General features: G+C 70.2%; 115 protein-coding genes, 4 tRNA genes and 2 pseudogenes (1 of these 121 cut by a window edge). 36 read left to right on the forward strand and 85 right to left on the reverse strand.

The window, feature by feature from the left end; translation table 11 throughout:
• Positions 1-84, reverse strand: the 5' end (the start) of a protein-coding gene (gene tsaB, locus ACIPPS_RS05025; RefSeq protein WP_401426929.1) for a tRNA (adenosine(37)-N6)-threonylcarbamoyltransferase complex dimerization subunit type 1 TsaB. It extends 588 nt beyond the left edge of the window; the window shows 84 of its 672 coding nt (coding positions 1-84); the start codon lies at positions 82-84; its stop codon lies beyond the left edge, outside the window.
• Positions 85-218: 134 nt separating this feature from the next.
• Between tsaB and ACIPPS_RS05030 the strand changes: the two genes are divergently transcribed.
• Positions 219-782, forward strand: coding sequence for a hypothetical protein (locus ACIPPS_RS05030; RefSeq protein ID WP_401426932.1), 564 nt, complete (start codon positions 219-221; stop codon positions 780-782).
• Between the two features lie 174 nt (positions 783-956).
• Here ACIPPS_RS05030 and ACIPPS_RS05035 read toward each other — a convergent pair whose 3' ends face one another.
• The 8 genes from ACIPPS_RS05035 to glmS all read right to left on the reverse strand — a co-directional run bounded on the left by ACIPPS_RS05035 (position 957) and on the right by glmS (position 9272).
• Positions 957-1124: a hypothetical protein gene (locus tag ACIPPS_RS05035; protein WP_401426934.1), complete on the reverse strand. Its 168-nt coding sequence runs from the start codon at positions 1122-1124 to the stop codon at positions 957-959.
• Between the two features lie 110 nt (positions 1125-1234).
• Complete coding sequence (gene tsaE / locus ACIPPS_RS05040; protein ID WP_401426937.1) at positions 1235-1726, reverse strand: tRNA (adenosine(37)-N6)-threonylcarbamoyltransferase complex ATPase subunit type 1 TsaE; 492 nt, start codon at positions 1724-1726, stop codon at positions 1235-1237.
• A gap of 9 nt (positions 1727-1735) precedes the next feature.
• Positions 1736-2917 carry an alpha/beta fold hydrolase gene (locus tag ACIPPS_RS05045; protein WP_401426939.1) on the reverse strand — a complete coding sequence of 394 codons (1182 nt, stop codon included), beginning with the start codon at positions 2915-2917 and terminating at the stop codon, positions 1736-1738.
• 125 nt (positions 2918-3042) lie between these two features.
• A complete protein-coding gene (gene alr / locus ACIPPS_RS05050) occupies positions 3043-4191 on the reverse strand; it encodes an alanine racemase (RefSeq protein WP_401426941.1) in 1149 nt (382 codons plus the stop codon).
• 41 nt (positions 4192-4232) lie between these two features.
• Positions 4233-5219, reverse strand: coding sequence for a L,D-transpeptidase family protein (locus tag ACIPPS_RS05055; RefSeq protein WP_401426943.1), 987 nt, complete (start codon positions 5217-5219; stop codon positions 4233-4235).
• A gap of 267 nt (positions 5220-5486) precedes the next feature.
• On the reverse strand, positions 5487-6920 hold the full coding sequence (locus tag ACIPPS_RS05060) for an NAD(P)H-hydrate dehydratase (protein ID WP_401426946.1): 1434 nt from the start codon (positions 6918-6920) through the stop codon (positions 5487-5489).
• 131 nt (positions 6921-7051) lie between these two features.
• Positions 7052-7420, reverse strand: coding sequence for a holo-ACP synthase (locus tag ACIPPS_RS05065; RefSeq protein ID WP_401426949.1), 369 nt, complete (start codon positions 7418-7420; stop codon positions 7052-7054).
• A gap of 4 nt (positions 7421-7424) precedes the next feature.
• The gene (glmS, locus tag ACIPPS_RS05070; RefSeq protein WP_401426951.1) at positions 7425-9272 is read right to left on the reverse strand and encodes a glutamine--fructose-6-phosphate transaminase (isomerizing); all 1848 of its coding nucleotides are present in this window, start codon (positions 9270-9272) and stop codon (positions 7425-7427) included.
• Positions 9273-9432: 160 nt separating this feature from the next.
• Here glmS and coaA point away from each other — a divergent pair, with 160 nt between their 5' ends.
• Both coaA and ACIPPS_RS05080 read left to right on the forward strand, forming a co-directional pair.
• A complete protein-coding gene (gene coaA, locus ACIPPS_RS05075) occupies positions 9433-10410 on the forward strand; it encodes a type I pantothenate kinase (RefSeq protein ID WP_401426953.1) in 978 nt (325 codons plus the stop codon).
• A 21-nt stretch (positions 10411-10431) separates the two neighbouring features.
• On the forward strand, positions 10432-11394 hold the full coding sequence (locus ACIPPS_RS05080; RefSeq protein ID WP_401426955.1) for a DUF389 domain-containing protein: 963 nt from the start codon (positions 10432-10434) through the stop codon (positions 11392-11394).
• 220 nt (positions 11395-11614) lie between these two features.
• Here the strand turns inward: ACIPPS_RS05080 and glmM are convergent, their stop codons facing one another.
• The 4 genes from glmM to ACIPPS_RS05100 all read right to left on the reverse strand — a co-directional run bounded on the left by glmM (position 11615) and on the right by ACIPPS_RS05100 (position 16055).
• Entirely contained in the window at positions 11615-12973 is a 1359-nt protein-coding gene (gene glmM / locus ACIPPS_RS05085) for a phosphoglucosamine mutase (protein WP_401426957.1), read from the reverse strand.
• 164 nt (positions 12974-13137) lie between these two features.
• Positions 13138-13656: a 30S ribosomal protein S9 gene (rpsI, locus tag ACIPPS_RS05090; protein WP_401426959.1), complete on the reverse strand. Its 519-nt coding sequence runs from the start codon at positions 13654-13656 to the stop codon at positions 13138-13140.
• 44 nt (positions 13657-13700) lie between these two features.
• A complete protein-coding gene (rplM, locus tag ACIPPS_RS05095) occupies positions 13701-14144 on the reverse strand; it encodes a 50S ribosomal protein L13 (protein ID WP_148005774.1) in 444 nt (147 codons plus the stop codon).
• Between the two features lie 288 nt (positions 14145-14432).
• Positions 14433-16055 carry an ABC-F family ATP-binding cassette domain-containing protein gene (locus ACIPPS_RS05100; protein ID WP_401426961.1) on the reverse strand — a complete coding sequence of 541 codons (1623 nt, stop codon included), beginning with the start codon at positions 16053-16055 and terminating at the stop codon, positions 14433-14435.
• 56 nt (positions 16056-16111) lie between these two features.
• On the opposite strand from ACIPPS_RS05100, the gene ACIPPS_RS05105 reads away from it, so the two are divergent.
• Positions 16112-17113: a hypothetical protein gene (locus tag ACIPPS_RS05105; protein ID WP_401426963.1), complete on the forward strand. Its 1002-nt coding sequence runs from the start codon at positions 16112-16114 to the stop codon at positions 17111-17113.
• A gap of 25 nt (positions 17114-17138) precedes the next feature.
• On the opposite strand, the gene truA is transcribed toward ACIPPS_RS05105, so the two are convergent.
• The 31 genes from truA to rpsJ form a co-directional block, all read right to left on the reverse strand.
• Entirely contained in the window at positions 17139-17993 is an 855-nt protein-coding gene (gene truA / locus ACIPPS_RS05110; protein ID WP_401426965.1) for a tRNA pseudouridine(38-40) synthase TruA, read from the reverse strand.
• A 96-nt stretch (positions 17994-18089) separates the two neighbouring features.
• The gene (rplQ, locus tag ACIPPS_RS05115; RefSeq protein ID WP_401426967.1) at positions 18090-18584 is read right to left on the reverse strand and encodes a 50S ribosomal protein L17; all 495 of its coding nucleotides are present in this window, start codon (positions 18582-18584) and stop codon (positions 18090-18092) included.
• Positions 18585-18748: 164 nt separating this feature from the next.
• On the reverse strand, positions 18749-19771 hold the full coding sequence (locus ACIPPS_RS05120; RefSeq protein WP_003966937.1) for a DNA-directed RNA polymerase subunit alpha: 1023 nt from the start codon (positions 19769-19771) through the stop codon (positions 18749-18751).
• A 128-nt stretch (positions 19772-19899) separates the two neighbouring features.
• Positions 19900-20304, reverse strand: a complete 405-nt coding sequence (gene rpsK, locus ACIPPS_RS05125) for a 30S ribosomal protein S11 (RefSeq protein ID WP_006376016.1) — start codon at positions 20302-20304, stop codon at positions 19900-19902.
• A gap of 66 nt (positions 20305-20370) precedes the next feature.
• The gene (rpsM, locus tag ACIPPS_RS05130) at positions 20371-20751 is read right to left on the reverse strand and encodes a 30S ribosomal protein S13 (RefSeq protein WP_005313488.1); all 381 of its coding nucleotides are present in this window, start codon (positions 20749-20751) and stop codon (positions 20371-20373) included.
• A 183-nt stretch (positions 20752-20934) separates the two neighbouring features.
• A complete protein-coding gene (gene rpmJ, locus ACIPPS_RS05135) occupies positions 20935-21048 on the reverse strand; it encodes a 50S ribosomal protein L36 (protein WP_003956441.1) in 114 nt (37 codons plus the stop codon).
• Positions 21049-21110: 62 nt separating this feature from the next.
• A complete protein-coding gene (gene infA, locus ACIPPS_RS05140) occupies positions 21111-21332 on the reverse strand; it encodes a translation initiation factor IF-1 (RefSeq protein ID WP_003956442.1) in 222 nt (73 codons plus the stop codon).
• Between the two features lie 172 nt (positions 21333-21504).
• A complete protein-coding gene (gene map, locus ACIPPS_RS05145) occupies positions 21505-22341 on the reverse strand; it encodes a type I methionyl aminopeptidase (RefSeq protein ID WP_401426970.1) in 837 nt (278 codons plus the stop codon).
• A 97-nt stretch (positions 22342-22438) separates the two neighbouring features.
• Complete coding sequence (locus ACIPPS_RS05150; protein ID WP_401426972.1) at positions 22439-23086, reverse strand: adenylate kinase; 648 nt, start codon at positions 23084-23086, stop codon at positions 22439-22441.
• Positions 23086-24405 carry a preprotein translocase subunit SecY gene (secY, locus tag ACIPPS_RS05155; protein WP_401426974.1) on the reverse strand — a complete coding sequence of 440 codons (1320 nt, stop codon included), beginning with the start codon at positions 24403-24405 and terminating at the stop codon, positions 23086-23088. Before secY ends, ACIPPS_RS05150 begins: the two co-directional genes overlap by 1 nt.
• A gap of 212 nt (positions 24406-24617) precedes the next feature.
• Positions 24618-25073 (reverse strand): 50S ribosomal protein L15, encoded by a 456-nt coding sequence (gene rplO / locus ACIPPS_RS05160; RefSeq protein WP_361445400.1) that lies wholly within the window; start codon positions 25071-25073, stop codon positions 24618-24620.
• 1 nt (position 25074) lies between these two features.
• Positions 25075-25257: a 50S ribosomal protein L30 gene (gene rpmD, locus ACIPPS_RS05165; RefSeq protein WP_005313525.1), complete on the reverse strand. Its 183-nt coding sequence runs from the start codon at positions 25255-25257 to the stop codon at positions 25075-25077.
• Positions 25257-25859 (reverse strand): 30S ribosomal protein S5, encoded by a 603-nt coding sequence (gene rpsE, locus ACIPPS_RS05170; RefSeq protein ID WP_017239585.1) that lies wholly within the window; start codon positions 25857-25859, stop codon positions 25257-25259. The genes rpmD and rpsE overlap by 1 nt, the downstream gene beginning before the upstream one ends.
• Positions 25860-25905: 46 nt before the next feature.
• Entirely contained in the window at positions 25906-26289 is a 384-nt protein-coding gene (gene rplR, locus ACIPPS_RS05175) for a 50S ribosomal protein L18 (protein WP_401426977.1), read from the reverse strand.
• 3 nt (positions 26290-26292) lie between these two features.
• Positions 26293-26832, reverse strand: a complete 540-nt coding sequence (gene rplF / locus ACIPPS_RS05180) for a 50S ribosomal protein L6 (RefSeq protein ID WP_362013648.1) — start codon at positions 26830-26832, stop codon at positions 26293-26295.
• A gap of 20 nt (positions 26833-26852) precedes the next feature.
• Entirely contained in the window at positions 26853-27251 is a 399-nt protein-coding gene (gene rpsH, locus ACIPPS_RS05185) for a 30S ribosomal protein S8 (protein WP_015035585.1), read from the reverse strand.
• A 211-nt stretch (positions 27252-27462) separates the two neighbouring features.
• Complete coding sequence (locus ACIPPS_RS05190) at positions 27463-27648, reverse strand: type Z 30S ribosomal protein S14 (protein ID WP_003948630.1); 186 nt, start codon at positions 27646-27648, stop codon at positions 27463-27465.
• A gap of 5 nt (positions 27649-27653) precedes the next feature.
• A complete protein-coding gene (gene rplE / locus ACIPPS_RS05195; RefSeq protein ID WP_260229393.1) occupies positions 27654-28211 on the reverse strand; it encodes a 50S ribosomal protein L5 in 558 nt (185 codons plus the stop codon).
• The gene (rplX, locus tag ACIPPS_RS05200; protein WP_015035583.1) at positions 28211-28522 is read right to left on the reverse strand and encodes a 50S ribosomal protein L24; all 312 of its coding nucleotides are present in this window, start codon (positions 28520-28522) and stop codon (positions 28211-28213) included. Before rplX ends, rplE begins: the two co-directional genes overlap by 1 nt.
• A gap of 2 nt (positions 28523-28524) precedes the next feature.
• On the reverse strand, positions 28525-28893 hold the full coding sequence (gene rplN, locus ACIPPS_RS05205; protein WP_003956455.1) for a 50S ribosomal protein L14: 369 nt from the start codon (positions 28891-28893) through the stop codon (positions 28525-28527).
• Positions 28894-28990: 97 nt separating this feature from the next.
• Positions 28991-29272 carry a 30S ribosomal protein S17 gene (gene rpsQ / locus ACIPPS_RS05210; RefSeq protein ID WP_260229394.1) on the reverse strand — a complete coding sequence of 94 codons (282 nt, stop codon included), beginning with the start codon at positions 29270-29272 and terminating at the stop codon, positions 28991-28993.
• Entirely contained in the window at positions 29272-29496 is a 225-nt protein-coding gene (gene rpmC, locus ACIPPS_RS05215) for a 50S ribosomal protein L29 (RefSeq protein ID WP_028797851.1), read from the reverse strand. The genes rpsQ and rpmC overlap by 1 nt, the downstream gene beginning before the upstream one ends.
• Complete coding sequence (gene rplP, locus ACIPPS_RS05220; RefSeq protein ID WP_015035580.1) at positions 29496-29915, reverse strand: 50S ribosomal protein L16; 420 nt, start codon at positions 29913-29915, stop codon at positions 29496-29498. The genes rpmC and rplP overlap by 1 nt, the downstream gene beginning before the upstream one ends.
• Before the next feature lie 5 nt (positions 29916-29920).
• Positions 29921-30757, reverse strand: coding sequence for a 30S ribosomal protein S3 (gene rpsC, locus ACIPPS_RS05225; protein ID WP_260229395.1), 837 nt, complete (start codon positions 30755-30757; stop codon positions 29921-29923).
• Entirely contained in the window at positions 30757-31104 is a 348-nt protein-coding gene (gene rplV, locus ACIPPS_RS05230; protein ID WP_135332555.1) for a 50S ribosomal protein L22, read from the reverse strand. Before rplV ends, rpsC begins: the two co-directional genes overlap by 1 nt.
• 42 nt (positions 31105-31146) lie before the next feature.
• Positions 31147-31428 (reverse strand): 30S ribosomal protein S19, encoded by a 282-nt coding sequence (rpsS, locus tag ACIPPS_RS05235; protein ID WP_215069815.1) that lies wholly within the window; start codon positions 31426-31428, stop codon positions 31147-31149.
• A 12-nt stretch (positions 31429-31440) separates the two neighbouring features.
• The gene (rplB, locus tag ACIPPS_RS05240; protein ID WP_401426981.1) at positions 31441-32277 is read right to left on the reverse strand and encodes a 50S ribosomal protein L2; all 837 of its coding nucleotides are present in this window, start codon (positions 32275-32277) and stop codon (positions 31441-31443) included.
• A 39-nt stretch (positions 32278-32316) separates the two neighbouring features.
• Positions 32317-32640: a 50S ribosomal protein L23 gene (gene rplW / locus ACIPPS_RS05245; RefSeq protein WP_158989420.1), complete on the reverse strand. Its 324-nt coding sequence runs from the start codon at positions 32638-32640 to the stop codon at positions 32317-32319.
• Positions 32640-33290, reverse strand: a complete 651-nt coding sequence (rplD, locus tag ACIPPS_RS05250; RefSeq protein WP_401426983.1) for a 50S ribosomal protein L4 — start codon at positions 33288-33290, stop codon at positions 32640-32642. The genes rplW and rplD overlap by 1 nt, the downstream gene beginning before the upstream one ends.
• A 4-nt stretch (positions 33291-33294) precedes the next feature.
• The gene (gene rplC / locus ACIPPS_RS05255; protein WP_260229398.1) at positions 33295-33939 is read right to left on the reverse strand and encodes a 50S ribosomal protein L3; all 645 of its coding nucleotides are present in this window, start codon (positions 33937-33939) and stop codon (positions 33295-33297) included.
• 13 nt (positions 33940-33952) lie between these two features.
• Positions 33953-34261, reverse strand: coding sequence for a 30S ribosomal protein S10 (rpsJ, locus tag ACIPPS_RS05260; protein WP_003948644.1), 309 nt, complete (start codon positions 34259-34261; stop codon positions 33953-33955).
• A 662-nt stretch (positions 34262-34923) separates the two neighbouring features.
• On the opposite strand from rpsJ, the gene ACIPPS_RS05265 reads away from it, so the two are divergent.
• On the forward strand, positions 34924-36972 hold the full coding sequence (locus ACIPPS_RS05265; protein ID WP_401426987.1) for a PIG-L family deacetylase: 2049 nt from the start codon (positions 34924-34926) through the stop codon (positions 36970-36972).
• A gap of 119 nt (positions 36973-37091) precedes the next feature.
• On the opposite strand, the gene tuf is transcribed toward ACIPPS_RS05265, so the two are convergent.
• The 6 genes from tuf to ACIPPS_RS05295 all read right to left on the reverse strand — a co-directional run bounded on the left by tuf (position 37092) and on the right by ACIPPS_RS05295 (position 43755).
• On the reverse strand, positions 37092-38285 hold the full coding sequence (gene tuf / locus ACIPPS_RS05270; protein ID WP_147980746.1) for an elongation factor Tu: 1194 nt from the start codon (positions 38283-38285) through the stop codon (positions 37092-37094).
• A gap of 150 nt (positions 38286-38435) precedes the next feature.
• A complete protein-coding gene (gene fusA / locus ACIPPS_RS05275; RefSeq protein WP_329117174.1) occupies positions 38436-40565 on the reverse strand; it encodes an elongation factor G in 2130 nt (709 codons plus the stop codon).
• A gap of 39 nt (positions 40566-40604) precedes the next feature.
• Positions 40605-41075: a 30S ribosomal protein S7 gene (gene rpsG, locus ACIPPS_RS05280; RefSeq protein WP_003966970.1), complete on the reverse strand. Its 471-nt coding sequence runs from the start codon at positions 41073-41075 to the stop codon at positions 40605-40607.
• Between the two features lie 2 nt (positions 41076-41077).
• Positions 41078-41449, reverse strand: coding sequence for a 30S ribosomal protein S12 (gene rpsL / locus ACIPPS_RS05285; protein ID WP_003948652.1), 372 nt, complete (start codon positions 41447-41449; stop codon positions 41078-41080).
• 315 nt (positions 41450-41764) lie between these two features.
• Positions 41765-42826 (reverse strand): hypothetical protein, encoded by a 1062-nt coding sequence (locus ACIPPS_RS05290; RefSeq protein WP_401426990.1) that lies wholly within the window; start codon positions 42824-42826, stop codon positions 41765-41767.
• A 491-nt stretch (positions 42827-43317) separates the two neighbouring features.
• Positions 43318-43755, reverse strand: coding sequence for a helix-turn-helix domain-containing protein (locus tag ACIPPS_RS05295; protein ID WP_401426992.1), 438 nt, complete (start codon positions 43753-43755; stop codon positions 43318-43320).
• A gap of 183 nt (positions 43756-43938) precedes the next feature.
• Between ACIPPS_RS05295 and ACIPPS_RS05300 the strand changes: the two genes are divergently transcribed.
• The 3 genes from ACIPPS_RS05300 (at position 43939) to ACIPPS_RS05310 (ending at position 45538) form a co-directional block, all read left to right on the forward strand.
• Complete coding sequence (locus ACIPPS_RS05300) at positions 43939-44271, forward strand: WhiB family transcriptional regulator (RefSeq protein WP_401426995.1); 333 nt, start codon at positions 43939-43941, stop codon at positions 44269-44271.
• Positions 44272-44432: 161 nt separating this feature from the next.
• The gene (locus ACIPPS_RS05305; protein WP_401426997.1) at positions 44433-45335 is read left to right on the forward strand and encodes a hypothetical protein; all 903 of its coding nucleotides are present in this window, start codon (positions 44433-44435) and stop codon (positions 45333-45335) included.
• The gene (locus tag ACIPPS_RS05310; RefSeq protein WP_401427000.1) at positions 45332-45538 is read left to right on the forward strand and encodes a hypothetical protein; all 207 of its coding nucleotides are present in this window, start codon (positions 45332-45334) and stop codon (positions 45536-45538) included. The genes ACIPPS_RS05305 and ACIPPS_RS05310 overlap by 4 nt, the downstream gene beginning before the upstream one ends.
• 103 nt (positions 45539-45641) lie before the next feature.
• Here the strand turns inward: ACIPPS_RS05310 and ACIPPS_RS05315 are convergent, their stop codons facing one another.
• Entirely contained in the window at positions 45642-45929 is a 288-nt protein-coding gene (locus ACIPPS_RS05315; protein ID WP_401427003.1) for a hypothetical protein, read from the reverse strand.
• A 253-nt stretch (positions 45930-46182) separates the two neighbouring features.
• Here ACIPPS_RS05315 and ACIPPS_RS05320 point away from each other — a divergent pair, with 253 nt between their 5' ends.
• The 4 genes from ACIPPS_RS05320 to ACIPPS_RS05335 all read left to right on the forward strand — a co-directional run bounded on the left by ACIPPS_RS05320 (position 46183) and on the right by ACIPPS_RS05335 (position 48142).
• Positions 46183-46590, forward strand: a complete 408-nt coding sequence (locus tag ACIPPS_RS05320; protein ID WP_401427006.1) for a hypothetical protein — start codon at positions 46183-46185, stop codon at positions 46588-46590.
• A 139-nt stretch (positions 46591-46729) separates the two neighbouring features.
• The gene (locus ACIPPS_RS05325) at positions 46730-47329 is read left to right on the forward strand and encodes a phage tail protein (RefSeq protein WP_401427008.1); all 600 of its coding nucleotides are present in this window, start codon (positions 46730-46732) and stop codon (positions 47327-47329) included.
• 94 nt (positions 47330-47423) lie between these two features.
• Positions 47424-47714 (forward strand): hypothetical protein, encoded by a 291-nt coding sequence (locus tag ACIPPS_RS05330; protein WP_260229420.1) that lies wholly within the window; start codon positions 47424-47426, stop codon positions 47712-47714.
• 65 nt (positions 47715-47779) lie between these two features.
• Entirely contained in the window at positions 47780-48142 is a 363-nt protein-coding gene (locus tag ACIPPS_RS05335; protein WP_401427011.1) for a hypothetical protein, read from the forward strand.
• A gap of 21 nt (positions 48143-48163) precedes the next feature.
• On the opposite strand, the gene ACIPPS_RS05340 is transcribed toward ACIPPS_RS05335, so the two are convergent.
• Positions 48164-48586: a hypothetical protein gene (locus tag ACIPPS_RS05340; protein WP_401427014.1), complete on the reverse strand. Its 423-nt coding sequence runs from the start codon at positions 48584-48586 to the stop codon at positions 48164-48166.
• 77 nt (positions 48587-48663) lie between these two features.
• On the opposite strand from ACIPPS_RS05340, the gene ACIPPS_RS05345 reads away from it, so the two are divergent.
• The 11 genes and pseudogenes from ACIPPS_RS05345 to ACIPPS_RS05395 all read left to right on the forward strand — a co-directional run bounded on the left by ACIPPS_RS05345 (position 48664) and on the right by ACIPPS_RS05395 (position 59261).
• Complete coding sequence (locus ACIPPS_RS05345) at positions 48664-49434, forward strand: hypothetical protein (protein ID WP_401427016.1); 771 nt, start codon at positions 48664-48666, stop codon at positions 49432-49434.
• A 21-nt stretch (positions 49435-49455) separates the two neighbouring features.
• Positions 49456-50655: a phage tail protein gene (locus ACIPPS_RS05350; protein WP_401427018.1), complete on the forward strand. Its 1200-nt coding sequence runs from the start codon at positions 49456-49458 to the stop codon at positions 50653-50655.
• Entirely contained in the window at positions 50652-51941 is a 1290-nt protein-coding gene (locus ACIPPS_RS05355; RefSeq protein WP_401427020.1) for a tape-measure protein, read from the forward strand. The genes ACIPPS_RS05350 and ACIPPS_RS05355 overlap by 4 nt, the downstream gene beginning before the upstream one ends.
• 23 nt (positions 51942-51964) lie before the next feature.
• Complete coding sequence (locus ACIPPS_RS05360; RefSeq protein ID WP_401427022.1) at positions 51965-52900, forward strand: phage distal tail protein; 936 nt, start codon at positions 51965-51967, stop codon at positions 52898-52900.
• Positions 52901-52949: 49 nt separating this feature from the next.
• Positions 52950-54152 (forward strand): hypothetical protein, encoded by a 1203-nt coding sequence (locus ACIPPS_RS05365; RefSeq protein ID WP_401427024.1) that lies wholly within the window; start codon positions 52950-52952, stop codon positions 54150-54152.
• Positions 54153-55006: 854 nt separating this feature from the next.
• Positions 55007-55210, forward strand: a pseudogene (locus ACIPPS_RS05370) (hypothetical protein); the annotation flags it as partial.
• Positions 55211-55271: 61 nt separating this feature from the next.
• A complete protein-coding gene (locus ACIPPS_RS05375; RefSeq protein ID WP_401427026.1) occupies positions 55272-55988 on the forward strand; it encodes a hypothetical protein in 717 nt (238 codons plus the stop codon).
• A 311-nt stretch (positions 55989-56299) separates the two neighbouring features.
• On the forward strand, positions 56300-57745 hold the full coding sequence (locus tag ACIPPS_RS05380; protein WP_401427028.1) for a phage tail protein: 1446 nt from the start codon (positions 56300-56302) through the stop codon (positions 57743-57745).
• A gap of 43 nt (positions 57746-57788) precedes the next feature.
• Positions 57789-58742 carry a peptidoglycan-binding protein gene (locus ACIPPS_RS05385; RefSeq protein WP_401427030.1) on the forward strand — a complete coding sequence of 318 codons (954 nt, stop codon included), beginning with the start codon at positions 57789-57791 and terminating at the stop codon, positions 58740-58742.
• 35 nt (positions 58743-58777) lie between these two features.
• Positions 58778-59011, forward strand: coding sequence for a hypothetical protein (locus ACIPPS_RS05390; protein ID WP_401427032.1), 234 nt, complete (start codon positions 58778-58780; stop codon positions 59009-59011).
• Positions 58998-59261 carry a hypothetical protein gene (locus tag ACIPPS_RS05395; RefSeq protein ID WP_401427034.1) on the forward strand — a complete coding sequence of 88 codons (264 nt, stop codon included), beginning with the start codon at positions 58998-59000 and terminating at the stop codon, positions 59259-59261. Before ACIPPS_RS05390 ends, ACIPPS_RS05395 begins: the two co-directional genes overlap by 14 nt.
• Before the next feature lie 196 nt (positions 59262-59457).
• On the opposite strand, the gene ACIPPS_RS05400 is transcribed toward ACIPPS_RS05395, so the two are convergent.
• The 10 genes from ACIPPS_RS05400 to ACIPPS_RS05445 all read right to left on the reverse strand — a co-directional run bounded on the left by ACIPPS_RS05400 (position 59458) and on the right by ACIPPS_RS05445 (position 72710).
• Entirely contained in the window at positions 59458-63357 is a 3900-nt protein-coding gene (locus ACIPPS_RS05400) for a DNA-directed RNA polymerase subunit beta' (protein ID WP_361967813.1), read from the reverse strand.
• A 107-nt stretch (positions 63358-63464) separates the two neighbouring features.
• Positions 63465-66947: a DNA-directed RNA polymerase subunit beta gene (gene rpoB / locus ACIPPS_RS05405; RefSeq protein WP_401427036.1), complete on the reverse strand. Its 3483-nt coding sequence runs from the start codon at positions 66945-66947 to the stop codon at positions 63465-63467.
• A 533-nt stretch (positions 66948-67480) separates the two neighbouring features.
• On the reverse strand, positions 67481-67864 hold the full coding sequence (rplL, locus tag ACIPPS_RS05410; protein ID WP_329117219.1) for a 50S ribosomal protein L7/L12: 384 nt from the start codon (positions 67862-67864) through the stop codon (positions 67481-67483).
• Between the two features lie 111 nt (positions 67865-67975).
• Positions 67976-68506, reverse strand: coding sequence for a 50S ribosomal protein L10 (gene rplJ, locus ACIPPS_RS05415; protein ID WP_401427038.1), 531 nt, complete (start codon positions 68504-68506; stop codon positions 67976-67978).
• Between the two features lie 274 nt (positions 68507-68780).
• Positions 68781-69707 carry a hypothetical protein gene (locus ACIPPS_RS05420; RefSeq protein WP_401427040.1) on the reverse strand — a complete coding sequence of 309 codons (927 nt, stop codon included), beginning with the start codon at positions 69705-69707 and terminating at the stop codon, positions 68781-68783.
• A 143-nt stretch (positions 69708-69850) separates the two neighbouring features.
• On the reverse strand, positions 69851-70579 hold the full coding sequence (rplA, locus tag ACIPPS_RS05425) for a 50S ribosomal protein L1 (protein ID WP_401427042.1): 729 nt from the start codon (positions 70577-70579) through the stop codon (positions 69851-69853).
• 79 nt (positions 70580-70658) lie between these two features.
• Positions 70659-71093 (reverse strand): 50S ribosomal protein L11, encoded by a 435-nt coding sequence (rplK, locus tag ACIPPS_RS05430; RefSeq protein ID WP_030318720.1) that lies wholly within the window; start codon positions 71091-71093, stop codon positions 70659-70661.
• Between the two features lie 177 nt (positions 71094-71270).
• Positions 71271-72203, reverse strand: a complete 933-nt coding sequence (gene nusG, locus ACIPPS_RS05435) for a transcription termination/antitermination protein NusG (protein WP_401427044.1) — start codon at positions 72201-72203, stop codon at positions 71271-71273.
• 43 nt (positions 72204-72246) lie between these two features.
• On the reverse strand, positions 72247-72534 hold the full coding sequence (gene secE / locus ACIPPS_RS05440) for a preprotein translocase subunit SecE (RefSeq protein ID WP_137993978.1): 288 nt from the start codon (positions 72532-72534) through the stop codon (positions 72247-72249).
• A 103-nt stretch (positions 72535-72637) separates the two neighbouring features.
• Positions 72638-72710: transfer RNA gene (locus tag ACIPPS_RS05445), tRNA-Trp, on the reverse strand.
• Between the two features lie 203 nt (positions 72711-72913).
• Here ACIPPS_RS05445 and ACIPPS_RS05450 point away from each other — a divergent pair.
• Both ACIPPS_RS05450 and ACIPPS_RS05455 read left to right on the forward strand, forming a co-directional pair.
• Positions 72914-74137, forward strand: coding sequence for a pyridoxal phosphate-dependent aminotransferase (locus tag ACIPPS_RS05450; RefSeq protein WP_401427047.1), 1224 nt, complete (start codon positions 72914-72916; stop codon positions 74135-74137).
• 140 nt (positions 74138-74277) lie between these two features.
• Positions 74278-75321 carry an adenosine deaminase gene (locus tag ACIPPS_RS05455; RefSeq protein ID WP_401427050.1) on the forward strand — a complete coding sequence of 348 codons (1044 nt, stop codon included), beginning with the start codon at positions 74278-74280 and terminating at the stop codon, positions 75319-75321.
• On the opposite strand, the gene ACIPPS_RS05460 is transcribed toward ACIPPS_RS05455, so the two are convergent.
• The gene (locus tag ACIPPS_RS05460) at positions 75266-75985 is read right to left on the reverse strand and encodes a hypothetical protein (RefSeq protein WP_401427052.1); all 720 of its coding nucleotides are present in this window, start codon (positions 75983-75985) and stop codon (positions 75266-75268) included. The genes ACIPPS_RS05455 and ACIPPS_RS05460 overlap by 56 nt on opposite strands.
• Positions 75986-76024: 39 nt before the next feature.
• The gene (locus tag ACIPPS_RS05465) at positions 76025-76630 is read right to left on the reverse strand and encodes a TetR/AcrR family transcriptional regulator (protein WP_401427055.1); all 606 of its coding nucleotides are present in this window, start codon (positions 76628-76630) and stop codon (positions 76025-76027) included.
• A 101-nt stretch (positions 76631-76731) separates the two neighbouring features.
• Between ACIPPS_RS05465 and ACIPPS_RS05470 the strand changes: the two genes are divergently transcribed.
• Complete coding sequence (locus ACIPPS_RS05470) at positions 76732-77364, forward strand: NAD(P)-dependent oxidoreductase (RefSeq protein ID WP_401427057.1); 633 nt, start codon at positions 76732-76734, stop codon at positions 77362-77364.
• Between the two features lie 110 nt (positions 77365-77474).
• Here ACIPPS_RS05470 and ACIPPS_RS05475 read toward each other — a convergent pair whose 3' ends face one another.
• The 6 genes from ACIPPS_RS05475 to ACIPPS_RS05500 all read right to left on the reverse strand — a co-directional run bounded on the left by ACIPPS_RS05475 (position 77475) and on the right by ACIPPS_RS05500 (position 80104).
• On the reverse strand, positions 77475-78533 hold the full coding sequence (locus tag ACIPPS_RS05475; RefSeq protein ID WP_401427059.1) for a UDP-N-acetylmuramate dehydrogenase: 1059 nt from the start codon (positions 78531-78533) through the stop codon (positions 77475-77477).
• Positions 78534-78694: 161 nt separating this feature from the next.
• A complete protein-coding gene (locus ACIPPS_RS05480) occupies positions 78695-79123 on the reverse strand; it encodes a MaoC family dehydratase (protein WP_401427061.1) in 429 nt (142 codons plus the stop codon).
• A 3-nt stretch (positions 79124-79126) separates the two neighbouring features.
• Entirely contained in the window at positions 79127-79579 is a 453-nt protein-coding gene (locus tag ACIPPS_RS05485; RefSeq protein WP_401427063.1) for a MaoC family dehydratase N-terminal domain-containing protein, read from the reverse strand.
• An 82-nt stretch (positions 79580-79661) separates the two neighbouring features.
• Positions 79662-79826 (reverse strand): 50S ribosomal protein L33, encoded by a 165-nt coding sequence (gene rpmG, locus ACIPPS_RS05490; protein WP_003956487.1) that lies wholly within the window; start codon positions 79824-79826, stop codon positions 79662-79664.
• Between the two features lie 89 nt (positions 79827-79915).
• Positions 79916-79988, reverse strand: a tRNA-Met gene (locus ACIPPS_RS05495).
• Positions 79989-80031: 43 nt separating this feature from the next.
• Positions 80032-80104, reverse strand: a tRNA-Thr gene (locus ACIPPS_RS05500).
• A gap of 298 nt (positions 80105-80402) precedes the next feature.
• Between ACIPPS_RS05500 and ACIPPS_RS05505 the strand changes: the two genes are divergently transcribed.
• Together ACIPPS_RS05505 and ACIPPS_RS05510 are read left to right on the forward strand one after the other, a co-directional pair.
• Positions 80403-81680 (forward strand): amidohydrolase family protein, encoded by a 1278-nt coding sequence (locus tag ACIPPS_RS05505; RefSeq protein ID WP_401427066.1) that lies wholly within the window; start codon positions 80403-80405, stop codon positions 81678-81680.
• A gap of 2 nt (positions 81681-81682) precedes the next feature.
• Positions 81683-82339, forward strand: a complete 657-nt coding sequence (locus ACIPPS_RS05510) for an SDR family oxidoreductase (protein ID WP_401427068.1) — start codon at positions 81683-81685, stop codon at positions 82337-82339.
• 92 nt (positions 82340-82431) lie between these two features.
• On the opposite strand, the gene ACIPPS_RS05515 is transcribed toward ACIPPS_RS05510, so the two are convergent.
• A tRNA-Tyr gene (locus ACIPPS_RS05515) sits at positions 82432-82513 on the reverse strand.
• A 182-nt stretch (positions 82514-82695) separates the two neighbouring features.
• Between ACIPPS_RS05515 and ACIPPS_RS05520 the strand changes: the two genes are divergently transcribed.
• The 3 genes from ACIPPS_RS05520 (at position 82696) to ACIPPS_RS05530 (ending at position 84465) form a co-directional block, all read left to right on the forward strand.
• Entirely contained in the window at positions 82696-83187 is a 492-nt protein-coding gene (locus ACIPPS_RS05520) for a YajQ family cyclic di-GMP-binding protein (RefSeq protein WP_401427070.1), read from the forward strand.
• Positions 83188-83290: 103 nt separating this feature from the next.
• Positions 83291-83785 (forward strand): methylated-DNA--[protein]-cysteine S-methyltransferase, encoded by a 495-nt coding sequence (locus ACIPPS_RS05525; RefSeq protein WP_401427072.1) that lies wholly within the window; start codon positions 83291-83293, stop codon positions 83783-83785.
• Positions 83785-84465, forward strand: coding sequence for an alpha-ketoglutarate-dependent dioxygenase AlkB family protein (locus ACIPPS_RS05530; RefSeq protein ID WP_401427074.1), 681 nt, complete (start codon positions 83785-83787; stop codon positions 84463-84465). Before ACIPPS_RS05525 ends, ACIPPS_RS05530 begins: the two co-directional genes overlap by 1 nt.
• On the opposite strand, the gene ACIPPS_RS05535 is transcribed toward ACIPPS_RS05530, so the two are convergent.
• On the reverse strand, positions 84462-84731 hold the full coding sequence (locus tag ACIPPS_RS05535) for a GlsB/YeaQ/YmgE family stress response membrane protein (RefSeq protein WP_401427077.1): 270 nt from the start codon (positions 84729-84731) through the stop codon (positions 84462-84464). The genes ACIPPS_RS05530 and ACIPPS_RS05535 overlap by 4 nt on opposite strands.
• Before the next feature lie 81 nt (positions 84732-84812).
• On the opposite strand from ACIPPS_RS05535, the pseudogene ACIPPS_RS05540 reads away from it, so the two are divergent.
• Positions 84813-85328 (forward strand): annotated as a pseudogene (locus tag ACIPPS_RS05540) (amino acid permease); the annotation flags it as partial.
• A gap of 142 nt (positions 85329-85470) precedes the next feature.
• On the opposite strand, the gene ACIPPS_RS05545 reads toward ACIPPS_RS05540, so the two are convergent.
• The 13 genes from ACIPPS_RS05545 to ACIPPS_RS05605 all read right to left on the reverse strand — a co-directional run bounded on the left by ACIPPS_RS05545 (position 85471) and on the right by ACIPPS_RS05605 (position 97573).
• On the reverse strand, positions 85471-85869 hold the full coding sequence (locus tag ACIPPS_RS05545; RefSeq protein ID WP_401427080.1) for a YccF domain-containing protein: 399 nt from the start codon (positions 85867-85869) through the stop codon (positions 85471-85473).
• Positions 85866-86729 (reverse strand): zinc metalloprotease HtpX, encoded by an 864-nt coding sequence (gene htpX, locus ACIPPS_RS05550; protein WP_401427082.1) that lies wholly within the window; start codon positions 86727-86729, stop codon positions 85866-85868. Before htpX ends, ACIPPS_RS05545 begins: the two co-directional genes overlap by 4 nt.
• Before the next feature lie 186 nt (positions 86730-86915).
• A complete protein-coding gene (locus tag ACIPPS_RS05555; RefSeq protein ID WP_401427084.1) occupies positions 86916-87371 on the reverse strand; it encodes an MscL family protein in 456 nt (151 codons plus the stop codon).
• A gap of 43 nt (positions 87372-87414) precedes the next feature.
• Positions 87415-88914 carry an NADH-quinone oxidoreductase subunit N gene (locus ACIPPS_RS05560; RefSeq protein ID WP_401427087.1) on the reverse strand — a complete coding sequence of 500 codons (1500 nt, stop codon included), beginning with the start codon at positions 88912-88914 and terminating at the stop codon, positions 87415-87417.
• Positions 88911-90464 (reverse strand): NuoM family protein, encoded by a 1554-nt coding sequence (locus ACIPPS_RS05565; protein ID WP_401427228.1) that lies wholly within the window; start codon positions 90462-90464, stop codon positions 88911-88913. Before ACIPPS_RS05565 ends, ACIPPS_RS05560 begins: the two co-directional genes overlap by 4 nt.
• Before the next feature lie 27 nt (positions 90465-90491).
• Positions 90492-92480: an NADH-quinone oxidoreductase subunit L gene (locus ACIPPS_RS05570; RefSeq protein ID WP_401427089.1), complete on the reverse strand. Its 1989-nt coding sequence runs from the start codon at positions 92478-92480 to the stop codon at positions 90492-90494.
• Positions 92477-92848: an NADH-quinone oxidoreductase subunit NuoK gene (gene nuoK, locus ACIPPS_RS05575; RefSeq protein WP_401427091.1), complete on the reverse strand. Its 372-nt coding sequence runs from the start codon at positions 92846-92848 to the stop codon at positions 92477-92479. Before nuoK ends, ACIPPS_RS05570 begins: the two co-directional genes overlap by 4 nt.
• Positions 92848-93348 (reverse strand): NADH-quinone oxidoreductase subunit J, encoded by a 501-nt coding sequence (locus ACIPPS_RS05580; RefSeq protein WP_401427230.1) that lies wholly within the window; start codon positions 93346-93348, stop codon positions 92848-92850. The genes nuoK and ACIPPS_RS05580 overlap by 1 nt, the downstream gene beginning before the upstream one ends.
• Before the next feature lie 131 nt (positions 93349-93479).
• Positions 93480-94097, reverse strand: coding sequence for a NuoI/complex I 23 kDa subunit family protein (locus ACIPPS_RS05585; RefSeq protein ID WP_401427093.1), 618 nt, complete (start codon positions 94095-94097; stop codon positions 93480-93482).
• The gene (locus ACIPPS_RS05590; RefSeq protein ID WP_401427095.1) at positions 94097-95065 is read right to left on the reverse strand and encodes an NADH-quinone oxidoreductase subunit H; all 969 of its coding nucleotides are present in this window, start codon (positions 95063-95065) and stop codon (positions 94097-94099) included. Before ACIPPS_RS05590 ends, ACIPPS_RS05585 begins: the two co-directional genes overlap by 1 nt.
• Positions 95062-96495, reverse strand: a complete 1434-nt coding sequence (locus ACIPPS_RS05595; RefSeq protein ID WP_401427097.1) for an NADH-quinone oxidoreductase subunit C — start codon at positions 96493-96495, stop codon at positions 95062-95064. Before ACIPPS_RS05595 ends, ACIPPS_RS05590 begins: the two co-directional genes overlap by 4 nt.
• Positions 96492-97175 carry an NADH-quinone oxidoreductase subunit B gene (locus ACIPPS_RS05600; protein ID WP_401427099.1) on the reverse strand — a complete coding sequence of 228 codons (684 nt, stop codon included), beginning with the start codon at positions 97173-97175 and terminating at the stop codon, positions 96492-96494. The genes ACIPPS_RS05595 and ACIPPS_RS05600 overlap by 4 nt, the downstream gene beginning before the upstream one ends.
• On the reverse strand, positions 97166-97573 hold the full coding sequence (locus tag ACIPPS_RS05605) for an NADH-quinone oxidoreductase subunit A (RefSeq protein WP_361967877.1): 408 nt from the start codon (positions 97571-97573) through the stop codon (positions 97166-97168). Before ACIPPS_RS05605 ends, ACIPPS_RS05600 begins: the two co-directional genes overlap by 10 nt.
• A 170-nt stretch (positions 97574-97743) precedes the next feature.
• On the opposite strand from ACIPPS_RS05605, the gene ACIPPS_RS05610 reads away from it, so the two are divergent.
• The 4 genes from ACIPPS_RS05610 to ACIPPS_RS05625 all read left to right on the forward strand — a co-directional run.
• A complete protein-coding gene (locus tag ACIPPS_RS05610) occupies positions 97744-98892 on the forward strand; it encodes a sensor histidine kinase (RefSeq protein WP_401427101.1) in 1149 nt (382 codons plus the stop codon).
• A gap of 109 nt (positions 98893-99001) precedes the next feature.
• Complete coding sequence (locus ACIPPS_RS05615) at positions 99002-100291, forward strand: sensor histidine kinase (RefSeq protein WP_401427103.1); 1290 nt, start codon at positions 99002-99004, stop codon at positions 100289-100291.
• Positions 100292-100547: 256 nt separating this feature from the next.
• Entirely contained in the window at positions 100548-101207 is a 660-nt protein-coding gene (locus tag ACIPPS_RS05620; RefSeq protein WP_401427232.1) for a response regulator, read from the forward strand.
• 278 nt (positions 101208-101485) lie between these two features.
• Positions 101486-102344: 2-oxoacid:acceptor oxidoreductase family protein (locus tag ACIPPS_RS05625; RefSeq protein ID WP_401427106.1), on the forward strand; the 859-nt coding region annotated here is incomplete at its 3' end.

Raw genomic sequence — 102344 nt, forward strand, 5'->3', positions numbered from 1 at the left:
CCGCGACTCGGCGACGACGGAGTCGCCGTCGTGGAGGGCGACGGTGACGGCGGGTGTGGCGGTATCCATGGCGAGCAAGAGCACGCAAACAGCCTACGGCTCCCGGCCGGTCCGCACGGCGCCCCGTCCCGGTCGCCGGCGACTGCTACCGTCACGTCGAACAGGTATGGGGGTACTTCCCGGGCCGAGGGCTCCGGGGGCGAGAGGTGGGCAGCAGGGTGGCACGGAGCAGCTCGGGATTCGTGGCCGGGCTCACGGCGGCGGCGATCGCCGCGGTCGCCTTCCTCGCCTACCAGGCGTCGGCGAACGCTCCGGCGGACGTGTCGGCCAAGCCGAAGGCCCCGACCACGGCGCCGTCGGCGGCCGCGACCGGCGGCCCCAAGAAGCCCGTCAAGGACCCGCTCGCGGTGCCGGCGGACTCGGGCACCGGGGCGCGCGTCGTGTACGCGCTCGGCGAGCGCCGGGTGTGGCTGGTGGACACGAAGGGCCAGGCCACGCACACCTTCTCGGTCGTGCCGAGCACGGTCCATCCGGCCCCGGGGGCGTACAAGGTGACGTCCCGCTCGGGCACGGTCACCGGCTCGGACGGCGTGCGGATCGAGCACGTGGTGCGGTTCACGACCGAGCAGGACGTCTCGATCGGCTTCAGCGCGGCGGTCGACGGCACGCTGCCGACGCCGGACCCGGAGCGGAAGACGGGCGGCATCCGGATGAAGCGCGCCGACGGCAACGCGATGTGGACCTTCGCGTCGATCGGCGCGAAGGTCGTCGTCGTCGCGTAGGCCGTCGGGGCGCGCGGAGGTCGTCGACGCGTGGGCCCGCCGTCGCGTAGGCCGTCGGGGCGCGCGGAGGTCGTCGACGCGTGGGCCCGCCGTCGCGTAGGCCGTCGGGGCGCGCGGAGGTCGTCGACGCGTAGCGCTCAAGCCCCGCGCGCGCTCCGGCATGACCCGTACGGGTTACGCCGCCTCGCGCCCGATCTCCGGCCCGTCCCCGGTCTCGTCCGCTTCCGGGGTGGGCTCGGGCGTGCGCGGGGGTCTCGACACCGCCTCGGCCGCGGCGCAGGACGCCAGCAGCTCGCTCATCGACATCCGCGCTTCCGCGTGCTCACGCTCCGGCGTCGCCATGCATGCCTCCCGTAGGTTAGGTACACCTAACCAGCTCGTGCATCCATGTCACCACGGCACGTACGACCGACGCAACATCTTCCCGACACCTTGTCGGAACCTACGTACGTTCAGCTCAGCGCGAGGTTCTCGGTGGCCCACCGCGCGCCGATCCCGCGCAGCACGACCGTGCGCCGGTCGTCGTCCGTGTCGCCGACGACCCGGTGGATCAGGACGTGCAACCGGTCGTCCGTGAGGTCCTCGACCTTGCCGTCGCCCCACTCCACGACCACCACCGACTCGGGCAGCGAGACGTCCAGGTCGAGGTCCTCCATCTCGTCGAGGCCGCCGCCCAGGCGGTACGCGTCGACGTGGACCAGGGCGGGACCGCCGACCAGGGACGGGTGGACGCGGGCGATCACGAAGGTCGGGGAGGTGACGGCACCGCGCACCCCGAGGCCCTCGCCGAGGCCCCGGGTGAGCGTCGTCTTCCCGGCGCCGAGCTCGCCGGTGAGCATGACGAGGTCGCCGGGGCGGAGCATGGTGGCCAGCCGGCGCCCGATCTCCCGCATCTCCTCGGGGGAGTCGACGTCAAGGGTGGCAGTGGAGTGCGCTTCTTCCATACGGCCAACCTAACTGCTGCCGGCCCCCGCCTTGGCCGCCTCCGTCGCGGGCACCGCGCCGACCTTCACGAGCAGGTCGGCGAGCCGGTCCGTCACGGCTTCGGGGTGCTCCAGCATCACCAGGTGCCCGGCGTCGGGCACGATGACCAGCTCCGCGTCCGGCAGCAGGTCGGCGATGGCCTCGGTGTGGGAGCTGGGGGTGACCAGGTCGCGGTCGCCGGCGAGGGCGAGCACCGGGACCTCGCGGAAGACCTCCAGCGCGGCCGCCTTGTCGTGCTCGGCGAAGGCCGGGTAGAACTCCGCCACCACGTCGATCGGGGTGGCCTCGATCATCCGCTCCGCGAACCGGGCGACGGCCGGATCCACGTCCCGCGACGAGAACGAGTACTTCTTGATCAGCCCGGCGAACAGGTCGGCCGTGGCCCTGCGGCCCCGCTCGACGAGCTCCGCCTGCGCGCCGAGCGCCTTGAGGACCCCCGGCAGGACCCGCCGCACCACGTTGACCCCGGCGGTGGGCAGCCCGTAGTTGACCTCGCCCAGCTTCCCCGCCGACGTACCGACGAAGGCGACGCCGACGACCCGTTCGCGGATCAGCTCCGGGTAGCGGTCGGCGAGGGCCATGATCGTCATGCCGCCCATCGAGTGCCCCACCAGGACCAGCGGCCCGTCGGGCGCGGCCGCGTCGATGACGGCCTTCAGATCGCGGCCCAGCTGGTCGATGGCCACGGGAACGCCGTCCGGACCGGACTGGGCGAGGCCCCGCTCGGAGCGTCCGTGGCTGCGCTGGTCCCAGTAGACGGTACGGATCAGGCCGCGCAGCGCCGCCCGCTGGAAGTGCCAGGAGTCCTGGCCCAGGCAGTAGCCGTGGCTGAAGACGACGGTGACGGGCGCGGGCGCCTTGCGGCCGAAGAGCCTGCGACGGCGGGGCGCCGGGGCGTCCGACTCGACCTCGTCGACCTCGTAGTACAGCGCCGTGCCGTCGTCGGCGGGCGCCTTCCCGGGCGCGCCGCGCAGGGAGCCGTAGGGCGCGGAGGCGTCGAGGGCGAGCCGCGCCTTCTGCCGCATGCCGCGCCCGACGGTCAGCCGCTCGACGGCCATGCCCGCCGCCGCGCCGGCGGCCAGGACGCCTATCGCGGCACCGGCGAGCCCGGCACGCCGCCAGTTGTCGGTGCTGGCCTCGCTCACTGCCACTCCCCTGCCCTGCCCCGCCGGATCGTGTCGTCCGGTCGGTCGCCTTGTCCGGTCGGTCGGTCGCCTTGTCCGGTCGGTCGGTCGCCTTGCCGGTCGTCGGTCGCCTTCTTCGGTCCGTTCAGGTGCTACCCGTCCACATAGACGCGCGGAACGCGCGCGCCGATGCGGGTGACGATCTCGTACGCGATGGTGTCGGCGGCGTCGGCCCAGTCCTGGGCGGTCGGCTCGCCCCGGTCGCCGGGCCCGAAGAGCAGCGCCTCGGCGCCGGGCTCGACGGCGTCGGTGCCGAGGTCGACGACGAACTGGTCCATGGCGACCCGCCCGGCCACCCGCCGGATCCGGTCGCCGACCAGGACCGGTCCGCGGCCGGAGGCGTGGCGCGGGATGCCGTCGGCGTACCCGAGCGGGACGAGCCCGAGGTGGGTCTCGCCCTCGGTGATGTAGTGGTGGCCGTAACTGACCCCGTGGCCGCCCGGCACCTGCTTGACCAGCGCGACGCTGCCGAGCAGGGACATCACGGGACGCAGCCCGAAGTCGGCGGGGGTGCCGATCTCGGGACTGGGCGACACGCCGTACATCGCGATGCCGGGCCGGACCAGGTCGAAGTGGGTCTCGGGAAGGGTGAGCGTGGCCGGGGAGTTGGCGATGTGCCGGACCTCGGGCTCGACGCCGGCCTTCTCGGCGTAGGCGAGCATCGTGCGGAACACGTCGAGCTGGGAGGCGATGGAGGGGTGCCCGGGCTCGTCGGCGCAGGCGAAGTGCGACCAGAGTCCGGTGACGGTGAGGAGCCCGTCCTTCTGGGCCCTGAGGGCCTCGCCGACGAGTTCGGGCCAGTCGGCGGGCTGGCAGCCGTTGCGCCCGAGCCCGGTGTCGGCCTTGAGCTGGACACGCGCGGCCCGCCCGGTGCTCCGGGCGGCGGCGACGACCTCTTCGAGCGCCCACATCCCGCTCACGGTCATGTCGAGCCCGGCCTCGATGCCCTCGGCCCAGGGGTCGCCCGGGGTCCAGAGCCAGCACAGGATCCGCGCGTCCGTGATCCCGGCGGCGCGCAGCGCGAGCGCCTCGTGGGGCGTGGCGGTGCCGAGCCAGTCGGCGCCCGCGTCGAGCGCGGCCCGGGCACAGCGGACGGCGCCGTGGCCGTACGCGTCGGCCTTGACCACGGCCATCAGCTGGACGTGGGGCGCGACGCGGGCACGCAGCGTGCGGACGTTCGCACGCAGCGCACCGAGGTCGATCTCGGCGCGGGCTCTGCGGGGCGGCGGTGTCTCAGTCATCGCGCCCAGTCTCTCAGGTGTCAGCGTTCGGGCCGCTTACCTCAGATGTAGACCCGGTCACCCTTGCGCAACACGCCCCAGAGCCTCTTGGCGTCGGCGTGGCTCAGATTGACGCAACCACGGCTGCCGGTGGGCGTGGCGAGCTGACCGTAGACGGCGTGGAAGGCCTGTCCGCCGTCGAAGAACTGGGAGTAGGGCATGGGGGTGTTGTAGAGGGTGGACCAGTGGTCCTTGTTGCGCAGGTAGACCTTCTTCCAGCCGGTACGGGTGCGATATCCGGGCCGCCCGCTGCGGATGTTGACCACCGCGAAGGTGACCTTCTTCCCCTTCTGCACCCACATGAGCTCGCGGTCGAGGTCGACACAGGCGACCGTGGAGGACGTGACCGGGCACTTCCCGGCGGCGTTGGGGTTCTTGCGGGCGGCGAGCAGCTCGGCGCGGGCCCAGGTGACGGGACCGGCGTAGCCCTTGGCGGGCTTGATCTTCTCCTTGACCTGGAAGGCGCGGATGGCCTTGCAGTCGGCGGTGGACTGCCTGCCGTCGACCTTGAGCTTCAGCAGCCGCTCGACGCGGCGCTGGTGGGGCCCGGCCTGCGCGGTGCAGGCGGCGGCGAGCGCGCTGCGGGGCAGGTACTCGACCAGTTCGTCGACCTCCCCCTCGGGCTCGGGTACGGGCACGACGCCGCCGCTGCCGTCCTGCGGTACGGGCGGCAGCACCTGGTCGGGGGTGTCCATCGGATACTCCGGCACCCTCGCCCCTTCGACCCCGGGGACGAGGGGCTCACCGGGCGCGGCGCCGGGCTCGGCGGGATCGCCGGGGGCGGCGGGGTCACCGGGATCGCCGGGCTCGGCGGGGGCGTCCGACTCGGCGGGGGCGCCCGGCTCGCCCGGGGCGGGTGGCGCGGGGTCGGCGGGAGCGGGGGCGGCGGCCGGGTGGGCGGAGGCCGAGTAGGCGGGGGCCGGCGCGAGGGCGGTCGCGGCGACGAGCAGCAGGGTCACGGCACGGGAGGGCGCGTTCCATCTGGTCACCCCTTCAGCCAACCCGCCCCCACCGCACCCCGCCCGCCCAACCCCACGCCTGGTCCAACGGGTTCGCCCGACCGGGGGCCGACGTGGGGAGGGCCAGGCACGAAGCCGCCGCACCCGAGTTCGCCCGACCGGGGGTCGACGTCGGGAGGGCCAGGCACGAAGCCGCCGCACCCGAGTTCGCCCGGCCGGGGGGCGACGTGGGGAGGGGCAGGCGCGAAGCCGCCGCGCCGCCGCGCCGTGTGGCGGGGTCACCCACGCCGGGCGGAGCTAGCCCGACGTGACGTCCCGCCAGGCCGCCGGGAGGGCGTCCGCCACGTCGCCCGCCGTGATCGGGGCGCCGCCCGACGCGCGGCGGGCGGCCAGGCCGTGGAGGTAGGCGGCGGCCGAGGCCCCGTCCGACGCCCGCAGGCCCGTCGCCAGCAGCGAGCCCGCGAGACCGGAGAGCACGTCCCCGCTGCCCGCCGTCGCCAGCCACGACGTGCCCGTCGGGTTCACCCGTACCGGGCCCGAGGCCTCCGCCACCAGCGTCGTCGAACCCTTGAGCAGGACCGTCGCCCCGAAGCGCCCCGCCAACTCCCGTACCGCCGCGAGCCGCTCCGCCTCCACCGACTCGCGCGAGACGCCCAGCAGCGCCGCCGCCTCACCCGCGTGCGGGGTCAGCAGGGTCGGTGCCCGGCGCTCCCGTACCAGCGCCGCGTCCAGCTCGCGCAGCCCGTCCGCGTCCACCAGGACCGGTACGTCCGAGGCGAGGACCTCCGCGACCGCCGAGCGCTCGTCGCCGAGGCCCGGACCGACCACCCACGCCTGCACCCGCCCCGCCTTCGCGGGCGGACCCGCGTGCACCAGCGTCTCCGGGTGCCGCGCGATCACCGCGTCCCCGGCCGGCCCCACGTACCGCACCGCGCCCGCCCCGCCCCACAGCGCGCCCGTCACCGCGAGCACCGCCGCGCCCGGGTAGCGCGCGGAACCGGCGACCACCCCGACGACACCCCGCCGGTACTTGTCGCTCTCCGCGCCCGGCACCGGCAACATCCGCGCGACGTCCTCGTGTTGCAGCGCCTCGATGTCCGGCACCGACGGCAGGACCTCGCCGAGGCCGATGTCCACGAGCCGCAGCGCCCCCGCGTACTCGCGCGCCGGGTCGATCAGCAGCCCCGGCTTGTACGTCCCGAAGGTCACCGTCGCGTCCGCCCGCAGCGCCTCCCCCGCGACCTGCCCGGTGTCCGCGTCCACGCCGCTCGGCAGGTCGACGGCGACCACGACCGCGTCCGAACCGCGCGCCGCCCGCGCGACCGGGACCGCGTCCGGCCGCAGTCCGCCCTGACCGCCGATGCCGGTGATCCCGTCGAGGACGAGATCGGCCGCCGCGAGTACGTCGAAGGGGTCCTCCACCACCCGCCCGCCGGCGGCGAGCAGCGCGGCCAGCCCGCCCTCGTGGGCCTTCTCGCCGAGGAGCACGGCGCTCACGCCCACCCCGCGCCGCGCGAGCCGCACCCCCGCGTAGAGGGCGTCGCCCCCGTTGTCCCCGCTGCCGACGAGCAGGACGACCCGCGCGCCGTACACATGTCCCCGCCCGAGGAGGGAGAGGCAGGCGGCGGCGAGCCCCGCCGCCGCCCGTTGCATGAGCGCCCCCTCGGGCAGCGTTGCCATCAGCTCGGCCTCGGCGGCCCGTACGGTCTCCACGGTGTAAGCGGTACGCATGTCCCGCAGTCTGCCGCACCCCGCACGCCTCCGGCGTGCGTTACCGCCACCCACCGCCCCGCCACCACGCCACCACGCCACCACGCCACCACGCCACGAACGGACTCCGCCACTCCCCGCCCCCGGCCGCCTCACCCCTCCGCGATCACCACCGCCGACGCCACCCCCGCGTCATGGCTCAGCGAGACGTGCCAGTGGCGGACGCCCAGCTCCGCCGCCCTCGCCGCCACCGTGCCCCGCACCCGCAGCCGCGGCTGGCCGCTGGGTTCGACGTAGACCTCGGCGTCCGTCCAGTGCAGGCCCGCGGGCGCGCCCAGGGCCTTGGCCAGCGCCTCCTTCGCGGCGAAGCGGACCGCCAGGGACGCAGGGCCGCGCCGCTCCCCGCTCGGCAGCAGCATCTCGCCCTCGACGAAGAGCCGCTGGAGCAGCCCGGGGGTCCGCTCCACGGAGGCCGCGAAGCGGTCCACCTCGGCCACGTCGATCCCCACCCCGATGATCATTCGCTCACTCCACGGTCACAGATTTCGCCAGGTTCCGCGGCTGGTCCACCTCGTTGCCCCGCGCGGTCGCGAGTTCGCAGGCGAAGACCTGCAGCGGCACGGTGGAGACCAGCGGCTGAAGCAGCGTAGGCGTTGCCGGGATGCGGATCAGATGATCGGCGTACGGGACGACCGTCTCGTCGCCCTCCTCGGCGATCACGATCGTCCGGGCCCCGCGCGCCCGGATCTCCTGGATGTTGGAGACGATCTTGTCGTGCAGGACGGACCGCCCGCGCGGTGACGGCACGACGACGACCACCGGCAGGTCCTGCTCGATGAGCGCGATCGGCCCGTGCTTCAGCTCGCCCGCCGCGAAGCCCTCGGCGTGCATGTAGGCGAGCTCCTTCAGCTTCAGCGCGCCCTCCAGGGCCACCGGGTAGCCGACGTGCCTGCCGAGGAAGAGGACGGTGTTCTTGTGGGCGAGCGACCGGGCCAGGGCCCGTACCGGCTCCATCGTCTCCAGGACCCGCTCGACCTCGTCGGCGATCCGGGCGAGCTCCCGGACCACGGCGTGGATCTCGTCGCCCCACTTCGTCCCGCGCACCTGCCCGAGGTAGAGCGCCAGCAGGTAGCAGGCCACCAGCTGCGTCAGGAACGCCTTCGTGGACGCGACGGCGACCTCGGGCCCGGCGTGCGTGTAGAGGACGGCGTCGGACTCCCGGGGGATCGTCGAACCGTTGGTGTTGCAGATCGCGAGCACCTTCGCGCCCTGCTCGCGCGCGTGCCGCAGCGCCATCAGCGTGTCCATCGTCTCGCCGGACTGCGAGATCGCGATGACCAGCGTCCGCTGGCCGAGGATCGGGTCGCGGTAGCGGAACTCGCTGGCCAGCTCCACCTCGCAGGGGATCCTGGTCCAGTGCTCGATGGCGTACTTCGCGATCATCCCGGCGTGGAAGGCCGTGCCGCACGCGATGATCACGACCTTGTCGGCCTCGCGCAGCACCCGGTCCGGGATGCGCACCTCGTCCAGCCTGAGCCGGCCCTCGCCGTCGATCCGGCCGAGGAGGGTGTCGGCGACCGCCTTGGGCTGCTCGGCGATCTCCTTGAGCATGAAGTAGTCGTAACCGCCCTTCTCCGCGGCCGAGGCGTCCCAGTCCACGTGGTACGCCCGTACGTCGGCGGGGGCGCCGGCGAAGTCGGTGACCTCGACGCCCTCCCGGGTGAGCTTGACGACCTGGTCCTGGCCGAGCTCGATCGCCGCGCGGGTGTGCGCGATGAACGCGGCCACGTCCGAGGCGAGGAAGAACTCGCCCTCACCGACGCCCACCACGAGCGGCGAGTTCCGGCGGGCCCCGACGACGACGTCCGGCTCGTCCGCGTGCACGGCGACCAGCGTGAACGCGCCGTCGAGCCGCCGGCAGACCAGCCGCATGGCCTCCGCCAGGTCCCCGCAGGAGGAGAACTCCTCGGCGAGCAGATGGGCCACGACCTCGGTGTCCGTCTCGGACGCCAGGTCGTGGCCGCGCTCCTGGAGCTCCGCGCGCAGGGCGGCGAAGTTCTCGATGATCCCGTTGTGGACGACGGCCACCCGCCCCGCGTTGTCGAGATGCGGGTGCGCGTTGGTGTCGGTCGGCCCGCCGTGGGTGGCCCAGCGGGTGTGTCCGATGCCGGTGGAGCCGCTCGACAGCGGCCGGTCCACCAGCTCCTTCTCCAGGTTGACGAGCTTGCCCGCCTTCTTCGCCGCGGCCAGTCCCCCGTCGGAGAGCACCGCGACGCCGGCCGAGTCGTAGCCCCGGTACTCGAGCCGCTTGAGGCCCGCGATCACCACATCAAGCGCCGACTGCCCGCCGACGTATCCCACGATTCCGCACATGGCGGCAGCCTACGACCGAAAGCGGGCGGAGCGCCGGACTCGGCCCGGCTTGGCGGCCTGCGCGTCGATGACGACCTTCGGTCGCCCGCCCCGGCACCCGCGCGACCCACGTGACCGACCCCACGGCCCACAACCACCCCGCAACCCCGACAATGGCGGGGTGATCACTTCGCCGCCACGAAGCCAGCGCCGGCCTCCCGAGGCCACGCCCTACGTCGACCTCACCCGCGACGAGTGGAGCGCGCTGCGCGACAAGACGCCGCTGCCGCTCTCCGCCGAGGAGGTCGAGCGGCTGCGGGGCCTCGGCGACGTCATCGACCTGGACGAGGTGCGCGACGTCTACCTCCCCCTCTCCCGGCTGCTGAACCTCTACGTCCAGGCCACCAGCGGGCTGCGGGGCGCGCTCAACACCTTCCTCGGCGAGCGCGGCGAGCAGCGCGGCACCCCGTTCGTCATAGGGGTCGCCGGCTCCGTCGCCGTCGGCAAGTCCACCGTGGCCCGGCTCCTGCAGGCGCTGCTGGCCCGCTGGCCGGAGCACCCGCGCGTGGAGCTGGTCACCACCGACGGCTTCCTCTACCCGATGGAGGAGCTGAAGGCGCGCGGCCTGATGTCCCGGAAGGGGTTCCCGGAGTCGTACGACCGCCGCGCCCTGACCCGGTTCGTCGCCGACATCAAGGCCGGCAAGGACGAGGTCACCGCCCCGGTCTACTCCCACCTCATCTACGACATCGTGCCCGGCGAGCGGCTGGTGGTCCGCCGCCCCGACATCCTGATCGTGGAGGGGCTCAACGTCCTCCAGCCCGCGCTGCCAGGCAAGGACGGCCGGACGCGGGTGGGTCTCGCCGACTACTTCGACTTCTCGGTGTACGTGGACGCCCGGCCCGAGGACATCGAACGCTGGTATCTGAACCGCTTCCGCAAGCTGCGCGAGACCGCGTTCCAGAACCCCTTCTCGTACTTCCAGCGCTACACCCAGGTCTCCGAGGAAGAGGCCCTGGAGTACGCCCGCACGATGTGGCGGACCATCAACAAGGTGAACCTCCTCGAGAACGTGGCACCGACGCGTGGCCGGGCCACCCTCGTCGTCCGCAAGGGCCCGGACCACAAGGTGCAGCGTCTGTCCCTGCGCAAACTCTGAGCCCCATGAGAAGGTGCGGCCATGCTGCATCTGCGGATCATCGCCCCCTCCGGCAGCACGGACGCCGTGCTCGACCTGATCGACCAGACCGTGGGCACCACGCACGTCGCGGTGTTCAAGGGCGTGGCGCGCGAGCCCGAGGGCGATGTCGTGATGTGCGACATCGCCCGCGAGGCGGGTGACGAACTCCTGCACGGCCTACGCGAGTTGGGCATCGACAGGGACGGGTCGATCGCCGTCGAGCACATCGACCTCTCCCTCTCCGAGCGCGCCGACCACGCGGAGGAGGAGGCGCCGGGCGAGGGGGCGGACGCGGTGATCTGGGAGCAGTTGGCCGAGGCGACGCACGAGGAGTCCACCCTCACCATCACCTACCTGATGTTCCTCACCCTCGCGACGATGATCGCGGCCTGCGGTGTGGTCCTCGACAACGCGATCCTGATCGTGGGCGCGATGGCCGTCGGCCCGGAGTTCGGGCCGCTCGCGGGCATCTGTACGGGACTGGTGCAGCGGCGCCGGAGGCTGGCCCTGCGCTCGCTGATCGCACTCCTGGTCGGCTTCGGGGTGGCGATCGCTGCCACCACGGTGTTCAGCCTGTTGATGGACGGTATCGGCCAGTTCCACGAGGGGATGCTCGACGACCCCCGCCCGAACACCAGCTTCATCTGGCAGCCGGACCCGTTCTCGTTCGTCGTGGCGCTGCTCGCGGGCGTGGCCGGCGTCCTCTCCCTGACGTCCGCGAAGTCGGGGACGCTCGTCGGCGTGGCGATCTCGGTCACGACGGTCCCTGCGGCGGCGAACGCGGCGGTGGCGCTCAGCTACGGCGACGTCGCCCAGATGTGGGGCTCCACCGAGCAGTTGCTGCTGAATCTGCTCGGGATCATCCTGGCCGGGGTCGTCACCCTCCTCGGCTGGAAACTGCTGTGGCGCACCCAGGAGGGGCGGATGATCCGCCCGCCGGGTACGCCACGACGCAGGAAGTGAACCGTCAAGCGGCCCAGGGCGTGTTTCGAAAGTAGCGTCGTCCGCCCGGAGGGCGGGGCCGGGGGCGTCTGGTGCGTGCGACCGCGAGGCGGAGGGAGGAGAGCGCAGCGGGCTGCGCCGACGACTGACAACGCGGCGTGGGGGCCCCTCCCGTGCCCGAAGGGCTACGGGGGAGTGCGTGCCAGGCGTCCCCGGCCAGACGGGACTTTCGAAACACGCCCTAGCCGAGCGCGGACTTCACCGCGTCGGCGAGGCGGCCGGCGACGGACCGCGCCTGCTCGATGTCGGCGGCCTCGACCATGACCCGGACGAGCGGCTCGGTGCCGGAGGAGCGGAGCAGCACGCGGCCGGTGGTGCCCAGCTCGCGCTCGGCGTCGCCGACCGCGGTCGCCAGCTCGGCGGAGGTGGTGACCCGGGACTTGTCGACGTCGGGCACGTTGATGAGGACCTGCGGAAGCCGCTTCATGACGCCGGCCAGCTCCGCCAGGGACCTGCCGGTGGCCGCGACCCGGGCCGCCAGCATCAGACCGGTGAGGGTGCCGTCGCCGGTGGTGGCGTGGTCGAGCACGATGACGTGCCCGGACTGCTCGCCGCCGAGCGCGAAGCCGTGCTCCTTCATGGACTCCAGGACGTACCGGTCGCCGACCGCCGTCTGCACCAGCCGCAGCCCCTCCCGCTCCATGGCGAGCTTGAAGCCGAGGTTGGACATCACGGTGGCGACGACGGTGTCGCCGCGCAGCGTCCCGGCCTCGCGCATGGCGAGCGCCAGGACGGCGAGGATCTGGTCGCCGTCGATCTCCTCGCCGGAGGCGTCCACGGCGAGGCAGCGGTCGGCGTCGCCGTCGTGCGCGATGCCGAAGTGGGCGCCGTGCTCGACGACGGCGGCCTTGAGCAGCCCCAGGTGGGTGGAGCCGCAGCCGTCGTTGATGTTGAGGCCGTCCGGCTCCGCGCCGATGGTGATCACCTCGGCACCGGCCCGGGCGAACGCCTCGGGCGACACGCGGGAGGCCGCGCCGTGCGCCTCGTCGAGGACGACCTTGAGACCGTCGAGGCGGTTCGGCAGGACGGCGATGAGGTGGGCGACGTACTTGTCGAAGCCCTCGTCGTAGTCACGGACCCGGCCGACGCCGGCGCCGGTCGGCCGCTGCCACGGGGCGCCGGTGCGGTGCTCCTCGTAGACGGACTCGATCCGGTCCTCCAGCTCGTCGGCGAGCTTGTGACCGCCGCGGGCGAAGAACTTGATGCCGTTGTCGGGCATCGCGTTGTGGCTGGCCGAGAGCATCACACCGAGGTCGGCGCCGAGCGCTCCGGTGAGGTACGCCACGGCGGGGGTGGGCAGGACGCCGACGCGCAGGACGTCGACACCCGCGCTCGCGAGGCCCGCCACGACGGCCGCCTCCAGGAACTCTCCCGACGCACGGGGGTCACGCCCGACCACCGCGGTCGGCCGATGGCCCTCGAAGGTCCCCGCCTCGGCGAGCACGTGCGCCGCCGCGACCGACAGGCCGAGCGCGAGCTCCGCCGTCAGATCCGCGTTCGCCACACCGCGCACACCATCCGTGCCGAAGAGTCGTCCCACAGCTGTCCTCCGAAACTGCTCCGAAAAGTGCGATCCCCTGAGCGCATGATGCGCGTTCTCACGTCCATGTCGCCCGAAAGGGCCCAGGGGGAGGAAAAGACGTACGCCCCGGCAGCACGGGCAGTGCCGCCGGGGCGTACGTGCAAAGCAGACCGAGCAGGCGATTAACGCTTGCTGTACTGCGGGGCCTTACGGGCCTTCTTGAGACCGGCCTTCTTGCGCTCGACCGCACGGTCGTCGCGGGAGAGGAAGCCGGCCTTCTTCAGCGCACCGCGGTTGTTCTCCACGTCCGCCTCGTTCAGCGCACGGGCCACGCCGAGGCGCAGGGCGCCGGCCTGGCCGGAGACGCCGCCACCCGAGATGCGGGCGATGACGTCGTAGCGGTTGTCGAGCTCGAGCACCTTGAAGGGCTCGTTGACTTCCTGCTGGTGCACCTTGTTGGGGAAGTAGTCCTCAAGGGTGCGACCGTTGATCTTCCACTTGCCGGTGCCCGGGACGATCCGGACGCGGGCGATGGCGTTCTTGCGACGACCCAGGCCGGCGGCCGGCTGCGGGTCACCGAAGCGCGACGCCAGGGACTCCGAGGTGTACTCACCCTCGACGGGGACCTCGGACTCGAAGGTGGTGACCTCGGCGTAGGTCTCCTCGCCCTCGATGGGGTTCTCAACAGTGGTCTCGGCCACGATTCTCCTCAGATTTCTTTCGTTCTTAGGGGGTGTGGCCGGAACTACTGCGCGACCTGGGTGATCTCGAACGGGACCGGCTGCTGAGCAGCGTGCGGGTGGTTCTCGCCCGCGTAGACCTTCAGCTTCGAGAGCATCTGACGGCCCAGGGTGTTCTTGGGGATCATGCCCTTGATGGCCTTCTCGACGGCCTTCTCGGGGTTTTTGGCGAGCAGCTCGTCGTAACGGACGGAGCGCAGACCACCCGGGAAGCCGGAGTGGCGGTAGGCCAGCTTCTGGGTCTTCTTGTTGCCGGACAGGTGGACCTTGTCAGCGTTGATGATGATGACGAAGTCGCCCATGTCCATGTGGGGCGCGTAGACGGGCTTGTGCTTACCCCGGAGGAGGTTCGCAGCCGTCGTCGCGAGACGACCCAGGACAATGTCCTGCGCGTCGATGATGTGCCACTGGCGAGTGACATCGCCGGGCTTGGGGCTGTACGTACGCACTTCGTAGCCTTCGCTTCTTCAGTGGATGGAGTCCAGACACACCTGAAGCGATCATGCAGCTGGGGCCTGCACTGCCGGGAACACCGCCCGTATGCGAGCCACTGGTAACTGCTCCAGGGAACCTGCGTAAGGGCCCTTCGCGTGAGAACGACGAAGCCGATACGCATAACAAACCGCAACAGTACCCGCGCCGCCCCCGACGGGTCAAAACGCCTGGTCCCCCACCGTGCCCGGCCCTCCACCGAGCCCGGTCCCCCACCATGCCCGGCCCTCCACCGCGCCCGGTCCCTACCGCGCCCGGTCGACCCGGCGCTCGTCCCAGACCGGCTCGCTCGTCTCCCGGACGACCCCGTCGGAGCCGAAGACCAGGTACCGGTCGAAGGTCTTCGCGAACCACCGGTCGTGCGTGACGGCCAGCACCGTCCCCTCGTACGACTCCAGTCCGTCCTGCAACGCCTCCGCCGACTCCAGGTCCAGGTTGTCCGTCGGCTCGTCGAGCAGCAGCGCCGTCGTGCCCGAGAGCTCCAGGAGCAGGATCTGGAACCGGGCCTGCTGCCCGCCGGAGAGCTTCTCGAAGGGCTGGTCCCCCTGCGCCTCCAGCTCGTAGCGCCGCAGCACCGACATCGCCCCGCCGCGGTCCTTGGCGTGCTCCGACCAGAGGATGTCCACCAGGGAGCGCCCCTGGAGCTCCGGGTGCGCGTGGGTCTGCGCGAAGTGGCCCGCGACGACCCGTGCGCCCAGCTTCCATTCGCCGGTGTGCGCCACCGACGGGTCCCCGGCGAGCAGCCGCAGGAAGTGTGACTTGCCCGAGCCGTTCGAGCCGAGGACGGCGACCCGCTCCCCGTAGAAGACCTCCAGCGAGAACGGCTTCATCAGGCCCGTCAGCTCCAGGTTGGCGCAGGTCACGGCGCGCACGCCGGTCCGGCCGCCGCGCAGCCGCATCCGGATGTCCTGCTCGCGCGGCGGCTCCGGCGGCGGGCCGGCCTCCTCGAACTTCCTCAGCCGCGTCTGCGCCGCCGCGTACCGGGACGCCATCTCGTGGCTGACCGCGGCCGCCTGCCGCAGGTTGACCACCAGCTTCTTCAGCTGAGCGTGCTTCTCCTCCCAGCGCCGCTTCAGCTCCTCGAAGCGGGCGAACCGCTCCCGCCGCGCCTCGTGGAAGGTCGCGAAGCCGTCGCCGTGCACCCAGACGTCCGACCCGGCCGGGCCCGGCTCGACGGCGATGATCTTCTGCGCGGCCCGGGCGAGCAGCTCCCGGTCGTGGGAGATGAAGAGCACGGTCTTACGGGTCTCCCGCAGCCGCTCCTCCAGCCACCGCTTGCCGGGCACGTCGAGGTAGTTGTCCGGCTCGTCGAGGAGGAGCACCTCGTCCGTGCCGCGCAGCAGCGACTCCAGGACGAGGCGCTTCTGCTCGCCACCGCTGAGCGTGCGCACCTCGCGGAACTGCGCCTTCTCGTACGGGACGCCCAGGGCGGCCGTCGTGCACATGTCCCAGACGGTCTCGGCCTCGTACCCCTGGACCTCGGCCCAGTCGCTGAGCGCCTGCGCGTACGCCATCTGCGCGGCCTCGTCGTCGACGGTCATGATCAGGTGCTCGGCCGCGTCGACGGCCTCCGCGGCCTCCCGGATGCGCGGCTGGGCGACGGAGACCAGCAGGTCACGGACCGTACGGTCGTCCCGCACGGAGCCGACGAACTGCGGCATCACGCCGAGCCCGCCGCTCACGGTGACCGAGCCGCCGTGCGGCTGGAGCTCGCCGGCGATCATCCGGAGCAGCGTGGTCTTCCCGGCGCCGTTGGCCCCGACCAGGGCGACGACGGCGCCCTCCCCGACCCGGAAGGAAGCGTCCGCGAGCAGGACCCTCCCGTCCGGGAGGTAGTACTCCAGATGCGCGGCCTCGACATGTCCCATGAGGGGCATTGTCGCCGCCCGCACCGCTCCCACCCAACCGGTTTAGGATGCGCGGCATGAGCTTTGGGGGACCGCAGTGGCCACAGGAGCCGCAGCAGCCGGGACAGCAGCCGTACGGACAGCCGGGACAGCAGCCGGGCGGGCAGCCGGCCCCGCCGCCGTACGGGCAGGGGTACGGCGGCCAGGGGTACGCCGGGCAGGGCCAGCAGGGACAGCCCTTCGGGCAGCAGCCCGGCCCCTTCCCGGGGGCGACGGCGGACGGGACCCCGGACTGGGGCGCCCTGGCCGACGCCTCCGCCGCCGGACGGCGCCGTAAGCGCTGGATCGTGGTCGGCGGCGGCGCGCTCGCGGCCGTGGTGGTCGGCGCGATCGTCGCCACGGCGGTCGTGAAGAGCGGCGGGTCCACCACGTCGGGCAAGAACGGCACGGTCACCCCCACCGACTCCGCGGCCCCCAGCGACTCCCCCACCCCCGGCCCGACCTTCTCCTCCGTCGCGCCGCCGCCCCCGCCCAACCCCAAGGACTTCATCGCGGACGAGAAGAAGGACAAGGCCCCGCTCAGCGCCGAGGGCCTCTTCCCGGGCAAGAAGCTGACCATGAACGGCCGCGCCTACACCAAGGGCGCGACCTCCTCGACGACCAACTGCGCGACCGTCACGCAGGGCGGTCTCGGCGGAGTGCTGACGAAGAACGGCTGCGACCGTGTGATCCGCGCCACGTACGTGAGGGACGGGGTCGTCCTCACCGTCGGCGTGGCCGTGTTCCCGAACGAGGCGGCGGCGCTGAAGGCGAAGAATCAGGCCAGCGGCGGTATCGCCCCGCTCGCCGGGGCGGGCGTGAAGGAGTTCTGCCGCGCGACGGTCTGCCTGCGCCGGGCGAACTCGATCGGCCGGTACGCGTACTTCACCCAGGCCGGGTTCACCAACGGCAAGAAGGTGACGACGAAGGACAAGGCCGTCTTCCAGTCCAGCGACGACCTGGGCACCTTCGCCTTCAACCAGATCTACGCCCGCGGCAAGTCCCAGGCCTCCGCCGCGGCCGGCGCCCCCGGGGAGTGACCGCGGGCGCCCGGCAGGCGCCGGATCAGCAGCAGCCGGCGCCCGGCAGGGTGCGCTTGTTCCTGGCCTCCCGGTTGCGGGCGGCCAGCAGCTCGTCGGCCGGGTAGCCGACCTCTTCGAGCGTCAGGCCGTGCGGCCGTACGACGTGCACCGCGGAGTCCCGTACGCCCGCGGCCAGGACCTTCGCGGGCCAGTCCACCGGGCGGTGGCCGTCGCCCACGAAGAGCAGCGCGCCGACGAGCGAGCGGACCATGTTGTGGCAGAAGGCGTCGGCCTTCACGGTCGCTTCCAGGACGCCACCGGGCCGCCGCTCCCAGCGCAGCTCCTGGAGCGTACGGATGGTGGTCGCGCCCTCGCGCTTCTTGCAGTACGCCGCGAAGTCGTGCTCGCCGACGAGTCGCTCGGCGGCCGCGTTCATGGCATCCATGTCGAGCGCCCAGTCGTGCCACAGGACGTGCCCGCGCAGCAGCGGGTCGACGCCGCCGGGGTTGTCCGTGACGCGGTAGGCGTAGCGCCGCCAGATCGCGGAGAACCGCGCGTTGAAGCCGCTGGGGGCCTCGCTGAGCCGCCACACCCGTACGTCGTGCGAGAGGCGCCCGGCGAGCCGCCGCAGCAGCTTCTCCCCGTGCTCGGCCCACAGCTCCACCGGCAGGTCGACGTGCGCGACCTGGCCGCGCGCGTGCACCCCGGCGTCCGTGCGGCCGGCCACGGTCAGCTCGTACGTCTCCTTGGAGCGGGTCACCGTCTTCAGGGCGTCCTCGATGTCGCCCTGCACGGTCCGCCGCCCGTGGGCCTGCTTGGCCCAGCCGGAGAAGTCCTTGCCGTCGTAGGAAAGGTCAAGCCGTACCCGTACGAAACCGGGCTGCACGTCGTCGCTCACGCGGGTCATCCTCTCAAGCCCCTCGGGCCTCTCCGGACACGGGTGCGGGCCCGCACCCCTGGGGGTACGGGCCCGCACACAGGATCGTCGGAACGCTTACGCGTCCTTCGACTCCTCGGCCGGCGCCTCAGCGTCGTCGGCCTTGGTGTCCTCGGCCTTGGCGGCCTCGTCGGACTCCTTGACGGCGCGCTTCGTGGCGGCCTCGGCCTCGGCGACGGTCGCCTTCTTGGCGATCTCGCCCTCGACCAGCTCGATCACAGCCATCGGGGCGTTGTCGCCACGACGGTTGCCGATCTTGGTGATACGGGTGTAGCCACCCGGGCGCTCGGAGTAGCGCGGGGCGATCTCGGTGAAGAGCGTGTGGACGATGCCCTTGTCCGTGATCGTCTGCAGCACCAGGCGACGGTTGTGGATGTCGCCCTTCTTCGCCTTGGTGATCAGGCGCTCGGCGACCGGACGCAGGCGGCGGGCCTTGGCCTCGGTCGTGGTGATGCGGCCGTGCTCGAAGAGGGACTTCGCCAGGTTGGCGAGCAGCAGACGCTCGTGAGCGGCACTGCCACCGAGGCGGGCACCCTTGGCGGGACGCGGCATGGTGTTTCTCCTTGTGATCTGCACCGGCCGTGTGAGGTACCGGTGTCAGTGTCCGAGCAGGCGGTTACCTGTCGGAGACCCGCGCCCCCGAAGGGGCGCGGGAGACTGCGCGATCAGCCGAAGCCGAACCCGCAGCAAGAACGCGACCGGTCGGTCCCGAGCTCTTAGTACTGCTCGGTCTCGACGAAGCCGGCGTCCGCGTCGTCGTCGGCGCCGAAGGCGTCGGCGGCGGCGGTCGGGTCGAATCCGGGCGGGCTGTCCTTGAGGGCCAGGCCCATGCCGGCCAGCTTCGCCTTGACCTCGTCGATCGACTTCGCACCGAAGTTGCGGATGTCGAGCAGGTCGGCCTCGGAGCGCGCCACGAGCTCACCCACGGAGTGGATGCCCTCACGCTTGAGGCAGTTGTACGAACGAACGGTGAGCTCGAGCTCCTCGATCGGCAGCGCCAGGTCGGCGGCCAGGGCGGCGTCCGTCGGGGACGGACCCATGTCGATGCCCTCGGCGTCGATGTTGAGCTCGCGCGCCAGACCGAACAGCTCGACCAGCGTCTTACCGGCGGACGCCATGGCGTCGCGCGGCCGCATGGCCTGCTTGGTCTCGACGTCGACGATCAGCTTGTCGAAGTCGGTGCGCTGCTCGACACGGGTCGCCTCGACCTTGTACGTGACCTTGAGCACCGGCGAGTAGATGGAGTCGACCGGGATACGGCCGATCTCCTGGCCCACCTGCTTGTTCTGCACGGCGGAGACGTAGCCGCGACCGCGCTCGACGGTCAGCTCCATCTCCAGCTTGCCCTTGCCGTTGAGCGTGGCGAGCACCAGGTCGGGGTTGTGCACCTCGACACCGGCCGGCGGGGCGATGTCAGCAGCGGTGACCAGGCCGGGACCCTGCTTGCGCAGGTACATCACGACCGGCTCGTCGTGCTCCGAGGAGACGACCAGCTGCTTGATGTTGAGGATGAGGTCGGTGACGTCCTCCTTGACGCCCGGCACGGTGGTGAACTCGTGCAGGACACCGTCGATACGGATGGACGTGACCGCCGCACCCGGGATCGAGGAGAGGAGCGTACGGCGGAGGCTGTTGCCGAGCGTGTAGCCGAAGCCCGGCTCCAGGGGCTCGATGACGAACCGCGAGCGGAACTCGTCGACGACCTCTTCGGTCAGCGAGGGACGCTGAGCGATCAGCATGGTGTGTGTTCCTTCAGTCGTGGACGCCCACTATTTGACGCCCGACGGGTACTACGTACTGCAAGGGTACGGGCGGCACCGCCCCGGAGAGCCGTACCGCCCGAAACCTCAGGCCAAGCAGCCGTGCGTCAGACGCGGCGGCGCTTGGGGGGACGGCAGCCGTTGTGCGGCGTGGGGGTGACGTCCTGGATCGAGCCGACCTCGAGGCCGGTGGCCTGGAGGGAGCGGATCGCGGTCTCACGGCCGGAGCCGGGACCCTTGACGAAGACGTCGACCTTGCGCATGCCGTGCTCCTGCGCACGGCGAGCGGCCGACTCGGCGGCCATCTGCGCGGCGAACGGGGTGGACTTGCGCGAGCCCTTGAAGCCGACGTGGCCGGCGGAGGCCCAGGAGATCACGTTGCCCGCGGGGTCCGTGATCGAGACGATCGTGTTGTTGAACGTGCTCTTGATGTGCGCGTGGCCGTGAGCGACGTTCTTCTTTTCCTTGCGGCGCACCTTCTTGGCAGCGCCCTGACGACCCTTGGGGGGCATCTATTACTCCTACGGGAGGTGGTCGGTCCTACAGCGAAGACCGCTTGGTCAAGCGTCCGCTGAGGACTACTTCTTGCCCGGCTTCTTCTTACCGGCGATGGCGCGACGCGGGCCCTTGCGGGTACGGGCGTTCGTGCTGGTGCGCTGACCGTGCACGGGCAGGCCACGACGGTGACGGATGCCCTGGTAGCACTGGATCTCGATCTTGCGGCGGATGTCGCCCTGGATCTCGCGGCGGAGGTCGCCCTCGGTCTGGAGGTTGGCGTCCACGTACTCGCGGATCTTGACCAGGTCCTCTTCGGCCAGGTCACGAACGCGGGTGTTCGGGTTCACGCCGGTCGAGGCGAGGATCTCCTTGGACCGGGTACGCCCGATACCGAAGACGTAGGTGAGTGCGATCTCCACACGCTTTTCGCGCGGGATGTCAACACCGGAAACGCGTGCCATTCAATGGCTCCTGTGTGTTCGGGGGTCTTCCGCAAAGCCGCTCCCGACCGCCGTATGAGGTACGAATCGGGTCCCCGGCCCCCGCCGGAGGTGCCGCCGACCCTTACGGGCTGGGCGGGCTCTGCGTATGTACGTGTGTTGCGTCGCGCGAAGAACTGCGGGGTGCAGGTCGGTCGGCGTGCGTCAGCCCTGGCGCTGCTTGTGGCGCAGGTTGTCGCAGATGACCATGACCCGGCCGTGACGGCGGATCACCTTGCACTTGTCGCAGATCTTCTTGACGCTCGGCTTGACCTTCATGGGATGTGAGGTTCTCCGGGTCAGTGCCACCACCCGCGGCGGAGCCGGGGTGCGGGCAAGATCTACTTGTACCGGTAGACGATCCGGCCACGCGTCAGGTCGTACGGAGAGAGCTCCACGACGACCCGGTCGTCCGGAAGGATTCGGATGTAGTGCATCCGCATCTTGCCGGAGATGTGCGCGAGGACCTTGTGACCGTTCTGGAGTTCCACCTTGAACATGGCGTTCGGGAGGGACTCGATCACGGTGCCCTCGATTTCGATGGCACCTTGCTTCTTGGCCACGCTTCGCCTTTCGAATCGGCTACCTTGATCGACTCCCGTCCCGCGTGCGGACACACGGGTACACGAGAGCCGACGCATCAGTCTACGTCAGGCCCCTGGAAAAGACGAATCCGGAGAGTTTGCCCACCCGGCAAGATCCTTACGCAAGCAGCCACGCCGCAGCACGCGGCGCCTACCCCAGCGGATCCGGCGCCGCCACGACACCGAGCTCGGCCAGCTTGGCCCTGCCGCAGTCCGGGGCGGTGAGGACGAGGGGGCCCTCCTCCGTCACGGCCACCGAGTGCTCCCAGTGGGAGGACCAGGTGCCGTCCGTGGAGACGACCGTCCAGTCGTCCGCCAGGACCTCCGTGCGCGGGGTGCCGAGCGCCACCATCGGCTCGATCGCCAGGCAGAAGCCGGGGACCAGCTTCGGGCCCTTGCCGCGCTTGCGGGAGACGTAGTTCAGCAGGTGCGGGTCCATGTGCATCTCGGTGCCGATGCCGTGGCCGCCGTAGTCCTCGACGATGCCGTACTTGCCGCCGCCCGGCTTCGGCTGGCGGCGGATGTACGTCTCGATCGCCTTCGAGATGTCCACGAGCCGGTTGCCTGCCTTCATGGCGGCGATACCGGCCCACATGGACTCCTCGGTCACCCGGGAGAGCTCGATCAGCTCCGGGGCGTGACCGGTGCCGACGAAGGCGGTGTAGGCCGCGTCGCCGTGCCAGCCGTCGACGATGGCGCCGGCGTCGACCGAGATGATGTCGCCGTCCTTGAGGACGGTCTTCTCGTCCGGGATGCCGTGGACGACGACCTCGTTGACCGAGGTGCAGATCGTCGCGGGGAAGCCCCCGTACCCGAGGAAGTTCGACTTCGCCCCGTGGTCCGCGATCACCTTCCGCGCGACCTCGTCCAGGTCCTTCGTCGTGGCACCCGGCACGGCAGCCTCGCGCGTGGCCGCGTGGATGGCGGCGACGACCAGGCCCGCCTCACGCATCTTCGCGATCTGCTCGGGGGTCTTGATCTGCACCATCGTGACGAGGGCCTTTCCTTACGAGTACACGGGACAGAACAACGATACGGCCGCGGCGCCCCTGAGGGGCACCGCGGCCGTGTCGGACGAACCGTGGTTACTTCTTGAGCGCGGCCATCGCCTTCGCGGTGACCTCGTCCACCTTGCCGAGCGCCGAGATCGTCACGACCAGGTTCTGCGCCCGGTAGTAGTCGATGATCGGCTCGGTCTGCGTGTGGTAGACCTCCAGCCGGCGACGGACGGTCTCCTCGGAGTCGTCGTCACGCTGGAAGAGCTCGCCACCGCAGACGTCACAGACGCCCTCGGCCTTCGGAGCGTTGTACGTCACGTGGAAGACGTGCGCGCTGTCGTTGCGGCAGATGCGGCGACCCGCGATCCGCTTCACGACCTCGTCCTCGGGGACCTCCAGGTCCAGGACCGCGTCCAGCTGCATGTCCTCGGCCTTGAGGACCACATCCAGCGCCTCGGCCTGGGCCACGTTCCGCGGGAAACCGTCGAGCAGGAAGCCGTTGGCGGCGTCGGGCTGCTCCATGCGGTCCTTGGCCATCCCGATGGTCACCTCGTCGGGCACGAGGTCACCGGCGTCCATGAACGCCTTGGCCTTCATGCCCAGCTCCGTGCCCTGCGAGATGTTGGCGCGGAACAGGTCACCCGTGGAGATGTGCGGAATTTCCAGGTTCTTGGCAAGGAACGCGGCCTGCGTACCCTTGCCGGCCCCGGGCGGTCCGACGAGGACGATTCGCATCAGCGGAGGAACCCTTCGTAATTGCGCTGCTGGAGCTGGCTCTCGATCTGCTTCACGGTCTCCAGCCCCACACCCACGATGATGAGGATGCTCGTCCCGCCGAACGGGAAGTTGGCATTGGCACCGCCGAAGCCTGCCAACGCCATCGTCGGCACAAGAGCGATCAGGCCCAGATACAGCGAGCCCGGCCAAGTGATCCTGTTGAGCACGTAGCTCAGGTACTCGGCAGTAGGTCGACCAGCCCGGATACCCGGGATGAAGCCACCATACTTCTTCATGTTGTCCGCGACTTCCTCGGGGTTGAACGAGATCGCCACGTAGAAGAAGGCGAAGAACACGATCAGGAGGAAGTACGTAGCGATGTAGTAGGGGTGGTCACCCTTGACGAAGTGGGCTTCGATCCAGGTCTTCCACCCGGAGCTGGAGTTCGAGAACTGCGCGACCAGGGCCGGGATGTAGAGCAGCGACGAGGCGAAGATGACAGGAATCACACCTGCCTGGTTCACCTTGAGAGGGATATAAGTGGACGTTCCGCCGTAGGACCTGCGGCCGATCATCCGCTTCGCGTACTGCACGGGGATCCGGCGCTGGGCCTGCTCGACGAAGACGACGAGACCGACCATCGCGAATCCGACGAGGATCACGGTGCCGAACTCGATCCAACCGTCGGCGAGGTCACCCTCGACCTTGATCTTCCACAGGGCGCCCGGGAAGCCGGCGGCGATCGAGATGAACATCAGGATCGACATGCCGTTGCCGATGCCGCGGTCGGTGATGAGCTCACCCATCCACATGACGACGGCGGTGCCCGCGGTCATCGTGACGACCATCGTGGCGATGGTGAAGATGGACGGGTCCGGAACGACCTGGTTGGCCACCGTGCAGCCGCTGAACAGCGCACCGCTCTTGGCCGTGGCGACGAGGCCGGTGCCCTGGAGGACGGCGAGCGCGACCGTCAGATAACGCGTGTACTGCGTGATCTTGGCCGTGCCCGACTGCCCCTCCTTCTTGAGTGCCTCGAGGCGCGGGATCACGACGGTCAGCAGCTGCAGGATGATGCTCGCCGTGATGTACGGCATGATGCCGAGCGCGAAGATGGTGATCTGCAGCAGCGCCCCGCCGGAGAACATGTTCACCAGGCCGAACAGGGAGTTGTTGCCCTGGCTCGCCTGGTCCACACACTGCTGGACGGCCTGGTAACTGACACCGGGCACGGGGATGTGTGCCCCGAGCCGGTACAGCACGATGATCCCGAGCGTGAAGAGAATCTTCTTGCGCAGGTCGGGCGTCTTGAACGCCCGGGCGAACGCGGTGAGCACGGTGCCTCCTGCGACCCCCGGGCCCATGCGCCAGAGGTGACGGTCTTGAGGTTCGACGAATAGAAACCGGTCATGAGCCCGTGCGGGCATACCGCACGGAGCATAGACGTGCACGCCACCTTACCGGCGACCATGCCCCCCTAGGAACGACCAACCGGGGATGCCCCTTTTGGGAGGCACCCCCGGTGGGATGTTCAAGCCATCGAGTCGTCTCAGACGAGCTCGGTGACGGTGCCGCCGGCGGCGGCGATCTTCTCCTTGGCGGAGCCGGAGACGGCGTCGACCGTCACCTGCAGCGCCACGGAGACCTCGCCGGCGCCGAGCACCTTGACGAGCTGGTTCTTACGAACCGCACCCTTGGCGACCAGATCGGCCACCGTGACCTCGCCACCCTGCGGGTAGAGCGCGGCCAGCTTGTCCAGGTTCACGACCTGGTACTCGGTGCGGAACGGGTTCTTGAAGCCCTTGAGCTTCGGGAGACGCATGTGGAGGGGCATCTGCCCACCCTCGAAGCGCTCCGGAACCTGGTAACGGGCCTTGGTGCCCTTCGTACCACGACCGGCCGTCTTACCCTTCGACGCCTCACCACGACCCACACGGGTCTTGGCGGTCTTGGCGCCCGGGGCGGGACGGAGGTTGTGGACCTTCAGCGGGTTGTTCTCCGCCATGTCAGTCGACCTCCTCGACCGTCACGAGGTGGCGGACGGTGTGCACCATTCCGCGGAACTCGGGGCGGTCCTCCTTGACGACCACGTCGTTCAGGCGCTTGAGCCCGAGCGAACGCAGAGTGTCGCGGTGGTTCTGCTTGCTGCCGATGTACGACTTCGTCTGCGTGATCTTGAGGCGAGCCATTACGCACCCGCTCCCGCACGCGCACGCAGGAGAGCCGCGGGGGCGACGTCCTCGAGGGGCAGACCACGGCGAGCCGCGATCTCCTCGGGACGCTGCAGGCCCTTGAGGGCCGCCACGGTCGCGTGCACGATGTTGATCGCGTTGTCGGAGCCGAGCGACTTCGACAGGATGTCGTGAACGCCGGCGCACTCGAGCACGGCACGCACCGGGCCACCGGCGATAACGCCGGTACCGGGGGAAGCTGGCTTGAGCAGGACGACGCCCGCGGCCTTCTCGCCCTGGATCGGGTGAGGGATGGTGCCCTGGATGCGGGGAACCTTGAAGAAGTTCTTCTTGGCTTCCTCGACACCCTTGGCGATGGCCGCGGGAACTTCCTTGGCCTTGCCGTAACCGACACCTACGGTGCCGTCACCGTCACCCACCACGACGAGCGCGGTGAAGCTGAAGCGACGACCACCCTTGACAACCTTGGCGACGCGGTTGATCGCGACAACGCGCTCAACGTACGCGGTCTTCTCGGCGGCAGCGCCACCGTCGCGGCCCTTCCGGTCCCGCCGCTCGCCGCCACCGGCACCGCTTCCGCGGCGCTGGGGTCCAGCCATTGGATTTACCTCTCTCTGTTACGTCCGTTAGTCCCGGAACCGGGGCTTAGAACTTCAGCCCGGCTTCGCGGGCGGCGTCAGCCAGAGCGGCAATGCGCCCGGCGTACCTGTTGCCACCACGGTCGAACACGACAGCCTCGACACCCGCGGCCTTGGCGCGCTCGGCGACGAGAGCGCCGACCTGCTTGGCCTGCGCCGACTTGTCACCCTCGCCACCACGGATGGACGAGTCCAGGTTCGACGCGGACGCAAGGGTGTGACCCTTGAGGTCGTCGATGACCTGAGCGGTGATACCGCGGTTGGAACGCGTCACGACGAGGCGCGGACGCTCCGCCGTACCCGACACGTTCTTGCGGATGCGGATGTGACGGCGGGCCTTGGCCGCACGCTTGTAAGCGTCGCCCTTGGCGATCTTCACACCGTATGCCATGGCTTACTTACCAGCCTTTCCGACCTTGCGGCGGATGACCTCGCCGGCGTACTTGACGCCCTTGGCCTTGTACGGGTCGGGCTTCCGCAGCTTGCGGATGTTCGCCGCGACCTCGCCGACCTTCTGCTTGTCGATGCCCTCGACCGAGAACTTGGTCGGCGACTCGACCTTGAAGGAGATGCCCTCGGGCGCCTCCACCAGGATCGGGTGGCTGTAGCCGAGCTGGAACTCCAGGTTGGAGCCCTTCGCGGCAACGCGGTAACCGACACCGCTGATCTCGAGCGCCTTCACGTAACCCTGGGTCACACCGGTGATCATGTTGGCCACCAGCGTGCGGGACAGGCCGTGGAGGGCCTTGTTCTGACGCTCGTCGTTCGGGCGGGTGACGTTGAGAACGCCGTCCTCACCCTTAACGATCTCGATCGGCGCGGCAACGGTGTGGCTCAGGGTGCCCTTGGAACCCTTCACCGTGACCGAGCGGCCCTCGATGGTGACGTCCACGCCGGCGGGAACCTGGATAGGCAGCTTGCCAATACGCGACATTGCTATTCCTCCGTTCCCGACTACCAGACGTAGGCGAGGACTTCCCCACCTACGCCCTTCTTGCCTGCCTGCTGGCCGGTCAGGAGGCCGTGGGACGTGGAGATGATCGCCACGCCCAGACCGCCGAGAACCTTCGGCAGGTTGGTGGACTTCGCGTAAACCCGGAGGCCCGGCTTCGAGATCCGCTTGATGCCCGCGATGGAGCGCTCACGGTTCGGACCGAACTTGAGCTCGAGAACGAGGTTCTTGCCGACCTCGGCGTCCTCGACCTTCCAGCCCGTGATGAAGCCCTCCTGCTGGAGGATTTCCGCGATGTGAGACTTGATCTTGCTGTGCGGCATCGTCACGGAGTCGTGGTACGCCGAGTTCGCGTTACGCAGACGCGTGAGCATGTCTGCGATCGGATCAGTCATGGTCATGAATTGGCCTTCGGCCTCTCTCGCCGGGGTTTCCTGTATGCGCCATCCCTCTCCCCACACAGGGGCGGGACGGGTGCGGCGCGGGGACCTACGGCGTAGTAAGTCGTACGGGCGGCGGACGCCCAACCCTCCTAGCCTAAGCCATGGAGGGGTGGGCCTCCGCCAACCCTCTGCTTACCGAGAGACTCCGGTTATCCCAGAAAAGCGGGGATTACCAGGAGCTCTTGGTCACGCCCGGCAGCTCGCCACGGTGAGCCATCTCACGAAGGCACACGCGGCACAGGCCGAACTTGCGGTACACGGAGTGGGGACGACCACAGCGCTGGCAGCGCGTGTAGCCCCGCACGCCGAACTTGGGCTTGCGGGCAGCCTTCGCGATGAGAGCCTTCTTCGCCATCTCGCTTACGCCTCCTTGAACGGGAAGCCGAGGTGACGGAGAAGGGCACGGCCCTCAGCGTCGTTGGTCGCCGTGGTGACCACGGTGATGTCCATACCCCGGACACGGTCGATCTTGTCCTGGTCGATCTCGTGGAACATGACCTGCTCCGTGAGACCGAAGGTGTAGTTGCCACGCCCGTCGAACTGCTTGGGGGACAGACCACGGAAGTCGCGGATGCGCGGAAGCGCGAGCGACAGGGTGCGGTCCAGGAACTCCCACATGCGGTCGCCACGGAGGGTGACGTGAGCACCGATCGGCTGACCCTCACGCAGCTTGAACTGCGCGATGGACTTGCGGGCCTTGGTGACGGCCGGCTTCTGACCGGTGATCGTGGTGAGGTCGCGGATGGCGCCCTCGATCAGCTTGGAATCGCGGGCGGCGTCGCCCACACCCATGTTGACCACGACCTTGACGAGGCCGGGGATCTGCATGACGTTCTCGTACGAGAACTCCTCACGCAGCTTGCCCGCGATCTCCTCGCGGTACTTCGTCTTGAGACGCGGAGTGGTGGTGGTAGCCATCAGATGTCCTCACCCGTCCGCTTGGCAACGCGGATCTTGTTGCCCTCGTCGTCGAAGCGGTAACCGACGCGCGTGACGACCTTCTTGCCGTCCTTCTCAACGACCAGCTGGACGTTGGAGACGTGGACCGGCGCCTCGGTCGTGACGATGCCACCGGCCTGCGACGGGCCGGCCTTGGTGTGCTTCTTGACCCGGTTGACACCCTCGACCAGGACACGGTTCTCGCGGGGGAAGGCCGTGATGACCTTGCCCTGCTTGCCCTTGTCCTTACCGGTGATGACCTGGACCAGGTCGCCCTTCTTGATCTTCATGCTTACAGCACCTCCGGCGCGAGCGAGATGATCTTCATGAACTTCTTCTCGCGCAGCTCACGGCCCACCGGGCCGAAGATACGGGTGCCGCGAGGGTCGCCGTCGTTCTTGAGAATGACAGCGGCGTTCTCGTCGAAGCGGATGTACGAGCCGTCCTGGCGGCGGCGCTCCTTGACGGTGCGAACGATGACCGCCTTGACGACGTCACCCTTCTTCACGTTGCCACCGGGGATCGCGTCCTTGACGGTGGCGACGATGACGTCACCGATGCCCGCGTAGCGGCGACCGGAACCACCGAGAACACGGATGCAAAGGATCTCCTTGGCACCAGTGTTGTCGGCGACACGCAGTCGCGACTCCTGCTGGATCACGTCTATCTCCTGATTGTCTGCCGGTTCCCGGCAGGGGCACCGAAGTGCCCCTGCCGAGCCTGGCGGAACGAACTCGAAGGGTTACCCCTTCAAGTGATTACTTGGCCTTCTCGAGGATCTCGATGACGCGCCAGTGCTTCGTCGACGAAAGCTTCCGGGTCTCCATCAGGAGGACGCGGTCGCCGACGCCGGCAGCGTTCTGCTCGTCGTGAGCCTTGAGCTTGTTCGTACGGCGGATGACCTTGCCGTACAGCGCGTGCTTGACGCGGTCCTCGACGGCGACGACGACGGTCTTGTCCATCTTGTCGCTGACGACCAGGCCCTCACGGACCTTGCGTGCGTTGCGCTCGGTCTTCTCAGTCACGTTGCTCTCGCTCATCAGGCACTCTCCACCGTCTCGATGCCCAGCTCGCGCTCACGCATCAGGGTGTAGATCCGCGCGATGTCCTTACGGACGGACTTGAGCCGACCGTGGTTCTCGAGCTGGCCAGTCGCCGCCTGGAAGCGGAGGTTGAACAGCTCTTCCTTGGCCTCGCGAAGCTTGGCAACAAGCTCCTCGTTGCCCAGCTCGCGCAGCTCGGACGCCTTGGTACCGGCGGTCATCACAGCTCACCTGCCTCGCGCTTGACGATCTTGCACTTCATCGGCAGCTTGTGGGCCGCACGGGTCAGGGCCTCGCGCGCGATCTTCTCGTTCGGGTACGACAGCTCGAACATCACCCGACCGGGCTTGACGTTCGCGATCCACCACTCCGGGGAACCCTTACCGGAACCCATGCGGGTCTCGGCAGGCTTCTTCGTGAGCGGGCGGTCCGGGTAGATGTTGATCCAGACCTTGCCGCCACGCTTGATGTGGCGGGTCATCGCGATACGAGCCGCCTCGATCTGGCGGTTGGTCACGTACGCCGGAGTGAGGGCCTGAATGCCGTACTCGCCGAACGCAACCTGCGTACCACCCTTGGACATACCGCTGCGCTTCGGGTGGTGCTGCTTGCGGTGCTTGACCCTACGGGGGATCAGCATTTCGGTCAGGCCTCCGTTCCGGTGCTCTCAGCAGCCGGAGCGGCGGCGGGAGCGTCGGCCTTGGGGGCCTCGGCAGCCTGAGCCTGCTGCGGCTTGCGACCGCGACCGCCACGCTCGCCACCGCGACCACCACGGCCACCGGCCGGACGGTCACCGGCGCCACGGGCCGGGCGGTTACCCGCACGGGCCGCTGCGTTCTCGGCGCGGACCTCGGCGATGTTCTTGACATCGCCCTTGTAGATCCAGACCTTCACGCCGATGCGGCCGAAGGTCGTCTTGGCCTCGAAGAAGCCGTAGTCGACGTTCGCGCGGAGCGTGTGCAGGGGCACACGGCCCTCGCGGTAGAACTCCGAGCGGGACATCTCGGCGCCGCCGAGGCGACCGCCGCACTGGATCTTGATGCCCTTGGCGCCGGCCTTCATCGTGCCCTGCATGCTCTTACGCATGGCGCGACGGAAGGAGACGCGGGAGGAGAGCTGCTCGGCAACGGCCTGGGCGACCAGCTGAGCGTCCATCTCGGGGTTCTTGACCTCGAGGATGTTCAGCTGGACCTGCTTGCCCGTGAGCTTCTCGAGGTCACCGCGGATGCGGTCGGCCTCGGCGCCACGGCGGCCGATGACGATGCCGGGACGCGCGGTGTGGATGTCCACCCGCACGCGGTCACGGGTGCGCTCGATCTCAACCTTCGAGATGCCGGCGCGCTCCATGCCGGACGTCATCATCCGACGGATGGCGACGTCTTCCTTGACGTAGTCCTTGTACAGCTTGTCGGCGTACCAGCGGGACTTGAAGTCCGTGGTGATGCCGAGCCGGAACCCATGCGGGTTAACCTTCTGGCCCATTACCGGGTTCCTTCCTTGCTGCTGACGACCACGGTGATGTGGCTGGTCCGCTTACGGATCCGGTAGGCACGGCCCTGAGCACGCGGACGGAACCGCTTCAGGGTCGGGCCCTCATCCACGAACGCCTCGCTGATGAACAGCGAAGAGGCGTCACTGTGGTCGTAGTTGTGCGCGGCGTTGGCGATGGCGCTGTCCAGCACCTTGCCGACCGGCACGCTCGCGGCCTGCGGGGCGAAACGCAGGACCGCCTGAGCCTCCGTGGCATCCATGCCACGGATAAGGTCCACCACACGGCGGGCCTTCATGGGCGTAACGCGGATGTACCGCGCCTGGGCCCTGGCTTCCATGGTTGTCCTTCCAGTGTCTGTCATGGTCATTCCACCCCGCTACTAGCGGCGCTTCGACTTCCGGTCGTCCTTCACGTGACCCCGGAAGGTGCGCGTCGGCGAGAACTCGCCGAGCTTGTGGCCGACCATCGACTCGGTGACAAACACCGGAATGTGGGTCTTGCCGTTGTGCACCGCGATCGTGTGGCCGAGCATGGCCGGGATGATCATCGAGCGACGGGACCAGGTCTTGATGACGTTCTTGGTGCCGGCTTCGTTCTGGACGTCCACCTTCTTTACGAGGTGGTCGTCGACGAAGGGCCCCTTCTTGAGACTGCGCGGCATCTAAACCCGCTCCTAGCGCTTCTTGTTCGTCTTGCGGCGGCGGACGATGTACTTGCTCGAAGCCTTCTTCGGCGAGCGAGTACGACCCTCCTTCTGACCCCACGGGGAGACCGGGTGGCGACCACCGGAGGTCTTGCCCTCACCACCACCGTGCGGGTGGTCGACCGGGTTCATCGCCACACCGCGAACGGTCGGGCGAACGCCCAGCCAGCGCTTACGGCCGGCCTTGCCCCAGTTGATGTTCGACTGCTCGGCGTTGCCGACCTCACCAATGGTGGCGCGGCAGCGGGCGTCGACGAGACGGATCTCGCCGGACGGCATACGAAGGTGGGCCATCGTGCCCTCCTTCGCCAGCAGCTGCACGGAGGCACCCGCGGAACGGGCGAACTTGGCGCCACCGCCGGGACGGAGCTCGATCGCGTGGATCGTGGTACCGACCGGGATGTTGCGGAGGGCCAGGTTGTTGCCGGGCTTGATGTCGGCGCCAGGGCCGTTCTCCACCCGGTCGCCCTGCGCGAGACCACGCGGGGCGATGATGTAGCGCTTCTCGCCGTCCGCGTAGTGGAGCAGCGCGATGCGAGCGGTGCGGTTCGGGTCGTACTCGATGTGAGCGACCTTGGCCGGCACGCCGTCCTTGTCGTGACGACGGAAGTCGATCACGCGGTAGGCGCGCTTGTGGCCACCGCCCTGGTGACGGACGGTCACACGACCGGTGTTGTTACGGCCGCCCTTGCTGTGCAGCGGGCGGACCAGCGACTTCTCCGGCGTGGACCGCGTGATCTCGACGAAGTCGGCTACGGAGGAGCCACGACGGCCCGGCGTAGTCGGCTTGTACTTGCGGATTCCCATTTCTCAGTCCTCGTCCGATTCCGGACGACTCGACCGCCGTCAGGCGGTCGGGCCGCCGAAGATGTCGATACGGTTGCCCTCGGCAAGGGTCACGATGGCGCGCTTGGTGTTGGCGCGCTTGCCGAAACCAGTGCGGGTGCGCTTGCGCTTGCCCTGACGGTTGATCGTGTTGACCCCGGTGACCTTGACCGAGAAGACCGCCTCGACGGCCTGCTTGATCTGAGTCTTGTTGGACCCGGGCGCGACGATGAACGTGTACTTGTTCTCGTCGAGCAGCGCGTAGCTCTTCTCGGAAACAACCGGCTTGACGAGGATGTCACGCGGGTCCGTGAAGGTCTTGCTGGTGATCGTGGCCTCGGACATCAGGCCTCGCTCCCTTCGTTGTCAGCGGCCTTGGGGCCAGACACGAAGGACTCGAGGGCGGCCTGGGTGAAGACCACGTCGTCGGATCGCATCACGTCGTACGTGTTCAGCTGGCCCGGCTCCAGGATGTGCACCTGGGGCAGGTTGCGGGCGGAGAGCCACGCGGCCTCGTCGGCGCGCTCGACGACCAGGAGCAGGTTCTTGCGCTCCGAGATCTTGCCGAACAGCGACTTCGCGGCCTTGGTGGAGATGTCACCCTCGACCACGCCGGAGACGACGTGGATGCGGGAGTGGTTCGCCCGGTCGGTGAGGGCACCGCGGAGAGCGGCGGCCTTCATCTTCTTGGGGGTGCGCTGCGAGTAGTCACGCGGCACGGGACCGTGCACGACGCCACCACCGGCGAACTGCGGGGCGCGGGTCGAACCCTGACGGGCGCGGCCGGTGCCCTTCTGGCGGTACGGCTTCTTGCCACCACCGCGGACCTCGCCACGCGACTTGACCTTGTGCGTGCCCTGACGGGCGGCGGCCAGCTGCGCGACGACGACCTGGTGGATCAGCGGGATGCTGATCTTGGCCTCGAAGATCTCGGCCGGGAGCTCGACGGTCCCGGTCTTGTCGCCGGAGGGCGACAGAATGTCAATGGTGCTCATATCCTCAGGCCCCCTTGGCCGCGGTGCGGACCAGGACGAGGCCGCCGTTCGGACCAGGAACCGCACCCTTGATCAGGAGCAGGCCCTTCTCCGCGTCAACGGCGTGAACGGTCAGGTTCTGGGTGGTCACGCGCTCGTTGCCCATGCGGCCGGCCATGCGCATGCCCTTGAAGACACGGCCCGGGGTGGCGCAGCCACCGATCGAACCGGGCTTGCGGTGCACGCGGTGGGCACCGTGCGAGGCCTTGCCACCACGGAAGTTGTGGCGCTTCATGACACCGGCGAAGCCCTTGCCCTTGCTCTTACCGGTGACGTCGACCTTCACGCCGGCCTCGAAGAGCTCGGCGGTGATCTCCTGGCCGAGCGTGTACTCGGAGGCGTCAGCGGTGCGGAGCTCCACAAGGTGACGGCGCGGGGTGACGTCGGCCTTGGCGAAGTGGCCCTTGAGGGGCTTGTTCACCTTGCGCGGGTCGATCTCGCCGAAGGCGATCTGGACCGACTCGTAGCCGTCGATGTCGTTCGTACGCACCTGGGTCACGACATTGGGGCCGGCCTTGACGACGGTCACCGGGACGACCCGGTTGTTCTCGTCCCAGACCTGCGTCATGCCGAGCTTCTCGCCCAGGATGCCCTTGATGTTCTTAGCCATCTCGCGCGTCACCTCAGAGCTTGATCTCGATGTCGACGCCCGCCGGCAGGTCGAGGCGCATGAGCGAGTCAACCGTCTTCGGCGTGGGGTCGAGGATGTCGATGAGGCGCTTGTGCGTGCGCATCTCGAAGTGCTCGCGCGAGTCCTTGTACTTGTGCGGCGACTTGATGACGCAGTACACGTTCTTCTCAGTGGGCAGCGGCACCGGGCCCGCGACCGACGCACCAGTGCGAGTCACCGTCTCGACGATCTTCTTCGCCGAAGAGTCGATGACCTCGTGGTCGTAGGCCTTGAGCCGGATGCGGATCTTCTGTCCCGCCATGGCTACTCAGTAGTCCTTTGTCTTGGTTAACGCTCTGGACTCGGGGGGCTCTCATGACTCCACCTCCGACCCACGCGGTCGGGCGTGTCGCACTCCCTCTACGCAGAAATCCCGAGAGATCTCCCAACCAAGGGGGTGCGGTTCCCAGAACCGCGAGCCGGGGGCAGAACACCACCCGAGTGCCTGGTCGGCGCCCCGCTGACACTTCCCGGAAGATTCCCGTACGTCCGCTCCTGAGAAGGAGCGACGAGTACTGTGGGACTCGCTTCCGGTCCCCCCGACGGGAGGCGTGCAGCATCGGCACTCAACCGAGCAACCCCGACAGTCTGCCATACGGGGTGCAGCGCTGGCCAATCGAGCCGGAGAGAATACCCCGGACGTGACGCACGTCAAACGCCCGCCCCGGGGGAGCGCGCCGATTCAGCCCTGCGCATCGCTGTGTGCCGCACGGCTCGGAGGCGTCACGGGCCCCGCTCGGCGGTTCCCCTCCGAGCGGCATCGTCACCCTTCCTGTGACGCACATCGCCCTCATCCCTCGGTCACCTGACCGATTCCAGGGCAACCCCCGCCCCCGTAATCCCGTCTAGCCAGTCGCGGAAGCAGGCCTGAACAGGCGTTCCGCGGATTCCAGGGCATGTGCGCGGTACGGGGGGACATCACCAGTGGACAGATCCGAGCTGCCCGGGGCCGGTCTGCCCCGACGACGCGGAGTGCTGGCGGGCGCCGCCGCCCTCGGTACGGCCCTTCTCGCCGGATGCTCCGTGCCCGCCCCGCGCCGGACCCAGCCGGTCGCCGACCCCGCGCCCGGGGTGCCGATCGTCTCCACCCGACGCGCGCAGCTCCTGCAGTTCGCCGCGCACCCGGACGACGACCTCTACTTCATGAACCCGGACACCCAGCGCATGCTCGACGCCGGTGTCCCGCTGGTCTCCGTCTACGTCACGGCCGGCGAGCACGAGGGGGTGAACCGGGTCAAGGGCATGCCGCCCGCGAAGCCCGACCGGGCCGCCTACTCCTCCGCGCGCCACCAGGGCCTGCGCCAGGCGTACGCGACGCTCCTCGGGCTGGACACGTTCACCCCCTGGCAGAAGGGCGTCATCACCCTTCAGGGCGGGCGGCGCGCCGAGATCAACACGCTGGTGCACGACGGCCGCCGGGTGGAGCTGATCTTCCTCAACCTGCCCGAGCACGCCCCCCGGCGCTACATGGCCCTGCCCGCCCTCTGGCGCGACCGCGCGCTCGAACTGCGCACCCACCTGTCCGCGGACTCTCCCGTCGACCGCTCCGACACCTACGACCACGACCAGCTGATCGACGTCCTCGTCGGCCTCCTCGACCGCTACCGGCCGACCATCGTGCAGACCCTCGACCCCGACCCGGACATCCAGCTCAGCGACGCGGCGACCCGCAAGCGGGACGCCGAGCAGCCCGGCTACTCGGACCACGGCGCCCACACCGCCGCCGCCTGCTTCTCCTGGGCCGCGCTCATACGCTGGGTCGCCCAGGACCAGAAGGGCCCGGGCCAGATACCGGCCTTCGTGGCGACCGCCTTCCGGGGTTACTACAACCGTCACTGGCCCAAGAACCTCCCCCCGCAGGTCCTCGACGAGAAGGCCGGCCACCTCCTCCCGTACGGCGGCGATCCCGCCTGGGAGTGCGGCAACCCCTCGGGCTGCGGCGACTACAGCGTCGGCGGGGGCCGCCCGCTCACCAACAGCAAGGGCTGGGTCCGGGCGACCCACCACCGCTGGCCCGGCGCCGGCCCCGCCGTCGTCGCCCGGTCCGACGGGCGGCTCGACGCCTACGGGGTGCTCGGACTGCGCGCGGTCCGCTGGCGGGAGACCGAACGGGGCTCGGGGCTCTGGGGCGACCCGACGGACCTGGGCGGCGGGCCGCTGGTGCCGGCGCTCGGCTCGGCCACCCTCCCCGACGGGCGCGTCCTGCTGTTCGGCGTCCGCTTCGCCGCCCTCGCCGGGCGCGGCGGGCCCAACGAGCGGGAGGTCGTCCTGCTGGAGCAGCGCTCCCCCGACGGCCCGTTCCTCGCCTGGCGGGGCCTGGGCAATCCGGAGCGCAAGGACGACCGGGGCCGCCGGATCGGCGTCCCGGTCGCGGTCGCCACCCCGGACGGCCGCGTCCACCTCTTCCTCCGCAACGCGGACAAGGGCGTGTCGACGCGGGTGCGGGAGACCGACGGCGCCTGGTCCTCGTGGCGGGACCTCCCGAGGGCCGAGGAGATCCAGGACGGCCTGGAGGTCGTGGTCGACGGCGCGGGCCGGGTCCACGTCCTCGGCGCCGGCCGGAACTCCGTACAGCACTGGATCGACTCCACGCCCGCCGCACCGCTCCCCCTCGCGGGCGACCCGGTCGCCGCCGTACCGGCCCAGGGCCGCGCCGGGGTGGAGGTGTACTACCGCAGGCCGGCCACGAAGGAGCTGCTGTCGCGGCGCGGGAACGCGTCCTTCGACGGGTACGGCTCCGTGGCCGCGGCGGCCGACGCCGGCGGAACGGTTCTGCTGGGTCGGGACCTGCGCGGTCGGATCCAGCTGCGCCGGGGCGGCCGGCTCTGGACCCGCACGCAGGGGGCGGCGGCCGTGCAGGCCCCCGCGCTGCGGCTGCTGCCCGGCGGCCCGGTCGCCGTGGGCCTGGGCGCGGACGCGCACCCGTGGGTGTGGCGTCCGGCGAAGCGCACCGGCGCGACCTCGACCTCGTAGACATCTCGCAGGGCTCGTGGCACGAACAACGAAGAGGGCCCCCGTCCCGCCGCGAACGGCGGGCCGGGGGCCCTCTCATGACGCTCCGTCAGGAGCGGCGCAGGTCAAGCGATCGACAATTACTTGTTGATCTTGACGACCTGGCCGGCGCCCACGGTCCGGCCACCCTCACGGATGGCGAACTTCAGGCCCTCCTCCATGGCGACGGGCTGGATCAGCTCGACGGTCATGGAGGTGTTGTCGCCCGGCATGACCATCTCGGTGCCCTCGGGGAGGGTCACGACGCCGGTCACGTCCGTGGTACGGAAGTAGAACTGCGGGCGGTAGTTGTTGAAGAACGGGGTGTGACGGCCACCCTCGTCCTTCGACAGGATGTAGGCCTGGGCCTCGAAGCTGGTGTGCGGCGTGACCGAACCCGGCTTGATGATGACCTGGCCGCGCTCGACGTCCTCGCGCTTGATGCCACGGAGGAGCAGACCGACGTTCTCGCCCGCCTGGCCCTCGTCGAGCAGCTTGCGGAACATCTCGATGCCGGTGACCGTGGTGGTGACCTTCTCGGTCTTGATACCGACGATGTCGACGGTCTCGTTGACCTTGAGGACACCACGCTCGATACGACCGGTGACGACGGTTCCACGACCGGTGATCGTGAAGACGTCCTCGATCGGCATCAGGAACGGCTTGTCGACGTCACGCTCGGGCTGCGGGATCGCCTCGTCGACGGCGGCCATCAGGTTCAGGACCGACTGGCCCCACTCCTTGTCGCCCTCGAGCGCCTTGAGCGCCGAGACCTTGACGACCGGCAGGTCGTCGCCCGGGAACTCGTACTCGGAGAGGAGCTCACGGACCTCGAGCTCGACGAGCTCCAGGATCTCCTCGTCGTCCACCATGTCGGCCTTGTTCAGGGCGACGACGATGTACGGAACGCCGACCTGGCGGGCCAGGAGCACGTGCTCCTTGGTCTGCGGCATCGGGCCGTCGGTGGCGGCGACCACGAGGATGGCGCCGTCCATCTGCGCGGCACCCGTGATCATGTTCTTGATGTAGTCCGCGTGACCGGGGCAGTCGACGTGGGCGTAGTGACGCGACTCGGTCTGGTACTCGACGTGCGCGATGGAGATGGTGATACCGCGCTGGCGCTCCTCAGGAGCCTTGTCGATCTGGTCGAAGGCCGAGGCCTCGTTCAGGTCCGGGTACGCGTCGTGCAGCACCTTGGTAATGGCGGCCGTGAGGGTCGTCTTACCGTGGTCGATGTGACCGATGGTGCCGATGTTGACGTGCGGCTTAGTCCGCTCGAACTTCGCCTTCGCCACGGGGGTCCTCCTGGAGAGTGGTTCTGTACGCCTTACTCATCGGCGCCAGGTGATCTTTGCTGGGATGCCGTCCGCCGGGGGCTCTTTCTTCGGGTTCGAATTCCGAGCCCCGGCGTACGGTGTCAAGCCTAAAGCGTGCACTCGGGTGAGTTACTCGCCCTTGGCCTTCGCGATGATCTCCTCGGCGACGTTCCGCGGAACCTCGGCGTAGGAGTCGAACTGCATCGAGTAGCTTGCGCGACCCGAGGTCTTGCTGCGGAGGTCTCCGACGTAGCCGAACATCTCCGAGAGGGGCACGAGGCCCTTCACGACGCGAGCGCCGCTGCGCTCCTCCATGGCCTGAATCTGGCCACGGCGGGAGTTGATGTCACCGATGACCTCGCCCATGTAGTCCTCGGGCGTGGTGACCTCGACGGACATCATCGGCTCGAGGATGACCGGCGAAGCCTTGCGCGCGGCCTCCTTGAAGGCCTGCGAACCGGCGATCTTGAACGCGAGCTCGGAGGAGTCGACCTCGTGGTAGCCACCGTCGAGAAGGATGACGCGGACGCCAGTCATCTCGTAGCCGGCCAGGATGCCGAACTGCATGGCCTCCTGCGCACCGGCGTCGACCGAAGGGATGTACTCCTTCGGGATGCGGCCACCGGTGACCTTGTTCACGAACTCGTACGACGAGTCGCCACCCTCGATGGGCTCGATCGCGATCTGCACCTTGGCGAACTGACCGGTACCACCGGTCTGCTTCTTGTGGGTGTAGTCCAGTCGCTCGACGGCCTTGCGGATCGTCTCGCGGTACGCGACCTGCGGCTTGCCGACGTTCGCCTCGACCTTGAACTCGCGACGCATACGGTCGACGAGGATGTCGAGGTGAAGCTCGCCCATACCACCGATGATGGTCTGGCCGGTCTCCTCGTCCGAGTGCACCTGGAAGGAGGGGTCCTCCTCCGCGAGACGCTGGATGGCGACACCCAGCTTCTCCTGGTCACCCTTGGACTTGGGCTCGATGGCGACCTGAATGACCGGCGCCGGGAAGTCCATGGACTCCAGGATGACCGGGTTCTTCTCGTCACACAGCGTCTCACCGGTGGTGGTCTGCTTCAGGCCCATGACGGCGACGATGTCGCCGGCGCCCACCGAGTCGATCTCCTCACGCTTGTTCGCGTGCATGCGGTAGATCTTGCCGATGCGCTCACGCTTGCCCTTGACGGAGTTCAGCACCGCGGTGCCGGCCTCCAGGCGACCGGAGTAGATCCGGACGAAGGTGAGCTTACCGAGGTGCGGGTCGCTCGCGATCTTGAACGCCAGAGCCGACAGCGGCTCCTCGTCGGACGGCTTGCGCTTGACGACCAGCTCCGCGTCCTTCACGTCGTGGCCCTCGATGGCCTCGACGTCCAGGGGGGAGGGGAGGTAGCGCACGACCGCGTCGAGCAGGGGCTGGACGCCCTTGTTCTTGAACGCGGTGCCACAGAAGACGGGGGTGATCGTCTTCTCGCCGCCACCCTTGCCGGAGGCAATGGTGATACGACGGACGGCGGCGTAGAGCTGCTCCTCGGTGGGCTCGACGCCCTCGAGGAAGAGCTCCATGATCTCTTCGTCGTTCTCGGCGACGGTCTCGACCAGCTTGCCGCGCCACTCTTCAGCGGCCTCGACGTGCGTGGCCGGGATGTCGACGACGTCGTACATCTCGCCCTTGGTCGCTTCCGCGGACCAGACCAGGGCCTTCATGCGGACGAGGTCCACGACACCCTGGAAGTCCATCTCGGCGCCGATGGGCAGCTGCATGACGATCGGGACGGCGCCGAGGCGGTCCACGATCATGTCGACGCAGCGGTGGAACTCGGCGCCCGTACGGTCGAGCTTGTTGACGAAGCAGATACGCGGGACGCCGTAGCGGTCCGCCTGACGCCAGACAGTCTCGGACTGGGGCTCGACACCGGCGACGCCGTCGAACACCGTCACGGCACCGTCGAGCACGCGGAGCGAACGCTCCACCTCGACGGTGAAGTCGACGTGGCCCGGGGTGTCGATGATGTTGATGGTGTGGTCGACGTCCTCGAGCGGCCAGTGGCAGGTCGTCGCGGCGGACGTGATCGTGATGCCGCGCTCCTGCTCCTGCTCCATCCAGTCCATCGTGGCAGCGCCGTCGTGGACTTCACCGATCTTGTACGAAACGCCGGTGTAGAACAGGATCCGCTCGGTGGTGGTCGTCTTGCCCGCGTCGATGTGAGCCATGATGCCGATGTTGCGCACCTTGGCAAGGTCAAGCGAAGTGGTAGCCATATCGGCTCAGTCTTCTCTCGGTCTCGATGTGGGTTGCGACTACCAGCGGTAGTGCGCGAAGGCCTTGTTGGACTCGGCCATCTTGTGCGTGTCCTCACGCTTCTTGACCGAAGCACCGAGGCCGTTGGAGGCGTCGAGGAGCTCGTTCATGAGGCGCTCGGTCATGGTCTTCTCGCGGCGGGCGCGGGAGTAGCCCACGAGCCAGCGGAGCGCGAGGGTGGAGGCGCGACCGGGCTTGACCTCGATCGGCACCTGGTAGGTGGCGCCACCGACACGGCGGGACTTGACCTCGAGGGACGGCTTCACGTTCTCGAGGGCGCGCTTCAGCGTGATGACCGGGTCGTTGCCGGTCTTCTCGCGGAGGCCTTCCATGGCGCCGTAGACGATGCGCTCGGCGGTGGAGCGCTTGCCGTCCAGCAGGATCTTGTTGATCAGCGAGGTGACAAGAGGAGAGCTGTAGACCGGGTCGATGATGACCGGGCGCTTCGGGGCGGGGCCCTTACGAGGCATTCTTACTTCTCCTTCTTGGCGCCGTAGCGGCTGCGAGCCTGCTTACGGTTCTTGACGCCCTGCGTGTCGAGGGAACCGCGGATGATCTTGTAACGAACACCCGGCAGGTCCTTCACACGGCCACCACGCACGAGCACGATGGAGTGCTCCTGCAGGTTGTGACCCTCACCCGGGATGTAGGCCGTGACCTCGATGCCCGAGGTCAGACGCACACGCGCGACCTTACGGAGGGCCGAGTTCGGCTTCTTCGGGGTGGTCGTGAACACACGCGTGCAGACGCCGCGACGCTGAGGGGAACCCTCGAGTGCGGGCGTCTTGTTCTTCTCGACCTTGTCCTGCCGGCCCTTCCGGACCAGCTGCTGGATCGTAGGCACTACTTCTCCGGTTTCTGTGTGCCGTCGTAAAACTAACCTGGAACACTGTCCGACCCACGCGGTCGGGTGTGTCGAATACTGCGGACCTCCGCCGGGGGCGGAAAACACACAGATTGCGGTGGCCGTGAACGGACTCGTCATGCGGCTGATGACACGCACGCGAGCCCAGGCACACCCCAGGCACAAGGTCTGAGCGTACCTACCGCATGGACTCCGGTCAAAACAAATGCCCGGGCACCCGGGGACCCGGCCGACCTCGGCGAACGCTCTGTCGAGAGGGGCTCGCACAAGGTCACGCCGGAGGCGGCACGCCCGTCAGGTGTCGGCGTCCTGACGGGCGCCGTCGGCGTCCGGTGGCGGGGGGCGGTGACGAGGGTCACTGCGGCCGCGCGGGGTGCTGCGACCGCCGGGGTCAGTGCGGTCGCCGGAGTCGGGCCGGGGCCTGCGGTCGCCCTGGTCGCCGGGGTCGGTCCGCGCACCGGGGTCGGACCGGTCGCCGGGGTCGGGCCGGTCGCCGGGGTCGGCTCGGGCACCGGAGTCGGGCCGGTCGCCGGGGTCGGCTCGGGCACCGGAGTCGGGCCGGTCGCCGGGGTCGGCTCGGGCACCGGAGTCGGGCCGGGGCCTGCGGTCGCCCTGGTCGCCGCGGTCTCCGGGGTCGGCCCTGTCGCCCGGGTCGCCCGGGTCGGTGCGCTCGCCGCGGTCGGCGCGGGTGCGGCGGGGGCCGGGGAGGCGCGGGATGGTCGGAACCTTCGACTTGCGGCTCTTGCGGACGAACGCCGGACGGGCGCTCTCCCCTGCATCCACAGCCTCCCCCGACCCCGCTCCTCGCGCCTCGGCGTCTCGCGCCTCGGCGTCCGCGGGTTCGGCCGGGGGCGGGGGCGGCGCGTCGCGGGCGGCCGGGGTGCCCTCCGCGCCCGCCGACGGTCCTCCGACGAGGTCCTGACGGTCCGTCGGGAACGGGATGACGGCGGCCTGGCCGGGGGTGCGCCCGACGAGCCGGAGCGGCCTGACCCGGGCGGCCGCGGCACGCGCCTCGTCCAGGGCCGGACCGTACTCGGCGGCGGCGTCCCGCCAGCCGTTCGCGTACGCGGCGATCTCGCGGCGCTCGATCTCCTCGCGCAGCAGGACGGCGACCTCGTCGGGGGCGTGCTCCTCGAGCAGCCGGCCGAGTAAGCCCAGCAGTCCGGGCAGGTCGGCCGGGGGCTCGCCCGGGAGGCGGGCCTCGGAGCCCGGCTCCGCCTGGGGCGCGCCGGCGTCCGGCACGGAGGGGCCGACCGGCGGCGGAGGAGCCGACGGCTTCGGGGGCGGCGCCGTTGGTGGCACACCGCCCGCCGTCCCGTCGCCCCCGGCCATCCGCATCTCTCGTTCGCGTCCCATCCCCGCCATTTCTGCCCATGCGTCGGAGGGCATTCCTCGGAGCGCCGCCGAACTCTTACGGGGGGCGTTCAGCCTGTGGAGTGGGGGGACAGGCCGTGACAGCTTACTGGGGGTCAAGAGGAGGACGGGATTCCGCGCCCTTACGGAGGGCGGAGGCGCGAGTGATCGCGGTCGACGGGCCGGTTCCGGGCGCGGTGGCACGCGGCCCGGCGGCCGGGCCGCCCAGGGCACACCCGGGCCGATCCCTCCTGGCCGGAGGCCGGATCGATCCCGGCGGGCAGGCCGGACCGATCCTCACCCCCAGGCCGGTTCGATCCTGACGCGCAGGCCGGATCACCCTCGGGCGGACGGGAGTTCAGCCCTGAGCGAGCGAGGGTTCGGACCGGGGCGGGCGAGGGTTCCCGCTCGGCTGGGCAGTGGACCGGTCCTGGGCGGACAGTGGGTCGGTCCTGGGCGGGCAGTGGACCGGTCCTGGGCGGGCGGGCCGGGGATCAGTCCTGGGCGAGCGGGGCCCGGCGAGCCGGCGCCTGCGGCAGGAACTGACCCGCGACCTTGATGAACATCTCCCGCTGGTCGGCCGGGACGCCGAGCCCGGCGGCCGCCTCCTCCAGGGTGAGCTGACGCGTCTCGGCCGCCGCCGGTACGGGCTCGGCGGCCGGCGGCATCGGCAGATCCTCCTCGGTGAGCCGGCCCGAGCGGATCAGCATGTCGCGCACCGGGACGTCGAGGACGTGCGCGAGCCGCCTGGTGGTCTCCAGGTCGGGCATGCTCTGGCGCTGCAGCAGCCGGGTGATGGCCGCGCGGTGGACGCCCGCCTCGTCCGCGAGCCTGGATTTGCCGCCGCCGCGCGGGCTGTCGATGTCGTAACCGCGGCGACGGATGAGTTCCTCGATCCAGGCGGCGAACTGGTCCAGGTCATTGGCGGTCATGGGTGGTCGCCTCCCTCCGAAGCGGGCCCCAAGACTATCGCGCTTGCGCGCACGGAATTACGTGCTCCTGCGCGCGCAACGTGTCGATTTTGCGAAGGGTGGCTTCCGAACCGAGTTGCGTGCGCACGCGCAACATGTCAGTGTGCGGATTCGCAACGGTCCCGCCGACCCTGGAGTTGCCGCATGTCCGCCACACCCGCCCCACCCGTAGCAGCGTTGCCGCTCTCCGAGGCCCTGGAGTTCTTCGGCTGGCGCGCTGCCGCCGCCTGCTCGGGACTGCCCCCGCAGATCGTCTTCGCCCGCCGGGAAGCAGAGGCCCGACCTGCGCTGAAGGCGTGCGAGCGGTGCCCGGTGGTGCGGCAGTGCGAGGAGACCGTGGCGCCGGCGGAGAGCTTCTTCGACGGAGTGAGCGCGGGCCGCCTGTGGCGGAACGGCCGACTGGTCCGTCTCCGGGGCGCCGATGTTGCGCGCCCGCGCACTGCGCGCCGGGAGTCGTACGCAGCACAGGAGACGTAATCGCGTACACGGCGCGTACGCGACCTACGCCCGGTCCGGGGACACCCGAGGCTCCGGCGCGTACGCCGCTCGCCCGTGGCCACCTCCCGCTCCTCTCTCACCGCGCCCGCCGGCGCCCGCACCCGCGCGCGACCCGCGCTCCGCACCACCCCGGAGGCCCCATGGACACCCCCAAGGACACCCGCACCCACGCCCGCACCGTCGCCCACCCCCGCCCCCAGTCCGGCACCGGCACCCACACCGGCACCACGCCCCACACCGGCAGCGGCGCCGAGGCGTCCCGCACGGAGGCGTCCCGCACGAAGGCCTCCCACACCGAGCTGTCCCGTACCGCCGACGGCGTGCGGGCGCAGGGTGCCCTGCGTGACGCCGCGCTGTGGATCGAGGCGCTGCTCCGCCAGTTCCCCGAACTCCTCACCGAGCTCGCCCCGGGCCGGCGCTCCGCGGGTGCCGGCCCCGCGTCCGCGCCCCGTAGCCCGGCACCCGAACTGCTGCGTGAGGAGCGGCGCGACGCCCTCCTGGTCCAGCAGCGGCACGGCCTCACCGTTCCCGGCCGTTCCTCCGCGCCGATCCGGCTGCACATCTCCGACGCCATCCGCGACATCACCGACGGGGTCGTCGAACTGGACGAGGCCGTGCACGACAAGCTCGGCCTCGGACGGCCGCGCCACGCGCGCGTGCCGGAGCGACTGGCCCGGATCGTGGGCCTGTTGGGCGAGGTCTCGGTGTATCCGGCCCTCGCCGAGCACGTACGGGACGAGAGCCGCCGGATGGCCCGCCGCTGCGCCCGCGCGCTCGGCGACGCCGAGTCGATGGTGCGGGTGCGCGGCCGTTGTCCGTGGTGCGACTCGGTGTCGCTGCGCGCCTTTCCGGCGCGCCGGGCGGTGCTCTGCGTGAACCCCTCCTGCCGCTGCGCGGACACCGCGTGCGACTGCCGGACGGACCCGGCGTACCGGCACGTGTGGCACGACCGCGACTGGGACGCGCTGGCGAGCGCGGCAGGCGCGGACCGCGGCGAGATCGCCGCCTCCATGGACACCACCGACGAAGGAGTACGCCGATGAGCACGGCCACGGTCACCGTCACGCAGGCCCGCATCCCGCTGATCAACGGGGCCCTCGCCGCGGCGGAGGCCGGCGTCGTGCCGGCGACGATCCGCAAGTGGGTCCAGCTCGGCCATCTCGTGCCGGCCGGGCGGCAGGGGCGGGCGCAGCTCTACCGCCTGGAGGACGTGTTCGCGGCGGAGCGAGCGGCCCGCCGCGCGTAGCGCGCGTTCGCGCACCGACGGCGTCGCGCGTGCGTACACCGACAGCGTGACAAGAAGAGGCGGTCGCCCCTGAGGGGCGGCCGCCTCTTTCGTCTCTCCGGTCTCACCTTCCGGCATCCCCCTCAGGTCGTATCCGTAGGACCCGCGCGCGGGCTCCGCCGCCGAGGTCGGGCCCGTAGCTCGCCTCGACGGCCTCCTGCCAGCCGCTGCTGAACCCTCGTATCTCGGACTCCACGGCGATCCGCGCCCCCACCTTCTCCACCAGAGCGGTGAGCGTTCTGCCGACCTCGGCGGTGTACGAGCCGGTCTCCCCCGCCTCGGCGGCGACTTCCACGGCTGCCGCGACCACCTCGGTCAGCCGCTCCTGCGCACTGCCGGCACTGCTGACCACGCGCACCTACCTTTCGAATCTCTGTTCGAAGTCCCGAGAGTAACGCGCTGGAGGGTCACGGCACCACTCGCCGCACCCTCGAAGTGCGGCCGCGCGCGAACTAGTTGCGCGCTCGCACGATCTCAATCACAATAGGTGCAGCGGCGGAGCTGTGCCCCCATCCCTCCGGGGCACGGCTCCGCCGCACCCGTATGCCAGGTCCGTACGAACAGTCCGTACGCACAGTCCGTACGCAAAGGAGTGATGCCCCGTCATGAGCTCAGCCCCGAGCACCTTCCCCGACGTGGAGGCCATCGTCGTGGACCTCCTCTCCGACCGGCCGGAGCTGGCGGGGGCGATCGTCGACGAGACCCCGCCGGCCGGCTTCGACGGCACCCAGCGGGCCGTGATCGTCTCCCGCCGTGGCGGGGCCTGGATCGACGACCTCCACCTGGACCAGCCGCTGATCGAGCTGGAGGTCTACGGACCCGACAAGCCGACCGCCCACGTACTGGCCAACGCGGCCCGAGCGGAGCTGCTGAACGCCGCCGGTACCACCTACGGCACCACGTTCATCAGCGACGTCGTCGAGGCCGACGGCCCGCGCTGGTACCCCGACTACCTCTACACCGCGGCCAACCGCTACCTCTGCGTGTTGCGCCTCTCCCTGCGTACGGACTGACGCACGGACCGACGCACGGACCGACTCCCGTCGTCCGTCTCGTCACCCGTCCCGTACGCCCCACAGATCAGGCCTCGCCGGCTCCGGCGGGGCCTTTGCCGTACCCACGGCACACCTCTCACACCCACAGGAGAAATTCATGGCAGGCAACTCCTCGTCCGAGATCCGCGTCGCCGGCACCGGACGTGTCCTGGTCGCCAACCTCGGCGCCCCCCTCCCCACCACCTTCTCCGCCAACCCGGCGACGGACTGGGGCACCGGCTGGACCGACCTCGGCTACACCTCGACCGACGGCGTGACCTTCTCCAAGAAGGACAAGCTCGACCCGGTCGAGACGTGGCAGTCGATCAGCCCGGCCCGGTTCGTCTACTCGGACCGCGACCTGACGCTGAAGTTCTCGATGCTCCAGTTCAACGAGGACACGCTGCCGTTCTTCATGGGCGGCAGCAAGACGGACATCGTCCCCGGCGGCACCGGCAACCCGGGCGTCTTCACCTTCGACGTCGCGGACGGCCCGACCTTCGACGAGCGCGCCCTCGGCCTGGAGTTCACCGACGGCAAGGACGTCACGTACCGCTTCGTCATCCCGCGCGGCCAGGTGACGGCCACCGACGACATCAAGCTCGCCCGCAAGTCGGCGGCGTCGCTGGGTGTCACCTTCACCGCGCTGTCCGGCGGTGACGGCGAGCCGCTGGCCACCTTCGTCATGAAGGACCCGGCGTACGCCCTCCCCGCGTAACCCCGTGCGCCGGGCGGGAGCGGCCCGTCCGCTCCCGCCCGGCGCACACCCCACCCCCTTCTCGCAGTTCCTACGTTTCTACGGAGAGACACCCATGGCCTCGTTCAACGTCAACGCCGCCCGCGCCCAGCGCATGGAGGCCCTCGGCAAGTCCTGGTCCTTCGACCTGGACGACGACACCTTCGAGCTCCCCACCGAACTCACGCGCGCGACGGCCAAGGCGCTGCGCGGCCTCGCCGACGACGACGTGGACGGGCTGCTGAAGCTGCTCATGGGCGAGAAGCAGTTCGCCCGCTTCGAGCAGCACAGCGTCACGATGCAGGACATCGCGGCGATCCTGAACGCCTACGGCCAGGAGACGGGGCTGGCCCTGGGGGAAGGCTGAGCCTCGACGAGTTCGTCGAGGAACATGCCGAGGCACTAGAGGCCGACCTGCTCCGTCACTACGGAGTGGACCTCCTGGACTGGCACCGCGACCGGCTCTCGGCCCGCCGGCTGGCGGTGCTGATCAAGCACATGCCGCGGGACAGCGCGCTGCTGAGCGAGACGGACGGCGAGGCAGCCGAGTGGAGCACGACGGACTACCTGCTGGCCGCGGTGGTGGACCACCTGGCGGTGGCCAACTGGATGTTCTCGAGCGTCAATTCGGCCGAGGACTCCGAACCGCTGGATCCGCCGAGGCCGGTGCCACGTCCTGGCGACGGGGCGAACGTCCCGGCGGCTGACGCCGGGGCCTCGGTCGCCCCGGATGTCCGCCCGGACGCCGAGCCGGAGCCACTCAGCCCTACCGAACTGGCGCGGTTCTTCAGCTGACGCCCCTCGTCCGCCCCCGGCTCAGCCGATGACGAACGTCAGCAGTGCGGCGGTGCCCGCGACCAGGACGAGCGCGGCCTGGCTGAAGTACCCGAACCGTGGCTCCTTCGAGGCCAGGTACTGGGCGGGCACGACCACCGACGGCTTCGCCGGGTCGAACACGACCTTGAAGATCTCTCCGAGCTCCGGAGCCGGTTTCGGGCTGCTGATCGTCGCCCGCAAGCGCCGCGCATCGCTGGACTGGTAACTGCAACGGACGTTGACGACGGTGAGCCCCTGCCGACGGATGCGTTCCTCGCAGACGGCGTCGGTCTTGACACCCCTGCGCCTCAGCCGGCGATCGCGCAGCTGATGCGGCAGGGAGAACAGGCTGAGGGCTGCGAGCGGGAAACAGATGAGCCACAGAAAGGCCGAAACGTCCGCCACGCGGATCGCCAGTTGCACGGAACCCCCCAGGTTGCGCGGCTATCACAGAAGTCCGCGCAGTCTACAACTCACGCCCCACAGAGGAGGACCTCGAGGTGGCCGAGGACTACATCACACCGAAAGAGCTCGAAGCGGCCCTTGCGGAGGAGCGGAAGAACGCCGCAGCGGAGGCGGAGAAGAAGAATCTCACCAGCGCCGCCGACGTCAAGGCAGCGATCGACGCCTACGACAAGGACAAGGACAAGGAGGACAAGGCAGAGCGGGTAAAGGACTGGGATCACTGGGTCGCCACAGAACTCAACTCCATCAAGAGTGAGTTCACCGTCTTCAAAATGGAATGGGTCCCCATTCTGGCGACGCTCCCCGCTCTGTTCAGCGTCGAAGAACTGCTCATGCAGAAGTACAACCTCGAGTATCGAAATGGATTTCTCCAGACCCAGGGGATGATCCAACGAGGGGAGGAGCGGGCTCTCCGTCGCGCGGAGACACAAGCGCACGCGGAGAACGAACGTCGCAACACGGAGGCCGCGGCGGCGGCTGCCCGCAACCAGCCGCCGGCAGACGGGACACAGCCGCCCGGGACCCAGCCGCCCGGCACCCGCCCCCCGGGCGGCGGAACCCGGCCGCCCGGCACCACGCCCGGCGGGGGCCAACCGCCCCGGAACCAGCCGTCCACCACTCCGCCCCGCAACCAACCGCCCGCACGCCAGCCCGGCGGCCCCGCGCCCCGGCGGCCTCCCGCCAACCCCGCGCCCCAGGTCACCCCGGTCGCTCCTCAGGCGGCCGGCGCCCTCCGGAACGCGGCCCAGGCGGCCGACGGAGTGACGAACGCGGCGAACCGCGCGGCGGGCGCCGTCGGCAACTGACTCACAGAAACCCGGTGGCCCATGTCTCTCGTACGTTCGCTCGGCAGAGCGTCCCAGTCCTTCAAGGACCTCCAGTCCAAATCCACCGCCACGGACCGCGCCCTGGGCGGTCTCCGTTCCAGCGCCACCCGTGGCGAGCAGGGTCTGAAGAACATCCGGAGCGCCGCCCAGGGCTCCACGCGCGAACTCAACAATCTCAAGTCCGCCGCCGACAAGGCGGAGAAGTCCCTCGCCAAGGCCGGGAAGACCGGCACCACCAGCGGAACCCAGGTCGGCAATTTCAAGAAGGGCGCCGACAACGCCTCCAAGGGCATGAACGGCCTCAACAAGTCCATGAAGGGCAACTTCATCGCCCGGCTCATGGAGCTGTTCATGCCGCTCATCGAAAAGGTGGTCGACATGGCCACCCGCTCCAAGACGATGCAGAAGGTGCTCAAGACCGCCTTCGACGCCATCAAGAAGGTCATCAGCACGGTCATGAAGGTCGTCGGACCGATCATGACGAAGGCCGGGGCGCTGATCAAGAAGGTCTGGGACGGTATCAAGAAGGCCATCTCGGTCGTCGTCAGCGCCGTGCAGACGGTCATCTCGAAGTACTTCAACGCCTGGAAGAAGATCATCACCACGGTGATGAACGCCGTGAAGTCGGTCATCTCCGGCGTCTGGAACGGCATCAAGGGCATCATCATGCCCGTCGTCAACTGGATCAAGGACGTCGTCCCGCGGGCGTTCAGCGCCGTCAAGGACAAGCTCTCCAGCATCTGGGGCGGCCTCAAGGACATCGCCGGCCGGGCCTTCGACAAGATCAAGGGCGCCGTGAAGGGCCCGATCAACGCCGTGATCGGCCTGATCAACAGCGCGATCGGCAAGCTGAACGGCATCAAGGTCTCGATCCCCGGCTGGGTCCCGCTCGTCGGCGGCAAGACCTTCGGCGTCAACCTGCCGAAGATCCCGCAGCTCGCCCAGGGCGGTGTCGTCCAGCCCCGCCGCGGCGGTGTGCACGCCATCGTCGCCGAGGCCGGTGAGGCCGAGGCCGTCCTGCCGCTCTCCAAGCTGGACCGGCTGCTGCGGCACACCGCCCGCGCGAGCCGCGCCCAGGCGATGAACGCGGGCGCCGGTGCCACGCACGGCTTCCAGATCGAGAACTACTACGAAGCGGCCGGCAACGACCTCCAGCAGACCGCGCACGCCCTGCTGTTCCTGTCCAAGGCCCGCGGATGACTGCCGCCGCCGTCGCCTCCATCAACCTGGCCCTGGGCCACCTGCGCGGCGTCCCGAGCGCGGCCGCCCAGTTCCGGGTCCAGGCCCAGGCGGCCACGCGCGCGCTGGCGGCCGTCCAACGTGCCGCCGGACAGGGCTCCACCGCCATGGACCGGATTCGGAGCGGAGCCTCGGCGGCCGCCACCCAGCTCCAACAGGTCAAGGCCCGAGCCGACACCTCCGCCCAGTCCCTCACCAAGGTCGGCCGCACCGCCACCACCACCGCCCCCAAGCTCAGGTCCGTCGGCACCAAAGCCAAAGGCAGCTCCGCGCCGCTGAAGTCGATCGTCTCCGGCGGCTCGGCCTTCGGCGGCGTCGCCGGTCTGCTCGGCAAGGCCTCCGGCGCCCTCTCCCGGATCATGGGCGTCCTCGGCAAGGGGCTCTCCGTCGCCGCCGGTGTCATGACCGGCGTCAACGTGGCGATGCGCGCCAACCCGCTCGGCTTCCTCGCCGGGCTGATCGTCCCGCTGCTGGCCGCCCTCATCACGTACGCGATGAACACCGAGACGGGCCAGCGGATCATGAAGCAGGTCTTCGACCAGGTGCGGAAGACCTTCGAGGCCATCTTCAAGTTCCTCGGGCCGGTCGTCACCGCCTACGGAACCGTCGTCGCCCAGTACTTCAAGGCCGTCCAGACCATCATCGACGGCGTCCTGAAGGTCATCGGCGCAGTCGTCTCCGGCGACTTCGGCAAGGCCAGGGACGCCATCTCCAGCGCCACGAAGGCCCTCAGCGACCTCGTCCGACGGCCCTGGAACTCCTTCAAGACCGCGATCCAGCCCACCCTGGACTGGATCACCAAGAAGATCCCCGACATGTTCACCCGGGTGAAGGACGCCACGTCCCGCACCCTCGGCGGCATCGGCGATTTCATGACCACCGGGCTGCAGACCCTGGCCGGGGTCATCACCGGCCCGATCAAGGGGCTCATCGCCTTCGCCAACTGGGTCATCGACGGCCTCAACAGCCTCAGCTTCTCCCTCCTCGGCAAGAAGTTCGGCGTCAACATCTCGAAGATCCCGCAGCTCGCCGAGGGTGGCGTCGTCCACCCCTCGCCCGGCGGCGGGGCCTCCGCCGTACGGCCGCTCTCCTCACTGGAGCGACTCCGCCCGGCCGAGGCCGGCCACCGCGCCGCGCCCGCCCCGCACGTGGAGCGCGCCCGGCTGCACACCTATCGCGAACCGGCGGGCCGCAGCGCCCACGCCATCGCCGAGGACCTGCTGTTCCTGCACAGGACCGCAGCCTGACGAAAGGGAGGTGACGGCCCGTCATGGCCGAGACCACCATCGCGTACACGGACGAGACGGCACCCGGCTCACTGATCACCCGCGACGGGCAGATCCAGTGGGCCGGACTGCTGATGGGACCCGGTACGCCGTACCAGATCGACCGCTCCGGCCTCACCGGCTGGGACGACCTGCCCACCCTCGACACCGGCGACGTGCCCCGACCCGACCAGCACGGTGCCTGGCCCGGCGCCGTCTGGGCGCAGCCCAGGCTCGTCGGCACCACCGTCTGGCTGGTCCCGCCGACCACCGAGCGGGCCCTCGACACCACCGCCGCCTTCCGCGCGGCCACCGGCCCCGAGGGCGGCGAACGCTGGCTCGCGGTCCGGCTGCACGGCGAGACCCTCGCGGTCCGCGCCCGGGTCAGCCGCCGGGTCGTGCCGCAGGACCGGTCGTACGTACGCCAGGGACTGGCCAAGGCCTCCCTCCAGTGGACGGCGACCGACCCGCGGCGCTTCGGCGCGGCCCTCCGTCAGGGCCAGGCCGGCCTGCCGGTCTCCGAACCCGGACTGGTCTGGGAGAGCGAGGCGGGCAGCGGCCTCACCCTGCCGCTGGACTGGGGCGGCACCGGCATCGCCGGCAGCTTCACCGCCGTCAACGACGGCGGCGCGCCCGCGCATCCGGTCGTCGAGTTCCGCGGCCCGGTCCGCAGGCCGACGCTGACGCGGATGAGCGACGGCCGACAGCTCCAGTACGACATCGCCCTGGGCGTCGGCGACATCCTCACCGTCGACACCGAGGCGGGCACGGTCCTCCTCAACGGCACCGCGTCCCGGCTCTACACGGCCACCCCCGCCTCCACTCCGGAGCAGCTGTTCCGCCTGGAGCCCGGCAACACGGGGCTGGCCTTCCGTTCCAACGACGCGACCCCCGATCCCCGGGCCTCCGCCACCGTCCGCTGGCGCGACTCCCACTGGTGACCGGCCCGACCGGACCCCACCTTCCGCAATCCGCATTCCAGGAGGAACCATGCCCGTACGCAGCGCTTGGCTGATCAACCGCACCGAGACCGAGTCCGGCCAGTCCCGCTCCGACACCCGGCTCGCCCCGATCGGCACCATGGCCCCGACCGGCGCGCTGTCCACCGCCTCCGGCATCGTCCCGGGCGCCAAGGACGGCCTCTACATCATGGACGCCCTGTACGTGTACGGGGACACCGCCGGCATGACGGCGAACGTCTCCCCGGGCCGGGCCGTCATCCAGGGCAAGGCCGCCGCCGGCGCCTACCCGGTCGTCCTCACCGACTACACCCAGGTCACCTTCGACGACGGCGACGCCAACAACCCGCGGATCGACCTGGTCCTGCTGCGCGTGTACGACGCCCAGTCCGACCCGATCATCGGCCGCACCGAAGCCGTCCTGGAGATCCTGAAGGGCGCCCCGGAGCCCGACCCGAAGACGCCGGCGGTCCCCGAGGGCGCGATCGGCCTGGCCCGCGTCACCGTCCCGGCCGGCGTGTCCGTCGGCACCGGCGGCCTCGACTGGGGCACCGCCGTCTACGACCTGCGCCACCCGACCGTCTCCGTCGGCGGCATCATCCCGGAGTCCTGGAACCGCGACGTCAAGGGCGGCTACCCGGGCCAGTACCGGGACAACGCGTCGCAGCTCCAGCGCTGGGACTCCGCCCGCTGGGTCTCGTACCCGAAGCAGATCGGCGGCATCGCCCCGCAGGGCGCACTCGCCAGCGGCGAGTACGAGGGCCAGTTCCGCGACGAGGGCGGCCGGCTCCAGCGCTGGGACGGCACGGTCTGGCGGCCCGTCGTCCCCACCACCGGCTGGGCCTCCAACGCCGACGGCGGCTACTGCAAGAGCACCGCCTGGGTCGAGGTCGTCACCGACACCACCTCGCCCGGCATCGCCACCACCTTCACCACGCCGGTCTCCGGGGCGGTGCTGATCTCCGTGGGCTTCCACGGCGGCAACGCGGTGGACGGCACGACCTGCCGCATGTCGGTGAACATCCGCCAGGGCAGCACGCTCGTCCTCGCCGCCGACGAGGGCCGCGCGGCAGTGGTGTCCGGTCGGTCCAACTACTCCGTCTCGACCATGTTCCGGGTCACCGGCCTCAAGCCGCACACCGTGTACAACGCGGTCGGTGCCTACCAGTCGTCCGCCGCCAGCAACAACGCCTGGTACGACAACCGGTACATCCGCGTCGACCCGGTGCTGTGAGCCGCCCGATGACACACACCGTCGCCACGCCCGTCTACCGGGCCCTCTTCTGCGATCTGCGCACCGATCAGGTCCTCGACGTACTCCCGCTCACGGAGACCAAGTTCGACGACTTCATCGGCAAGTCCGGATCGCTGTCCGCGACCGTCCCGCTGCCCAACCCCGCCCTCGCGGTGCGGGCCAAGGCGGCGCTCCAGCCGGGCCGCACCGCGGTCTGGCTGGAGCGCGACGGCGACATCTGGTGGGGCGGGGTGCTCTGGACCTGCACCCCGTCCACCGACGACCGGGGCCGGAGCCAGGTCCAGTTCCAGGCCGGCACCTTCGACTCGTACCTGGACCACCGGATCCTCTCCGGGGACCTGGTGGGCACCGCCACCGACCAGTTCGAGATCGCGCGCGCCCTGGTCACGCACGCCCAGGAGCAGCTCGGCGGTGACATCGGCATCAGCCTCGGCGCCGAACTGTCGGGCATCCGCAGGGACTTCGCGTACGGGTACACCGCACTCGCCCGGATCCGCGAACTCCTCGACAAGCTCGGCCAGCTCGCCGACGGCTTCGAATGGCGGGTGCACTGCTACCGGGACGCGCAGGGCCGCCGGGTCAAGCGCCTCCAGCTGGGCCACCCGACCATCCAGGCGAGCTCCTCCGACATCGTCCTGGACCACCCCGGTCAGATCCTGACGTACAGCCTGCCCACGGACTCCACCGTGCAGGCGAACGTCTGGGTGGCCCGCGGCGAGTCGGACAACACCGACCAGTCGAAGGACTCCACGCCCCTGACCGTCCGCGCGATCGAGGAGGACGACCTGCGGGCCGGCTGGCCCCGGCTGGAGCTCAGCTCGGACCACAGCGGGGTGAAGGACGAGGCGACGCTCGGCTCGCTGGCCAAGGCCGAACTGGCCCGCCAGCGGCGCCCTGAGCAGATCCCGGAACTCACCGTACGGGTCGACGGGCGCATCACCCCGGCGCTGCTCGGCGCCCGGATCCGGCTCCGGATCCGGGACCTGTGGCACCCCGAGGGGCTCGACAAGCAGTACCGGATCGTCGGCCTGGCCGTCGAACCGCCGCAGCGCACCAAGCCCGAGACGGCCACGCTCTACCTGGAAGGGGTGTAGACCCTTGGCGATCATTCCGACGGATCTGCTGGACCGCATCCGCACCCTGGAGCGGCAGATCCGCGACCTGATGGGCAGTGCCAACACGAACCCGGCGCTCAACGAGATCATGGGCGGCGACGTCGTCATCGGCGACGGCGGCCGGCTCCGGGTCCGCACCAAGGGCGGCGAGGACCTGCTGTACCTGGGCAAGGTCGAGCCGGACCGGAACGAGAAGACCCCGCAGCAGGGGCTGGTCGTCCGGCGCGACGACGGGTCGCTCGCGTTGACGGTGTGGACCGGCGCGCCGGACACCCTGCCCACGCAGCCGGTCCAGATCTTCGACCGGCGGGGCAACGTGGTGGTCGCCGACGACGCCGCCCATCACGGCCTGGCCCGCCCGTACATCCCGTACCCGCTGCCGGAGCCGGTCGACACGGCCCGCTGGGAGGGCACCGGCGCCACCACCTGGACCACGCTCTACCGCGGCCCGGGCATCGTCCAGCACCCCCGGCTGTACTGCCACATAGCCGCCCAGGGCACGGCCGGCGCCGAGGTCCAGCTGCTCGTGGACGGCACGCCGGTCGGCGGGGTGGGCTCGCCGGGCCCCGGTCTGGTCTTCACCGAACCCCTCTCCGTCGACTTCGGCGCGACCGCCGTGTTCGAGGTGCAGGCGAAGGTGGCGGCCGCCGGCGACACGATCCGCTGCCGCCCGCTGGCGCTGTACGGCATCCAGTCCTGAGCCGACACCCACCCGTGTGGGCACCCCCGGGCGGAGCCCCGTCCTGAGCCGACACCCGCCCGGCGCCGACACCCCTCCCGGGCGGAGCCCCGCCCTGAGCCGACACCCGCCCGGCGCCGGCACCCCTCCCGGGCGGAGCCCCGCCCTGAGCCGACACCCGCCCGGCGCCGGCACCCCTCCCCGGGCGGAGCTTCGCCCCGGCGCCGGCGCCCCTCCCCCGGGCGGGGCGCCACTCCGGCGCCCCGCCCGGACCGGCCGGGACCCCATCCCCCCGGCCCCAGGCCCCACGACCCGAGCAAGGAGGCACATCCGTGCTGCCCATCACCATTCCCACGGTGCGCGTCACCGCCCGCTACCTGACCCCGGACGGCAGTCCGATGACCGGGACCGTCGAGTTCCGCCCGCCGTCCCTGCTCACCCACGCCGAGGCCGACGTCTTCGTCGGTGGTCCGACCCGGGCCACCCTCGACGCCGAGGGCCGGATCAGCGTCGTCCTGCCGGCCACCGACACCCCCGGCTGGAACCCCGTCGAGTGGACCTACCGGGTCACCGAGAAGCTCGGCGGGCTCGGCGCCACACGGGCGTACCAGATCGTGCTGCCCGTCGCCCGCCCCACCGTCGACCTCGCCGACATCGCCCCGGCGGACCCGAGCACCCCGCAGTACGTCGCCGTCCCCGGCCCGCCCGGCCCGGCCGGTGAACTCGGCCCGCAGGGCCCGGCCGGACCGGTCCGCTCGGTCAACGGGCGCACCACGCCGGACATCACCCTCACCGCCGCCGACGTGGCCGCGATCGCGACCACCAGGGCCGGCGTGGCCGGTGGCGTGGCGCAGCTCGGCCCGGACGGCAAGGTCCCGGCCGCCCAGCTGCCCGCCCTCGGCGGCGCGGTCTCCTCGGTCAACGGCAAGACCGGCGCGGTCGTGCTCGCCGCCACGGACCTGGGCGCGCTGACCCCCGCCGCCGGCGACGCCCGCTACCTGGGCATCAACAACGCCCCGGTCAAGTCCGTCAACGGCCAGTCCGGCACGGTCGCGCTGACCGCCGCCGACGTCTCCGCGGTCAAGGCCGGCGACGCCGTGCTGCTCACCGGCGACCAGGCCGTGGCCGGCGCGAAGACCTTCGCCGTACCGCCGTCGGCCACCGTCGACCCGGCCAACGCCAACCAGCTGGCCCGCCGTGGCTACGTCGACGCGGTGGCCTCGGCGGGAACCTTCTCGCCCGCCTCGATGGGCTTCTCGGGCTGGGCGTACGACCCCGCCTCGTCGTCGGCCGCCTCCGCCCAGTACTGCATCAACGGCTGGCTCTACCTCATCGGCGTGCCGCTGCACGCGCCGACCACCGTCAAGAACGTCGTCTTCTACATCCCCGGCTACGTCGGCAACACCCTGAGCGCCAACTCCTTCGCCGGCCTCTACACCAGCGCCGGCGCCAAGGTCGGCACCACCGCCGCGCTCTCCACCCTGCTCACCGCCACCGAGGGCAAGACCGCGGTGCTGCCGCTGACCGCGCAGTACAACGCCGCCCCCGGCAACTACTGGGTCGCCCTGCTCATCAACGGCCCGAGCCCCAACACCAACGGCCCGGCGTTCATGCGCGCCGCCAGCATGGGCGCCTCCCCGGGCGGCAGCGCCCGGATGCCCGGCGCGTTCATCCGCCACGGCCGGCTCTCCACCACCGGGCAGACCACGCTGCCCAACTCGTTCTCCACGTCGACCGTGCTCGCCGACTCCAACGCGATCTGGGCGGCACTGGCCTGAGACCCGGTGGTCCCAGCCCCACCCGCACACGAAAGGACCCACCATGGCCACTCCGCTCACCGCGGACCAGCTCGTCGCCGCGCTCCTCGCCGAAGGCGTCACCGTCGTCGAGCACCGCGAATGGCGCACCCACAACCGCAACCACGTCGGCGCCTGGGGCCCGCTGAACGGCGTGATGATCCACCACACCGTCTCCAGCGGCACCGCCGGATCCGTCGACCTCTGCTACGACGGTTACGCGGCGCTGCCCGGACCGCTCTGCCACGGCGTCATCGCCAAGGACGGCACCGTGTATCTCGTCGGCAACGGCCGCGCCAACCACGCCGGCGGCGGCGACCCGGACGTGCTGGCGGCGGTGGTGGCCGAGAACTACGGAACGAAGCCGCCGGCCACCAACGAGCACCAGGGCAGCGCCGGTTCGGTCGACGGCAACGCCCGTTTCTACGGCTTCGAGTGCGTCAACCTCGGCGACGGTGCCGACCCCTGGCCGGCCGCCCAGCTCGACGCCATCGAACGGGCCTCGGCCGCGATCTGCCGGGCCCACGGCTGGAGCGCGAAGTCCGTCATCGGCCACCTGGAGTGGTCCGACCACAAGAGCGACCCGCGCGGCTTCACCATGCCCGACCTGCGGTCCCGTATCGCCGCCCGGCTGGCCGCCGCGCCGTCCAAGACCCCGGCGCCCGGGGCCGAGCCGGCCACACCGGGCGCCAAGCCGACCGCGCCCGCGAAGGACACCGCCGCCCCGCGCTACCAGCCCTTCCCCGGCGCGGCGTTCTTCACGGCCAACCCCAGCTCGCCGATCGTCACGGCGATGGGCCGCCGCCTGGTCGCCGAGGGCTGCTCGGCCTACACCGTCGGCCCGTCCCCGCGCTGGGGCGAGGCGGACCGCCGGAGCTACGCGAAGTGGCAGCGCAAGCTCGGCTTCCGCGGCTCCGACGCGGACGGCTGGCCCGGCCGCACCTCCTGGAACGCGCTGAAGGTCCCGTACACGCGCTGACCGTCTCCGTCCCCCACCCACAGAAGGAGCCCCCGATGTCCGATGCCGCCAAGCGCACGGCTCGTACCGTTCTCCAGTCCGCCGTCGGCATCGCCGTCGTGCTCCCCGCGCTCGTCGACGCCTCCGGCCTCCCCTCGACCCTCCCCTGGGTCGCCGGGGCGCTGGCCGTGGCCGGCGCGCTGACCCGGATCATGGCCGTCCCGGCCGTCCAGCATCTGCTGCCCGGCTGGCTGCGCACCACCCCGGGGGCGGCCGATGATCGAGTCTGACCAGCACGACCCGGTCACCGTGGCGGTCGAGCTGGAACGCATGCGAGGAACCCTGGAGGCGGGCCTGGCCCGCGTCGACGGCTCACTCGCCCTGCTCGTCCAGCGCAGCGACCAGTCCGACAAGCAACTCGCCGACCACGAAACCCGCCTGGACGCCCTGGAGCGCTCCCGCTGGCCCCTGACCAGCATCGCGGCCCTCACGGCAAGCGCGGGCCTGATGCTGGCGGTCTGGGAACTGGCGGGCCGATAACCGCCCGCCGACAACACCGAACGGCGGCCACCCCGTACGAAACAGGGTGGCCGCCTCTCACCCTCTCCCGGCGGCCGGGCGGGCTCTCGGCCGGAACGAGTCCCTCAACTCACCTGGCGAGCAAGCACGCACAACGCCGCAGGGCGGCCACCCCCACGAAGAGGGTGACCGCCCTGCGGTACGTCAAGCGACTCGCTTACTGGTTGTACGGACCGTAGTCGTAGTCCTCCAGCGGAACGGCCTGGCCGGAGCCGGTGCCGAACGGCGAGTAGTCGATGTCGTCGTAGCCGACGGCCGAGTACATCGCGGCCTTGGCCTCCTCGGTCGGCTCGACCCGGATGTTGCGGTAGCGGGACAGACCCGTACCGGCCGGGATGAGCTTACCGATGATGACGTTCTCCTTGAGGCCGATGAGGCTGTCGGACTTGGCGTTGATCGCCGCATCCGTCAGGACTCGGGTCGTCTCCTGGAAGGAGGCGGCCGACAGCCAGGACTCCGTCGCCAGCGAGGCCTTGGTGATACCCATCAGCTGCGGACGGCCGGAGGCGGGGTGACCGCCCTCGGTGACCACACGACGGTTCTCGGTCTCGAACTTCGAGCGCTCGACGAGCTCGCCCGGCAGCAGCTCCGCGTCGCCGGACTCGATGATCGTCACGCGGCGCAGCATCTGCCGGATGATGATCTCGATGTGCTTGTCGTGGATCGACACGCCCTGCGAGTTGTAGACCTTCTGGACTTCGCCGACCAGGTGGACCTGGACCGCGCGCTGACCGAGGATCCGCAGCACGTCGTGCGGGTTGGTGGCACCCACGGTGAGCTTCTGGCCCACCTCGACGTGGTCGCCCTCGCCCACGAGCAGACGGGCACGCTTCGAGATCGGGAACGCCGTCTCGTCGCTGCCGTCGTCCGGGGTGACGACGATCTTCTTGGTCTTCTCGGTCTCCTCGATACGGACGCGGCCGGCCGCCTCCGAGATCGGGGCGACACCCTTGGGCTGACGGGCCTCGAAGAGCTCGACGACACGGGGCAGACCCTGGGTGATGTCGTCACCGGCCACACCACCGGTGTGGAAGGTACGCATCGTCAGCTGGGTACCGGGCTCACCGATGGACTGGGCCGCGATGATGCCGACGGCCTCACCGATGTCGACCAGCTTGCCGGTGGCCAGCGAACGGCCGTAGCAGAAGGCACAGGTGCCCACCGCGGACTCACAGGTCAGGACCGAACGGGTCTTGACCTCCTCGACACCGGCGCCCACGAGGGCGTCGATGAGCACATCACCCAGGTCGACGTTGGCCGGCGCGATGACCTTGCCGTCCACGACGACGTCCTCGGCGAGCATCCGCGCGTACACGGAGGTCTCGACGTCGTCCGTCTTCCGCAGGATGCCGTCGGCACCCTTCTCGGCGATCTTCAGCTTCAGACCGCGCTCGGTGCCGCAGTCCTCCTCGCGGATGATCACGTCCTGCGAGACGTCCACCAGACGACGGGTCAGGTAACCCGAGTCGGCGGTACGCAGGGCGGTGTCGGCCAGACCCTTACGGGCACCGTGCGTCGAGATGAAGTACTCGAGGACGGTGAGACCCTCACGGAAGGACGCCTTGATGGGACGGGGAATCGTCTCGTTCTTGGCGTTCGACACCAGACCACGCATACCGGCGATCTGACGCATCTGCATCATGTTTCCTCGGGCACCCGAGTCAACCATCATGAAGATGGGGTTCGTCTTCGGGAAGTTCGCGTTCATCGCCTCGGCAACCTCGTTGGTCGCCTTGGTCCAGATCGCGATGAGCTCCTGAGTGCGCTCTTCCTTGGTGATGAGACCGCGCTCGTACTGCTTCTGGACCTTCTCGTCCTGCTCCTCGTAGCCCTTGACGATGGCCTTCTTGGCCTCGGGCACGACGACGTCGGAGATGGCCACGGTGACGCCGGAACGGGTCGCCCAGTAGAAGCCCGCCGCCTTCAGGTTGTCGAGCGTCGCCGCCACGATGACCTTGGGGTAGCGCTCGGCGAGGTCGTTGACGATCTCGGAGAGCTGCTTCTTGCCGACCGAGTAGTCGACGAAGGGGTAGTCCTCGGGCAGCAGCTCGTTGAAGAGCGCGCGGCCCAGCGACGTACGCAGACGGAACGAGTCACCCTGCTGCCACTCCGGCTCGCCCTCCTCGGCGACCGGGGGAACCCAGCCGCGCGGGGGAACGGTGCCGATCGGGAAGCGGATGTCGACCGAGGACTGCAGCGCGAGCTCGCCGGCGTCGAAGGCCATGGTGGCCTCCGCGGTGGAGCCGAACGCGCGGCCCTCGCCCTTGGTGTCGCGCAGCTCACCGTCGGTGGTCAGGAAGAACAGACCGAGGACCATGTCCTGGGTCGGCATCGTGACCGGACGGCCGTCGGCCGGCTTCAGGATGTTGTTCGAGGACAGCATCAGGATGCGGGCCTCGGCCTGCGCCTCCGCGGAGAGCGGCAGGTGGACGGCCATCTGGTCACCGTCGAAGTCCGCGTTGAACGCGGTGCAGACGAGCGGGTGGATCTGGATGGCCTTGCCCTCGACCAGCTGCGGCTCGAAGGCCTGGATGCCGAGGCGGTGCAGCGTGGGCGCACGGTTCAGCAGAACCGGGTGCTCGGCGATGACCTCTTCGAGGACGTCGTACACGACCGTGCGGCCGCGCTCGACCATCCGCTTGGCGGACTTGATGTTCTGCGCGTGGTTCAGGTCGACCAGGCGCTTCATCACGAACGGCTTGAAGAGCTCCAGCGCCATGGCCTTCGGCAGACCGCACTGGTGCAGCTTGAGCTGCGGGCCGACGACGATGACGGAACGCGCGGAGTAGTCCACACGCTTGCCGAGCAGGTTCTGACGGAATCGACCCTGCTTGCCCTTCAGCATGTCGCTGAGGGACTTCAGCGGACGGTTGCCGGGGCCCGTGACCGGGCGACCACGACGGCCGTTGTCGAAGAGGGCGTCGACCGCCTCCTGGAGCATCCGCTTCTCGTTGTTCACGATGATCTCGGGGGCACCGAGGTCGAGCAGACGCTTCAGACGGTTGTTGCGGTTGATCACACGGCGGTACAGGTCGTTCAGGTCGGAGGTCGCGAAGCGGCCACCGTCCAGCTGCACCATCGGACGCAGGTCCGGCGGGATCACCGGCACGCAGTCGAGAACCATGCCCTTGGGGCTGTTCGCGGTCTGCAGGAACGCGGAGACGACCTTGAGGCGCTTGAGCGCACGGGTCTTCTTCTGGCCCTTGCCGGTACGGATGATCTCGCGGAGGCGCTCGGCCTCCTCGTCGAGGTCGAAGGACTCCAGACGCTTCTGCAGCGCCGCGGCACCCATCGAACCGTCGAAGTACGTGCCGAAGCGGTCACGCAGCTCGCGGTAGAGGAGCTCGTCGCCCTCCAGGTCCTGGACCTTGAGGTTCTTGAAGCGGTTCCAGACCTCGTCGAGACGGTCGATCTCGCGCTGCGCACGGTCGCGCAGCTGCTTCATCTCACGCTCGGCACCTTCGCGCACCTTGCGGCGCACGTCGGCCTTGGCGCCCTCGGCCTCGAGCTCGGCCAGGTCGGTCTCGAGCTTCTTGGCGCGGGCCTCCAGGTCGGAGTCGCGACGGTTCTCGATCTGCTGGCGCTCGACGGAGACGTGGGCCTCCAGCGACGGCAGGTCACGCGTGCGGCGCTCGTCGTCGACGAACGTGATCATGTACGCGGCGAAGTAGATGACCTTCTCGAGGTCCTTCGGCGCGAGGTCGAGCAGGTATCCGAGGCGCGACGGGACGCCCTTGAAGTACCAGATGTGGGTGACGGGAGCGGCGAGCTCGATGTGGCCCATCCGCTCACGACGCACCTTGGCGCGGGTGACCTCGACGCCACACCGCTCACAGATGATGCCCTTGAAGCGGACACGCTTGTACTTGCCGCAGTAGCACTCCCAGTCCCGGGTCGGACCGAAGATCTTCTCGCAGAAGAGTCCGTCCTTCTCGGGCTTGAGCGTGCGGTAGTTGATGGTCTCAGGCTTCTTGACCTCGCCGTGGCTCCACTGACGGATGTCGTCAGCGGTGGCCAGACCGATCCGGAGCTCATCGAAGAAGTTGACGTCGAGCACTATGCGTCAATCCCTCTCAGGGTTGTAAGTCTTGGGGTCTGAAACGGGGGTCCTGGGGCCGGCCGGGGACTCAGTGGAACGCACCGAGTCCCCGTACCGGACTCCCGTCAGACCTCTTCGACGCTGCTCGGCTCGCGCCGGGACAGGTCGATACCGAGCTCCTCCGCTGCGCGGAAGACGTCCTCGTCGGTGTCGCGCATCTCGATGGACATGCCGTCCGAGGACAGCACCTCCACGTTGAGGCACAGGGACTGCATCTCCTTGATGAGCACCTTGAAGGACTCGGGGATGCCGGGCTCAGGGATGTTCTCGCCCTTGACGATGGCCTCGTAGACCTTCACGCGGCCGGTCACGTCGTCGGACTTGATCGTCAGCAGCTCCTGGAGGGCGTAAGCGGCGCCGTACGCCTCCAGCGCCCACACCTCCATCTCACCGAAGCGCTGGCCACCGAACTGGGCCTTACCACCCAGCGGCTGCTGGGTGATCATCGAGTACGGACCGGTCGACCGGGCGTGCAGCTTGTCGTCGACCAGGTGGTGGAGCTTGAGGATGTACATGTACCCGACCGAGATCGGGTCCGGGAACGGCTCGCCGGAGCGGCCGTCGAACAGACGCGCCTTGCCGGAGGGGAGCACCATGCGCTCGCCGTCGCGGTTCGGGATGGTGTGCTGGAGCAGACCCGCGAGCTCGTCCTCACGCGCACCGTCGAAGACGGGGGTGGCGACGTTGGTGCCCGGGGCGACCTGGTCGGCACCGATGGCCTGCAGGCGCTGCGCCCAGTCGTCCGCGAGGCCGGAGACGTCCCAGCCGCGGCTGGCGAGCCAGCCGAGGTGGATCTCCAGGACCTGTCCCGGGTTCATTCGGGACGGGACACCCAGCGGGTTGAGGATGATGTCGACCGGGGTGCCGTCCTCGAGGAAGGGCATGTCCTCGATCGGAAGGATCTTGGAGATGACACCCTTGTTGCCGTGACGGCCGGCGAGCTTGTCACCATCGGTGATCTTGCGCTTCTGGGCGACGTAGACGCGGACCAGCTGGTTCACGCCCGGGGGAAGCTCGTCGCCCTCCTCGCGGTCGAAGACGCGGACGCCGATGACCTTGCCGGTCTCGCCGTGCGGCACCTTCAGCGAGGTGTCACGGACCTCACGCGCCTTCTCACCGAAGATCGCGCGGAGCAGACGCTCCTCCGGGGTCAGCTCGGTCTCACCCTTGGGCGTGACCTTGCCGACGAGGATGTCGCCGGCGACGACCTCGGCACCGATACGGATGATGCCGCGCTCGTCGAGGTCGGCGAGGACCTCCTCGGAGACGTTCGGGATGTCCCGGGTGATCTCCTCCGGGCCGAGCTTGGTGTCACGGGCGTCGACCTCGTGCTCCTCGATGTGGATCGAGGAGAGGACGTCGTCCTGCACGAGGCGCTGCGACAGGATGATCGCGTCCTCGTAGTTGTGACCCTCCCACGGCATGAAAGCCACGAGCAGGTTCTTGCCGAGCGCCATCTCACCGTTCTCGGTGGCCGGACCGTCGGCGAGGACCTGGCCCTCGATGACCCGGTCGCCCTCGGAGACGACGACCTTCTGGTTGACCGAGGTGCCCTGGTTCGAGCGGGAGAACTTGGCCATCCGGTACGTGGTGTACGTGCCGTCGTCGTTGGCGACGGTGATGTAGTCGGCCGAGACCTCCTGGACGACACCGTCCTTGTCGGCCTTCGGCACGTCACCGGCGTCGGTGGCGCAGCGGTACTCCATGCCGGTGCCGACGAGCGGGGCCTCGGACTTGATCAGCGGCACCGCCTGACGCATCATGTTCGCGCCCATGAGGGCACGGTTGGCGTCGTCGTGCTCGAGGAAGGGGATCATGGCCGTCGCGACCGACACCATCTGGCGCGGCGAGACGTCCATGTAGTCGACCTCGGTCGGCGGGACGTAGTCGACCTCGCCACCACGACGGCGGACCAGAACGCGCGGCTCGGTGAAGCGGAGCTCGTCGTTCAGGGTCGCGTTCGCCTGGGCGATGACGAAGCGGTCCTCCTCGTCGGCCGTGATGTAGTCGACCTCGTCGGTGACCTGGCCGTCGGTGACCTTGCGGTACGGCGTCTCGATGAAGCCGAACGCGTTGACGCGGCCGTACGAGGCGAGCGAACCGATCAGACCGATGTTCGGGCCTTCGGGGGTCTCGATCGGGCACATGCGTCCGTAGTGGGACGGGTGCACGTCTCGGACCTCGAAGCCGGCCCGCTCACGGGACAGACCACCGGGACCCAGCGCCGAGAGACGACGCTTGTGCGTCAGACCCGACAGCGGGTTGTTCTGGTCCATGAACTGCGACAGCTGGCTGGTGCCGAAGAACTCCTTGATGGAGGCGACGACCGGCCGGATGTTGATCAGGGTCTGCGGCGTGATCGCCTCGACGTCCTGGGTCGTCATGCGCTCACGCACGACGCGCTCCATACGGGCCAGACCCGTGCGGACCTGGTTCTGGATGAGCTCGCCGACGTTACGCAGACGACGGTTGCCGAAGTGGTCGATGTCGTCGGTCTCGACGACGATCTCCCGGCCCGACTCGCCGATCGTCTCCTGCTCGCCCGCGTGGAGCTTCACCAGGTACTTGATCGTGGCGATGATGTCGTCGGTGGTCAGGACACCGGCGTCCAGCGGCTCGTCCGCGCCGAGCTTCTTGTTCACCTTGTAGCGCCCGACCTTGGCGAGGTCGTAGCGCTTGGGGTTGAAGTAGAGGTTCTCGAGCAGCGTCTGAGCGGCCTCACGGGTCGGCGGCTCGCCCGGACGGAGCTTGCGGTAGATGTCGAGCAGCGCGTCGTCCTGGCCCTGGGTGTGGTCCTTCTCCAGGGTGGCGCGCATGGACTCGTACTCGCCGAACTCCTGCAGGATCTGCTCGGTGGTCCAGCCGAGCGCCTTCAGGAGGACGGTGACGGACTGCTTGCGCTTGCGGTCGATGCGGACACCGACCATGTCGCGCTTGTCGATCTCCATCTCCAGCCAGGCACCCCGGGACGGGATGATCTTGGCCGAGAAGATGTCCTTGTCGGACGTCTTGTCGATCGAGGAGTCGAAGTAGACGCCCGGCGAACGGACCAGCTGCGAGACCACGACACGCTCGGTGCCGTTGATGACGAAGGTGCCCTTGTTGGTCATGAGCGGGAAATCGCCCATGAAGACCGTCTGGGACTTGATCTCGCCGGTCTCGTTGTTGGTGAACTCGGCGGTGACGAAGAGCGGGGCGCCGTACGTGAAGTCACGGTCCTTGCACTCGTCGATCGAGTTCTTCGGGGGCTCGAAACGGTGGTCGCGGAAGGTCAGCGACATCGACCCGGAGAAGTCCTCGATCGGCGAGATCTCCTCGAAGATCTCTTCCAGACCCGACTTCCTGGGGACGTCCTGTCCCGACTCGAGAGCTGCCTCGACGCGAGCCTTCCAGGCGGCGTTCCCGAGCAGCCAGTCAAAGCTCTCGGTCTGCAGCGCGAGGAGGTTCGGAACCTCGAGGGGCTCCTTGATCTTTGCAAAGGAGATGCGCAGCGGGGCGGTGCTGGCGCCGTTGTTCGTATTGGTCGAGGCGTTGCGCGAGGCGGCCAAGAGGGGGTCCTTCCGAGGGCTCGGACTCACTACGCGCGTACCGGTCCCCAGCGACGCAGAGGGACAGACAATTCCTGATAGGGCCAAAAGTCCAGGTCAGGTCAGGTCTGCCGACAATGCTCTCGCGAGGGTATGCCCCAGGTGACGGGCAGGGGGCAGCTAACAGGCAGCGCAAAGGGTCAGTGTAGCCACTTGGCCCACTGATGTCCAGGGCGAGTAATTCGCAACCCTCGTTGTTCTCAACTCCGCGGTACCTCGCGCCGTGCGGCGCACCTCGATACTGCCCGTTCCGCCGTCGATCCATGCCTCGGATACGGATCGTTGTGACGACGCGTCCTGAGAATTGCGCGCTGCGTGCGGTTCGTCAAGGCCCCCCGGCCAGCGGGGGCGCACGGCGAAGATCACCATACTCCGACAGGGACGGCTCTCACACCCGTCGCCACGCCCGTCCCGGGGTACGCCGAAGGGCGACCACCCGGATGGGTGATCGCCCTCGGCGAGGCGCCTGAGCGAGTCAGAGGACTCGCGAGGCCTTACTTGACCGTGACGGAGGCGCCGGCAGCCTTGAGGGACTCGGCAGCCTTCTCCGCGGCCTCCTTGGCGACCTTCTCGAGGACCGGCTTCGGGGTGCCGTCGACGAGGTCCTTGGCCTCCTTGAGGCCCAGGGAGGTGAGCTCACGCACGACCTTGATGACCTGGATCTTCTTCTCGCCGGCACCCTCGAGGATGACGTCGAACTCGTCCTGCTCGGCCTCGGCCTCGGCCGGGGCGCCCGCAGCGGCGGGGCCGGCGACGGCGACGGCCGCGGCGGCGGTGACGTCGAACTTCTCCTCGAAGGCCTTCACGAACTCGGAGAGCTCGATGAGGGTCATCTCTTCGAACTGCGCGAGCAGGTCGTCCTGGGACAGCTTCGCCATGATGGCGTCCTTCCACTAATTCGGCAGGTGCCGGATGTACATGTAGGCGGGCGTACGTTCGGCCCGCTGCGACCGTCGCCCTGGTGGGCGGCGATCATTGCGCGAGCCGAGTTACTCGGCACCGCCCTGCTCGGCGAGCTTGACGCGAAGCGCTTCCGCAGTGCGGACGAACTTCGACGGCAGCGCCTGGAAGAGCGAGGCAGCCTGGGACTGCTTGCCCTTGAACGCGCCGGCCAGCTTGCTGAGCAGAACCTCGCGGGACTCGAGGTCCGCAAGCTTCTTGATCTCATCGGCGGTCAGCGCCTTACCGTCAAGGACACCGCCCTTGATGATGAGATTCGGGTTGTCCTTGGCGAAGTCACGAAGACCCTTGGCCGACTCCACCGGGTCACCGGTGATGAAGGCAGCGCCCGTCGGACCGGTGAACTGGTCGTCGAGCGAGGTGATCCCGGCCTCGTTGGCCGCAATCTTGGTCAGCGTGTTCTTCACCACGGCGTACTGGGCGTTCTCACCGAGCGAACGGCGCAGCGTCTTGAGCTGTGCCACGGTGAGACCCCGGTACTCGGTCAGCACGACGGCGCTCGAGCTCTGGAACTTGTCCTTGAGCTCGGCTACCGCGGCAGCCTTGTCGGGCCTTGCCATAGAGCGTCGGCCTCCTTCCGGGTGATGAGGACCGCTCAGAAGGGGCTGATCAAAAGAAAACGCCCCGGCGCAGGCGCACGGGGCTCAGCTCGACCGAATCGAAACGACCCGGGAACTCTTCCACGATCACCTACGCGGGCCGTTCGCATCTCAGCGAACCTTCGGCCACCGCATCCCTTACAAGACACGGCAACGACCAGCGGTCTTTGGCTTCTGTGGAAGAGTACGCGACGGTGGCGGCGGGGAGCAAATCCGCCCGTACGGCTCAGCAGACTCAGGCCTGGCCGGCGCCCTCGCCGAGCCCCTTCAGCATCTCGAAGAGGTCCACGGTGTCCTTGGCCGGCGGGGCCTGGACGGCCGCCTTCGCTCCGTAGTCGGAGTAGTGGGCGGTCATCGTGACCGTGCCCTGGGGCATCTTCATGCCGACGTCCATCTTCACCGGGTAGCCGTCGCCGTTCACCCAGACCTCGGTGTCGTACCCCGTGATGCCGGACTTCTTGACGTTGGCGATCAGGTCCTTGCGCTCCTGCTCGGAGAGCACGTCGAGGGACTTGTTCGTGGCGACCATCTGCTCCAGGGTCAGCGAGCCCTTGTAGTGCTGCGCCTGCACGCCGTCGACCTTCTCCGGACCCACGTGCTTGAGGTTCGGCGAGTCCAGCAGCAGGGCGATCTGCTTGGCCGGGTCCTGGTTCACGTTCTCCAGGCCGCCGGTCATCGACTTCTGGAGGTTCTTGTCCCCGGCCGCCTCCGCGGCGGCGGCCAGGTCCAGCTTCATCCAGCGCTTGCCGTCCATCTCGGCGGCCGACTTGGTGCCGAGGTCCATGTACATCGCGCCGTCGAGCATGATCATGCGCATCTGCTCGGGGCCCTCGGGGTCCGCCGCCGCGAACATGGAGCCCTTCATGGTGATGTCCATCACCGCCGGGTCCCAGCCCTGGACGCCGGTCATCTCCATGGTGCCGCCGCCCTCCAGGCCGGCCGGCATCGTCATGGTCATCCTGATCTTGGCGGACTTGGCCGCGGAGGTCTTCTCGTACGCGGCCTGGATGACCTTCGTGACGGCGTCGCGCGTCTGGAGCGTCTCCCCGGCGGACCTCTTGCCGCCGCCCCCGCCGCCGTCTCCTTCACAGCCCGTGACACCGGCCACGAAGGCCACGGCCACCAGCGAGACGCCGGCGCGCTTCCAGGACGTCCTGCTCATGAGTCCCCACCCCTTGATCTTCAGTTCATCGGTCAAGAAGACCGTAACCCACCGCACCGACGGCGCCGTAACGAGAAAACCGGCCCCCAGCCCTCCGGAGAGGGGCTGGGGGCCGGTTCGACCACTCAGTGAGCCGGTGTGGCTCAGACCGCGGCCGGGTCCTCCTCGACGAGGAGGTTCCGGGTGCGGTTGGAGTCCAGCGGGATGCCGGGGCCCATCGTCGTCGCCAGGGTCGCCTTCTTGATGTAGCGGCCCTTGGCGGCGGACGGCTTCAGACGGAGGATCTCCTCCAGAGCCGCGGCGTAGTTCTCGACCAGCTTCGTCTCGTCGAAGGAGACCTTGCCGATGATGAAGTGCAGGTTCGAGTGCTTGTCGACGCGGAACTCGATCTTGCCGCCCTTGATGTCGTTGACAGCCTTCGCGACATCGGGGGTGACGGTGCCGGTCTTCGGGTTCGGCATGAGACCACGCGGGCCGAGGACGCGGCCGAGGCGGCCGACCTTGCCCATGAGGTCCGGGGTGGCGACGACGGCGTCGAACTCGTTCAGGCGCTGGCCCTTGGAGATCTCGTCGATGAGCTCGTCGGAACCGACGATGTCGGCGCCAGCGGCAACTGCGGCCTCGGCACGGTCACCGGTCGCGAAGACCAGGACCCGGGCGGTCTTACCGGTGCCGTGCGGGAGGTTCACGGTGCCACGGACCATCTGGTCGGCCTTGCGCGGGTCGACACCCAGGCGGAAGGCGACCTCGACGGTGCCGTCGAACTTGGTGGCGGCGGTGTCCTTGGCGAGACGGACGGCCTCGAGGGGGGCGTAGGTACGCTCCCGGTCGATCTTGGCGTCCGCGCTGCGGAGAGCCTTGCTGCGCTTCACTTCTGCTCCTGTTGGTTCAGGTATGGAGTCGTGGTGCGGGCCGCGCCGGCCCTACCACTGGAGGTCACGAGGGGGGTGATCAGCCCTCGACCGTGATGCCCATGGAACGGGCGGTGCCGGCGATGATCTTCGACGCGGCGTCAAGGTCGTTGGCGTTCAGGTCGGGGAGCTTGACCGTGGCGATCTCGCGGACCTGGGCGGCCGTCAGCTTGGCGACCTTGGTCTTGTGCGGCTCGCCGGAGCCCTTGTCCACACCCGCGGCCTTGAGGATCAGCTTGGCGGCCGGCGGAGTCTTGGTGATGAAGGTGAAGGAACGGTCCTCGTAGACCGTGATCTCCACCGGCACGACCATGCCACGCTGCGACTCGGTCGCGGCGTTGTAGGCCTTGCAGAACTCCATGATGTTGACGCCGTGCTGGCCCAGCGCGGGGCCGACCGGCGGGGCCGGGTTGGCCGCGCCGGCGTTGATCTGGAGCTTGATAAGCCCCGTGACCTTCTTCTTCTTGGGAGGCATTGCTCTCTCCGGGTCCTAGTGAGAGTGTTCAGCCCGCCATCCGGTCATCCGGATGGAGGCATACCGCACAACGATAACGGGTAGAGACGTGCGGCTAAAAACCGAGCAGGTCAGAGCGGCTGCGAGAGCCACTCTGACCTGGGTCGGAAACCTGTGACCTGTGGGGGTCCGGGAGGGTCAGTTCTTCTGGATCTGGTCGAAGCTGAGCTCGACCGGGGTCTCGCGACCGAAGATCTCGACGAGACCCTTGACCTTCTTCGAGTCGGCGTTGATCTCGTTGATCGTGGCCTGGAGGGTGGCGAAGGGGCCGTCGGTGACGGTGACCGAGTCGCCGACCTCGAAGTCCAGGACCTCGACGGTGACCTTGCGGGCGGGAGCCGGCTTGCCCTCGGCCTCGGCGGCCTCGCGGGCGGCCTTCTCCTCGGCCTCGGGGGCGAGCATCTTGACGATCTCGTCCAGGGTCAGCGGGTACGGGTCGTAGGCGTTGCCCACGAAGCCGGTGACGCCGGGGGTGTTCCGGACGACGCCCCAGGACTCGTTCGTCAGATCCATGCGGACGAGCACGTAGCCGGGCAGCTTGTTCTGCCGGACGTTCTTGCGCTCGCCGTTCTTGATCTGGACGATCTCTTCCTCGGGCACCTCGGCCTGGTAGATGAACTCCTCGACGTTCAGCGAGACGGCACGCTGCTCGAGGTTGGCCTTCACGCGCTTCTCGTAGCCCGCGTAGGTGTGGATCACGTACCACTCGCCGGGCAGGCCGCGGAGTTCGTCACGCAGCGCCTGGATCGGGTCGACGGGAGCGGCGGGCTCCTCCTCGACCTCTTCGACCTCGGCCTCGACGTCGGTGTCCTCGTCGGAGTCGTCAGCCTCGTCGGAGTCGTCAGCCTCGTCCGCGTCGCCGGACTCGTCCTCGGTGTCCTCGACGGCGTCGTCCTCGACGTCCTCGTCGGAGTCCTCGGACTCCTGGACCTCGTCCTCGATGGTGAGGGCGGCCTCTTCGGCAGCCTCGCCCGCAGCGGCGTCAGCAGCCTCAGCCTGGTCCTCGTCGGCCGCCTCGAGGATGTCGAGCTCGTCCTCGGAAACAGACTCGTTCAGGTTCGGGTCAGACACGGTGGCTGCTTCTTCCTGGATACAGATGGGGTGGAACAAGAAGTCAGCCGAAGACGTACTTGACTGCTTCCTGGAAGCCATAGTCAATCACGGTCACAAGGCCGATCATGATGACAACGAAGACAATCACTACCGTGGTGTACGTCGTCAGCTGGCTGCGAGTGGGCCAGACGACCTTACGAAGCTCCGCGACGATCTGGCGGTAGAAGAGCGCGAGACGGCCGAGGGGGCCCTTCTTGCCGCGCTTGCCGCCCTTACGGGCCTTCTTCTTCGAGTCCGGCGCCTCGTCCTCGGCATCAGGCATGTCGATGGAGCCCACGGCGTCCGTCACGCTTCTCACCTGATCCCGGGTCATGGCAGTGCCGTGCCGGGTGGATCCGCACGGCGGTGCATAGAAGTACGTACATGCGCACACATCCTGGCGGTGTGTGTAGCAGGGCCGGAGGGACTTGAACCCCCAACCGCCGGTTTTGGAGACCGGTGCTCTACCAATTGAGCTACGACCCTTTGTGGCTTCCCCAACCTACCGCATCGTGAGATGTGGTCGGTGCGGGCCAACGAGCAGTGAGTGTACGTGTTCATGGGCCCCGCGTCGAACAGAAAGCGGCGCGGAGCTCCGGTCGACCCGGCTACGACCAGGAATGACCGTTCCTGTCCGCTCCCTGAAACCTGTGTGCCGGGCGAGAAGCGGGTCTGGGAGCATGGGCCGTATGAGCGCTGCTACCCCTCCGACCGAGCGCCGGGTCTCCGCCCGCATCGGTGCGATCTCCGAGTCCGCGACCCTCGCCGTCGACGCCAAGGCCAAGGCCCTCAAGGCCGCCGGGCGCCCGGTGATCGGTTTCGGCGCGGGTGAGCCCGACTTCCCGACCCCGGACTACATCGTCGAAGCCGCCGTAGAGGCGTGCAAGAACCCGAAGTACCACCGCTACACGCCGGCCGGCGGTCTGCCCGAGCTGAAGGCCGCGATCGCCGCGAAGACGCTGCGCGACTCCGGCTACGAGGTCGACACCTCCCAGGTCCTGGTGACCAACGGCGGCAAGCAGGCGATCTACGAGGCGTTCGCCGCGATCCTCGACCCGGGCGACGAGGTCATCGTCCCGGCCCCGTACTGGACGACGTACCCCGAGTCGATCCGCCTCGCGGGCGGTGTCCCGGTGGACGTGGTCGCCGACGAGACCACCGGCTACCGCGTCTCGGTGGAGCAGCTGGAGGCGGCCCGCACGGAGCGGACCAAGGTCGTCCTCTTCGTCTCCCCGTCGAACCCGACCGGCGCCGTGTACACGGAGGCCGAGACCGAGGCGATCGGCCGCTGGGCCGTCGAGCACGGTCTGTGGGTGCTGACGGACGAGATCTACGAGCACCTGGTGTACGGCGGGGCCTCCGCCGTCTCCCTGCCGTCGGTCATGCCGGAGCTGCGGGACAAGTGCATCGTGGTCAACGGTGTCGCGAAGACGTACGCGATGACCGGCTGGCGCGTGGGGTGGATCATCGGCCCGAAGGACGTCGTGAAGGCGGCGACGAACCTGCAGTCGCACGCCACGTCGAACGTGAGCAACGTCGCGCAGGCCGCCGCCCTCGCCGCCGTCACCGGGGACCTGGAGGCCGTCGAGGAGATGGGCCGTGCCTTCGACCGGCGCCGCCAGACCATCGTGCGGATGCTCAACGAGATCGAGGGCGTCCTGTGCCCGACCCCGGAGGGCGCGTTCTACGTGTACCCCTCGGTGAAGGCGCTGCTCGGCAAGGAGATCCGTGGCAAGCGCCCGCAGACCTCGGTCGAGCTGGCCGCGCTGATCCTGGACGAGGCCGAGGTCGCGGTCGTCCCGGGCGAGGCCTTCGGCACCCCCGGCTACCTGCGGCTCTCGTACGCCCTCGGTGACGAGGACCTGGTGGAGGGCGTGTCCCGGATCCAGAAGCTGCTGTCCGAGGCCCGCTGACGCGGCGGAGCACTTGCCTCGACGTCGAGGCCCGCGGGCCCCCGGTTCTTCGGAACCGGGGGCCCGTTCTTACGTTCTAACCAGATCCCGATCGGGGAAAGGGGCTGTGTTCGTCCGTTCGGGTGCGGCAAGATCCTTCAATGGAGCACCTTTCCGAGCACGTTCCCCGCGACATCGGCCTGCTGCCCAAGGCCCATCTGCATCTGCACTTCACGGGGTCGATGCGGTCCACGACGCTCATCGAGCTGGCCGACAAGTACGGCGTCCATCTCCCGGAGGCGCTGAGCAGCGGGACCCCGCCGAAGCTGCGGGCCACCGACGAGCGCGGCTGGTTCCGCTTCCAGCGGCTGTACGACATCGCCCGGTCCTGCCTGCGCGAGCCCGAGGACATCCAACGGCTGGTGCGCGAGGCGGCCCAGGAGGACGTGCGGGACGGCTCGGGGTGGCTGGAGATCCAGGTCGACCCCACCTCGTACGCCCCGCTGCTGGGCGGTCTGATCCCGGCCATGGAGATCATCCTGGACGCGGTCGACGCGGCGGCGCGGGAGACCGGGCTCGGGATGCGGGTCCTGGTGGCGGCGAACCGGATGAAGCACCCGCTGGAGGCCCGTACGCTCGCCCGGCTCGCCGTGCGGTACGCGGACCGGGGGGTGGTGGGGTTCGGGCTCTCCAACGACGAACGCCGGGGCATGGCCCGCGACTTCGACCGGGCGTTCGCGATCGCGCGTGAGGGCGGTCTGCTCGCGGCCCCGCACGGCGGCGAGCTGACGGGCCCCGCGTCCGTACGGGACTGTCTGGACGACCTGCGGGCGGCGCGGATCGGCCACGGGGTCCGGGCGGCCGAGGACCCGCGGGTCCTGCGCAAGCTCGCCGACAGGGGCGTGACCTGTGAGGTCTGCCCGGCTTCCAACGTGGCGCTGGGGGTCTACGAGAAGCACGAGGACGTCCCGCTGCGGACGCTCTTCGAGGCCGGTGTGCCGATGGCCCTGGGCGCGGACGACCCGCTGCTCTTCGGTGCGCGGCTGGCCGACCAGTACGAGATCGCCCGGCGCCATCACGCCTTCACGGACGCGGAGCTGGCCGAGCTGGCGCGCCAGTCGGTCCGCGCCTCGGCGGCGCCGGAGGACGTCAGGCAGAAGCTCCTCTCGGGCGTCGACGACTGGCTGGGCGCCCCGGCGGTGTGAAGTGGTGCAGGGGCGGGCGGGCCTGGAAACCGATGTCGATCTCGGGCCTGTCCCACCGGTGGTCGGGCTCCAGGAAGGGGGTGAACGACGCGACGAGCGTGTCGTGGCCCTTCCGGGCGCGTTCCTCCAGGGGGCCGAAGCCGGCCGCCGTCTCCAGGGCGGTGGCAGCGGCGGCGAAGACGTCCCGGCCACCGAAGAGGAAGAGCGTGTGGGCGTGGGTGTCCGGCCGGAGCCATTCGGTCGCGCGCCGGTGCCACCGCGCCCTCTCCGTGTGCCAGGTGGCCGCGTGGGCGGCGGTGCGCTGTTCGTTCGTACGGACGGTCAGCGGGGTGCCGTCCCGGAGCCGGGTCCGCAGCCGCGGCCAGGCGGCGGGGCGCAGACCGGCGGCCGGGTGGGCGAGCACGAGGTCGACCGGCACTCCGGGGGCGAAGTCGCGCGGAATGCTGTGGCGCAGCGGGACGTGGACGATCGTGTGCCGGGAGAAGGCGGCGAAGGAGAAGAGGGCCGCGAGCCGGGACAGTCCGTCGTGGTCGCCGAGGAGGTAGCCCCAGCGGTCGCCGAGCGGATCGTTGAGCGTGGTGTGCCGCAGCGCGTCCCAGGGCTGGACGACGCGGTGTTCCAGCGGGCCGGTGCGGGGCCTGAACTCACGTACGCGTAGACGCATGGCCGACAGCGTGGCCGGGTGGGGCGGGGCGCGGCAACCTCATTCCCGGGCGGCGATCCCGGTCATCAGGGTGCGGGCGAGGGAGCGCGCGAAGGTGTCGACGTCCTGCGGGGGCCGGCCGTCACCGGTCATCTCCCAGGCGAAGGCGCGCTGCACGCAGGCGCCCAGGAGCAGGGAGGCGGCGGCCGACGGGTCGGCGGCGGGGCCGATGCGGCCGTGCTGCTGCTCGGTGCGGAGGTAGGCGGCGAGGCCCTCGATCGGGCGGTGGGGGCCGACGCCGAGTTCGCGCATGACCTCCTCGTGGCGGCGCTTGAGGCGTGGCTCGGCGTAGAGCGAGGCGGCGATCGGGAAGGTGTGCTCGTAGAAGAGCGCGGCCTGGCGGGCGATCTCGGTGAGGTTCTCCTCGACGCTCCGGCCGCCGGGGTCGGCGGCGAGGGTGCCGAGGAGTCCGCCGAGCTGGGGCAGCCGTTCGTTGAGGACGGTGACGAACAGGTCTTCCTTGCTCGGGAAGTACTTGTAGAGCGCCGCCTCGGAGCAGCCCGCCTCCTTGGCGATCTCCTTCGTGGTGGTGCGGGCGAGGCCTGCGCTGCGCATGAGGCTGTGGGCCGCGTCGATGATCCGGACGCGGGTCGGCTTCTGGTCCATGCAGGCTCCAACCGCACTTGACGGGTGAGTGAGTACTCACCCACCCTAAGGGTGAGTGAACGCTTACCCACCCATCCGCACCACGATCAGCGAGGTGTGTCATGAAGCTCACCGTCTTCGGAGCCACCGGCGGAGTCGGCCGGGAGATCGTCCGGCAGGCGCTCGACACCGGCCACGACGTGACCGCCGTCGTCCGGGACCCGGCCCGGCTCACCGTCACGGGCGAGCGCCTGGAGGTCGTCCGCGCCGACCTCACCGACCCGGGCGCGCTGCGCGGCGCGGTCGCCGGCAGGGACGCGGTGCTCTCGGGCATCGGCGCCCGCACGCGCGCGGACGCCGGGGTCGCCGCGAGGCTCACCCGCGCGGTGCTCGCCGCGATGGACGCCGAGGGCGTGCGGCGCCTGCTGGTGGTCAGCGCCGCCCCGCTGGGCCCGGTCCCGGAGGGCCATACCGTCGTCGACAAGGCCGTGCTCGCGATCATCAACGCGGTCCTGAAGGACATCTACGACGACCTGCGAGCGATGGAGGCCGAGGTGGCGGCGAGCGCCACGCGGTGGACCTCCGTACGCCCGCCCAAGCTGACGAACAAGCCGGTCACCGGCCGATACCGCTCGGTCGTCGGCGGCACTCCGCCCCGGGGCCGCTCCCTCGCCCGCGCGGACGTCGCCCACGCCATGCTGGCGATGATCGACGACCCGGCGACGGTCGGGCGGGGCGTGGGGGTGGCGTACTGAGCGGGACCCGGGGGAGGGGAGCGGCCAGAGCTGACGCCGGCGGTTCCCCGGGCAGCGGGAAGGGCCAGAGCCGAGGTCAGAGGCTGACGCCGACCGTCACCGGGGAGAGGTCAGAGGCTGACGCCGACCGTCACCGGCTCGTTGACGAGCGTGACACCGAAGGCGTCCCGCACCCCGGCGACGACCTCGCGGGCGAGCGCGAGGAGGTCCTCGGTGCTGGCCTCGCCCCGGTTGGTGAGCGCGAGCGTGTGCTTGGTGGAGATACGGGCGGGGCCGGTGCCGTACCCCTTGGTGAAGCCCGCCTTGTCGATGAGCCAGGCGGCCGAGGTCTTGACCTGGCCGCCCTCGCCCGCCGGGTAGACGGGCGGGGTCACGTCCGAGCCGAGCCGCCCGGCGACGCGGGCGAGGAAGGTCTCGTACTCCCCCGCCGTCAGGATCGGGTTGGTGAAGAAGGAACCGGCGGACCAGGTGTCGTGGTCGGCCGGGTCCAGGACCATGCCCTTCCCGGCGCGCAGGGACAGGACGGTCTCCCGGGCCCGCGCGAGCGGGACGCGGTCGCCGGCCTCGACGCCGAGGACGCGGGCGGTCTCGGCGTACTTGATCGGCGCGGACAGCCCGTCGGCGTCCTCCAGCTCGAAGCGGACGCGCAGCACGACGTAGCGGTCCGGGTCGGCCTTGAAGCGGCTGTGGCGGTACGTGAAGGCGCACTCGGCGTTGGTGAGCGTGACGGTCTCGTCGGCCCTGCGGTCGTACGCGACGACCTCGGTGATCGTGGACGAGACGTCCTGCCCGTACGCGCCGACGTTCTGGATCGGGGTGGCGCCGGCGGAGCCGGGGATCCCGGCCAGGCACTCGACCCCGGCGAGCCCGGCCTCGACGGTGCGCGCGACGGCGTCCGTCCAGACCTCGCCCGCGGCCAGCTCCAGCTTCGTGCCGTCGAGGGCGAAGCCGGCGGTGGCGATGCGCAGGGCGGTTCCGTCGAAGCCCTTGTCGCCGATGACCAGGTTCGAGCCGCCGCCGATGACCAGCAGCGGGGTGCCCGCGAGGTCGGCGGCGCGGACGGCGGCGATCACCTCGTCGTCGGTGACGGCGGTGACGAGCCGCGTGGCGGGGCCGCCGAGCCGGAAGGTGGTCAGGGGGGCGAGGGGGGCGTCGTGGAGTTCCTGCACGGGCCCAAGGGTACGGCCCTGGACACGGAAGACAGGGGGAAGGCCCCGCCGCTCCCGGCGAGGCCTTCCGTGGCACCGTGCCGTCACGCGGGGACGCGGACAGGAGAAGGGGCGGCCGCTCGACGAGCGACCGCCCCTTCTCCTCGCCACGTCTCCCGCGGCTACGCGAGCCTGACCACGGCCCGGGACATGCCCAGGACCTTCTGGCCCGCCGACGTCGCGGTGAGGTCCACCCGGACCAGACCGTCGTCCAGCTTCGCCGCGACCTTGGCGCTGACCTCGATCAGGGCCCCCTCGTCGTCGTTCGGCACGATCACGGGCCGCGTGAAGCGCACGCCGTACTCGACGACGGCGGCCGGGTCGCCGACCCAGTCGGTGACGACGCGGACGGCCTCGGCCATGGTGAACATGCCGTGGGCGATGACGTCCGGCAGGCCGACCTCGAGGGCGAACTTCTCGTTCCAGTGGATCGGGTTGAAGTCCCCGGAGGCACCGGCGTACCGCACCAGCGTGGCGCGCGTCACCGGGAAGGAGCCCGCCGGCAGCTCGGTGCCGACCTCGACCTCGTCGTAGGCGATCTTCGCGGTCATGACTCAGGCCTCCTCGGGCGCGCGGGACACGAGCTTGGTCCAGGCGGTGACGACCTGCTCGCCGGTCTCGTCGTGCACCTCACCGCGGATGTCGAGGATGTCGTTGCCCGCCAACGACTTGATCGCCTCGATGGTCGTGGTCACGGAGAGTCGATCGCCGGCCCGGACGGGGCGGGTGTAGACGAACTTCTGGTCGCCGTGGACGACGCGGCTGTAGTCCAGGCCCAGCTGCGGGTCCTCGACGACCTGACCGGCCGCCTGGAACGTGATCGCGAACACGAAGGTGGGCGGGGCGATCACATCGGGGTGACCGAGGGCCTTCGCCGCCTCCTGATCGACGTAGGCGGGATTCGCGTCACCGATCGCCTCGGCGAACTCGCGGATCTTTTCCCGCCCGACCTCGTAGGGCGCGGTGGGCGGATAGGTCCGGCCCACGAAGGACTGGTCGAGCGCCATGGACTCGATACCTCCTGGATTTGTTGCCGACAAACGACACGAGGCCGCCCCCTGGCGGGGACGGCCTCGTGTACGAGCCTGATTAGCGCGTCTCGCGGTGCGCCGTGTGCGAGTTGCAGCGAGGGCAGTGCTTCTTCATCTCAAGACGGTCCGGGTTGTTACGCCGGTTCTTCTTGGTGATGTAGTTCCGCTCCTTGCACTCCACGCAGGCCAGCGTGATCTTCGGGCGGACGTCGGTGGCAGCCACGTGAGTGCTCCTTGGACGGACGGATGGACGGATGAACGCATAGAAGAGTAGCCGATCGCAGGACCGACCCCACAATCGGCTACTGTCTGTAGCGGTGACCGGACTTGAACCGGTGACACAGCGATTATGAGCCGCTTGCTCTACCGACTGAGCTACACCGCTTTGATGATCTGGTTCCCGCCCGGAGGCGGGGCCTTCTCACCAGAGCCCCAATACGGAATCGAACCGTAGACCTTCTCCTTACCATGGAGACGCTCTACCGACTGAGCTATTGGGGCGAGCGATGAAGACATTACACGGTCCTCCACCGATCGCCCAAATCCGTTTCCGTGCCCGCGCAACCGGGGACGCGCGCCCTCGGACGGGCACGCGCGCGTGCGTCACGACACCCCCCTCCGCGCCCTCCCCGCGCCCGTCACCACGCCTGTCTCGTACGCCACACGTGGCCTCGTCAGTACGACTATTGCCCACCTCCTCGAAGGGCGACCGGACCGCCCCTAGGCTCGGCCCCACGCTGCGTGATCTTGATCTTGAGCCTCAACGTGACGGTGAGCTCGAGGAGCCTTGAGGAGGCCGATGTCAGCCGACAGCAAGCAGCCCCAGCCGCCGGACGACCGGTCCGCCGCCACCGCCGACTCCACCTCGCTCCTGCTCGCCAACGCCCGGCTCACCGACGGTCGGACGGTCGACGTCCGGCTCGTCGGCGGCCGGATCGAGGCGGTCGGGACGGCGGGCAGCCTCACCGCCGTCGGCGCCCGCGTCGACCTGGCCGGCTATCTGCTGCTCCCCGCCCCCGCCGAGCCGCACGCCCACGCCGACACCGCGCTCAGCGCGGACTTCGCGGGCCCCGTCTCGTACGCCCCCGACGAGGTGCAGCGGCGGGCCACCGAGGCCGCGCTGCTCCAGCTCGGGCACGGTTCGACCGCGCAGCGCGCACACGTCCGGATCGGCGACGTCCACGGCCTCGGCCCCCTCGAAGCCGTCCTCCAGGCCCGGCGCTCGCTGCGCGGCCTGGTGGACCTGACCACGGTCGCCGTACCCCGGCTGCTGACCGGGACGGCGGGCGCCGACGGGCTCGCGATGCTGCGGGACGCCGTGAAGATGGGCGCGAGCGTGGTGGGCGGCTGCCCGGACCTCGATCCGGACCCGGCGGGGTACGTGGAGGCGGTCCTGGAGGTGGCGGCCGAGCAGGGCTGCCCGGTCGACCTGCACACGGACGCGGACGACCCGGCGCGGCTGGCCCGGTTCGCGGCCATGGCGGGCGGGCTGCGGCCCGGCGTGACGATCGGGCCGTGCGCGGGGCTCGCCCGGCTGCCCTCGGACGTGGCGGGCCGGGCCGCGGACCAGCTGGCCGCGGCCGGTGTGACGGTGGTCTGCCTGCCGCAGGGCGGCTGCGAGGCGACGGAGCGGCGCGGCGCGGCGCCGGTGCGGCTGCTGCGCTCGGCGGGGGTGCGGCTCGCGGCCGGCAGCGGGGCGCTGCGGGACGTCTCCAACCCGGTGGGGCGGGGGGATCCGCTGGAGGCCGGGTACCTGCTGGCGTCGCTCGGCGGGATGCCGGTCGAGGACGCGTACGGGGCGGTGAGCGCGGCGGCGCGTAGGGCGATGGGGCTCGCGGAGGTACGGGTCGAGGCCGGGTTCCCCGCCGAGCTGCTCGCGGTGCGGGGGGAGCGGCTGGCGGGCGTGCTGTCCCTCGCGTACAGCCGGATCGTGGTGCACCGGGGGCGGGTGGTGGCCCGGACGAGCGCGGTGCGGGAGTACTGCGACTCGGCGGCGGCGCTCGATCTGCCGCGGCAGGCGCGGCCGGAACGTCCCGATCCGGGAAGCCCTCCGGCCGGTCCCGTCGTACGGTCGTGAGTATGCGCATTGTCATCGCTGGAGGACACGGTCAGATCGCCCTGCGTCTGGAGCGGCTGCTCTCGGCGTCGGGGCACGAGCCCGCGGGGCTCATCAGAAACCCGGACCAGGCCGACGATCTGCGGGCGGCCGGCGCGGAACCGATCGTCCTGGACCTGGAGTCGGCGACGGTGGAGACGGTCGCCGAGGCCCTGCGGGGCGCGGACGCGGCGGTCTTCGCGGCGGGCGCGGGCCCGGGCAGCGACGTGGCCCGCAAGGACACGGTGGACCGCGGGGCGGCGGTCCTCTTCGCGGACGCGGCGGAACGGGCGGGCGTACGCCGCTACCTCGTCATCTCCTCGATGGGCGCCGACGCGTCCCACGAGGGCGACGAGGTCTTCGACGCCTACCTGCGGGCGAAGGGCGCGGCGGACGACGACGTACGCGCGCGTGCGGCCCTGGACTGGACGATCCTGCGCCCCGGCATGCTCACGAACGACGCGGGCACGGGCCTGATCCGCCTGGAGGCCTCGACGGGTCGCGGCCCGATCCCCCGCGACGACGTGGCGGCGCTCCTGGCGGAACTCCTGGAGACCCCGGCGACGGCGGGCCTGACCCTGGAGGCCGTCTCGGGCTCGACCCCGATCACGGTCGCGGTGAAGGCGGTAGCGGGGAACTGACCCCACGGGGGCGGGGGCCTGAAAGGGCAACCGCCCCACCCCCTCAACGAAGAAGGTCCCCGGTGCGAACACCGGGGACCTTCTCTATCGCGTGGCGGCGCCAGGATTCGAACCTGGGTAGGCTAAGCCGACGGATTTACAGTCCGCTCCCATTGGCCACTCGGGCACACCGCCATGGGATGTCGCTGCTCGGAGCCGCTTTTCGGCGGTGCTCCGGGGCAACGACGTAAACGATACCCGATCCCCCGGGGTGCTTCGCCACCGGATTGATCAGCGGTTCGGGGGTGATCGGATGACTAGGCTTGCCCCGTACGCCCACGCAACCGCAACGCATTCGACGCAAGGAGCCACACGTCATGGCCGACTCCAGTTTCGACATCGTCTCCAAGGTCGAGCGGCAGGAGGTCGACAACGCCCTCAACCAGGCCGTGAAGGAGATCTCCCAGCGCTACGACTTCAAGGGCACCAACGCCTCGATCTCCTGGTCGGGCGAGAAGATCCTGATGCAGGCCAACGGCGAGGAGCGCGTCATGGCGATCCTCGACATCTTCCAGTCCAAGCTGATCAAGCGCGGGATCTCGCTGAAGTCGCTGGACGTCGAGGGCGAGCCGCAGCTGTCCGGCAAGGAGTACAAGCTCTTCGCGTCGGTCGTCGAGGGCATCTCCCAGGAGAACGCCAAGAAGGTCGCGAAGGCCATCCGCGACGAGGGCCCCAAGGGCGTCAAGGCGCAGGTCCAGGGCGACGAGCTGCGGGTCAGCTCGAAGAGCCGGGACGACCTGCAGGCCGTGCAGGCGCTGCTCAAGGGCAAGGACTTCGACTTCGCGCTCCAGTTCGTGAACTACCGGTAGGCAGCGCTCCACCCCAGCGAACTGCGTGTCCGAAAACCGCCAGCCCCGCGCGGGGCGGCCCTCGCACACTGGACGAGAAGTGAGCGCGAGGAGAGGAACCGCCATGACGGTGTACGCGTACGTCGACGGGCCGCTGGGCCCGATGCTGCTCGTCGGGCGGAGCGCCGGCGAGGCGGGCCCGGTCGAGCTGGTCTCGCTGTCGCTGCCCGAGCAGAAGGGCGGTGCCGCCGTCGAGGACGGGTGGCGGCACGCGCCCGAGGCCTTCGAGGAGGTCACCCGCCAGCTGGCCGAGTACTTCGCCGGGCGGCGGGAGCACTTCGACATCCCGTTCGCGGTCGGCGGTACGGAGTTCCAGCGGCGCGTCTGGCGGGCCCTGGAGGAGATCCCGTACGGCAGCACCGTCTCGTACGGGGAGATCGCCCGGCAGGTCGGCACCTCCGGGGCCGCCGTCCGTGCCGTCGGCACCGCGATCGGGCGCAATCCGCTGCTGGTCGTGCGCCCCTGCCACCGGGTGATCGGGGCGGACGGGAGTCTGCGCGGGTACGCCGCCGGCCTGGAGCGCAAGGAGCGGCTGCTCGGCCTGGAGCGGGCGGTGTGATGGACGGGCTCTTCCCGCGCGAGCGGGCCGTCGTCGCCCCCGGTGCGGTGCATGTGCCGGGGTGGCTCTCCCTCGACCGGCAGCGGGAGTTGGTGGCCGCGTGCCGGGAGTGGGGGCGCGGGCCGCTGACGTACGAGCACACCGTGCTGCCCGGCGGCGGGGTGATGTCGGTGCGGTCGCTCTGTCTCGGGCGGCGCTGGGTCCCGTATCGGTATCTCGACGCGGTCGAGGTGGAACTGCCCGGATGGCTGGGCGAGTTGGGGCGTGAGGGCGTCCGCGAGGCCTACGGGGAGGAGGGCCTGCCGTTCGTCCCCGACACCGCTCTCGTGAACTTCTACGACGCAGGCGCCGGCGCGAGGATGGGGCTGCACCAGGACAAGGAGGAGCGGTCCGGGGCGCCGGTGGTGTCGTTGAGCCTCGGCGACCGTTGCGTGTTCCGGTTCGGGAACACCGCGAACCGGGGGAAGCCGTATACGGACGTGGAGTTGGCCTCCGGGGACCTGTTCGTCTTCGGCGGGCCCTCACGCTTCGCGTACCACGGCGTGCCCAAGGTCCTCGCCGGTACGGCCGATCCGGCGCTCGGGCTGACGGGGCGGCTGAACATCACCCTGCGCGAGACCGGGCTACGGGGCGAGGCTCGGCCCTGGCCGGAGGCGGCCCACGTCGAAGGTCGGCCTTAGCGCGAGCGTGAGTGGCCGAAGAGGATGCGGTACGCGATCAGGAGCACCAACGCCCCGCCGACGGCCGAGATCCAGGTGGCCGTGTCGTAGAAGCCGGTGGTGATCGGGCGGTCCAGGAACGTGGACGAGATCCAGCCGCCGGTGAAGGCGCCGGCTATGCCGATGAGGGTCGTGCCGATGAGGCCGCCCGGGTCGCGGCCCGGGAGCAGCACCTTGGCGACGACGCCCGCGATCAGGCCGAGGACGATCCAGCTGATGACGTTCATGTCCGAAAGGACGCGCGGGCGCCGGGCGCGGTTGCGAAGCCCCCGGCGGTGCCCGGCGGTGCCATCCGTAATGTGCCGTGCATGACACACGGCCCGCGCCGCTCCCCCGGCGGCTTCGACGCTGTCGTCATCGGGCTCGGCGCGACGGTGGGCGCCGGGATCTTCGTCGCGCTCGGCCCGGCGGCCGAGGCGGCCGGGGCGGGGCTGCTGCCGGCGCTCGGGATCGCCGCCGTCGTCGCGTACTGCAACGCGACCGCCTCGGCCCGGCTCGCCGCCCGCCACCCGGCCCCGGGCGGCGCGTATGTGTACGGTCGCGAACGCCTCGGGCCGTTCTTCGGCCACCTCGCGGGCTGGGCGTTCGTCGTCGGCAGGACGGTCCAGGCGGCCGGGCTGCTCTTCTCCCCGTTCGCGGGGTACACGCGGATCGCCCCGCGCGGCGAGGAGGTACGCGGTCCGGCCCGGGTACGCGATCCGGCCCGGCCGATCCCCCGCGCCGCGCCGCCCGCCCTCGGCGTCGCCCTCGGTATCGCCCTCGTCGTCTACGCGGCGGTGGCGGTCGCCGTCCTGGCCGTCCTCGGGCCGCGGGTCCTCGCGGCGGGCACGGTCGCCTACGCCGTCAGCCGAGGGCGCCGCGAGCACCCACCGGCGTGAGCGCGGTCCCGGGGTGCCTCTCGCGGCCGTCTCCCGCCGACGCCGGCCGGGCGGGGCGGGGCGGGCGGTGGCGAGTCCACCGGCCCGGTCAGCGGGCGGCGTACGGGTACGGCTCGTCCGAGGGGACGATCTCCTTGCCCAGGGGGAGCAGGGAGACCGGGATGAGCTTGAAGTTGGCGATGCCCAGCGGGATGCCGATGATCGTGATGCACAGCACGATGCCGGTGGTGATGTGGCCGAGCGCGAGCCACCAGCCCGCGAGGATCAGCCACAGCACGTTGCCCACGCAGGACGGCGCGCCCGCGTCGTGGCGGTCCACGACCGTGTAGCCGAAGGGCCAGAGGGCGTAGACGCCGATCCGGAAGGCGGCGAGGCCGAAGGGGATGCCGATGATCGTGATGCACAGCAGGAGGCCCGCGAGCATGTAGCCGAGGAACATCCAGAAGCCGCACAGGATCAGCCAGATGACGTTCAGGATTGTCTTCACGGGCGATGACCTGCCATCTGTTCGAGTCGGGCGATGCGCTCCGCCATCGGCGGATGCGTCGAGAACATCTTCGAAACGCCTCTGCCCGCTCCGAAGGGGTTGGCAATCATCATGTGGCTCGCGGTCTCGATCTTCGGCTCCGGCGGCAGCGGAAGCTGCTTCGTACCCGAGTCGAGCTTGCGCAGGGCGCTGGCCAGGGCCAGCGGGTCGCCGGTGAGCTGGGCGCCCGCGGCGTCCGCCTCGTACTCCCGTGAGCGACTGATGGCGAGCTGGATGACGGAGGCGGCGACGGGGCCGAGGATCATGATCAGGATCATCCCGAGCAGACCCGGGCCGTCGTCGTCGTTGGAGCGGCCGACCGGGATCAGCCAGGCGAAATTGACCAGGAACATGATCACGGACGCGAGCGCTCCGGCGACCGAGGAGATCAGGATGTCCCGGTTGTAGACGTGGCTGAGCTCGTGGCCGAGGACTCCGCGCAGCTCGCGCTCGTCCAGGATCGCGAGGATGCCCTCGGTGCAGCACACCGCGGCGTTCCGCGGGTTCCGGCCGGTCGCGAAGGCGTTCGGCGCCTGGGTGGGCGAGATGTAGAGCCGGGGCATCGGCTGGCGGGCCTGGGTGGAGAGCTCACGCACCATCTTGTAGAGCCCGGGGGCCTCGAACTCGCTCACCGGGCGCGCGCGCATGGCCCGCAGGGCCAGCTTGTCGCTGTTCCAGTAGGCGTACGCGTTGGTGCCGAGCGCCACGACGAGCGCGACGATCAGCCCCGTACGTCCGAAGAAGCTGCCGATGACGATGATGAGGGCCGAGAGCCCTCCGAGGAGTACGGCAGTCCTCAGCCCGTTGTGCCGGCGGTGCACGGTACGCCCTCCAGGTGGTGCGGCAGGAGAACCCTTTGCTCGATGGTGGTCCTCACCCGGACGTCGTCCGGGAGGGGAGTCCCGTGTCCAGTGGACCCTCCCGTACTGGTCAACGCCAGGCGGGAGTCGCGGGTTCCCTTGCGCCCGTGGGGGCTGCGTGGGCTGTACGGGTGATCCGTACGGTGATCAGCGCGGATTCGGGAGACCGGCGGAGACGAGGGCCTCCGTGACGGGCTCGACGTCGCTGGTGCAGTGGGCGCAGCGGGAGGCGATGGCGGGGATCTCGGTGAAGCACCGCGGGCAGTCCCGCAGCTGGAGCTTCGCCTCGACCACTTCCTCCTTGACGAACCGCGCCTGGACCTTCGTCATGGGGACGACGATGCAGAAGTAGAGGACGGCGGCGGTGATCGAGAAGGCGATGGCCGCGGAGATCGCCAGGCCGTACGGGAAGATCGTCTGCCCGACCTTGAACTGCGCTTCGCTGAAGTCGCCGACCGAGCCGGTGGCGAGACCGATGAGCGGGGTGATGAACGCCTTGCTGATGCCGGTGACGACGGCCGTGAAGGCCGACCCGACGGCCAGGCCGATCGCCATCGAGACGACGTTTCCGCGAAGTATGAAGTCCTTGAAACCGGTCAACACGGGTGAAGCTCCTTGACGCGAATCTCTGTGAGGTCCGTAGGGGTCAGAACAGACTGTCCGCCGCGAAGCGCAGAGCGAACTGCGGGTAGCCCGACAGCACGACACCGGCGACGGCCGCCAGCCCGATCGCCAGGGTGATCGGGGCGGGCACGCGCGCGTGGACCCGCTCCCCCACCGGGTCACGGAACAGCAGCGCCGTCCACCGCAGGTAGTAGAAGAGGCCGATCACGACGTTCACGCCCATGATCACGGCCAGCCAGCCGAGGCCGGCGTCGACCGCCGCCGAGAAGACGGTGACCTTGGCGAAGAGGCCGATGATACCGGGGGGCAGACCCGCCAGATTGAGCAGGAAGAAGCCCAGGGTGAGGGCGAGCAGCGGACTGGCCGCGTAGAGGCCCCGGTAGTCGGCGACGCGGTTCTCGGGGTGCGTACGGGCGACCAGCGCCGCTACCGCGAAGGCGCCGAGGTTCACGACGGCGTACATCAGGGCGTACGCGACGGTGGCGCCGATCTGGTCGTCGCTGGAGTACGCGGCGGCGGCGATCGGGACCAGGAGGTAGCCGGCCTGGGCCACGGAGGACCAGGCGAGCAGCCGGACCGCGCTCCACGCGCGCGTGGAGACCTGCCGCAGCGCGGCCACGTTGCCGACGGTCATGGTCAGCGCGGCGAGCACGGCGAGCGCCGGCCCCCAGATGTCGGCGTACGAGGGGAAGGCGACGACCGTCACCAGGATGAGGCCGGTGAAGCCGACGGCCTTGCCGACCACCGAGAGGTAGCCCGCGACGGGCAGCGGGGCGCCGACGTAGGTGTCGGGGACCCAGAAGTGGAAGGGGACGGCGGCCGTCTTGAAGGCGAAGCCGACGAGGGTGAGCGCCACGCCCGCCTGGGCGAGGGTCTCCAGGCCGGCTGGAACGTCGTCGAGCCCCTGGGCGATCTCGGTGAGGTGGAGCGTGCCGGTGGCCGCGTACACGAAGCTCACGCCGAGCAGGGTGACGGCGGTCGCGGTGACCGAGGAGAGGAAGAACTTCAGCGCCGCCTCGCTGGACATCCGGTCGCCCCGGCGCATGCCGACCAGGGCGAAGGCGGGCAGCGAGGCCACTTCGAGGGCGACGACGAGGGTCGCCAGGTCGCGGGAGGCGGGCAGCAGGGCCGCGCCGGCGGCCGAGGAGAGCAGCAGGAACCAGTACTCCCCCGCCGGGAGCTTGTCGCGCGTGTCGGCGAGCGACAGCAGCGCGGCGAGCAGCGCCCCGCCGAGGACCAGGAGCTGGATGACGAGGGTGAACCGGTCGGCGGTGTAGCTGCAGGCGGCGGTCGCGGCCGGTTCGGTGGTGAGGCAGAAGGTCGAGCGGTCCCCCGCGCGCAGCGGGACGAGCAGCGCGATCGAGGTGACGAGCCCGGCGATCGCGGTCCAGCCGAGGAGCTGCTTGTGGCGCGCGGGGAGGAAGAGGTCCGCGACGAGGACGGCGAGCGCGACCACCGCGGTGAGGGTGGGCGGCGCGATCGCGAGCCAGTCGACGGACTGGACCTGGGCCGTGGGGGTCACGAGTTTCCTCCCGCGAGGAGCTGCTGCACGGCCGGGTCGGTCAGGCCGAGGAGAACCGCCGGCCACAGCCCGGCGAGGACGGTGAGGGCCACGAGGGGGGTCCAGGCGGCGAACTCGTACCCCTGGACGTCGGCGAGCGTGGTCTCCCCGCTCGGCCGGGGGCCGCCCATGCAGACGCGGCGGACGACGAGCAGGAGGTACGCGGCGGTGAGGAGGGTGCCGATGCCGCCCATCACCATGAAGGTGAGGAACGCGGGGCGGCTGAGGCCCTCGGCCGGTTCGAAGGCGCCGAACAGGGCGAGCATCTCGCCCCAGAAGCCGGCCAGGCCGGGCAGTCCGAGGGAGGCGACGGCGGCGAAGGCGAGCAGGCCGCCCAGGCGTGGGGCGCGGCCGTAGAGGGCCGCGCCGGTGGCGCCGGCGAGGGTGTCGAGGTCGGCGGTGCCGTACCGGTCCTTGACCGCGCCGACCAGGAAGAACAGCAGGCCGGTGATGAGGCCGTGGGCGATGTTGGCGAAGAGCGCGCCGTTGACGCCGGTGGGGGTCATGGTCGCGATGCCGAGGAGGACGAAGCCCATGTGGCCGACGGAGGAGTACGCGATCAGCCGCTTGAGGTCGCCGTTGACGCCGGGGCGCGTGAGGGCGAGGCAGGCGAGGGATCCGTAGATGATGCCGACGGCGGCGAAGGCGGCCAGGTAGGGGGCGAAGGTCCGCATGCCGTCGGGGGTGATCGGCAGGAGGATCCGGACGAACCCGTACGTACCCATCTTCAACAGGACGCCGGCGAGGAGGACCGAGCCGACCGTGGGGGCGGCGGTGTGGGCGTCCGGCAGCCAGCTGTGCAGCGGCCACATCGGGGTCTTCACCGCGAGCCCGAGACCGATCGCGAGGACGGCGATGACCTGCACGGATGTGGACAGTCCACGGCCGTTGTCGGTGGCGAGTGCCACCATGTCGAACGTGCCCGCCTTCAGCCCGATGAGGAGCAGGCCGAGCAGCATGACGACCGAGCCGAGCAGCGTGTAGAGGATGAACTTCCAGGCGGCGGCCTGCCTGCCCGCACCGCCCCAGCGGGCGATCAGGAAGTACATCGGGATGAGGACCATCTCGAAGGCCAGGAAGAACAGGACGAGGTCGAGGACGGCGAAGGTCGCGAGGGTGCCGGACTCGAGGACGAGGAGGAGGGCGACGAATCCCTTGGGGGAGGGACCGGTCGGCATCTTGAAGTAGCTGTACAGCGCGCAGAGGAAGGCCAGCAGCGCGGTCATGACCAGGAGGGGGAGGGAAATGCCGTCGACACCGAGGTGGAGCCGCACGTCGAGGGCGGGGATCCACATGATGTCCGTGCTCGCCTGGATCCTGGACGGCTGGTCGTGGTCGAAGCCGAGCGTGAGGACGATCGCGGCGAGGAGGACGGCGCCGGTGACGATCACGCCGTGGCGCAGCACGGCCTGGTCGGGCGAGCTCCCCTTCAGCCCGGGCGGGGCCGGGAGGAGAGCGGCGACGGCACCGACGAGCGGGCCGGCGACGATCAACGCGAGAAGGAACTGCATCACGGATTCGCTGATATCGATCACGTCTCACGCTCCGGCGGCGACGAGTACGGCGGCGATCGCCAGGACGACGGAGCCGGCGAGCAGGGCGCTCAGATAGGTCTGCACGTTGCCGGTCTGGGCGCGGCGGACGAGCCGGCCGAGCCACTGGGTGCCGGTGCCCGCGCCGCGTACGTAGGTGTCGACGACCTCGCGGTCCAGGAAGCGGACCAGGGAGGCGGCGGCGAGGACGGGGCGGACGAAGGCGGCGGTGTAGAGGGCGTCCAGGTGGAAGCCGGCGGCCGCGGGCCCGTGCAGCGGGCCGAGCAGGGCGCGGCCGGGGTCGGCCGGGTCCTCGGCGGGGTGCGGCAGGCGTAGCGTCTCGGCCTCGACCTGGCCCGCCTCCGCGTCGGGATGGGCGACCTGCGTCGGCACGGCCTCGCCCGCGGGAGCCGTGGTGGCGGGCGTCCTCGCGGCGAGGGTGCGCCAGACGGCGTAGGTGACGGCGGCGCCGACCACGGCGATGCCGGTGCCGAGGACGGCGGTGGTGACGGTCGGGGTGAGGGCGTGGCCGTCGAACCAGTCGTCGAGGTAGGTGACGGTCAGCCCGAAACCGAGGGAGGGAATCGCGAGCAGCCACAGGACGGCGGTCATGGCGACCGGCTGGCGACCGTGGTGGGGGGCCTCCGCGCCTCGGCCCCGGAAGGCCAGCAGCCAGAGCCGGGTCGCGTAGGCGGCGGTGAGGAGGGCGGTGAGCAGGCCCGCGACGAGGACGGTCCAGCCGGCGCCGGCGGGGGCGACGGTCCGGTCGCCGAGGGCGGTGTGCTCGGCGGCCACGAGGACGGCTTCCTTGGAGAAGAAGCCGGCGAACGGGGGCAGGGCGGCGAGCGCGAGGAGGGCGACGGTCATCGTCCAGTACGCGTCGGGGATCCGCTTCGTCAGGCCGCTCATCCGGGACATGGCCGAGAGCGAGTTCGTACCGGCGGCGTGGATGACGACTCCGGCGGCGAGGAAGAGCAGGGCCTTGAAGGCGCCGTGGGCGAGGAGGTGGAAGACGGCGGCGCCGCGGTCGCCGACGGCCAGGGCGCCGGCCATGTAGCCGAGCTGACCGATGGTCGAGTAGGCGAGGACGCGCTTGATGTCGTCCTGGGCGAGCGCGGCGAGCGCCGAGCCGACCATCGTCACGGCGGCCATCACGGCGAGCACGGTCATCGCGGCGGCGGACGAGGCGAAGACCGGCAGCAGGCGGGCGACGAAGTAGATGCCGGCGGCGACCATCGTCGCCGCGTGGATGAGCGCGGAGACGGGGGTGGGGCCGGCCATCGCGTCGGGGAGCCAGGTGTGCAGCGGGAACTGCGCGGACTTGCCCGCCACGCCCGCGAGGAGCAGCAGCGCGACCAGGGTGGGGTGGTCCAGGGCGCCGGCGGCGACGGCGCCGAGGATCCCGTCGATCCGGAACGTTCCGGCGTCGGCGGCGAGCGCGAACAGGCCGATCAGGAAGGGGACGTCGCCGAGTTTGGTGACCAGGAAGGCCTTGAGGGAGGCGGCGCGCGCCTCGGGGGTCTCCCAGTAGTGGCCGACGAGGAAGTACGAGCAGATGCCCATGATCTCCCAGCCGACCAGGAGCACCATCAGGTCGCCGGAGTAGACGACGAGCAGCATCGCGGAGGTGAAGAGGGAGACGAGCGCGGCGTACGAGGGGTAGCGCGGGTCGTCGCGCAGGTAGCCGGTCGAGTAGATCTGCACGCAGGAGGCGACGACGCCGACGAGGACGGCGACGAGGGCGGCGAAGCCGTCGATGTTCAGGGCAAGGTCGATGGGGACCGAGCCGGTGGGGGTCAGCTGGGTGGCGGCCTCGATGGGCTTCCCACCGCCCTGCCGGACGGCGACGACCGCGGCGAGCACGGCGGCGGCGAGCGTCGGCAGGACGGCGAGGGGGCGGACGTAGCCGGGGGCGGTCCGGCCGAGGAGCAGGCCGGCGGCCGAGCCGAGGAAGGGGAGGAGGGGGACGAGGAGGGCGAGGGTCGTGGTGGTCACGCGGTGGCCTCGGCCTTCTCGTCGGGCTCGGCGTCGGCGGCCTGGGTCGTGGTCCCGGCCGGCGACTCGGCCGTGTCGCGGAGCCGGTCGACGTCCGAGCTGCCGCGGTTGCGGTAGACCATCAGGACGATCGCGAGGCCGATGCCGATCTCCGCGGCCGCGATGGCGATGGTGAAGAGGGTGAGCGCCTGGCCGGCGTGCAGGGCGTCACGCAGCCAGACGTCGAACGCGACCAGGTTGAGGTTGACGGCGTTGAGCATCAGCTCGACGGACATCAGGACCAGGATCGCGTTGCGGCGCGCGAGGACGCCGTAGAGGCCGACGCAGAAGAGCAGGGCGGCGAGGACGGCGGGATAGGCGAGATGCATCAGTCCCGGGCCTCCTTGGCGTTCTTGCGGGACAGGACGATCGCGCCGACCAGCGCGGCCAGCAGCAGCACGGAGAGCGCCTCGAAGGGCAGCACCCAGTGCCGGAAGAGCATCTCGCCGGTCACCTTCGTGGAGCCCTGGGCCGGTCCGTCCAGGTCGATCCAGGTCGTACGGAAGGCGTCGACGACCACCCAGACAAGGGAGGCGGCCGCGACGAGCGCGACCGCGAGGGCGACGGGCCGGTTGCCCGAGTCGGCGTCGGGGGAGCGGCCGATGGGGGCCTTGGTGAGCATGAGCCCGAAGAGGAGGAGGACGACGACGGAACCGACGTAGATCAGCACCTGGACCCAGGCGATGAACTCGGCGGTCAGCAGCAGGTACTCGACGGCGAGCCCGCCGAGCGCCACGACGAGCCAGAGGGCGGCGTGCACGAGCTGGCGGGTGGTGACGGTGACGACGGCGGCGCCGAGGGTGACGAGGCCGACGAGGAGGAAGGCGATCTCGACGCCGGAGGGCGAGAGGAAGCCGGGAGTGGCGGAGGTGGGGACGGCGGTGGAGGCGGCTGTGGAGGCGGCTGTGGAGGTGTGCGCGGCGACCTGCGTGGCGACCTGCGTCGCGGCTGCGGCGAGGTTCACTTCTGGTCCCCCTCGGCCTGCGGGGCGTCGGACTGCGGGGCGTCGGACTGCGGGGCGTCGGACTGCGGGGCGTCGGCGGCGGCCTCGGCCTGAGCTGCCGCCGCCTTGTCCGCCGCCTTGCGGGCCGCGGCGATCTCCTTCGGCTCCTCGGCGCGCGGGTCGAGCGCGGGCGGCTCGGGCACCGTCCACATCCACTCGCGGAGCTTGTCGCGTTCGTGGGTGAGCTCGTGGATGTCCGTCTCGGCGTACTCGAACTCGGGCGACCAGAACAGCGCGTCGAAGGGGCAGACCTCGATGCAGATGCCGCAGTACATGCAGAGCGCGAAGTCGATCGCGAAGCGGTCGAGGACGTTACGGCTGCGCTCACGGCCGCCGGGGGCGGCGGCGGGCACCGTCTCCTTGTGGGAGTCGATGTAGATGCACCAGTCGGGGCACTCACGGGCGCAGAGCATGCAGACGGTGCAGTTCTCCTCGAAGAGCCCGATGACACCGCGAGTGCGGGGCGGGAGTTCGGGCTGCCGGTCGGGGTACTGCGCGGTGTGCGAGCGCTTGGTCATCGTACGGAGCGTGACGGCGAGGCCCTTGGCCAGGCCGGAACCGGGGATCGGGGACATCAGTTGATCGCCACCTTCACGATGCCGGTGAGCGCGATCTGCGCGAGAGCGAGCGGGACGAGGGTCGTCCAGGCGAGCTTCTGGAGCTGGTCCTCGCGGAGCCGGGGATAGCTGACGCGGAGCCAGATCACGACGAAGGCGAGGATCGCGGTCTTGAGCAGGGTCCAGACCCAGCCGAGACCGTCGGCGCCGAACGGGCCGTGCCAGCCGCCGAGGAAGAGGACGGTGGTGAGGCCGCAGAGGACGACGATGCCGGCGTACTCGGCGAGCAGGAAGAGCGCGAAGCGGAGGCCGGTGTACTCGGTGTACGCGCCGAAGATGATCTCGGAGTCGGCGACAGGCATGTCGAACGGCGGGCGCTGGAGCTCGGCGAGACCGGCGACGAAGAAGACGAGGGCGCCGACGATCTGCCAGGGCAGCCACCACCACTCGAAGGCGTTCAGGATGCCGGGGAGGGAGACGGTGCCGGCGGCCATCGCGACGGAGGCGGCGGTGAGCAGCATCGGGAGCTCGTAGGCGAGCAGCTGGGCGGCGGTGCGCAGACCGCCGAGCAGGGAGAACTTGTTGGCCGAGGCCCAGCCGGCCATCAGGCTGCCGAGGACACCGACGCCCATGACGGCGAGCACGAAGAAGATCCCGGCGTCGACGACCTGCCCGACCGCGCCTTCGCTCGGGCCGATGGGGATGGCGACGAGGACGAGGAGGTACGGGAGGAGGGCGACGGCCGGGGCGAGTTGGAAGACGCGGCGGTCGGCGCTGGCCGGGACCACGTCCTCCTTCTGCGCGAACTTGACCCCGTCGGCGACGAGCTGGGCCCACCCGTGGAACCCACCGGCGTACATGGGGCCGAGGCGGCCCTGCATGTGTGCCATGACCTTGTGCTCGGCCTGCCCGACGACGAGGGGCAGAGTGAGGAAGACGGCGAAGACGACGAGCAGCCGGAGGGCGACGTCGAGTACGTCGTTCACGCGGGATCGCCTCCGGAGGGGTGGGGGTTGGCGGCGGGGTCTGCGGGGTTGGCGTCGGGGTCTGAGTCGGGGTCCGCGGGGGCGGGGTCCGAGGGGGCGGGGTCCGAGGGGGCGGGGTCGGCCCGGTCGGGGCGCTGGTCGGCGTCCGGCTCGGGGGCGGTTCCGGCGTCGGCCTCGGACCGCTCCGGGGCCGTGGGTGTCTCGGGCCGCTTCGGTGTCGCCTCGGCCTCGGGCGCCTCCGGGGCGTCCTCGTCCTCGAACGCCGGGCGGGCGTGGTGCCAGGGCGCGTCCGAGCTCCGGGTCCGCGACGGCGGGGCGGGCTCGGCGGGCGTACCCGCCTGGCTCGCGGAGCCGTCGGACGCGCTGCGGCTACGGCGCGGCGGGCGGGCCGGGGCAGGGGTCTCCGGGGCGCTGTCGGCTTCGGCGCCGGGCGCCTGGCTCGCCGAGCCGTCCGACGCACTGCGGCTACGGCGCGGCGGGCGGGCCGCGGTGGTCGGCGGGGTGCCCGCGTCGGTCGCGGCCGTGGGCGGGGTGCCCGCGTCGGCCGCAGCCGACGGCGAGGTGCCCGCATCCGTCCCAGTCGACGGCGAGGTGCCCGCGTCGGCCCCAGTCGACGGCGGAGTAACCGCGTCCTTGTCGACTGCGGGCGGCTGCGGTGCCCCCGTTCCGGGGGCCTGGCTCGCTGAGCCGGCCGCCGCCGTGCGGGCGCGGCGGGCCGGGCGTTCGGCGGCGGAACCGGCGCCTGCTGCCGCACCGGCCGCGCCAGCCGCGCCGGCCGCACGGCCCGCACCAGCACCCGCGCCCGCCGCGCCGGCGGCGCGCGGTGTGCGGGCCGGGCGGGCGGGGGCGGGCGGGAGCTGGCCCTTCATGGGGCCCCAGTCGTTGGGGTCGGGGACGCCCGGCGGCAGCATCTGGCGACGCTTCGGCCCTCCGTGGTCCGACTCCCCCGGCTCCTTCGCCCCCGGCCACGCCTTCGCGACGCGCGCCGCGAGCACGAAGTCCTTGCGCAGCGGGTGGCCCTCGAAGTTCTCCGGCAGGAGCAGCGGCACCAGGTTCGGGTGGTCCGTGAACGCGACGCCGAACATCTCGTGTGTCTCCCGCTCGTGCCACTCCGCGCCCGCGTACACCGGCACCGCCGTCGGCAGCACCGGCGACTCGTGGCTCACCGTCGTCCGCACCAGCAGTCGACGCACCGCGCCACCCTCCAGGGCGGCCACGTGCGCGCAGACCCGGAAGCCGACGCCCGGCTCGTCCACCGCGCTCAGCCAGTCGAAGTAGGTGCAGCCCAGCTTGTCCCGCGCGATCTCCAGCGCGGCGATCCACGAGCCGGCCGGCACGTCCACCGTGAGCAGGTCGTACGCCCGCAGCGCCGTCGCCTCCGCGCCGAAGACGTCGGTCACGGACTCGGGGAGACCGTCGTACGCGTTCACCTGTCCTCACCGCCCGGCTTCGGCGGCTCCACCAGAGCGCTGGTCAGCTGGCCGACCGACGGACCCGAGTACCGCGCCGCCAGAGACTCCCGGGCGATCTTCTCCTGAAGCTTGAGGATGCCCTGGAGCAGCGCCTCGGGGCGCGGCGGACAGCCCGGTACGTACACGTCGACGGGGATGATCTGGTCGACGCCCTTCGTCACCGAGTACGAGTCCCAGTACGGGCCGCCGCAGTTCGAGCAGGCGCCGAAGGAGATGACGTACTTGGGCTCGGGCATCTGCTCGTACAGCCGCTTCACCGCCGGCGCCATCTTGTCCGTCACCGTCCCGGAGACGATCATGAGGTCGGCCTGGCGCGGCCCGGGCGCGAACGGGATCACCCCGAGCCGGATGAAGTCGTGGCGGGCCATCGACGCGGCGATGAACTCGATCGCGCAGCAGGCGAGGCCGAAGTTGAAGACCCAGAGGCTGTAGCGGCGGCCCCAGTTCAGGACCACCTTCATCGGCTCGGGCGCGAGGCGGGCGAGCGGGCCGAGCGTCGGAGCCGGAAGCGGAACCGGAGCCGAGGCCTGTGCCGAAGCCTGAGCCGAGGCCCCTGCCGAAGCCTGTGCCGAGGCCCCTGCCTGAGGGGCGGCGTGGGCCGGCGTCGCGGCCTGGTCGGGGGTCGGGGTCACGTCCATGTCAGGACGCCCTTCTTGTACGCGTAGAGCAGGCCCACGGCGAGGAAGCCGAGGAAGATGAACATCTCGACCAGCGTCGTCGCGCCGTACCCGGGCGCGGCGAACACGGTCGCCCACGGGAAGAGGAAGATCGAGTCGACGGCGAAGATCACGTACAGGAACGCGTACACGTAGTAGCGGACCTGGGTGTGGGCCCAGCCCTCCCCCACGGGGTCGACACCGCACTCGTACGTCAGCAGCTTCTCCGGCGTCGGGACGACCGGCCGCAGCAGTCGGCCCGCGCCGAACGCCACGGCGACGAAGAGCACGCCGACGACAGCGAGCAGTCCGACGACGGAGTACGACTCGAAGTAGTCCGCCGCGAGTCCGATGCCCGCCCGCACGGTCGGATCCGGCACGTCCACCCCTCGCTTCCTGCCCGTTTCGACGATCTGTACGCACGGGAGTCTAGGCCCTGCTAAAGATCCCGTAAGCGGTGTGTCACGGACTGAACGGTGGGGATATCCCTACTCCCGTTCACCTACGAACCCCATGGCGGGCCCGGGCCCCCGACCGGCACGCTGGGCACATGAGCGCCGACACCGAGACCCCGCTGCCGCCCGTCCGCCTCGCCTACGGCCGGCACACGTGGAAGGAGATCTCCTTCCTCCTCAGCAATCTGCTGACCACCGTGGTCGGTTTCGTGTACACGGTGGTGGCGGTCGCGATCGGCGTGGGTCTGGCCGTCACGGTGATCGGCCTGCCGCTGCTCGCCCTCGGTCTCGCCGGGGCGCGCGGCATCGGCCGGTCCGAGCGGGCGAGGGCCCGGGGGCTGCTCGGCGTACGGGTGGAGGAGCCCAGCCCGCTCCCCCGCCGCCACGGCTTCTTCACCTGGCTGTGGACGGCGCTGAAGGACCCGGTGGGGTGGCGGACGCTGCTGTACGGCTTCATCCGGCTGCCCTGGGGGATCGTGACCTTCACGGTCACCCTCGTCTCGCTGATCGTGCTCTGGCCGCTGCTGCCGTTCGTGGCGCGCGGTCTGTCCACCGCCGACCGGGCCATGGTGCGCGGGCTGCTGTCGCCCTCGGACGAGCTGGAGCGGCGGATCGCCGAGCTGGAGTCGGACCGGGGCGTGGTCGTCGACACCGCCGCCGCGGATCTGCGCCGCATCGAGCGCGATCTGCACGACGGCGCGCAGGCCCGGCTCGTGGCGCTGGCGATGGGGCTCGGTCTGGCGAAGGAGAAGCTGCTGGAGGACCCGGAGGCGGCGGCCGCGATGGTCGACGAGGCCCACGGGGAGGTCAAGCTCGCGCTCCAGGAGCTGCGCGACCTCGCCCGGGGCATCCACCCGGCGGTCCTGACCGACCGGGGCCTGGACGCCGCGCTCTCGTCGATCTCGGCGCGCTGCACCGTCCCGGTGAAGGTGACGGTCGACCTGACCGAGCGGCCCGCCGAGGCGATCGAGGGCATCGCGTACTTCACCGTCTCCGAGCTGCTGCAGAACGTCTCCAAGCACTCCCGGGCCCGTTCCGCCTCCGTGGACGTCTGGCGCCGCGAGGACCGGCTCCTGCTCCAGGTACGGGACGACGGGCAGGGCGGCGCCCGGCTGGACGGCGGTACGGGGATGTCGGGCCTCGCGGAGCGGCTGGGCGCCGTCGACGGGCTCTTCGTCCTCGACTCGCCGGACGGCGGGCCGACGACGATCACGGCGGAGCTGCCGTGGCGGGCGCGCGCGTAGCCCTTCTCCCTCTCCTGCGCCTTCCCTCTTCCTGTCCCGCCTCCTGTCCCTCTTCTCCTTCACCTCCGCCCTCACCCTCCCCTTCCCCGAGCAGAAACGGACCACCGCGATGGCCGCCTCCTCCCGCCTCCCCGCCGCGATCCGCGCGCCGTTCGAGGCCCGCACCTGGCGCGAGTTCGGCTATCTGGTGCTCGGGCTGCCGCTCAGCTGCGTCTACTTCTCCCTCTCCATCGCCCTTGTCGCGGCGGGCGCCGGCCTCCTCGTCACCTTCCTCGGCATCCCGGTCCTGGCCGGCGCCCTCGCGCTCTGCCGGGGTTTCGGTGCCGTGGAGCGGGCCCGGGCGCGCGGGCTGCTCGGGCTCGACGTGGCAGCGCCCGAACCGGCCCGGGGCCGTACCGGCGGACCGATGGCGTGGATGGGGGCGACGCTCAAGAGCGGCGCGTCCTGGCGGCACCTGCTGTACGCGCTCCTGCACCTGCCGTGGGCGATCTTCGCCTTCACCGTCTCGGTGACGCTGTGGGCGTGGGGCTGGGCGCTGTTCACGTACCCGCTGTGGCAGTGGATCTTCCCGATGTACGCGGGGCAGGACGGCATCCAGCTGTACGGCGACCGGAACCACGCGTTCTATCTGGACTCCGCCTTCGAGATCGCCGTCACCTGCGGGGTCGGGCTGCTCTTCGTGCTCGTCGGGCCGTGGATCATCCGCGCGCTGGCCTCGGTGGACCGGCTGATGGTCTCCGGGCTGCTCGGGCCGTCGCGGCTCGCGACCCGCGTCACCGAGCTGGAGTCGGACCGGGGCGCGGTCGTGGACACCGCGGCCGCGGACCTGCGCCGTATCGAGCGTGATCTGCACGACGGGGCGCAGGCCCGGCTCGTCTCGCTCGCCATGGATCTGGGCCTCGCGAAGGAGAAGCTGGCGGAGGACCCGCGGACGGCGGCACGGATGGTCGACGCGGCGCACGGCGAGGTGAAGACCGCCCTGCGGGAGCTGCGGGAGCTGGCCCGGGGTATCCACCCGGCCGTCCTGACGGACCGGGGCCTGGACGCGGCGCTGTCGGCGGTCGCCTCGCGCTGCGTGGTGCCGGTGTCCGTGGAGGTGGACCTGCCGGCCCGGCCGGTGCCGGCGATCGAGGGCATCGCGTACTTCACCGTGTCCGAGCTGCTCCAGAACGTGTCCAAGCACGCTCAGGCGCGGCGGGCGTGGGTGGACGTGTGGCGCGTCGGCGACCGGCTGCTGCTACAGGTGCGGGACGACGGGCGGGGCGGGGCGGACTCGGCGGCCGGGCGGGGCCTTGCCGGGCTCATGGAGCGGCTCGACGCGGTCGACGGAGTGCTGGCGGTCGACTCGCCCGAGGGCGGACCGACGACGGTCACGGCGGAGCTGCCCTGGCGGGCGTGACGGAGTGGACTCGTCTGCGGGCGGCCCGACGACGGTCACGGCCGAGCTGCGCGGAGCCGCCCTGGCGGGCGTGACGGAATCGCGTCATCGCGTACGGCGCCCACGCGGGTCTCGGGGCCCGGGTGGGCGCCGTTCCCTGATCGACGCGGCAAGGGCCCCGGGGTTGCCCGGGGTTGGGGGGTGGGGTGGAATGCTGGGGCTCGCAATGATCGGTGGAACATGGGGGCTTCAGGTCGTGGAAGACGTGGCGGACAGAGTGCGTGTGGTCATCGCCGAGGATTCAGTGCTGCTCCGCGAGGGCCTGACCCGGCTGCTGACCGACCGGGGGCACGAGGTCGTCGCCGGCGTCGGTGACGGAGATGCCCTGGTCAAGACCGTGGCCGAGCTGGCCGGCGAGAACGCGCTGCCGGACGTGGTGGTCGCGGACGTACGGATGCCCCCGACGCACACCGACGAGGGCGTCCGGGCGGCCGTGCGGTTGCGCAAGGATTACCCGGGAGTGGGCGTCCTGGTCCTCTCGCAGTACGTGGAGGAGCAGTACGCCACCGAGCTCCTGGCCGGATCCAGCCGGGGCGTCGGCTATCTCCTGAAGGACCGGGTGGCCGAGGTCCGCGAGTTCGTGGACGCCGTCGTGCGGGTGGCGCGGGGCGGGACCGCGCTCGATCCCGAGGTCGTGCAGCAGCTGCTCGGCCGGAGCCGTAAGCAGGACGTGCTCGCCAACCTGACCCCTCGCGAGCGCGAGGTCCTCGGGCTGATGGCCGAGGGCCGGACGAACTCCGCGGTCGCCAAGCAGCTCGTCGTGAGCGACGGCGCGGTGGAGAAGCACGTCAGCAACATCTTCCTGAAGCTCGGTCTGTCACCGAGTGAGGGGGATCACCGTCGCGTGCTCGCCGTACTGACCTATCTCAATTCCTGATGTGCTGATTATCTGACACCCTGTCAGGTGGCTTGATTCGGACCTAAGACCCAAGAACGAGCGGAACGCGACTTTCCGGAAGGCTCTGGGGGGCGACAGAACGTGACGATTCATGGCAAACATACATCTCAAAACGAGGTCCACGATGCGAGAAGTCCCGGGGAGGCCCACCTCACCGTCGTAGGGTGGGCCACGGGGCCGGGCGGTTGGCCGTCCGCCCCGCGAGCCTTCTCCCGCCTCTGGCGGAGAGACCCTTGCCGCGAGGGAGGTCCAGTTCAGTGACCAGCCAGGTCAGTAGCGAGGCCGGTGGGGCCCTGGTCGGGGAGCAGCGCAGCGCCCCGGCGGCGCCCCACCACGGCGACGAGAAGGAAGTCCGCCGACTCGATCGGGTGATTATTCGGTTCGCCGGTGATTCCGGTGACGGTATGCAGTTGACGGGTGACAGGTTCACTTCGGAGACGGCGTCCTTCGGGAACGATCTGTCGACGCTGCCGAACTTTCCCGCCGAGATCCGGGCGCCTGCCGGGACGCTGCCGGGTGTCTCCTCGTTCCAGTTGCATTTCGCCGACCACGACATCCTGACCCCGGGCGACGCGCCGAACGTGCTGGTCGCGATGAACCCGGCCGCGCTGAAGGCCAACATCGGCGACGTGCCGCGTGGCAGCGAGATCATCGTGAACACCGACGAGTTCACCAAACGCGCCATGGCCAAGGTCGGCTACCCCGCCTCGCCCCTGGAAGACGGCTCGCTGGACGCCTACCACGTGCATCCGGTGCCGCTGACGACGCTGACCGTGGAGGCGTTGAAGGACTTCGGGCTGTCCCGGAAGGAGGCCGAGCGTTCCAAGAACATGTTCGCGCTGGGCCTGTTGTCGTGGATGTATCACCGGCCCACCGAGGGCACCGAGCGGTTCTTGCGGCAGAAGTTCGCGAAGAAGCCGCAGATCGCCGAGGCGAACGTGGCCGCGTTCCGGGCGGGCTGGAACTTCGGTGAGACGACGGAGGACTTCGCCGTCTCCTACGAAGTCGCTCCGGCGACGACGGCCTTCCCGGCCGGCACGTACCGCAACATCTCCGGGAACCTGGCCCTTTCCTACGGCCTGATCGCGGCGTCGCGTCAGGCGGATCTGCCGCTGT

The sequence above is a fragment of the Streptomyces sp. NPDC090127 genome (genome assembly GCF_044746945.1).
Classification (GTDB): Bacteria; Actinomycetota; Actinomycetes; order Streptomycetales; family Streptomycetaceae; genus Streptomyces.

Coding starts and splice junctions, on each gene's coding strand:
- ACIPPS_RS05035 (WP_401426934.1), bottom strand. CDS start 1,124: ATGGCGACGCCGGAGCGTGAGCACGCGGAAGCGCGGATGTCGATGAGC.
- ACIPPS_RS05600 (WP_401427099.1), bottom strand. CDS start 97,175: ATGGACGTGACCCCGACCCCCGACCAGGCCGCGACGCCGGCCCACGCC.
- ACIPPS_RS05295 (WP_401426992.1), bottom strand. CDS start 43,755: ATGACCGCCAATGACCTGGACCAGTTCGCCGCCTGGATCGAGGAACTC.
- rpmJ (WP_003956441.1), bottom strand. CDS start 21,048: ATGAAGGTCAAGCCGAGCGTCAAGAAGATCTGCGACAAGTGCAAGGTG.
- rpsQ (WP_260229394.1), bottom strand. CDS start 29,272: ATGAGCGAGAGCAACGTGACTGAGAAGACCGAGCGCAACGCACGCAAG.
- rplO (WP_361445400.1), bottom strand. CDS start 25,073: ATGGCGGAGAACAACCCGCTGAAGGTCCACAACCTCCGTCCCGCCCCG.
- ACIPPS_RS05365 (WP_401427024.1), top strand. CDS start 52,950: ATGCCCGTACGCAGCGCTTGGCTGATCAACCGCACCGAGACCGAGTCC.
- ACIPPS_RS05150 (WP_401426972.1), bottom strand. CDS start 23,086: ATGCGAATCGTCCTCGTCGGACCGCCCGGGGCCGGCAAGGGTACGCAG.
- nuoK (WP_401427091.1), bottom strand. CDS start 92,848: ATGCATCTCGCCTATCCCGCCGTCCTCGCCGCCCTGCTCTTCTGCGTC.
- ACIPPS_RS05065 (WP_401426949.1), bottom strand. CDS start 7,420: ATGATCATCGGGGTGGGGATCGACGTGGCCGAGGTGGACCGCTTCGCG.
- rplQ (WP_401426967.1), bottom strand. CDS start 18,584: ATGCCGCGTCCCGCCAAGGGTGCCCGCCTCGGTGGCAGTGCCGCTCAC.
- rplJ (WP_401427038.1), bottom strand. CDS start 68,506: ATGGCAAGGCCCGACAAGGCTGCCGCGGTAGCCGAGCTCAAGGACAAG.
- ACIPPS_RS05510 (WP_401427068.1), top strand. CDS start 81,683: ATGCGCATTGTCATCGCTGGAGGACACGGTCAGATCGCCCTGCGTCTG.
- rpsG (WP_003966970.1), bottom strand. CDS start 41,075: ATGCCTCGTAAGGGCCCCGCCCCGAAGCGCCCGGTCATCATCGACCCG.
- ACIPPS_RS05505 (WP_401427066.1), top strand. CDS start 80,403: ATGTCAGCCGACAGCAAGCAGCCCCAGCCGCCGGACGACCGGTCCGCC.
- ACIPPS_RS05100 (WP_401426961.1), bottom strand. CDS start 16,055: ATGGGACATGTCGAGGCCGCGCATCTGGAGTACTACCTCCCGGACGGG.
- ACIPPS_RS05190 (WP_003948630.1), bottom strand. CDS start 27,648: ATGGCGAAGAAGGCTCTCATCGCGAAGGCTGCCCGCAAGCCCAAGTTC.
- rpsH (WP_015035585.1), bottom strand. CDS start 27,251: ATGACCATGACTGATCCGATCGCAGACATGCTCACGCGTCTGCGTAAC.
- rpsJ (WP_003948644.1), bottom strand. CDS start 34,261: ATGGCGGGACAGAAGATCCGCATCCGGCTCAAGGCCTACGACCACGAG.
- ACIPPS_RS05525 (WP_401427072.1), top strand. CDS start 83,291: ATGACGGTGTACGCGTACGTCGACGGGCCGCTGGGCCCGATGCTGCTC.
- ACIPPS_RS05395 (WP_401427034.1), top strand. CDS start 58,998: ATGATCGAGTCTGACCAGCACGACCCGGTCACCGTGGCGGTCGAGCTG.
- rplF (WP_362013648.1), bottom strand. CDS start 26,832: ATGTCGCGTATTGGCAAGCTGCCTATCCAGGTTCCCGCCGGCGTGGAC.
- rplD (WP_401426983.1), bottom strand. CDS start 33,290: ATGAGCACCATTGACATTCTGTCGCCCTCCGGCGACAAGACCGGGACC.
- ACIPPS_RS05460 (WP_401427052.1), bottom strand. CDS start 75,985: ATGCGTCTACGCGTACGTGAGTTCAGGCCCCGCACCGGCCCGCTGGAA.
- ACIPPS_RS05530 (WP_401427074.1), top strand. CDS start 83,785: ATGGACGGGCTCTTCCCGCGCGAGCGGGCCGTCGTCGCCCCCGGTGCG.
- rpmC (WP_028797851.1), bottom strand. CDS start 29,496: ATGACCGCCGGTACCAAGGCGTCCGAGCTGCGCGAGCTGGGCAACGAG.
- ACIPPS_RS05325 (WP_401427008.1), top strand. CDS start 46,730: ATGGCAGGCAACTCCTCGTCCGAGATCCGCGTCGCCGGCACCGGACGT.
- glmS (WP_401426951.1), bottom strand. CDS start 9,272: ATGTGCGGAATCGTGGGATACGTCGGCGGGCAGTCGGCGCTTGATGTG.
- ACIPPS_RS05080 (WP_401426955.1), top strand. CDS start 10,432: ATGCTGCATCTGCGGATCATCGCCCCCTCCGGCAGCACGGACGCCGTG.
- rplL (WP_329117219.1), bottom strand. CDS start 67,864: ATGGCGAAGCTGTCCCAGGACGACCTGCTCGCGCAGTTCGAAGAGATG.
- rpsK (WP_006376016.1), bottom strand. CDS start 20,304: ATGCCCCCCAAGGGTCGTCAGGGCGCTGCCAAGAAGGTGCGCCGCAAG.
- ACIPPS_RS05450 (WP_401427047.1), top strand. CDS start 72,914: ATGAGCGCTGCTACCCCTCCGACCGAGCGCCGGGTCTCCGCCCGCATC.
- ACIPPS_RS05330 (WP_260229420.1), top strand. CDS start 47,424: ATGGCCTCGTTCAACGTCAACGCCGCCCGCGCCCAGCGCATGGAGGCC.
- rpsC (WP_260229395.1), bottom strand. CDS start 30,757: ATGGGCCAGAAGGTTAACCCGCATGGGTTCCGGCTCGGCATCACCACG.
- ACIPPS_RS05485 (WP_401427063.1), bottom strand. CDS start 79,579: ATGGCGCTCGACCAGTCCTTCGTGGGCCGGACCTATCCGCCCACCGCG.
- rplR (WP_401426977.1), bottom strand. CDS start 26,289: ATGGCATACGGTGTGAAGATCGCCAAGGGCGACGCTTACAAGCGTGCG.
- ACIPPS_RS05290 (WP_401426990.1), bottom strand. CDS start 42,826: ATGGGACGCGAACGAGAGATGCGGATGGCCGGGGGCGACGGGACGGCG.
- ACIPPS_RS05455 (WP_401427050.1), top strand. CDS start 74,278: ATGGAGCACCTTTCCGAGCACGTTCCCCGCGACATCGGCCTGCTGCCC.
- ACIPPS_RS05390 (WP_401427032.1), top strand. CDS start 58,778: ATGTCCGATGCCGCCAAGCGCACGGCTCGTACCGTTCTCCAGTCCGCC.
- ACIPPS_RS05350 (WP_401427018.1), top strand. CDS start 49,456: ATGTCTCTCGTACGTTCGCTCGGCAGAGCGTCCCAGTCCTTCAAGGAC.
- ACIPPS_RS05305 (WP_401426997.1), top strand. CDS start 44,433: ATGGACACCCCCAAGGACACCCGCACCCACGCCCGCACCGTCGCCCAC.
- rpsE (WP_017239585.1), bottom strand. CDS start 25,859: ATGGCTGGACCCCAGCGCCGCGGAAGCGGTGCCGGTGGCGGCGAGCGG.
- tsaE (WP_401426937.1), bottom strand. CDS start 1,726: ATGGAAGAAGCGCACTCCACTGCCACCCTTGACGTCGACTCCCCCGAG.
- rplK (WP_030318720.1), bottom strand. CDS start 71,093: ATGCCTCCCAAGAAGAAGAAGGTCACGGGGCTTATCAAGCTCCAGATC.
- rplC (WP_260229398.1), bottom strand. CDS start 33,939: ATGGCTAAGAACATCAAGGGCATCCTGGGCGAGAAGCTCGGCATGACG.
- rplE (WP_260229393.1), bottom strand. CDS start 28,211: ATGGCTACCACCACCACTCCGCGTCTCAAGACGAAGTACCGCGAGGAG.
- fusA (WP_329117174.1), bottom strand. CDS start 40,565: ATGGCTACCACTTCGCTTGACCTTGCCAAGGTGCGCAACATCGGCATC.
- ACIPPS_RS05105 (WP_401426963.1), top strand. CDS start 16,112: ATGAGCTTTGGGGGACCGCAGTGGCCACAGGAGCCGCAGCAGCCGGGA.
- ACIPPS_RS05465 (WP_401427055.1), bottom strand. CDS start 76,630: ATGGACCAGAAGCCGACCCGCGTCCGGATCATCGACGCGGCCCACAGC.
- rplX (WP_015035583.1), bottom strand. CDS start 28,522: ATGAAGATCAAGAAGGGCGACCTGGTCCAGGTCATCACCGGTAAGGAC.
- ACIPPS_RS05520 (WP_401427070.1), top strand. CDS start 82,696: ATGGCCGACTCCAGTTTCGACATCGTCTCCAAGGTCGAGCGGCAGGAG.
- ACIPPS_RS05420 (WP_401427040.1), bottom strand. CDS start 69,707: ATGAGCAGGACGTCCTGGAAGCGCGCCGGCGTCTCGCTGGTGGCCGTG.
- ACIPPS_RS05535 (WP_401427077.1), bottom strand. CDS start 84,731: ATGAACGTCATCAGCTGGATCGTCCTCGGCCTGATCGCGGGCGTCGTC.
- ACIPPS_RS05355 (WP_401427020.1), top strand. CDS start 50,652: ATGACTGCCGCCGCCGTCGCCTCCATCAACCTGGCCCTGGGCCACCTG.
- rplP (WP_015035580.1), bottom strand. CDS start 29,915: ATGCTGATCCCCCGTAGGGTCAAGCACCGCAAGCAGCACCACCCGAAG.
- ACIPPS_RS05310 (WP_401427000.1), top strand. CDS start 45,332: ATGAGCACGGCCACGGTCACCGTCACGCAGGCCCGCATCCCGCTGATC.
- alr (WP_401426941.1), bottom strand. CDS start 4,191: ATGACTGAGACACCGCCGCCCCGCAGAGCCCGCGCCGAGATCGACCTC.
- ACIPPS_RS05610 (WP_401427101.1), top strand. CDS start 97,744: ATGAGCGCCGACACCGAGACCCCGCTGCCGCCCGTCCGCCTCGCCTAC.
- ACIPPS_RS05060 (WP_401426946.1), bottom strand. CDS start 6,920: ATGCGTACCGCTTACACCGTGGAGACCGTACGGGCCGCCGAGGCCGAG.
- ACIPPS_RS05385 (WP_401427030.1), top strand. CDS start 57,789: ATGGCCACTCCGCTCACCGCGGACCAGCTCGTCGCCGCGCTCCTCGCC.
- ACIPPS_RS05480 (WP_401427061.1), bottom strand. CDS start 79,123: ATGACCGCGAAGATCGCCTACGACGAGGTCGAGGTCGGCACCGAGCTG.
- ACIPPS_RS05360 (WP_401427022.1), top strand. CDS start 51,965: ATGGCCGAGACCACCATCGCGTACACGGACGAGACGGCACCCGGCTCA.
- ACIPPS_RS05300 (WP_401426995.1), top strand. CDS start 43,939: ATGTCCGCCACACCCGCCCCACCCGTAGCAGCGTTGCCGCTCTCCGAG.
- ACIPPS_RS05120 (WP_003966937.1), bottom strand. CDS start 19,771: ATGCTGATCGCTCAGCGTCCCTCGCTGACCGAAGAGGTCGTCGACGAG.
- ACIPPS_RS05320 (WP_401427006.1), top strand. CDS start 46,183: ATGAGCTCAGCCCCGAGCACCTTCCCCGACGTGGAGGCCATCGTCGTG.
- ACIPPS_RS05470 (WP_401427057.1), top strand. CDS start 76,732: ATGAAGCTCACCGTCTTCGGAGCCACCGGCGGAGTCGGCCGGGAGATC.
- ACIPPS_RS05585 (WP_401427093.1), bottom strand. CDS start 94,097: ATGTCCCCGATCCCCGGTTCCGGCCTGGCCAAGGGCCTCGCCGTCACG.
- rplV (WP_135332555.1), bottom strand. CDS start 31,104: ATGGAAGCCAGGGCCCAGGCGCGGTACATCCGCGTTACGCCCATGAAG.
- rpsS (WP_215069815.1), bottom strand. CDS start 31,428: ATGCCGCGCAGTCTCAAGAAGGGGCCCTTCGTCGACGACCACCTCGTA.
- rplB (WP_401426981.1), bottom strand. CDS start 32,277: ATGGGAATCCGCAAGTACAAGCCGACTACGCCGGGCCGTCGTGGCTCC.
- map (WP_401426970.1), bottom strand. CDS start 22,341: ATGGTGCAGATCAAGACCCCCGAGCAGATCGCGAAGATGCGTGAGGCG.
- rpsM (WP_005313488.1), bottom strand. CDS start 20,751: ATGGCACGCGTTTCCGGTGTTGACATCCCGCGCGAAAAGCGTGTGGAG.
- rpmD (WP_005313525.1), bottom strand. CDS start 25,257: ATGGCTCGCCTCAAGATCACGCAGACGAAGTCGTACATCGGCAGCAAG.
- ACIPPS_RS05615 (WP_401427103.1), top strand. CDS start 99,002: ATGGCCGCCTCCTCCCGCCTCCCCGCCGCGATCCGCGCGCCGTTCGAG.
- rplW (WP_158989420.1), bottom strand. CDS start 32,640: ATGTCCGAGGCCACGATCACCAGCAAGACCTTCACGGACCCGCGTGAC.
- ACIPPS_RS05565 (WP_401427228.1), bottom strand. CDS start 90,464: ATGCAGTTCCTTCTCGCGTTGATCGTCGCCGGCCCGCTCGTCGGTGCC.